Origin of the sequence: Candidatus Methylospira mobilis, assembly GCF_009498235.1 — a bacterium.
Classification (GTDB): domain Bacteria; phylum Pseudomonadota; class Gammaproteobacteria; order Methylococcales; family Methylococcaceae; genus Methylospira; species Methylospira mobilis.
In genome coordinates, this window is sequence record NZ_CP044205.1 from 3853361 (window position 1) to 3968703 (window position 115343).

The 115343-nt window shown below is 55.0% G+C and carries 103 protein-coding genes (2 of these 103 running past the window's edge); 69 read left to right on the forward strand and 34 right to left on the reverse strand.

The annotated features are described in order from the left end of the window. Positions 1-2276, reverse strand: the 5' portion of a protein-coding gene (locus F6R98_RS17565) for an Rne/Rng family ribonuclease (protein WP_153250178.1). 340 nt of this gene lie to the left of the window's left edge; only the first 2276 of its 2616 coding nucleotides appear in the window; its start codon is at positions 2274-2276; the stop codon falls past the left edge of the window. A 1084-nt stretch (positions 2277-3360) separates the two neighbouring features. Here F6R98_RS17565 and rluC point away from each other — a divergent pair. From rluC to F6R98_RS17585, 4 genes are all read left to right on the forward strand, one after another. Next, on the forward strand, positions 3361-4323 hold the full coding sequence (gene rluC, locus F6R98_RS17570) for a 23S rRNA pseudouridine(955/2504/2580) synthase RluC (RefSeq protein ID WP_153250179.1): 963 nt from the start codon (positions 3361-3363) through the stop codon (positions 4321-4323). Positions 4324-4435: 112 nt separating this feature from the next. Then, on the forward strand, positions 4436-5818 hold the full coding sequence (locus F6R98_RS17575; RefSeq protein WP_315700288.1) for an MFS transporter: 1383 nt from the start codon (positions 4436-4438) through the stop codon (positions 5816-5818). Positions 5819-5873: 55 nt separating this feature from the next. Continuing rightward, positions 5874-6416 (forward strand): single-stranded DNA-binding protein, encoded by a 543-nt coding sequence (ssb, locus tag F6R98_RS17580; protein ID WP_153250180.1) that lies wholly within the window; start codon positions 5874-5876, stop codon positions 6414-6416. Positions 6417-6467: 51 nt separating this feature from the next. Beyond that, positions 6468-7232 (forward strand): IS5 family transposase, encoded by a 765-nt coding sequence (locus tag F6R98_RS17585; RefSeq protein ID WP_153250028.1) that lies wholly within the window; start codon positions 6468-6470, stop codon positions 7230-7232. Positions 7233-7426: 194 nt separating this feature from the next. On the opposite strand, the gene F6R98_RS17590 is transcribed toward F6R98_RS17585, so the two are convergent. The 3 genes from F6R98_RS17590 to F6R98_RS17600 all read right to left on the reverse strand — a co-directional run bounded on the left by F6R98_RS17590 (position 7427) and on the right by F6R98_RS17600 (position 12250). Next, entirely contained in the window at positions 7427-8464 is a 1038-nt protein-coding gene (locus F6R98_RS17590; protein ID WP_153250181.1) for an AI-2E family transporter, read from the reverse strand. Between the two features lie 181 nt (positions 8465-8645). Then, entirely contained in the window at positions 8646-11693 is a 3048-nt protein-coding gene (locus F6R98_RS17595; RefSeq protein WP_153250182.1) for an HAD-IC family P-type ATPase, read from the reverse strand. An 8-nt stretch (positions 11694-11701) separates the two neighbouring features. Continuing rightward, positions 11702-12250: a cytochrome b gene (locus F6R98_RS17600; RefSeq protein ID WP_153250183.1), complete on the reverse strand. Its 549-nt coding sequence runs from the start codon at positions 12248-12250 to the stop codon at positions 11702-11704. A 769-nt stretch (positions 12251-13019) separates the two neighbouring features. On the opposite strand from F6R98_RS17600, the gene F6R98_RS17605 reads away from it, so the two are divergent. The 3 genes from F6R98_RS17605 to F6R98_RS17615 all read left to right on the forward strand — a co-directional run bounded on the left by F6R98_RS17605 (position 13020) and on the right by F6R98_RS17615 (position 14911). Beyond that, positions 13020-13373, forward strand: a complete 354-nt coding sequence (locus F6R98_RS17605; protein ID WP_153250184.1) for a CZB domain-containing protein — start codon at positions 13020-13022, stop codon at positions 13371-13373. A 354-nt stretch (positions 13374-13727) separates the two neighbouring features. Continuing rightward, entirely contained in the window at positions 13728-14045 is a 318-nt protein-coding gene (locus tag F6R98_RS17610; protein WP_153249990.1) for a transposase, read from the forward strand. Positions 14046-14062: 17 nt separating this feature from the next. Beyond that, on the forward strand, positions 14063-14911 hold the full coding sequence (locus F6R98_RS17615) for an IS3 family transposase (RefSeq protein ID WP_265588106.1): 849 nt from the start codon (positions 14063-14065) through the stop codon (positions 14909-14911). A gap of 47 nt (positions 14912-14958) precedes the next feature. On the opposite strand, the gene F6R98_RS17620 is transcribed toward F6R98_RS17615, so the two are convergent. Together F6R98_RS17620 and F6R98_RS17625 are read right to left on the reverse strand one after the other, a co-directional pair. Further along, positions 14959-15375 (reverse strand): bacteriohemerythrin, encoded by a 417-nt coding sequence (locus F6R98_RS17620; protein ID WP_153250185.1) that lies wholly within the window; start codon positions 15373-15375, stop codon positions 14959-14961. A 385-nt stretch (positions 15376-15760) separates the two neighbouring features. After that, complete coding sequence (locus F6R98_RS17625) at positions 15761-15961, reverse strand: hypothetical protein (protein WP_153250186.1); 201 nt, start codon at positions 15959-15961, stop codon at positions 15761-15763. Between the two features lie 457 nt (positions 15962-16418). Between F6R98_RS17625 and F6R98_RS22195 the strand changes: the two genes are divergently transcribed. Continuing rightward, entirely contained in the window at positions 16419-16697 is a 279-nt protein-coding gene (locus F6R98_RS22195; RefSeq protein WP_228124935.1) for an oxidoreductase, read from the forward strand. Here the strand turns inward: F6R98_RS22195 and F6R98_RS22200 are convergent. From F6R98_RS22200 to F6R98_RS22210, 5 genes are all read right to left on the reverse strand, one after another. Beyond that, a complete protein-coding gene (locus F6R98_RS22200) occupies positions 16694-17086 on the reverse strand; it encodes a hypothetical protein (protein WP_228124936.1) in 393 nt (130 codons plus the stop codon). The two genes, F6R98_RS22195 and F6R98_RS22200, sit on opposite strands and share 4 nt — an antisense overlap. Before the next feature lie 328 nt (positions 17087-17414). Then, entirely contained in the window at positions 17415-19337 is a 1923-nt protein-coding gene (locus tag F6R98_RS17635; protein ID WP_228124937.1) for a HAMP domain-containing methyl-accepting chemotaxis protein, read from the reverse strand. Positions 19338-19502: 165 nt separating this feature from the next. Continuing rightward, positions 19503-20213, reverse strand: a complete 711-nt coding sequence (locus F6R98_RS17640; RefSeq protein ID WP_194270005.1) for a thaumatin family protein — start codon at positions 20211-20213, stop codon at positions 19503-19505. Positions 20214-20532: 319 nt separating this feature from the next. Continuing rightward, positions 20533-20844 carry a hypothetical protein gene (locus tag F6R98_RS22205; protein ID WP_228124938.1) on the reverse strand — a complete coding sequence of 104 codons (312 nt, stop codon included), beginning with the start codon at positions 20842-20844 and terminating at the stop codon, positions 20533-20535. 50 nt (positions 20845-20894) lie between these two features. Continuing rightward, a complete protein-coding gene (locus tag F6R98_RS22210; protein ID WP_228124939.1) occupies positions 20895-21545 on the reverse strand; it encodes a hypothetical protein in 651 nt (216 codons plus the stop codon). A gap of 160 nt (positions 21546-21705) precedes the next feature. On the opposite strand from F6R98_RS22210, the gene F6R98_RS17650 reads away from it, so the two are divergent. Further along, the gene (locus F6R98_RS17650; RefSeq protein WP_153250188.1) at positions 21706-21912 is read left to right on the forward strand and encodes a ParD-like family protein; all 207 of its coding nucleotides are present in this window, start codon (positions 21706-21708) and stop codon (positions 21910-21912) included. Next, the gene (gene map, locus F6R98_RS17655; RefSeq protein ID WP_153250189.1) at positions 21905-22678 is read left to right on the forward strand and encodes a type I methionyl aminopeptidase; all 774 of its coding nucleotides are present in this window, start codon (positions 21905-21907) and stop codon (positions 22676-22678) included. Before F6R98_RS17650 ends, map begins: the two co-directional genes overlap by 8 nt. A 278-nt stretch (positions 22679-22956) precedes the next feature. Here the strand turns inward: map and F6R98_RS17660 are convergent, their stop codons facing one another. Then, positions 22957-23970, reverse strand: a complete 1014-nt coding sequence (locus F6R98_RS17660) for a hypothetical protein (RefSeq protein ID WP_194270006.1) — start codon at positions 23968-23970, stop codon at positions 22957-22959. A gap of 792 nt (positions 23971-24762) precedes the next feature. On the opposite strand from F6R98_RS17660, the gene cysD reads away from it, so the two are divergent. Further along, positions 24763-25671, forward strand: a complete 909-nt coding sequence (gene cysD / locus F6R98_RS17665) for a sulfate adenylyltransferase subunit CysD (RefSeq protein WP_153250191.1) — start codon at positions 24763-24765, stop codon at positions 25669-25671. 3 nt (positions 25672-25674) lie between these two features. Then, positions 25675-27336, forward strand: coding sequence for a sulfate adenylyltransferase subunit CysN (cysN, locus tag F6R98_RS17670; protein ID WP_153250192.1), 1662 nt, complete (start codon positions 25675-25677; stop codon positions 27334-27336). 211 nt (positions 27337-27547) lie between these two features. Here cysN and F6R98_RS17675 read toward each other — a convergent pair whose 3' ends face one another. The 3 genes from F6R98_RS17675 to F6R98_RS17685 all read right to left on the reverse strand — a co-directional run bounded on the left by F6R98_RS17675 (position 27548) and on the right by F6R98_RS17685 (position 30106). Next, positions 27548-28354 (reverse strand): peptidylprolyl isomerase, encoded by an 807-nt coding sequence (locus F6R98_RS17675; protein WP_194270007.1) that lies wholly within the window; start codon positions 28352-28354, stop codon positions 27548-27550. A gap of 85 nt (positions 28355-28439) precedes the next feature. Then, entirely contained in the window at positions 28440-29078 is a 639-nt protein-coding gene (gene pyrE, locus F6R98_RS17680; protein WP_153250194.1) for an orotate phosphoribosyltransferase, read from the reverse strand. A 14-nt stretch (positions 29079-29092) separates the two neighbouring features. After that, a complete protein-coding gene (locus tag F6R98_RS17685) occupies positions 29093-30106 on the reverse strand; it encodes an AAA family ATPase (protein WP_153250195.1) in 1014 nt (337 codons plus the stop codon). Positions 30107-30218: 112 nt separating this feature from the next. Between F6R98_RS17685 and F6R98_RS17690 the strand changes: the two genes are divergently transcribed. From F6R98_RS17690 to F6R98_RS23015, 4 genes are all read left to right on the forward strand, one after another. Beyond that, on the forward strand, positions 30219-30965 hold the full coding sequence (locus tag F6R98_RS17690) for an ABC transporter permease (RefSeq protein WP_153250196.1): 747 nt from the start codon (positions 30219-30221) through the stop codon (positions 30963-30965). Continuing rightward, the gene (locus F6R98_RS17695) at positions 30953-31702 is read left to right on the forward strand and encodes an ABC transporter ATP-binding protein (RefSeq protein ID WP_228124940.1); all 750 of its coding nucleotides are present in this window, start codon (positions 30953-30955) and stop codon (positions 31700-31702) included. The genes F6R98_RS17690 and F6R98_RS17695 overlap by 13 nt, the downstream gene beginning before the upstream one ends. A gap of 178 nt (positions 31703-31880) precedes the next feature. Further along, positions 31881-32606, forward strand: a complete 726-nt coding sequence (locus F6R98_RS17700; RefSeq protein WP_153250197.1) for a hypothetical protein — start codon at positions 31881-31883, stop codon at positions 32604-32606. A gap of 178 nt (positions 32607-32784) precedes the next feature. Further along, positions 32785-33066 (forward strand): transposase, encoded by a 282-nt coding sequence (locus F6R98_RS23015; RefSeq protein WP_228124941.1) that lies wholly within the window; start codon positions 32785-32787, stop codon positions 33064-33066. A 68-nt stretch (positions 33067-33134) separates the two neighbouring features. On the opposite strand, the gene F6R98_RS22560 is transcribed toward F6R98_RS23015, so the two are convergent. The 3 genes from F6R98_RS22560 to F6R98_RS17715 all read right to left on the reverse strand — a co-directional run bounded on the left by F6R98_RS22560 (position 33135) and on the right by F6R98_RS17715 (position 34611). Beyond that, a complete protein-coding gene (locus F6R98_RS22560) occupies positions 33135-33257 on the reverse strand; it encodes a hypothetical protein (protein ID WP_265588112.1) in 123 nt (40 codons plus the stop codon). Between the two features lie 193 nt (positions 33258-33450). After that, a complete protein-coding gene (locus tag F6R98_RS17710; protein ID WP_153250198.1) occupies positions 33451-34032 on the reverse strand; it encodes a GNAT family N-acetyltransferase in 582 nt (193 codons plus the stop codon). A 9-nt stretch (positions 34033-34041) separates the two neighbouring features. Then, on the reverse strand, positions 34042-34611 hold the full coding sequence (locus F6R98_RS17715) for a Uma2 family endonuclease (protein ID WP_153250199.1): 570 nt from the start codon (positions 34609-34611) through the stop codon (positions 34042-34044). A 311-nt stretch (positions 34612-34922) separates the two neighbouring features. On the opposite strand from F6R98_RS17715, the gene F6R98_RS17720 reads away from it, so the two are divergent. Continuing rightward, entirely contained in the window at positions 34923-35231 is a 309-nt protein-coding gene (locus F6R98_RS17720; protein WP_153250200.1) for a tetratricopeptide repeat protein, read from the forward strand. Positions 35232-35548: 317 nt separating this feature from the next. On the opposite strand, the gene F6R98_RS17725 is transcribed toward F6R98_RS17720, so the two are convergent. After that, a complete protein-coding gene (locus F6R98_RS17725; RefSeq protein ID WP_153250201.1) occupies positions 35549-36130 on the reverse strand; it encodes a TetR/AcrR family transcriptional regulator in 582 nt (193 codons plus the stop codon). Between the two features lie 332 nt (positions 36131-36462). Between F6R98_RS17725 and F6R98_RS17730 the strand changes: the two genes are divergently transcribed. The 4 genes from F6R98_RS17730 to F6R98_RS17745 are packed head-to-tail and all read left to right on the forward strand — an operon-like array spanning position 36463 to position 40163. After that, positions 36463-37869 carry a DUF6513 domain-containing protein gene (locus F6R98_RS17730; RefSeq protein ID WP_153250202.1) on the forward strand — a complete coding sequence of 469 codons (1407 nt, stop codon included), beginning with the start codon at positions 36463-36465 and terminating at the stop codon, positions 37867-37869. Beyond that, a complete protein-coding gene (locus tag F6R98_RS17735; protein WP_153250203.1) occupies positions 37866-38438 on the forward strand; it encodes a DUF447 domain-containing protein in 573 nt (190 codons plus the stop codon). Before F6R98_RS17730 ends, F6R98_RS17735 begins: the two co-directional genes overlap by 4 nt. Further along, positions 38435-39133, forward strand: coding sequence for a (5-formylfuran-3-yl)methyl phosphate synthase (locus F6R98_RS17740; RefSeq protein ID WP_153250204.1), 699 nt, complete (start codon positions 38435-38437; stop codon positions 39131-39133). Before F6R98_RS17735 ends, F6R98_RS17740 begins: the two co-directional genes overlap by 4 nt. Next, complete coding sequence (locus F6R98_RS17745; protein WP_153250205.1) at positions 39123-40163, forward strand: quinone-dependent dihydroorotate dehydrogenase; 1041 nt, start codon at positions 39123-39125, stop codon at positions 40161-40163. Before F6R98_RS17740 ends, F6R98_RS17745 begins: the two co-directional genes overlap by 11 nt. Before the next feature lie 116 nt (positions 40164-40279). On the opposite strand, the gene F6R98_RS22565 is transcribed toward F6R98_RS17745, so the two are convergent. Together F6R98_RS22565 and F6R98_RS22570 are read right to left on the reverse strand one after the other, a co-directional pair. Beyond that, positions 40280-40411 (reverse strand): hypothetical protein, encoded by a 132-nt coding sequence (locus tag F6R98_RS22565; RefSeq protein WP_265588113.1) that lies wholly within the window; start codon positions 40409-40411, stop codon positions 40280-40282. 245 nt (positions 40412-40656) lie between these two features. Beyond that, positions 40657-40788, reverse strand: a complete 132-nt coding sequence (locus tag F6R98_RS22570; protein ID WP_265588114.1) for a hypothetical protein — start codon at positions 40786-40788, stop codon at positions 40657-40659. A 346-nt stretch (positions 40789-41134) separates the two neighbouring features. On the opposite strand from F6R98_RS22570, the gene F6R98_RS17750 reads away from it, so the two are divergent. The 13 genes from F6R98_RS17750 (at position 41135) to F6R98_RS17810 (ending at position 53775) form a co-directional block, all read left to right on the forward strand. Then, positions 41135-42523, forward strand: coding sequence for an ethanolamine ammonia-lyase subunit EutB (locus tag F6R98_RS17750; RefSeq protein WP_153250206.1), 1389 nt, complete (start codon positions 41135-41137; stop codon positions 42521-42523). Then, complete coding sequence (gene eutC / locus F6R98_RS17755; protein WP_153250207.1) at positions 42520-43296, forward strand: ethanolamine ammonia-lyase subunit EutC; 777 nt, start codon at positions 42520-42522, stop codon at positions 43294-43296. Before F6R98_RS17750 ends, eutC begins: the two co-directional genes overlap by 4 nt. Before the next feature lie 408 nt (positions 43297-43704). Continuing rightward, positions 43705-43893, forward strand: a complete 189-nt coding sequence (hemP, locus tag F6R98_RS17760) for a hemin uptake protein HemP (protein ID WP_153250208.1) — start codon at positions 43705-43707, stop codon at positions 43891-43893. 104 nt (positions 43894-43997) lie between these two features. Continuing rightward, the gene (locus tag F6R98_RS17765; RefSeq protein WP_153250209.1) at positions 43998-44705 is read left to right on the forward strand and encodes an energy transducer TonB; all 708 of its coding nucleotides are present in this window, start codon (positions 43998-44000) and stop codon (positions 44703-44705) included. Positions 44706-44709: 4 nt separating this feature from the next. Next, a complete protein-coding gene (locus F6R98_RS17770; RefSeq protein ID WP_153250210.1) occupies positions 44710-45456 on the forward strand; it encodes a MotA/TolQ/ExbB proton channel family protein in 747 nt (248 codons plus the stop codon). Continuing rightward, positions 45456-45887, forward strand: a complete 432-nt coding sequence (locus F6R98_RS17775; protein WP_153251125.1) for an ExbD/TolR family protein — start codon at positions 45456-45458, stop codon at positions 45885-45887. The genes F6R98_RS17770 and F6R98_RS17775 overlap by 1 nt, the downstream gene beginning before the upstream one ends. 74 nt (positions 45888-45961) lie before the next feature. Beyond that, on the forward strand, positions 45962-48136 hold the full coding sequence (locus F6R98_RS17780; protein ID WP_153250211.1) for a TonB-dependent receptor: 2175 nt from the start codon (positions 45962-45964) through the stop codon (positions 48134-48136). A gap of 34 nt (positions 48137-48170) precedes the next feature. Next, on the forward strand, positions 48171-48860 hold the full coding sequence (locus tag F6R98_RS17785) for a PepSY-associated TM helix domain-containing protein (RefSeq protein WP_153250212.1): 690 nt from the start codon (positions 48171-48173) through the stop codon (positions 48858-48860). A 166-nt stretch (positions 48861-49026) separates the two neighbouring features. Next, positions 49027-49710: a Fe2+-dependent dioxygenase gene (locus tag F6R98_RS17790; protein WP_153250213.1), complete on the forward strand. Its 684-nt coding sequence runs from the start codon at positions 49027-49029 to the stop codon at positions 49708-49710. 363 nt (positions 49711-50073) lie between these two features. Next, positions 50074-51213: a hypothetical protein gene (locus F6R98_RS17795; RefSeq protein WP_153250214.1), complete on the forward strand. Its 1140-nt coding sequence runs from the start codon at positions 50074-50076 to the stop codon at positions 51211-51213. 251 nt (positions 51214-51464) lie between these two features. Beyond that, on the forward strand, positions 51465-52505 hold the full coding sequence (locus tag F6R98_RS17800; RefSeq protein ID WP_153250215.1) for an AAA family ATPase: 1041 nt from the start codon (positions 51465-51467) through the stop codon (positions 52503-52505). After that, a complete protein-coding gene (locus tag F6R98_RS17805; protein ID WP_153250216.1) occupies positions 52502-53011 on the forward strand; it encodes a hypothetical protein in 510 nt (169 codons plus the stop codon). Before F6R98_RS17800 ends, F6R98_RS17805 begins: the two co-directional genes overlap by 4 nt. A gap of 590 nt (positions 53012-53601) precedes the next feature. Next, on the forward strand, positions 53602-53775 hold the full coding sequence (locus F6R98_RS17810) for a hypothetical protein (protein WP_153250217.1): 174 nt from the start codon (positions 53602-53604) through the stop codon (positions 53773-53775). Positions 53776-53970: 195 nt separating this feature from the next. Here F6R98_RS17810 and F6R98_RS17815 read toward each other — a convergent pair whose 3' ends face one another. Continuing rightward, a complete protein-coding gene (locus F6R98_RS17815; protein WP_153250218.1) occupies positions 53971-54387 on the reverse strand; it encodes a hypothetical protein in 417 nt (138 codons plus the stop codon). Positions 54388-54403: 16 nt separating this feature from the next. Beyond that, a complete protein-coding gene (locus F6R98_RS17820) occupies positions 54404-54898 on the reverse strand; it encodes a hypothetical protein (RefSeq protein ID WP_153250219.1) in 495 nt (164 codons plus the stop codon). Positions 54899-55139: 241 nt separating this feature from the next. Here F6R98_RS17820 and F6R98_RS17825 point away from each other — a divergent pair, with 241 nt between their 5' ends. Both F6R98_RS17825 and F6R98_RS17830 read left to right on the forward strand, forming a co-directional pair. Continuing rightward, on the forward strand, positions 55140-55745 hold the full coding sequence (locus F6R98_RS17825) for a DUF4202 domain-containing protein (protein WP_153250220.1): 606 nt from the start codon (positions 55140-55142) through the stop codon (positions 55743-55745). 206 nt (positions 55746-55951) lie between these two features. Beyond that, a complete protein-coding gene (locus F6R98_RS17830; RefSeq protein WP_153250221.1) occupies positions 55952-59908 on the forward strand; it encodes a DUF3683 domain-containing protein in 3957 nt (1318 codons plus the stop codon). Between the two features lie 316 nt (positions 59909-60224). Here F6R98_RS17830 and F6R98_RS17835 read toward each other — a convergent pair whose 3' ends face one another. Further along, positions 60225-61019 carry a PhoH family protein gene (locus tag F6R98_RS17835; RefSeq protein WP_153250222.1) on the reverse strand — a complete coding sequence of 265 codons (795 nt, stop codon included), beginning with the start codon at positions 61017-61019 and terminating at the stop codon, positions 60225-60227. A gap of 276 nt (positions 61020-61295) precedes the next feature. On the opposite strand from F6R98_RS17835, the gene F6R98_RS17840 reads away from it, so the two are divergent. After that, positions 61296-63677 (forward strand): DUF3772 domain-containing protein, encoded by a 2382-nt coding sequence (locus tag F6R98_RS17840; RefSeq protein WP_228124942.1) that lies wholly within the window; start codon positions 61296-61298, stop codon positions 63675-63677. A 28-nt stretch (positions 63678-63705) separates the two neighbouring features. Here the strand turns inward: F6R98_RS17840 and F6R98_RS17845 are convergent, their stop codons facing one another. Beyond that, the gene (locus F6R98_RS17845; protein ID WP_153250224.1) at positions 63706-64245 is read right to left on the reverse strand and encodes a nucleoside triphosphate pyrophosphohydrolase family protein; all 540 of its coding nucleotides are present in this window, start codon (positions 64243-64245) and stop codon (positions 63706-63708) included. 224 nt (positions 64246-64469) lie between these two features. Between F6R98_RS17845 and ppdK the strand changes: the two genes are divergently transcribed. The 3 genes from ppdK to F6R98_RS17860 all read left to right on the forward strand — a co-directional run bounded on the left by ppdK (position 64470) and on the right by F6R98_RS17860 (position 71292). After that, entirely contained in the window at positions 64470-67187 is a 2718-nt protein-coding gene (gene ppdK / locus F6R98_RS17850; RefSeq protein WP_153250225.1) for a pyruvate, phosphate dikinase, read from the forward strand. Between the two features lie 348 nt (positions 67188-67535). Then, entirely contained in the window at positions 67536-70430 is a 2895-nt protein-coding gene (locus F6R98_RS17855) for a coiled-coil domain-containing protein (RefSeq protein ID WP_228124943.1), read from the forward strand. Between the two features lie 13 nt (positions 70431-70443). Then, on the forward strand, positions 70444-71292 hold the full coding sequence (locus F6R98_RS17860; protein WP_153250226.1) for a hypothetical protein: 849 nt from the start codon (positions 70444-70446) through the stop codon (positions 71290-71292). On the opposite strand, the gene F6R98_RS17865 is transcribed toward F6R98_RS17860, so the two are convergent. Continuing rightward, positions 71217-72260, reverse strand: coding sequence for an IS30 family transposase (locus tag F6R98_RS17865; RefSeq protein WP_153247527.1), 1044 nt, complete (start codon positions 72258-72260; stop codon positions 71217-71219). The two genes, F6R98_RS17860 and F6R98_RS17865, sit on opposite strands and share 76 nt — an antisense overlap. Before the next feature lie 265 nt (positions 72261-72525). Here F6R98_RS17865 and F6R98_RS17870 point away from each other — a divergent pair, with 265 nt between their 5' ends. From F6R98_RS17870 to F6R98_RS17880, 3 genes are read left to right on the forward strand one after another with little or no spacing between them, the layout of a single operon-like run. Continuing rightward, the gene (locus F6R98_RS17870) at positions 72526-72786 is read left to right on the forward strand and encodes a hypothetical protein (RefSeq protein ID WP_153250227.1); all 261 of its coding nucleotides are present in this window, start codon (positions 72526-72528) and stop codon (positions 72784-72786) included. Next, positions 72770-73150, forward strand: a complete 381-nt coding sequence (locus F6R98_RS17875; RefSeq protein WP_153250228.1) for a hypothetical protein — start codon at positions 72770-72772, stop codon at positions 73148-73150. Before F6R98_RS17870 ends, F6R98_RS17875 begins: the two co-directional genes overlap by 17 nt. Next, positions 73151-74923: an AAA domain-containing protein gene (locus F6R98_RS17880; protein WP_228124944.1), complete on the forward strand. Its 1773-nt coding sequence runs from the start codon at positions 73151-73153 to the stop codon at positions 74921-74923. It abuts the gene before it with no gap. A gap of 603 nt (positions 74924-75526) precedes the next feature. On the opposite strand, the gene F6R98_RS17885 is transcribed toward F6R98_RS17880, so the two are convergent. Together F6R98_RS17885 and F6R98_RS17890 are read right to left on the reverse strand one after the other, a co-directional pair. After that, entirely contained in the window at positions 75527-77710 is a 2184-nt protein-coding gene (locus tag F6R98_RS17885) for a GtrA family protein (protein ID WP_153250229.1), read from the reverse strand. A gap of 3 nt (positions 77711-77713) precedes the next feature. After that, positions 77714-78949, reverse strand: a complete 1236-nt coding sequence (locus F6R98_RS17890) for a glycosyltransferase family 9 protein (protein ID WP_153250230.1) — start codon at positions 78947-78949, stop codon at positions 77714-77716. 81 nt (positions 78950-79030) lie between these two features. On the opposite strand from F6R98_RS17890, the gene msrA reads away from it, so the two are divergent. Together msrA and F6R98_RS17900 are read left to right on the forward strand one after the other, a co-directional pair. Next, complete coding sequence (gene msrA / locus F6R98_RS17895; RefSeq protein WP_153250231.1) at positions 79031-79675, forward strand: peptide-methionine (S)-S-oxide reductase MsrA; 645 nt, start codon at positions 79031-79033, stop codon at positions 79673-79675. A gap of 148 nt (positions 79676-79823) precedes the next feature. Then, complete coding sequence (locus tag F6R98_RS17900) at positions 79824-80771, forward strand: hypothetical protein (RefSeq protein WP_153250232.1); 948 nt, start codon at positions 79824-79826, stop codon at positions 80769-80771. A gap of 74 nt (positions 80772-80845) precedes the next feature. On the opposite strand, the gene F6R98_RS17905 is transcribed toward F6R98_RS17900, so the two are convergent. After that, positions 80846-81205 carry a DUF4156 domain-containing protein gene (locus F6R98_RS17905; protein WP_153250233.1) on the reverse strand — a complete coding sequence of 120 codons (360 nt, stop codon included), beginning with the start codon at positions 81203-81205 and terminating at the stop codon, positions 80846-80848. 78 nt (positions 81206-81283) lie between these two features. Between F6R98_RS17905 and F6R98_RS17910 the strand changes: the two genes are divergently transcribed. From F6R98_RS17910 to F6R98_RS17940, 7 genes are all read left to right on the forward strand, one after another. Beyond that, positions 81284-82189, forward strand: a complete 906-nt coding sequence (locus tag F6R98_RS17910; RefSeq protein WP_228124945.1) for a DMT family transporter — start codon at positions 81284-81286, stop codon at positions 82187-82189. A 12-nt stretch (positions 82190-82201) separates the two neighbouring features. Further along, positions 82202-83569 carry an alkaline phosphatase family protein gene (locus F6R98_RS17915; RefSeq protein ID WP_153250234.1) on the forward strand — a complete coding sequence of 456 codons (1368 nt, stop codon included), beginning with the start codon at positions 82202-82204 and terminating at the stop codon, positions 83567-83569. A gap of 23 nt (positions 83570-83592) precedes the next feature. Next, positions 83593-85500 (forward strand): acetate--CoA ligase, encoded by a 1908-nt coding sequence (acs, locus tag F6R98_RS17920; protein WP_153250235.1) that lies wholly within the window; start codon positions 83593-83595, stop codon positions 85498-85500. 166 nt (positions 85501-85666) lie between these two features. Then, entirely contained in the window at positions 85667-86005 is a 339-nt protein-coding gene (gene glnK, locus F6R98_RS17925; RefSeq protein WP_153250236.1) for a P-II family nitrogen regulator, read from the forward strand. A gap of 738 nt (positions 86006-86743) precedes the next feature. Beyond that, on the forward strand, positions 86744-87061 hold the full coding sequence (locus F6R98_RS17930) for a transposase (RefSeq protein ID WP_153249990.1): 318 nt from the start codon (positions 86744-86746) through the stop codon (positions 87059-87061). A gap of 17 nt (positions 87062-87078) precedes the next feature. After that, entirely contained in the window at positions 87079-87927 is an 849-nt protein-coding gene (locus F6R98_RS17935; protein WP_265588106.1) for an IS3 family transposase, read from the forward strand. A gap of 96 nt (positions 87928-88023) precedes the next feature. Next, positions 88024-89180, forward strand: a protein-coding gene (locus F6R98_RS17940) for an IS3 family transposase (RefSeq protein ID WP_153250237.1) whose coding sequence is annotated in 2 segments (ribosomal slippage) — positions 88024-88273 and positions 88273-89180 — 1158 coding nt in all. Because the reading frame shifts where the segments join, the coding sequence is not laid out codon by codon here. Between the two features lie 27 nt (positions 89181-89207). Here the strand turns inward: F6R98_RS17940 and F6R98_RS17945 are convergent. Together F6R98_RS17945 and F6R98_RS17950 are read right to left on the reverse strand one after the other, a co-directional pair. Next, positions 89208-89381, reverse strand: coding sequence for a hypothetical protein (locus tag F6R98_RS17945; protein ID WP_153250238.1), 174 nt, complete (start codon positions 89379-89381; stop codon positions 89208-89210). A gap of 305 nt (positions 89382-89686) precedes the next feature. Beyond that, entirely contained in the window at positions 89687-91147 is a 1461-nt protein-coding gene (locus tag F6R98_RS17950) for an efflux transporter outer membrane subunit (protein WP_153250239.1), read from the reverse strand. A gap of 161 nt (positions 91148-91308) precedes the next feature. Here F6R98_RS17950 and F6R98_RS17955 point away from each other — a divergent pair, with 161 nt between their 5' ends. From F6R98_RS17955 to F6R98_RS17970, 4 genes are all read left to right on the forward strand, one after another. Next, the gene (locus F6R98_RS17955; RefSeq protein ID WP_228124946.1) at positions 91309-91926 is read left to right on the forward strand and encodes a TetR/AcrR family transcriptional regulator; all 618 of its coding nucleotides are present in this window, start codon (positions 91309-91311) and stop codon (positions 91924-91926) included. 77 nt (positions 91927-92003) lie between these two features. Beyond that, positions 92004-93116 carry an efflux RND transporter periplasmic adaptor subunit gene (locus F6R98_RS17960; protein WP_153250241.1) on the forward strand — a complete coding sequence of 371 codons (1113 nt, stop codon included), beginning with the start codon at positions 92004-92006 and terminating at the stop codon, positions 93114-93116. Further along, positions 93113-96172 (forward strand): efflux RND transporter permease subunit, encoded by a 3060-nt coding sequence (locus F6R98_RS17965; protein WP_153250242.1) that lies wholly within the window; start codon positions 93113-93115, stop codon positions 96170-96172. The genes F6R98_RS17960 and F6R98_RS17965 overlap by 4 nt, the downstream gene beginning before the upstream one ends. A gap of 215 nt (positions 96173-96387) precedes the next feature. Beyond that, positions 96388-97194, forward strand: coding sequence for an oxidoreductase (locus F6R98_RS17970; RefSeq protein WP_153250243.1), 807 nt, complete (start codon positions 96388-96390; stop codon positions 97192-97194). A gap of 59 nt (positions 97195-97253) precedes the next feature. On the opposite strand, the gene speE is transcribed toward F6R98_RS17970, so the two are convergent. Further along, positions 97254-98108, reverse strand: coding sequence for a polyamine aminopropyltransferase (speE, locus tag F6R98_RS17975; protein WP_407079256.1), 855 nt, complete (start codon positions 98106-98108; stop codon positions 97254-97256). Positions 98109-98177: 69 nt separating this feature from the next. Here speE and speA point away from each other — a divergent pair, with 69 nt between their 5' ends. From speA to nhaD, 8 genes are all read left to right on the forward strand, one after another. Next, positions 98178-100058, forward strand: coding sequence for a biosynthetic arginine decarboxylase (gene speA / locus F6R98_RS17980; protein WP_153250244.1), 1881 nt, complete (start codon positions 98178-98180; stop codon positions 100056-100058). After that, a complete protein-coding gene (locus F6R98_RS17985) occupies positions 100059-100931 on the forward strand; it encodes an NAD(P)-dependent oxidoreductase (RefSeq protein WP_315700258.1) in 873 nt (290 codons plus the stop codon). It abuts the gene before it with no gap. Continuing rightward, positions 100928-101338 carry a group II truncated hemoglobin gene (locus F6R98_RS17990; protein ID WP_153250245.1) on the forward strand — a complete coding sequence of 137 codons (411 nt, stop codon included), beginning with the start codon at positions 100928-100930 and terminating at the stop codon, positions 101336-101338. The genes F6R98_RS17985 and F6R98_RS17990 overlap by 4 nt, the downstream gene beginning before the upstream one ends. Before the next feature lie 60 nt (positions 101339-101398). Further along, complete coding sequence (locus tag F6R98_RS17995) at positions 101399-102721, forward strand: OprD family porin (RefSeq protein WP_153250246.1); 1323 nt, start codon at positions 101399-101401, stop codon at positions 102719-102721. A 119-nt stretch (positions 102722-102840) separates the two neighbouring features. Then, the gene (locus tag F6R98_RS18000; RefSeq protein ID WP_153250247.1) at positions 102841-103434 is read left to right on the forward strand and encodes a TetR/AcrR family transcriptional regulator; all 594 of its coding nucleotides are present in this window, start codon (positions 102841-102843) and stop codon (positions 103432-103434) included. 141 nt (positions 103435-103575) lie between these two features. Then, on the forward strand, positions 103576-104874 hold the full coding sequence (gene mtoX / locus F6R98_RS18005) for a methanethiol oxidase (RefSeq protein WP_153251130.1): 1299 nt from the start codon (positions 103576-103578) through the stop codon (positions 104872-104874). After that, positions 104864-106753: a cytochrome c peroxidase gene (locus tag F6R98_RS18010; RefSeq protein ID WP_153250248.1), complete on the forward strand. Its 1890-nt coding sequence runs from the start codon at positions 104864-104866 to the stop codon at positions 106751-106753. The genes mtoX and F6R98_RS18010 overlap by 11 nt, the downstream gene beginning before the upstream one ends. A 237-nt stretch (positions 106754-106990) precedes the next feature. Beyond that, positions 106991-108397, forward strand: a complete 1407-nt coding sequence (gene nhaD, locus F6R98_RS18015; RefSeq protein WP_153250249.1) for a sodium:proton antiporter NhaD — start codon at positions 106991-106993, stop codon at positions 108395-108397. Between the two features lie 65 nt (positions 108398-108462). On the opposite strand, the gene F6R98_RS18020 is transcribed toward nhaD, so the two are convergent. Both F6R98_RS18020 and F6R98_RS18025 read right to left on the reverse strand, forming a co-directional pair. After that, a complete protein-coding gene (locus F6R98_RS18020; RefSeq protein WP_153250250.1) occupies positions 108463-108921 on the reverse strand; it encodes a hypothetical protein in 459 nt (152 codons plus the stop codon). A 693-nt stretch (positions 108922-109614) separates the two neighbouring features. Then, entirely contained in the window at positions 109615-109857 is a 243-nt protein-coding gene (locus F6R98_RS18025) for a hypothetical protein (RefSeq protein ID WP_153250251.1), read from the reverse strand. 227 nt (positions 109858-110084) lie between these two features. On the opposite strand from F6R98_RS18025, the gene F6R98_RS18030 reads away from it, so the two are divergent. From F6R98_RS18030 to F6R98_RS18050, 5 genes are all read left to right on the forward strand, one after another. After that, complete coding sequence (locus tag F6R98_RS18030) at positions 110085-111254, forward strand: ABC transporter permease (RefSeq protein ID WP_153250252.1); 1170 nt, start codon at positions 110085-110087, stop codon at positions 111252-111254. Between the two features lie 2 nt (positions 111255-111256). Further along, positions 111257-111976: an ABC transporter ATP-binding protein gene (locus tag F6R98_RS18035; protein WP_153250253.1), complete on the forward strand. Its 720-nt coding sequence runs from the start codon at positions 111257-111259 to the stop codon at positions 111974-111976. Beyond that, positions 111976-112950: an efflux RND transporter periplasmic adaptor subunit gene (locus tag F6R98_RS18040; RefSeq protein WP_153250254.1), complete on the forward strand. Its 975-nt coding sequence runs from the start codon at positions 111976-111978 to the stop codon at positions 112948-112950. Before F6R98_RS18035 ends, F6R98_RS18040 begins: the two co-directional genes overlap by 1 nt. Beyond that, on the forward strand, positions 112947-114428 hold the full coding sequence (locus F6R98_RS18045) for an efflux transporter outer membrane subunit (RefSeq protein WP_228124947.1): 1482 nt from the start codon (positions 112947-112949) through the stop codon (positions 114426-114428). The genes F6R98_RS18040 and F6R98_RS18045 overlap by 4 nt, the downstream gene beginning before the upstream one ends. A 573-nt stretch (positions 114429-115001) precedes the next feature. After that, on the forward strand, positions 115002-115343 hold the 5' portion of the coding sequence (locus F6R98_RS18050; protein WP_153250255.1) for a multicopper oxidase family protein. 1746 nt of this gene lie beyond the right edge of the window; the window shows 342 of its 2088 coding nt (coding positions 1-342); the start codon lies at positions 115002-115004; the stop codon falls past the right edge of the window.

Here is a 115343-nt window from a genome sequence, read left to right on the forward strand (position 1 = left end):
TTGGCCTGGCGCGTGCGCGCATGCGACCTTTTCGAACGATCTTCGACCGGTTTCCCCCCTTCTTCGGCGCGATACGCTCTGCTTTCACCGGAAATCGGATGAACCGGCTGCTCCTGAACCGAATCAGCGTCAATCACCGCTTCATCAACAGCCGCTGTCGAATCGGCATCGCCCGTTTGACGCAATACCGGTCTTTCAGTCTGGTCGTTATTGCGGACATCCCCGCTCCTGCGTCGGCCGCGGCGGCGCCTGCGCCTGGTTTGCTCCCGACCCGCATCGGCAACCGCCTCAGCCGCCGTGTTATCCATGTCCGCAAACGGAACGTCGCGGATGTCTTGCTCATCAAACGGTTGCACCAGGGCTTCTGCAGTTATCGCTTCCTGCGGCTGATGCTGCGGGCGGGGAGTGCGCGGAGGTTTGCGTTCGGGACGCTCTTGCTCACGAGCAGGCCGACGTTGATGCTTCGGTTTTGGCCTGAACTCGTCGCTGCTGTCCAATACGGGTGCCCGCTCAGAGACAACGGCAACGGCGTCGGCAACCAAGTCCAGGTTTTCATCCTCCGGGCGTCCACCAGTCAAAATATTCAAAAAACGTTTAATGAAGCTCCCGCCTATCCCCTGACCGCCGGCATCGCGATCGCGCTGCATAGCAGCCGGAACCGGTTGCGGCGGCGCAGAAGGAAGGAACTCCTTGATGGCCGGACGCTCCGGCACGGCAGCCGGCTCGCGAGCAAATCCCGGCAGCGCGACATCCTCACGCCGTATCAACTGGTAGCTGGGCTTTTTCTCCGGCTCATCCTCGGGGTTCGAGGCGCGAACGCGCTGGATATCGAACGACGAAGACTCCAGGTTTTCATCCGGCACAATAACGATAGTGACACTTTGGCGTTTTTCTATATCGCCGATGACGCCGCGCTTTTCGTTCAACAGGAACGTAGCGGAATTCAGCGGCACGCGCGCAATAATCTTGTCGGTATTCTTTTTAAGCGTTTCCTCTTCGATCAAACGCAAAGCGGCCAAAGCCAGCGATTCCGTATTGCGTATGGCGCCATGTCCCAGACAACGCGGGCAGGTCAGCAGAATAGCCTCGCCCAGCGAGGGGCGCAGCCTCTGGCGCGACATCTCGAGTAAACCGAATCGCGATATGCGTCCGACCTGTATACGCGCCCGATCCAGCTTCAGCGCGTCGCGCAGGCGATTTTCCACTGCGCGCTGATTGCGCGCCGCCATCATGTCGATAAAATCGATAACGATCAGCCCGCCCAGATCGCGAAGTTTAAGCTGCCGGGCGATTTCGTCCGCCGCCTCAAGATTGGTATTCAAAGCGGTTTCCTCGATATCGCTGCCCTTGGTCGCGCGTGCGGAATTGATATCGATGCTGGTCAGCGCTTCGGTTGGATCAATAACGATAGCGCCCCCTGACGGCAGCGGCACTTCACGGCTGTAAGCCGTTTCGATCTGGCTTTCGATTTGATAACGGCTGAAAAGCGGCACTCTGTCCTGATAAATACGCGCTTTATGGATAAACTGCGGCATGACCTGCTGCAGGAAGCTGCGCACCACATTGTAGGTTTCCTGGGTATCGATGATGATTTCATCAATGTCGTTGCGCAAATGATCGCGCAACGCGCGAATGATGACGTTGCTTTCCTGGAAAATCAGAAACGGCGCTTTCTTTTCTTTCGCCGACCGGTCTATCGCTTCCCATAACTGCAACAGGTAATTGAGATCCCACTGCAGTTCTTCGACCGATTTGCCGCCTCCTGCAGTACGGATGATCAGACCCATGGTCTCGGGAACCTGCAATGCGCTCATGACTTCGCGCGTGTCGCTGCGCACATCGCCTTCGATGCGGCGGGAGATGCCGCCCGCTTTCGGATTATTCGGCATCAGCACCAGATAGCTGCCGGCCAGACTGACAAAGGTAGTCAACGCGGCGCCTTTATTGCCGCGCTCCTCTTTCTCGATCTGAACGACAATTTCCTGCCCCTCCCTAAGCAGGGTCTTGATTTCACGGCGGGATACGTCTGCTCCATTAGACGACAGGTTTTCCGGAGCGATTTCCTTGAACGGCAGAAACCCGTGCCGTTCAGCGCCATAGTTTACAAAAACAGCCTCGAGGCTGGGTTCTACGCGAGTAACTATTCCCTTATAAATATTTGATTTTTTTTGTTCCCTGGAAGGTACTTCTATATCGAAATCGTATATTTTTTGTCCATCGACCAGCGCAACGCGGAGCTCCTCCGGCTGCGTGGCATTAATAAGCATTCTTTTCATTATCCTGGCTATTCCTTTAGCGTTTTACAGAGAAAGCTTCACCCCGGCATAAAAACATGTTTTAAACGGCTGCGCAGCCTGAATCGATCAGACTGCGGCAGGGTGCTGGGAACTTGACCGTACTCCATGTACATGCCGGTTCCTGAACCCAAAGTCCGGGCGCCTTATACAAAAAGCTCTTGCTGCCGCGTTAAAATAAAACATGTTCCAAAAGCCCCATTCACGTCTTGCGATCACATATGCATCGGTTCATAAACCGGCCGGAGGCATCGCGCGGTTAACACAGCAAGCGCTATATTGCGTGACGGGCATAAATCTTGATTATACGGGCATCCCAAGCACAGGCGCTGAAGCGCCTCGCTTGCCTTTCTTTAAAAACGCTGATCTCGCTCATCACGGGTTGAGCGAATAAACCCTGTCTTGCCGCCCAAAGGCGGCGCACCGCAGTACGAAAGTACTGTCGGAAAGTAATCCTTCATTCCTCTGTTCCAACGAAACACGAGTTTGAACGACTACAACGGAAACTCCGCCCTTACTGCGCGGGCCATTTACCACCGGCCTCGCACCAAAGTAAAAACACAGTCGCCCTAATTCCTGCTTCCTGAATCTGGCTACACTTTCGGGAAGCCCTCGCGCAAGCCTCTCTACCGGTTGTGGTCAGGCAACGCAAAGCGTCACACGCTTCACAACCCACGCTCTAGCGCCATGTCCGAGCGGACGCACCCGGCTAAGCGACCTGGAACCCACACCCTCGAACCCACACAAACCCGCCATCGAAGCCAGCGCATGTTTATATTAGTGTATTATGCACGCTTTACTATAACAATGTTATGTAAGGGCTTCAATTTATCTTGAAAAACCCTGCCAGCAGCGTTATTCCCGCACCTGCCCGCAGGAAAATCATGCGCAAGTGCGGCGGGCGCGCAACCCCGCACGGTCATATTAACGATATTCACCGCGTATTTCAGCACATCGGTGCCGGACGATTTTCCTCGGCCCCCAGCCAGGGGCTTTTTCGCGGAGCCTGAGCAGGACGGTTGCGTGCTTACTGCATAATTAACAAAAAACCATTATTTTCAAACTTATGAGTGAACAGCCCCCGGCCGCCGGAAAAGCCTCCCTGATCGAAATAGATGAGAGCTGCTCGGGACAGCGTATCGACAACTTTCTTTTCACCAAGCTGAAGGGGGTGCCCAAAAGTCACGTTTACCGTATTCTGCGCAGCGGCGAAGTGCGCGTAAACGGGGGGCGCAGCCAGCCCAGCCGCAAACTCGATACCGGCGACAAGGTACGCATTCCCCCACTCAGATTGCCGGAACGCGAGGAAGCCCCGCTTCCCGGCAATCTGCTGCGCGCACGCCTGGAACATAGAATTCTGTTCGAAGACGACAGCTTCATGGTCGTCAATAAACCGGCGGGCATGGCGGTACACGGCGGCAGCGGCCTGGCATACGGCGTCATCGAAGCCATGCGCAATATCAGGCCGGAGCTGCGCTTTATCGAGCTGGTTCACCGGCTGGACCGGGACACATCGGGCTGTCTGCTTCTCGCAAAGAAACGCAGCGCGTTACGCGACCTGCATGAACTGTTCCGTTCCGAACATGATGTGGAAAAATTCTATCTGGCGCTGCTCTCCGGCGTTTGGGCCAGAAAACAGCAACTGGTAGACGCGCCGCTCAAAAAGAACACATTAAAAAGCGGCGAGCGTATCGTGCGCATTGCTTCCGACGGCAAACCGGCGCAAACGCATTTCAGACGCATGCGGAAATATAGCGGCGCAACGCTGGTAGAAGCGCAGCTGCTGACCGGGCGCACCCACCAGATTCGCGTGCACGCCCAATCGATCGGCCATCCGCTCGCCGGCGACGAACGTTACGGCGAAGATAAGCTCAACGCCGTATTTCGCAACCAGGGGTTGAAAAGATTATTCCTGCATGCGGCAAAACTGTCATTCAAACACCCGGCGACAGGAAAGGCTTTCAACATAGAAGCCCCGCTGGAAACCGATCTGCAGCAATATCTCGATACGCTCGCCACACTTGAATAACCTTCCCATCGGGATGCATTCGAACCACAAAAACACCTCACTCAGCTTACGCAAAAAGTACGGAACCTGATAACATAAAAGCGATTGGCATTCAGAACATATGGAGAACCACTTGAAGCAACCGGTAGAAATAGATAGCCCCATGAGCCGTGCGGAAATCCGCGCCAGCCTGTCGCTGGCAGGGATTTACATGCTTAGAATGCTGGGCCTGTTCATGATATTGCCGGTCTTTTCGATCTATGCCAGAACGCTGGAGGGCTCCACCCCCCTGCTTACCGGGCTGGCAATCAGCGCTTACGGACTGACCCAGGCCATCATCGGCATTCCGTTCGGCATCTGGTCGGACCGTTACGGCCGCAAAAAACTGATCACCATCGGCCTGATCATCTTCGCGCTGGGCAGCGTGGTCGCGGCGCTGTCCGAATCCATTTACGGCGTGATCGCCGGCAGAGCGCTGCAAGGCTCCGGCGCGGTCGCCGCCGTGGTCATGGCGCTGGCGGCCGATCTGACGCGCGAGGAGCACCGCACCAAGGCCATGGCGCTGATCGGCGTCAGCATCGGCATTTCGTTCGCGATCTCTATGGTTGCAGGACCGGTGCTGGACAGCCTTATCGGCGTACCCGGCATGTTCTGGCTGATCGCGCTGCTGGCGCTTGCCGGCATCGCGGTATTGTACCTTCTGGTTCCAAACCCGATCGTCAGCCGTTTTCATCGCGACACCCAGGCGCAACCGGCGCGATTCCGCTCGGTGCTGGCAAACGGGGACCTGCTGCGCCTGGATTTCGGCATTTTCGCGCTGCACGCGATACTGACCGCCACCTTCGTCGTCATCCCGCTGGTTTTGCGCGATACGTTGCAACTGGAAACTGCCAAACACTGGCAGATTTACCTGCCGGTATTCGTGCTGTCGATGTTCGCGATGGTTCCGTTCGTCATTATCGCCGAGAAAAACCGCAAAATGAAAGCGGTTTTCATCACCTTTATCGGGCTTGTCGCTATTGCCGATGCCGGATTGATGCTGAGCGGAGACTCGCTGTTAACCGTAGCCGCGCTGCTGTTCGTCTTCTTTACCGGCTTTAACCTGCTGGAAGCGACCTTGCCCTCGATGATATCCAAGACTGCCCCGGCCGACCTGAAAGGCACAGCCATGGGCATCTATTCAACTTCGCAGTTCCTTGGGGCCTTCGTCGGCGGCATTTCCGGCGGGTTCATACAAGGCGAATTCGGCATTCCCGCTGTTTTCCTGTTTTGCGCGCTGGTCGCGCTGCTTTGGCTGCTGGTTGCCCTAGGCATGAAACCGCCGCGCCACTTGAGCAGCTTACTGATCAATCTCGGCGAACTGAGCACGGATCAGGCTCACGAGTTTTCAAGGAAACTATTACTGGTTCCCGGCGTCGAGGAAGCGGTGGTGCTGTCGGAAGACGGCGTCGCCTACCTGAAAACCGACAAAACCCTATTGGATAAAGAAGCATTACAACGGGTACTTCAATCGTGAGCATGTGTAAACCGGTTCACAACGAATACCATCACCATAAAGACGGAGAAAAATCATGGCCAGTCGCGGCGTCAACAAAGTCATTCTGATCGGCAATCTCGGCGCAGACCCCGAAGTACGCTACATGCCCAATGGCGGCGCGGTGACTACTATTCGTCTGGCGACCAGCGAAACCTGGAAAGATCAAAACACCGGACAACAGCAGGAACGCACCGAATGGCACCGAGTGGTTTTCTACCGCCGCCTTGCCGAAATCGCCGGCGAATACCTCAGAAAAGGCGGCAAGGTTTATATCGAAGGCAGCCTTAGAACCAGCCAGTACGAGAAAAACGGCGAAAAACGCTATAGCACCGACATCGTAGCCAACGAAATGCAGATGCTGGACCGCGCAGGCGAAGGCGGCAGCGGCAGCGGCAGTGCGCGCGGCGGTGAAGGCGCGTCCTATTCTTCGTCAGGCCGTAACCAGGATCAGGGCGCCTATGCGCCGCCATCGGGGGGCAGCCGCCCCGCCCCCAGCAGCAGCAGCAGCCGGCAGCCTGAGCCCAACTACCCGCCACAGGGCATGGACGACGGTTTTGATGATGACATTCCGTTCTAGGTTCTGTTGACATTAGCACGCGCCACCAGTGAAGCTGGAACCATTTCGAAAATGGCTGACCGACTCGAAATTAGCGCCGAAGACTGGAACGTTATCTATCCCATACTGGTGAAACATCGGCATGTCCGATCGACGTCCGAGGAACAGTGCCGGGCCTTTCTGGTTGCCGTTCTGCAAATTCTTCGATCGGGATCGCAATGGCGTTTGCTGCCGGAAGCGCATGGCAAGTGGAACTCCGTGTTCAAGCGTTTTTCCCGCTGGAGCAAGCATGGGGTTTGGCAGTCGCTGTTCGCCGGATGCATCCATCATCCTGATTTGCAAAGCGTGTTTATCGATTCCACCATCAACCGCGCTCATCCCTGCGCTGGTGGCGCGGCGGGCAGTAATGCCGAGGATGAAGCCTTGGGACGATCGAAGGGCGGCTTTACTACCAGGATTCACGCCATCACCGATGCCTTGGGGAATCCCCTCGAATTCTTACTGACCGGAGGGCAGGCCAGCGACATTGGACAGGCTGAAACCTTGCCGGCGCTGACGCCAGCGGGTGCGCGTGCGTTTGTCGGTGACAAAGGCTATGACAGCGATGCGCTCGTCCAGGCCATCGTAGCGAGAGATATGAAAGCCGTCATTCCTCCGCGCTGCAATCGAAACAAGGTACGCGAGTGCGATTGGTTTATTTACAAAGAACGCCATCTGATTGAATGCTTCTTCAACAAAATCAAACATTACCGACGAATATTTTCGCGTTTTGAAAAAACAGCTCGCAACTACATGGCCTTCCTTCACTTCGTCTCAGCTCTCATTTGGTTGCGGTGATACGTCAACAGAACCTAAACATTCGTACTCCACTTTCGGACGGGGTTACAAAACGATTTTTGATGTTGTGGCCTATAACTTCTGATTATCGTAATTATTAATTAATAAATAAAACAATGTCTTGAATTTTATTAACGCGCTAATTTTACCTTTTCGGGGGGTTGGGTAAAAACAGCCATAAACGGTTTCAGCACTCATGGAGTTCCATTGCCAAGAAGGCTATAATTTTCATCGCTTCTTTTCTGGATCGTGATGTTTCCTATGATTTTCTTAAGCAGGAGTCGCTGGCTTTGCCAGATCTCCTGCCAACATTCCCGCCAGATTGCGAGAAGGACGGTCAGGATAAGGGGTCCCAGAAACAACCCTACCATTCCAAAAACAAACAAACCACCCGCCACACCGAAAAGTACAATTAATAAGGGGATGTCGGTGGCACTGCTGATCAGCAAAGGGCGTAAGATATTGTCAATGGGATGGACCACAATGGCACCCCAGGCCAACAATCCCAGACCGGCTCCGATATGACCGGATAATAGCAACCATGCCGGACCCCAAATCAACACAGTACCGATGAAAGGTATCAACGAAGTCAGTGCTGTCATTGCACCAAGAAAAATAGGCGTCCCAATGCCCATGATCCAATAGCCGATCCCGGCGCCCAGACCTTGGGCCAAGGCACCGACGATCAGCCCATAGACTACCGCATGAGTGGTTCCCTCCACGGCTTTAAAATAGCCATCCGCTGATTCGCCGACCACTTTGCGCAAGCCCTCTCGAATCTGTCCCAACAGAAGATTTCCATCACGATAAAAGAAGAACAGCGTAATCCCCGTAATCATGAGTTTCAGTACATTGCGTCCGATTTGACCAACAATCCCCGCCAAACCATTCAGCCAGGGTTCAAGCCACTCTTTCATTTGTTGCGTCATAAGAGTGGGATTTTCCCAATAGGCTGTCATCTCATCATGTAATGCTCGCCCAACTAAAGGGATACGGGCGACGGTATCCGGTATCAACAGGGGGTGATCGGAAACTTGTGTTGCAAGGGCGTGATAGGCATCGGCCAGTTCACCCTGTAAACGGACCAATAACCATAATGCTGGAAAGACTAGGAGGATGATCAATAGTGTGGTCATGATCAATGCTGCGGCGGAACGATACTTCTCAAGCATTCGCAGCAAGCGGCGATAGGCCGGCCAAGTCACAAATGCAAGGATCGTTGCCCAAGCCATTGACACCTAAAAGGGTTTAATCACCCAATAGCCCAACCCCACCATGATGCCGAGCAAAATCAAAAAAAATATCTGACGGTTGGACATAGTTTGGATGCCTCACTACCGATTTTCAATGAACACGCTTATGCAGGCTACTGCTGCGTTGGCCCGCAAGCTGATATTTTTCAATTTTTTGGGCTTACAACCCCTGCTTCCTAATCCTGTGTTCGCCCACCAGAGCCCAGACGGCAAGCACCAGGTATGCGGCGAAGGCCATCAGCGTCCAATTCGCCAGCGGCAGGCCAAGCATCGCCAATCCTTGCTCTTCGCATACTCCATTGGACAGAAACAAGACGGGGAATTGCAGGCCCAGCCATTCCAACGGGTAATCCATCAGTCTTGCAAAACCGTCTGCACAAGCGGCGGCGTTAGGCGGCTGGCGATAGAGCCAGCTCTGGTAGGCCGCCAGGCCTAAGCCCAAAGCCACGAATCCTATGGCCAAGCCACCCGGAATCCAGCGCGCCCGCCGCCCGTCCGGGAGGGCGGCAATCAACAAGGCCAGCGCGGCGACCAGCATGAACAGCAGGCGCTGCAAGACGCACAGCTCGCAGAAGCTGCGCTCCATCCAGCGAGTCAGGCCCAGACTGGCGCACACCGCCGCCACGCAGGCCAGGGCGAGGGTGATCCAGACCAGACGAATGCCGGCGTTGCGCAGCTTGAAAAGCTGCAAACAGGCGACACTGGCCAGACCCAAGCCAAAGGCGATGCCCAGCTCGGAGGTCGGCAACGGCGCGAAGCGAAACAGCTTAGCAAGTGGCGGCAGATAGAGCGACAAGGCGAGCATCGCCAGCGTCAGGCCGGTCACGATCCACAACACCGGATTGGGCATGCGCAACGATGCCAGCAACGTGCGCGAGCGCGGCCGGTTGGCAAAGATCAGCGCCAGATTGGCGGTGACCAGCACGGCGAACGCAAAGGCGCGGGCGGCAGGTTCGCTCAACTCACCCTGCGCGAACGCATAGGCCCCCATGACCACCGCCAGCACGCCGAGGCCTTGCAGCAGCGCGTGCCAGAGCGTGGCGCCGCCAAACAGCGGCGCATCGGGATCACGCGGCGGGCGCTTCATGCTGTCGGCTTCTGCCGGTTCGTTCTCGAAGGCCAGCGAACAGGTCGGGTCGATGACGATCTGGAGAAAGGCGATGTGCGTCGGAAAGAGCATGGCCGGATAGCCCAGCAGCACCGGCAGCAGCGCCATGCCGGCGATCGGCACATGCACCGCCAGAATGTAGGACATAGACTTCTGCATATTGTCGAAAATGCGCCGTCCCAGCCGCACCGCACCCACGATGGAGGCGAAATTGTCGTCCAGCAACACCAGCGAGGCGGCTTCGCGAGCCACGTCAGTCCCACGCCCGCCCATGGCGATGCCGACATGGGCGGCCTTGAGCGCCGAGGCGTCGTTCACGCCGTCGCCGGTCATCGCGGTGATTTCGCCGTCGGACTTCAGCGCCTGGACGATGCGCAGTTTCTGTTCCGGGGAGATGCGGGCACACACGCTCACCGTCTTCATGCGCTCTTGTAATTGCGCGTCGCTCAACGCCGTCAGGTCGTCGCCGGACAGAATATCGGCGGCGTCCAGTCCGGCTTGGCGGGCGATGGTCTGGGCGGTGGCGGGGTAGTCGCCGGTAATCATCACTACCCGGATACCGGCCTCGCGGCACTGGCCCACGGCGGCGGGGATTTCCGCACGCAAGGGGTCGGACAGGCCCAGCAGACCGATGAACTTAAAATCAAAATCATGTTCGGCGGCGGGCCATGGCTCGCCTGCGTGCCGGGCCTGCGCCACCGCCAGCACCCGCAGGCCCTCGCCCGCCAGAGCCTCCGCCGCCGCCGCAATGCGCTGTTGCACTGCGGCGTCGAGATGGCACAAATCGATAATCGCCTCCGGTGCGCCCTTGGCGGCAACCACATATTCCGCGCCCTGCGTCGCCTTCCAGACATGCGCCATGGCCCGCAATTGCGGCGTCAAACCGTATTCTTGCATCAGCGCCCAGTCGCGGTGTAGATGCTCGGTTTGCGCCAGAAACCGCTGGCCCAGGCGTTGGAATGCCTGTTCCATCGGATCGAACGGGTTGGTTTTGCTGGCGAGTATCGAAAACTCCACCAAGGCATGGAAGGCTTCGGGCAGCGCGTCCGCCGTGGTTTCGGCCACTGTAAAGCGGTCGTCTCCAACAACCAGCCACGCCACCGTCATGCGGTTTTCGGTGAGTGTGCCGGTCTTGTCCACGCACAGCACCGAGGTGGCCCCCAGGGTTTCGATGGCGGCCATACGCCGGGTCAATACCTTCTCTTTCGACAGGCGCCACGCGCCCAAGGCCGGAAACACAGCCAGCACCACCGGGTATTCTTCCGGCAGCATCGCCATGGCCAAGGCAATGCCGGCCAAGGCCGCCTGCAACCAGTCGCCGCGCAGCAGGCCATGGACGAGCATCAACAAAAGGCTCATGCCCAGCGCCAGGAATGCCAAGGTGCGGATCAACCGTGCCGTCTGCTTTTGCAGTGGTGAGCGTTCGGTTTGCAGCGTCCCTAAGGCGGCGCCGATGCGGCCAATCTCGCTACGCGCCCCGGTGGTCGTGACCCGCGCCGTGCCTTGTCCCGCCACCACCAGCGTGCCGGAATAGACGAACGGCGTATCGTCGCCACCGGGCCGGGCCGCCGCAGGTTCCTCGTCCCCGGTGGCGATGGTTTTGCTCGCAGGCACCGCCTCGCCGGTCAGCAGGGATTCGTCCACCTGCACACCGCTGCCCGCGACCAGCACAGCATCGGCAGGCACCCGGTCGCCCTCGGTGAGCATCACCCAGTCGCCACGCACCACATCGCGCCCAGCGATGCGCCGGGCATCGCCATCGCGGATCACCAAGGCACGGGGGCTGGTGAGATCGCGCAGGGCATCCATCGCCCGTTCGGTCTTGCCCTCCTGGTAGAGCGTGAGGCTGAGCGTCACCAGCACGAAGCCGAACAGGATCAATCCTTCCTGCAATTCGCCGAAGACGAGATACAGCGTGCCGGCGGCGAACAACAGCAAAAACATCGGCTCCCGCGCAGCCTCCCAGACGATGCGCAGCCAAGTGCGCCGCTGCTCGCTGGGAAGGGCATTGGGGCCATCCTCGGCCAGCCGTTTGGCGGCTTCTGCGGTAGTCAATCCGCCGTTGTCGGCCAGGGTGTCCGCATTTTTTGGTATGGGCATCGGTGGGCTCAATCGGGGTTTGGCAGCATCCGCAGAAGCGTGCCATCGTGTAGAAGATAGTGATGAAACAGGGCTGCGGCGGCATGGAAACCAATCAGAAAGTATCCCACCGTGCCGCCGGTCTCATGGATTTCCTTGATGAACTCTGCGACATTTTTGCTTTCGCCAATCAGCGCAGGCCATTGCAGGCCGAAGAAAGGGATAGTCTTGCCTGCCGCACTGAGCATCAGCCAGCCGGCCAGCGGCATACTGATCATGAATCCATAAAGCGCATAACGCATCAGCTTGGCCAACAGCTTCTGCCAGCCTGGCGGATCCGGCTCAACGCGAGGGAGGGTACTGGTCAGGTGGACGACCACCCTTAGCGAGGCCAGGATCAGAACCGACAAACCTAGCATGAAGTGCCAAGTCTTCAAACCCTCGCAAAGATCGCTGCCCTTGGGGAAAAGCTCGCGCAGATCAATGCAGGCGTAAACCGCCACCAGCAGAAACAGCATGAACCAGTGGAGACCTATGGACAGGAGCCCGTAACGGTCTGTGCTATTGCGCCATTGCATAGACTTGCTCCGAAGCGGTGAAACCGGACCAGATGGGAAATCGAAAAGAGTGCATGGTTTTCTCCGAGTATAGCCTCAGTGATTGACGCGGCCCACTCATTCAAGGGGCTTGTCGAAATCCGCCCTTCGGCACGCTCAGGTAAGAACGGGATGCCAGGGCTCGGTTTATAAGAGCCTAAGCGCAAGACTAGCCGCAGTCTGTACGGCATCGCGCACATCGAGATGATTCCTCTATCCTTGGTTTGTAGGCTAACGCACAGACTGTGGCGGGCTTTCACGATATTTTGAGGCTTTCGAAAATCGTGCATCCACTTCCGGGTGTGTTTAAACAAACGGCACAAAAGTCCCATAGAATTTCATGCGGGCAACCGCAAGAGCCACGACTATTTTGAGCAGTCGCTTTGCACTCCTGTTTACCCTTGCCGTTACTGCCGGGGTGTCCTAAAGTCGACTCATCTTTCTCTGTTTGCGACGAAGGTTTGCTGGAGTTGGTCGTTGGAGCGCTGCCGACAAGCTGCGCGTCAACGCCGAAACACACTGGGGATGGCCTTATGAAATTCACACATGATACTCAGGCCCGAACTATAAACAGATGCGAACCGTCCGCATTGATCTTTCATAAAATGTTTATTTTACAATCTGTTGAAGGATTACATTTCAGGGGAAACAGGGATTGAGTTGGCGTTTCTGCAAAATAGCTGTAGAATTTCCGGTCAGGTCCGCAAATGAAAACCGTTGCGCTTGCAACATAATAATAACGATACACAACATGAACTTAGACGAAGCACTGCACAAACACGCCGAATGGAAAACGAAATTACGAACCGCTATCTTTAAAAAAGAAGCTGTCGACGCCTCTACCATAGCAAAAGACAATTGCTGTGACCTGGGACGCTGGCTCTATGGAGAGGCCTACAAAAGTTATGGCGACTTGGGAACTTACAAGATCTGCGTGCAGAAACACGCCAATTTTCATAGTGAAGCAGGAAAAATAGCCTTCCTCATCAATGACAAGAAATACGACGAGGCAGACCTTGCCCTTGCAGCGCATTCCCCTTATGCTCAGGCTAGTAATGAGGTGGCAACAGCTATTGTCAGATTGCGCAAAGAGGCGTCATTATAAATATAAACATTCCCATCGTCTTCTTGCTCAAACCCTTCGCTTCAATCCAACAGAAGAACTTACGATGAAACTCGGCTTACAAACCGGCGCGCTCGCGGCAAGGCTTGAGGGATTAATAGTGACGCCATAGTTAAACTGCACTTATGGCGTCCGTTACTGGAAACCGTCACAATCACGCGGCAGGCTTTCCGAACCAGCAACCCTCTTTCCAAGCTACCTGAAACACCGCTGCATACACAAGGCGCTGACCGGATATAGTTTTATTGCTTACTATAAAAAAGAAAGAGGAGTGTAATGGTTTAATGAAGCCGGACACTTCGAAAGGCAGATTTTATACTGTCAGCAGAGGTGAGCATGAAGACAAACGAGAAAAAACACAAGCGCCCCAAATACAGTCTGGAATTTAAGCAAGATGCCGCCCAGCTGGTTCTTGAAAAAGGCTACAGCCTGAACCAGGCTGCGGACCATTTGGGCATATCATTAAGTGCCCTCGGGCGCTGGGTTCGTGCGGAACGCAAGCCTTCCGGCAATGACTCCGCGACGAAAAAGCCAGGCTTGAATCTGGGGGATCACGATGAATTGATTCGCTTGCGCAAGGAAAATGAACAGTTGCGAATGGAGCGCGAGATATTAAAAAAGGCCGCAGTCTTCTTTGCGAAAGAAGCCGAATAAAGTACGGGTTTATTCAGGTGCAACAGAAGACGTATCCAGTGACCGTGCTCTGTCGAGTGATGCAGGTGAGTACCAGTGCGTATTATGAGTGGTTAAAAGCCCGACAGGACAGCGATAAGGATCAACAAGATCAAAAGCTTGCCGAGAAGGCGAGGCAGATTTTCATCGACAATAAACAGTGCTTTGGTTCGCGTCGTTTAGCGGATCGACTGCAAAAACAAGGTTTTGTCGTTGGGCGTTTTAAAACGCGGCGCATCATGCGAGATTTAAACTTGAAGGTGCGCTATCCCAGGCGAGTTAAGGTCACCACCGATAGTAACCATAACGAGGCCATTTCGCCCAACCGCTTGGACCGGCAATTCCAGGTTGGCAAGCCCAATCAAGTATGGACGACAGATATCACCTACGTGTGGACCCTAGAAGGCTGGCTTTATGTCGCGGTGGTCATCGATCTGTTTTCCCGGCAAGTCGTGGGCTGGGCGATTGATGATCACATGCGGGCCTCGCTGTGCGTCAAGGCCTTGCAAATGGCCTTCTGGCGCCGCAAACCGCCACCCGGTCTGTTGCATCACTCGGATCGTGGCAGCCAGTATGCGAGCAGGGAATATCGCCGGCATTTAGACGTGATGAAGATGGAACAGAGTATGAGCCGCAAAGGGAACTGCTGGGACAACTCGCCGACCGAACGTTTTTTTCGCAGCTTGAAGCATGAGCAGCTCAACTACGAAAAATTCAAGACCCAAGCGGCGGCAAAACTGAGTGTGATCGATTATTTGGCTTTTTATAATGGCCTTCGACCACACTCAACATTGGGCTACCAGTCCCCACTCGAATTCGAGCGGGAATTTTATAGAAACGCTGCCTGAACAGGTGTCCGGTTTTTGTTGACCATTACAGGAGTTTACAACTACAGTTACGAAACACCCTTGGAGTTAAGGAACTTACCGAACTCCTTGTCTACCTTCATTATATGGTTATACAGCCAGTCTTTCAGAAAAGCCAGGGTGTCCTGCTGTATATTGGCATGCTTTTCCTTGAAGTCTTTTTCAAACTGGCTTATTTTATCAATGAATTTATTATGTTCATTTATATGCGCGGGCGACTCGGGATACTCATGCACATCCATTAAATATTGCTCAATCGAAAAGTGAGCGATTGTATAATCAACGAGTTCCTCGAGAATTTCTTGCGTGATTTTTTCGCTGCCTGACTTATCCGGACTGATGATATCGTCATGCAATAAATTTATCAGCTCAACCAATCGCTGGTGTTGATCATCGATTTCCAAAACTCCCACGACCAGGTTATCATCCCATTCGAATAATGCCATAGCTTCCTCATTTTTAAAGTAAAGAACAACGTTCTGGAATAAAAAGCTTCTTCACGCTGACGCGCCGCTCCAAGCAAACAGCTTCCTTATGTAATCTGCCGGCATTGAATTAATCGGTGCATTCTTATGGAGTGCAAGCATATCACCTGGGTAGGAAATTTCCAATACATTCCAATGGGTGCATTAGGGTTGACTCAAACGCGCTCGCAACCTGTACCTGCCACGCAAACACACAGTCCAACGCGGCGCGAGGAGCCAGCCCCCTCCTGCTCTCAATAACATTCCGCCTGCAGATCGCAGAACCGGCTCAGGCACCAGGGGACGCGAATACATCATTGAAATGCTGCTCACAGCCGATCATGAGTTTCCGCGTCAGAGTGTAATGTTACTCCGTTGATTTCAGATCAATGCCTTCGATATTTTGAACAATTTTTTTGCCGGCGGCACACTTTACGGTAGCCGCATAGCTTTTATTAATTTCCACGTTGACCCCGGCTTCTTCAGAATGTTGATCGGAGTTTTTATCCACACTCCAAAACACGCTGTAGGTAGTATTGCCATTTGGAATTTCAACGGAGTAGGTCATATAACGCCCTACGCCCTGCCACTGGGTTGTGGTTGCATCGCCTCTTGGAATATGAATAATAATTTCCGGTTTTTCATTCTATTTTCCAAATGAATACTCAATGGCTTTTTGAGAGTCGCACACCGCAATGAGTTTTCCTTTATCAGTTGGCTCAATATGGGTTTCAGGGTCTTGAAGACCCGTTTTTTAAAGGAAAAAATAGTCTGAGCGGAAATAAGAAGGTAAGATACGGGTTATTTTTCATAACCAATTGAAATAAGTGACGATCATAAATATTAAAGCATTAGTCAACGACGCCTCTTGCTACGAAAAGATTAGAGAATTACGCTGGCCGAATATGGGCGGGTATCGCACTCATCTCCTCTGCCCGGCGGCGAACTGCCGGTTGCGCCTTCAGCAATCGGGCTGGATGGACAGGCAATGACTCCAGACGGCATCCAGCCTTGTGAAAAACCGCATGCACTGGCGCCCACCGAGATTAACTGCATCATCAAGCAACATCCGCCGCGCAGCAACGAATGCACTTAGCGCCGGCTTTGACGGCGTCGAAATTCACGGCGCGAACGGCTATCTGCTCGATCAATTTCTGCACGACGGTTCCAATCTGCGCACCGACGATTATGGCAGTTCGCTGGAAAACCGGGCACGGCTGAAGCTGGAGGTCACCGAGGCGGTAGTGGAGATATGCGGGGCAAGACCGCGGCGGAATACGGCTTTCTCCGCTGCAACCGTTTAACAGCATGCACGACGCCAGCCCTGGAAGCCACTTTCAGCTACATGACTGAACAACTCAACCGTTTCGGCCTCGCCTACCTGCGTTACTGAAATGGGTGGCGAAAATCCCGGCATTGCAGGCCCTGAGTTCGATTTGGATATGCTGCACAAAATCTGGAAAGGCATATATATATCACCAACAGCGGTTACACCTTCGTCAAAGGAAATACTGCGCTTGCCGAAGGCAAAGCTGATATGGCGGCATTGGGAGTTCCTTTCATCGCCAATCCGGATCTTGTCGAACGCTTCGCGCTGAATGAGCCCGATCAGGTAAGTTGGTAACTTTTTACCGCGGCGGGGAAAAAGGCTATGCGGACTACCCGCTCCTGAATCAAAGGCTGCCGGACGCATAGCTCGGACTCTTAAGCAGCATTGCAACGCCTTCCATCTATGCCCGAATTATCCCGACCGGGCCAGATCCTGCCAACGCAGCATAAACAATCCTGGCTTGCGCGGTCGAGTAAGGCGGTTGAAAGCCATCTCTGTAATTTATTCACGGTCACTTCACTGAGGGTTCGGTCGGAAATAACTTTTTCCTGGCCTATTTCCAACAATGGAAACTGTAATGCAATAACCGATGGATGCGCGCGCTTATCCACCCTAGAGCTAAGATAGACAAATGCCCCCCCAAAAAGTCCGTACGCTTGGCATCATAACGGATAGCTATTCCCACCTCATCCTAAAAACGCACAAACTCGCTTTCATCAAAACCGGCGGGCGGCAGATTCGGGAAATCCATCCTTGATTTCGGCTTGGGCGGTTTGAAGGAACGTGATGCCTTATTGCTGTTGGATTTGGCCTGTCGCTGTTGATGTTCTTCTATCCTGACAGTAAAAAAGCTCATCAAGTTCTGAAGCTGTTCCGCCTTGTCTCCCATCTCTTCCGCTGTCGCCGCCAGTTCTTCCGATGCGCTGGCATTCTGCTGCGTAACCTGGCTTAACTGCAACATCGCCTTGTTGATCTGTTCGATGCCGGTGGCTTGCTCCTCCGAGGCCGAAGTAATTTCCTGCACCAGATCCGATGTCTTGGCAATGCTGGGTACAATTTCCTTAAGCAAATGACCGGCGTTTTCCGCTAGTTCGACGCTGTTGCTTGCCTGTTCAATAATTTCCTGCGCCGCAACCTGACTACGCTCAGCCAGTTTGCGCACTTCCGCGGCGACCACGGCGAAACCTTTGCCATGCTCTCCGGCCCGTGCCGCTTCTATCGCCGCATTCAGCGCCAATAAATTGGTTTGATAGGCGATATCGTCTATGATCTGAATTTTGTTGGCGATAATCTTCATGGCCGCGACCGTTTGCAAAACAGCCTCGCCGCCCTTGCCGGCCTCTTGGGCAGCCTTGTTGGCCATGCCGTCAGTCACTTTGGCGTTTTCCGCGTTTTGCATAACCGAAGAACTCATCTGCTCCACCGCACTGCTGGTTTCTTCGACGCTGGCAGCCTGTTCGCTGGCGCCTTGCGATAGGGATTGCGCTGTCGCGTTGACCTCTCCAGTCGTTTCAACCAGGGTTTCAGTCGCTATCAGCACCTGGCAGATGGTTTTTGCCAGTTTATCTGCAGTATTGTTTACAGTGTCGCGTAATTGACTTAACTGTCCGCGATATTCCTCTGTGATGCTCAAAGTCATGTCGCCCTTCTCCATAGCCGTCAACACACGCATCACTTCGTTGATCGGGCCGATGACAGCATCAAGCGTGTTGTTGACGCCCTGTATAATTTTGCGGAAGTCTCCCTGATGCCTGGCGGCGTTTGCTCGTGTATCCAATTTACCCTCGGCAGCGGCTGCCGAGAGCAGGCTGGCATCCTCCGCCAGCGCATTAATGGCGCCAACCATTTTCATCAGCGAGAACATCACGCTGCTGTTGTCGTTGGCTCTAAGCACGATGTTGTCGCTTAAATTGCCACGCGCCACGTTGTCGGCAATTTCAGCCAGCCGCGCCGGTTCACCGCCGAGTTGACCCAGCAGCACACGCGTGACCCAGAGCGTAATAATGCAACCTAAAACAAAAGCAGCAACCGTGAGCACGCACATTAACAAACGCGCCGCCGAATAACCGCTCTGCGCATCCTTGCCAGATTTTTCCATCAATTCGTTTTGATATTTGATCAGGTTGTTGGTGGCTTCGATATAGTTGGTTTGCAAACCGCGCACATCTTTCAACATGAAGTCGACCGCTTCCTTGCTTTCGCTATTGCCTATCATTTGCATGAGATGCTCCTGCGCCACAGCATATTTGGCGCGCGCATCTTTCACCGACGCGAGGGCAATCTTGCCTTGATCGGTTGTAATTATTTTTTCCAGCCTGGCAAGGTCTTCCGTAATCGTCTTGCGTGCATCATCGATTCGACTCAGCTCCCTGTTTATCGACTCCTTGTCGCTCAGTAACAGCGCATTACGCATGGCGCGTGCGACGACATTGATATTACTGATGACGTCATTGGCGATCACAGTCTTCTGGTAGCGGTCATTGACTATCAAGCTGATGGATTCATTGAGATTACCCATACGGGTGATGGCAATCCAGGCAACGACGACCATCATGGCGATAATGGAGCCAAAGCCAAGAGCAAGGCGCAGACTAACTTTCAGGTCTCGAAACATACTGTTATCCATTAAATGTTTATCAGTTCATGAGGGGATCAAATGGAAACTCAGACGTCTCCATCCGTATCTGGGCGAGAAATATTATCGCTTACTTATATTTCTATAGATAGCTGTCGAGTCTTGCCACATGGATTCAGAAAACACCCTGTAAGGATGGATTTATCACGAACCGTCAAATATTGAAACGGTATACTTCGGTACGGTTGGCTGAGTATAGAGACAGGCCGGTTGATTGTTAATATGTCCTTCGGTCGCGCCGTATTGCGTACCCGGACAGCCCGGCCCTGAAGGCGGATTTTGTGATCCGGAGCAAATATCGCAACCTGCCGGGAAGACCCCCGTGTTTTGACTGTTGCCCAACTCCGATGTAACTATGATCGGGTTACCGGAAGACGGCGTTATCGACATACCGTAGTTGAAACCATTAACGAGGCTGATATCGTACCAGTCGCTCCCACTGGTATTCAGGTTCAACTCCGCCATCGTCAAGCCCGTCCCGCCGCCGCAAGTGGACCAGGCCGCTATATTTGCTGAAATAGCTACATTGAAATTTCCATTTGTTAAAGCAAAAGTTTGCTTGTTTGGCGGGCTGTTCGGCGTTAATGGGATAGCCGGACCCAATTGGAAATAGCAGATAAGCGGGTTTGCAGCAAGCCAGCTGCAAATGGGGAAGTCGCTTTGGCTATAAGAACCCATCGAGCCGTTATTGAACCCCATATAGACTGTAATGCTGCTCGATGAGTTATTTTCCACGATCAGTGTTTGATTCACCGCCGCTGCGGTATTCCGCAAGTTATTTGAACAGCCGGAAACAGATGGAATAAGGAGGCAGACACAGATCATCAAGAAGAGGCGCTTTAACATTGTTTTCATTTTTCTCACCATACAATCAATGCGTTGAAATTAAACGGAAAACCGTAGTCATCGTTACACATAAGATTAAGCGATACTATTCCATTCAAGACTGATCATCTGAACCGTAGCCTTCCAGCAAGCATTTATCAATCTGAAATAAAACTGTATTTTCATGGCGTGCTCAAAATACAAGTGCAACCTTATGGTAAGGTGTTCCGATGAAAAAGAAAGACGCCTGCCTAATAATGCTTTTAAGCGAAATGGCTTGATGTCGCCATCATATATTCATCTGTACCTATTGTCACCTTTCAGGAAAATGTTGAAACACCAATCGAACTCACGCGGCCCTTTCGGAAGAAAAAACCTTTCCCGCCAACCTGACGCCGCGCAGATATTTGCTTTGCCTCCGCGCGCAATAACGGGTTATTGCGTCCGGTGCGCCGACTGTCGTACCGAACTCTTGCAACAGGCTGCCGGCGTAGTCGATGAAGGTTTCGCCATCGAATTCCAACCGATCCGGTATTTTCGGGCGGTATTCAGCAATAAATCCGCGCCTGCGCGGATGCGTCGCGCGTCCGTTCCAACCCACCAGCTCCAGATAATCGTCGCATGCAAACGGAGTCGCCCAGCTGGTCCGTCCTGGTCGCATCGAACGGCATCAGCGCGGCGAGTAGCGGTGCTTGAAGTTCGGTTGAGACGCTATTCTGCGACTCCTGCACATCGACCGACGGTATCCCCCGGCGATGCGCTCTGTATAGAGGTAAACTTCGACGCTACCGGCGTATCGGCAACCCCGGCACGGACCCGAGTCAGATCAACATAGTCCACCGCCGCCAGCAACGCCTGGCTTTTGAAACGTCCCTCCCAGAAACACCCCTTGACGCCGTCTTCGGCATTGGCCATGCGCGCAACATGCTCGTTCAGCGTGCGCATAAACCAGGACAAATCGTGCAGGCGCTCCCGATACCTTGAGGCAATGACTTCAACCATCGCCAACTCCGCCTCGCTCATGGCTTCCGAAGCCGGAAAACACGATACCAGCACAGGTCCTTTAAACAAGCGCAGCCAGCGCTGAAATACTTCTGTGGTGCTCCACTGCTGCGCCCGATCGCGGTCGATGCTCACCACCACATGAAAATGATTGCTCATCACTGCGTACGCAGCGACATCGAGCGCGAAGATATCGGCAAGCTGCAAGATACGCCCCCGTGTCCAGCCGCGCCGGTATACGAAGTCTTTGCCGGTATGCGCATCATACCCGCATAAAAACGCCCGGCGCACACAGTGCGCGACACAGTGATACCAGCGGCTATCTTCCAGAGAAACCAAAGTGTTGCCAGGACTGGTCATGGGGTTAGCCCACGGCAAATTTGAACGGTCTAAAAATTAGCGGAAAACGGATAGATCTTAAAAATCAGAGACATGTAATCAATATGGATGTCTTTTTTTGTTTGTGATCACCACCACACTAATATACAATAAATATACGTTTCGTATATTAGAGATGATTATGGGTATCGTTAAAATCAGTGACGGACTACATGAAGAGATCCGGAAAGCCAGTTGCACGATGGTTCGTTCGATCAATTCTCAGGCCGAGTTTTGGATAAAAATCGGCATGCTAGCTGAAACTCATCCCAACATGACTTACACTGAGATTTTACGAGAACAACTACGCCTTGCTGCTGTTGAGTTAAACGAGGTTGGCAATGGCTAGTGTGATCCTAAAAAACGAGAGTGAACTTGAACTGATGCGTGAATCAGGGCGTTTGCTCGCATCTGTGTTTACTTATCTCGATCAACACATCAAAGTTGGAATTTCAACCATGGAAATAAATAATCTGGTTGAAGATTTTATTACCAACACATTAAATGCAAGACCGGCCAGTAAAGGACAATATAACTTTCCTTTTGTTCTAAACACATCAATCAATGATGTCGTTTGTCACGGAATACCTTCCACAAGCCTACTACTTAAGTCTGGCGACATCATCAATGTCGACATAACGCTTGAAAAAAATGGCTTTATCGCCGACTCAAGTAAAATGTACGTAGTCGGGGATGCTTCACCATTAGCCAAAAGGCTAGTTGATAAAACTTACGACGCTATGTGGCATGGTATTCGCGCAGTAAAACCCGGAGCAACACTTGGTGACATTGGTTACGCAATACAAAAATTTGCATCTTCACAAGGCTATTCAGTTGTACGCCAATACTGTGGTCACGGTATTGGCCAAGAAATGCATGAGGAGCCTCGGGTTTTACATTACGGAAAACCGAATAGCGGAATTGTTTTGCAAGAAGGCATGACTTTTACAATTGAGCCAATGATAAACCAAGGCGAAGCAAAAATTAAAAAAAAGCGTGATGGTTGGACAATTGTTACTCGTGATAAAAAGCTCTCCGCACAATGGGAGCACACTATTGCGGTTACAGCCGATGGCTATGAAGTTCTGACTCTGCGAGATGAAGAGCGCGTTTAACAAAAACTTTAAGCCGAACGGCAGCTCATTAAATTCCAGCCAACATTGAGCGCAAAGCTGTAAATATCGCTTTTTGGTCGGCAGCAGTGATTCGGGAGTGTATGGAAACTGTCCACTCCAGAACGTCGGCTTTCAGAAGAGCCCTGTGACCGCAAAGGCAGAACAGGCTACATGTTCTTTCCGGTTTGTACAGCCGTTCCGCCCTGTCACCGGACCTTCGACAGATTAAAAATGGCGGCTGGCGACACAACTGCTTGTTGTACCCCTGCTTGGTGTGCCTACAGCACGGATACAGCAAGGTTAGCACCGTCGATAATTTCGATGCCGCCATTTCGCATACGACAGGTGAAGAGATGCTTATCAGAAGGCTCAACAGATCGAGAAAAGAACCTGTGCAGCTCACTTGGCTCTTCCATCTCAATGTGAATGGCAACGGAATTGATATTGTTCTTCGCAGCCAGTCGTTCCAAGCTGTTTTCAAGCTCGCTTTCCTCGTTACGCTTGCTTATGTCTTGTGCTTCGGTGCTGAAATACCTGATCAGTGCTTTCTCTATGATGCGACCCTCTTCATCTACCTTTACTTCATCAACCATTGAGTTGGCAACGCAGAAGTTGATTGGAGCGCTTCGATTCATTCCTATTGACGATACCTTGAACAGATTAAAAAAAACAAAAAAGTCATGTTCGTCATTGGACACCCTGTACAGCATGTCAGACAGGCCACTATGGGCCCCATTTATTGGGCGCTCCGATGGACTCCTGGTGTAGCCGACGTAATGAATTTCAGTATTTATTCCAAGCTCGATACCACTGTCTTGTAAAAAATCGTGAATCGACAAGGACACTTTATGGTCCGGTGTGTAGTGAAACGTTATGAAGCGATCAGAAATTTCAACGGGCGGTTTGATCGGTTGTCGTGTCTGGGAATCAAGTATTTTCGTGGTGACCTTTCTCCGAATTCTTTCGCGGCCTATCTCAACGTAAAAAAACAGATCGTTGCCGAAAAATGAATACTTTGGCTTTTTTCCCACGCAAAACCTGAGCTTCTTTCTTGCGGCAAGGAAGTATATGAAGCGCTTGTCCAGTTGACTCTCAACTATGGCCTGTAGCTGCTTTAAGTAATCCGCGATTTGTTGCTTCATATTGAAGCCCTCTGGTGGATGGGGAAGCAGGTCGTACCAGAAACAAGTGGAGTTATTTAGCTCCACGTACCAATCCTTGTCGGACCCCGTGTAGCTTGGTTCCCGCTGCAAAAAGTCGAACATGCCTCGCGCCACGGTATTATTCTCCATAGTTATAATGGAAAGTCGGCTGCCTGGTTGACGCAAAATATTGCGTCAACCAGGCAGTTTAAAACCTCACAAAAATGACAAAACACCTTCATCTTCACAGCACTTACAAGATAAAACACATCCTATAATAAATAACAAAACGCATCAATAACCCTACTGGAATCAAGACAAAAACATCAAATGATACATACTCATCTACAATGCATATACAATGCATACAAAAACACTCACGATCTTTGGAAGAGGAAGTGAGACAAGTCTGGCGAGACCGTCTGCCCCCATGGATGGGCGCAGAGAGCCTCCATGGAAGGATTTACGTCGTGTCTCGACAGGCTTGCCTCACTTCCGACCGCTTCGGTCTGCCAATCAATCACTCGCGCTGACCCTGTATTTTTTAGGATGCGTACACAGAGCAACCCTGGAACATCTCCAACAGTATCCAGGTAACGTCCCTGTCGCTGGATTCCGGCAATCCCTGCTGGAATGACGTAGCTTGCTTTACGTCAGAACGCCATAGCGACCGCCGACAATCTCATGCGTCCGTTGTTTGGATACCTTCAAATCTGCAATCCTACCCTACCCAGCCAACAATGTAACCTGTCAGAATTAACAAGTTTTGATCCTTTTTTCATCTATCCGCCCGGCAAACACGGCGGCGCTTTCCCATCCCGCCCGTGCCAATCTTATGCTAGAATCATGGGATTGAACCCCGCAGAACCCGCATTCGCGCCCGAATAAAACGGCGCTGTTGGCGCAATACTATCGCCCGATGGGCAGCTACTATCTAATATCATGAATGACCACAAACAGACCCATCTCAAACAGCTAGAGGCTGAGAGCATACATATTATCCGGGAGGTCGCGGCAGAATTTGAAAGACCGGTGATGCTGTACTCCATCGGCAAGGACTCCGCCGTCATGCTGCATCTGGCAATGAAGGCCTTTTATCCCGGCAAACCGCCTTTCCCGCTGATGCATGTCGATACCAACTGGAAATTCAGGGACATGATCGCGTTCCGCGATCAGCGTGCGCGCGAACTGGGGCTGAACCTGATTATTCATGTCAACGCGGAAGGCATCCGCCAGCAGATCAATCCGTTCATACATGGCAGCAAGAAACATACGGATATCATGAAAACCGAGGGTCTGAAACAGGCGCTCGACAAATACCGCTTCGACGCAGCCTTCGGCGGCGCGCGCCGCGATGAGGAAAAATCGCGCGCAAAGGAGCGCGTCTATTCATTCCGCGACCACAATCATCGATGGGACCCGAAAAACCAGCGCCCCGAACTGTGGCAGCTCTACAACGGCAAGATCAACAAGGGCGAAAGCATCCGCGTGTTCCCGCTGTCCAACTGGACCGAGCTCGATATCTGGCAATACATCTACCTGGAAAACATACCGATCGTTCCGCTGTATTACGCCAAGCCGCGTCCGGTCGTCGACCGCGACGGTATGCTGATTATGGTCGACGACGAGCGCATGCCGCTGTTGCCAGGGGAAGTGCCGCAACTGCGCAAGGTGCGTTTCCGCACCCTGGGCTGCTACCCGCTGACCGGCGCGGTCGAGTCGGAAGCATCGACGCTGCCCGAAATTATCCAGGAAATGCTGCTGACCAAAACCTCCGAACGCCAGGGCCGCCTGATCGATCACGACTCAGCCGGTTCCATGGAAGAAAAGAAAAAGGAAGGATATTTTTAAGCCATGTCACACCAATCCGATTTAATCAGCGCCGATATTCTGGGCTACCTGGCGCAGCACGAAAACAAGGAAATGCTGCGCTTCCTGACCTGCGGCAATGTCGACGACGGCAAAAGCACCCTGATCGGGCGCTTGCTGCACGATTCCAAAATGATTTACGAAGACCAGCTCGCGGCAATACAGAAAGACAGCCTGAAATCCGGCACCACCGGCGACGAGGTCGATCTGGCGCTGCTGGTCGACGGCCTGCAGGCCGAGCGCGAACAAGGCATCACCATTGATGTCGCCTACCGCTACTTTTCCACCGCGCAACGCAAATTCATCATCGCCGACACCCCCGGCCACGAGCAGTACACGCGCAACATGGCGACCGGCGCGTCGACCTGCGACCTTGCCATCATACTGGTCGACGCGCGCTACGGCGTGCAGACGCAAACGCGCCGCCACAGTTTCATTGTATCGCTGCTCGGCATCCGCCATGTCGTGGTAGCGATCAACAAGATGGATCTGGTGAAGTTCAAGGAATCGGTTTTCGAGCAGATCAAGCAGGACTACAGCGAGTTTGCGCAACGGTTGTCGATAACGGACATTCATTTTATCCCGCTGTCGGCGCTGAAGGGCGACAATGTCGTCAACAAGAGCGAACACACGCCCTGGTATCGGGGACCGTCGTTGATGGAACTGCTGAACACGATAGAAATCAGCGCGGACCGCAATATCGCAGACGTGCGCTTCCCTGTGCAGTGGGTCAACCGTCCCAACCTCGATTTTCGCGGCTACAGCGGTACGCTGGCTGCCGGCATCATCAAAAAAAGCGCTGTGGTCATGGCCCTGCCTTCGCGCAAGGCCAGCCAGGTCAAATCGATCGTGACTTTCGACGGCGAGCAGCAGGAAGCGTTTCCGGGGCAGGCGATCACCGTCACGCTCACCGACGAAATCGACATCAGCCGCGGCGATATGCTGGTCAGTCCGGAACATGCGCCGGCGCTCGACTCGCGCTTCAACGCCGACGTGGTGTGGATGGCCGAAAATCCGCTGGTTCCCGGCAAACAATATTACATCAAACAAGCAACGCGCACGGTCACCGGCTCGGTCTCCCGCATCGGCTATCGCATTGATGTCAATACCCTGGAAAAATCGCCGGCCTCCCAGCTCAAGCTCAATGAAATAGGACTTTGCGAGTTTGCATTGAGCGCGCCGCTCGCGTTCGATCCCTACAGCCAATGCAAGGGAACCGGCTCCTTTATCGTCATCGACCGCCTCAGCAACGTGACGGTAGGCGCAGGCATGATAGTGAGTCTGGCGGAGCGCAATGAAATGCTGCGTCCGGTCAGCCGCGCGGACCGCATCGCCCGTTTCGGGCAAAAGCCGGTCAATTTCTGGATACAGGGGGAACAGGCGGCGCTGGTCGCGCTTCAGCTTGAACGCAGGCTGTTCGATCGCGGACATGCCTGCATCGCGATCACGGAGCAGGCGTCACCGGATTTGACCGCGCAATTGAACAAGGCCGGTCTGGTTTGTATTTGCGTGGGCGGCGCGCAAACGCCGGCTGAAAGTGAATTCGACCGGATTATAATAACCGATGCACTCGATTTCGATGCGATTATTCAGACGATAGATCCCCGCGTCAACTTTTCCGAAGAACAGCCCGATTTCGATATCTGATCCCCGCGCATGCATTTTCGCGCGGCGTGTTCAATGCCGTTGCAATGGGGCTTTTTGGCGGATGCGCTACGCTTATCACCCTGCGGCTACGGACGTTAATCGCCGATGGATGGGTTGATAAGCATAAGCGCGTTCGCCATCAATGCCGGACCCCATCACGTTCCTCTCTGCCATGCTGCGAGGTTAGAAAAACATTGAGCCGCCGACATGCTCACTCCACAACCTTTGCCGCATCCCTGAGTTTTTTCAGGTACTCGTTACGTTGTTTCTGCATCAGCGCGAGCCGTATCTGTTCCTTGCTTACTTCCAGACTCGGCGCCTTGAACGCCCGCTTGTCGTCGACCTTGATGATACTCCAGCCCACCGACGTCTGTATCGGCACCGCCGAGTATCCGCCCTTGGGGAGATTGGCTATGACATAGGAAATTACCGGCGCGACCTGCGTCGGCAGCAGCCAGTCCAGGCTGCCGCCGTTCCTGGCGCTGGCATCTATGGACTTGCTTTTCGCCAGATCGGCAAAAGCCTCGCCCTTACGGAGACGCGCCAGCACATCCGCGGCTTCCGCCTCGTTCGGCAGCGTAATCAGGCTCAGCTTGTATTGCTGCTGGTTGACCAGTTCCGCCATCTGCTTGTCGTAAGCAGCTTTGACATCAGCGTCCGAAAGCGGATGTTTGTCCTGATAGTCGTTAATAAGCAGCCCGGCCAGAAAGTTCTGATGAATCTGCGCCAACTGCGCCTGCGCCTCGGGCGTATCATATAAACGCAGCCGGTCCGCTTCCTGGCTCATCACTTCGCGATTAATGAGATCCTCCCTGATTGCCTGGCGAAGTTCCGGCGTGTCTTTCTGCCCCTGCGCAGCCCTGGCCTTGAGACCCTGCTTCAACCAGAGTTCCGGAATGGCTTTGCCATTGACGCTTGCCACGGTATCAGCCGGTAATTTTTCCTGTGCCTGCATCAAGGGACTAAAGGCAATAATGCCGATAGCAAGCAAAATGCTCAAGCTGCGGGGTTGTTTCATCACGATAAGACCAATCAGTTCGGATTTAATAGCGGGACAGTATACGAACGTAAAGACTGTGCGGTCAAAGTAACCGAACCCGCTTTTAAACGCCATAGCGCCGGCGGTGTTTCGCAATATCATCCACTTCCTGCTCGCGGTGCTCCGCTTGAAGATAAGCGACGATATCGGACAGCGTAACAATGGAAAACACCTGGAGCGCGTAGCGCTCCCTGACTTCGTCTATTGCCGAAACCGCGCCCTGACCGCGCTCCTGGCGATCCAGCGCGATCAATACGCCACAGGGGTTTGCACCGGCTTCGCGAATAATCACGACCGATTCGCGCACCGAAGTTCCAGCGGTGATTACATCGTCAACAATCAGCACATCCCCGTTCAGCGGCGCGCCGACCAGGACGCCGCCTTCGCCATGATCCTTGGCTTCCTTGCGGTTAAACGCAAACGGGATCTCCTTTCCGGTCAGTTTCGCCAACGCTATCGCGGTGGCGCTTACCAGGGGGATGCCTTTATAAGCCGGTCCATACAGTATATCCGCGCCGATGTTCTGCGCAACGCAAGCCTGGGCGTAAAACTCGCCCAGCCGACCCAGCCGCGCGCCGCTGTCGAACATGCCGGTATTGAAAAAATAAGGGCTGGAGCGCCCGGACTTTAAGGTAAACGCTCCGAACTTGAGTACGCCGCAGCCGATGGCGTATTCGATGAAGTCTTGTTGGTAGGGCAGCATATTCCGGCTCTTCCTTATGGCACTGCAACGCGGCGCAACAGTTCCTGAATGACGCGATCGGTGGTAACGCCTTCCGCTTCCGCCTCGTAGGCCAGCACCAGACGGTGGCGCAGGATTTCGGGAGCCATGGTCTGTATATCCTCCGGCAACACGAAGTCGCGCCCATGCAGCCAGGCGCGCGCGCGTGCGCAACGATCCAGCGCGATGGTCGCACGCGGACTGGCGCCGTACTGCAGCCAGCGCCCGATATCCTCGCCGTAAACCTCCGGCTTGCGCGTCGCCAGCACCAGTTGCAACAGATATTCTTCCAATGGCTGGGCCATATAAAGGTTCAGTACTTCGCGCCGGGCTTCGAATACCACGGACTGGCTGACCGGCGTAAACGTAAATGGAACTTTGGCCTGTCTGGCGCCCAATGACTCGGCGCGCACCAGCCGGAGTATTTCCCGTTCATGCTCCGCATCGGGATAGTCGATGCGCACATAAAGCAGGAACCGATCCAGTTGCGCCTCGGGCAGCGGATAAGTGCCTTCCTGCTCTATCGGATTCTGAGTGGCCATGACCAGGAACAGCTCCGGCAGCGCATACGTGGTGCGGCCCACGGTAATCTGGCGCTCGGCCATCGCTTCCAGCAACGCGGACTGTACCTTAGCGGGCGAACGGTTGATTTCATCGGCCAGCACCAAATTGTGAAACAGCGGGCCTTGCTGAAAATGGAAAGAAGCGTCCTGCGGACGATAGATTTCGGTGCCGGTCAAATCGGCGGGCAGCAGATCGGGGGTAAACTGCACGCGGTGAAAATCGCCCTGGATGGCGCGCGCCAGCGTATTGATGGCCCTCGTCTTGGCCAGTCCGGGCGCGCCCTCCACCAGCAGATGACCGTCGGCCAGCAGCGCGATGATCATGCGCTCGATCAGCAAATCCTGGCCGATAATCTGGGTGCGCACGAAGGCTTGCAAACGGCGCATTTCCTGCTGGGCGGCGCTGAGTCCGGGGTTTTGTGTCGATGGATCAGGGGGTGTCGTCATAAATTTGGCATATTTCTGGAAAAGAGGACCTCGTAGCCCATGCATCAACATTTTAAACTATCGCCAATAAGCATTAAACTGATGGTTTATTTAAATCATAACACTCCATAGCGTGAACCTGCCTCGTTTACTGCCGCCTTTGCTCTCCATCGCCGTTTTGATCGGTCTTTGGCATATCCTGTCGTTGACTCTGCAGTCTCCGGTACTGCCCGCTCCATTGCAGGTATGGAATACCCTGACTGGAGAAATCCGTTCCGGTCAGTTGCAACACCATCTGGGCGCGACCTTGTTCAGGCTGGTTATCAGTTTCGTGATCGCCATGAGTCTTGGATCGATCATCGGCATCGTGCTGGGCATGCATGAAGCGTTGAACCGCGTATTCGACGCCTGGGTGACGATCGCGCTCAACGTGCCGGCACTGGTCACCATCATTTTATGCTATGTCTGGTTCGGATTGAATGAAACCGCCGCAGTCGGCGCCGTGGTTATCAATAAACTGCCCAATGTCGTCGTCACGTTTCGCGAAGGCGGCCGCACGCTGGACCGCGATTTGATGGATATGGCCAAGGCTTACCGTTTCGGCTGGCTGAAAACCCTGCGTCATGTCATCTGGCCGCAACTGTTTCCGTTCGCGATTGCGGCTGCGCGCACCGGCATCGCGCTGATCTGGAAAATCATTTTGATTGTCGAAATCATGGGTCGCAGCGACGGCATGGGCTACCAGCTGCATTTATACTTTCAGATGTTCAACGTCTCCGGCATACTGGCCTATACCTGCGCATTTATCGTGGTCATGCAACTGACCGAATACCTGCTGCTGAAACCGCTGGATGCGCGGGCAAAGCGATGGCGCAAATGACGGCGCTGCATATCGATATCCGGCGCAAGCGCTACGCCGGGGCAAGCGCGGCAAAAAAAAGCGCTGCCGATCAAATCGGCAATTTCCGGCTCGATATAGCGGAAAACGAGTTCATCTGTATTTTCGGGCCGTCCGGATGCGGCAAAACCACACTGCTTAATATTGTCTCCGGTCTGGATCATCAGTTCGAAGGCGTGATCGCCGGTGAAAACACGGCTGCGCGTTTTTCCCATGTGTTCCAGAATCCGCGCTTGCTGCCCTGGCGCACCGTGCGCCAGAACATCGACCTTGCCGTTCCCAAAGGCACTTCCGGCGAACTGGTGGAACATTTACTCGAAGAAACGGGCATTGCCGCCGTTCAGCACCAGTATCCGGAAACGTTGTCGCTGGGCGTATGCCGCCGCGCCGCGCTGGTGCGCGCGTTTGCGTCTCGGCCCGACTTCATGTTGCTGGACGAGCCTTTCGTTTCTTTGGACGCGCCAACCGCGCGCCGCATACGCAAACTGCTGATCCGGCTATGGCTGGAAAATCCGCATGGCGCGCTGTTCGTCACCCATGATCTGACGGAAGCGGTCACGCTAGCCGACCGGCTGATTTTCGTCAGCGCCGCGCCGATGAGCATCGTTGCCGACATTCGCATCACCCTGCCGCGTGAATTCAGAAACGATAACGAACAAGTCTCGGCATTTATTGCACGGATCATGACGCAGCACCCGCAAATTCAGACCTTGATTTAAAATCAACGGTTCGGCAATAATTTCTGGGCCGGGAATATAATATCCCGAATTAGCCGCCCACCCCGATCACTCCGAGTCTGGCAAAGGGCCGTTCATGGTTCTCCAGGCTCAACACGAACGAGACGAAGTTCTAGACCGCAGCCCTTTCCAATAACAGAAAACAACAGGATATCCCGGCATGCCGATCCCGCACGAAAAAAACCAGCCGGAACAGACCGTCCGCAGAAACTTCAGCGTCGAAGCGCTTAACAACATCGTGCAAACGCTGGCTATTGTCATGGCGGGCGCGTGGGGAGTTTACACTTTTGTCTATCAAGCCAAGATCGCACCCAGCCTGGAACCGCCGACTATTTCAGTCACCAGCACTCTCGAAAAGGCAGGCCAGAAAGGGAGCCTGATAGCGCTGCGCTCAACCGTAACGCGGCACAATGTCGGCCAGACCGGCGTACGCGTCCTCGGTTTTACCTATAACATCGTCGGCATCAAAACCCGGTTCTCAGCAGGGGCCGAGGTCAATGAGAAATTCGACCAGGACCTTACCCGCTCCAGCAGTGTCAACGCGGCGCGGTATTACGATGATAGCCAGCAACACGAAGTCATACTTCGGCAAGGCAAGCTCTTCGAAGGCGCCACGACGCTGCCCAGCAGTCCGTCATCGTTGAACCCCGGAGAAAAAGTCTCGCGCGACATGATTTTTTACGCAGACAATACCCAATTCGATTCGATCCGCTTTCAGGTTAGCCTCTGGTACTCGAAGGACTCGGACCCGCCCGTTCCGCTGGCGCTCGAGATCGACGATCATGGGCAACTGTCGGCTATGCCGGATAGTGATTGTAAAACCGATCCGGACCCATGCAGCGCGCTTAACTCGACGGATTTCACGACGGAGTTTTCTCTATGGTAAGCGGCGAACGGCGAACTTGCGATGCAAATATACCTTGTTCTAATCACAATTTAGAGACAAACCATACGTTCTCGCAACTGGTGAAGACGCAATCGAACCTTACTCGGACAGAGAGAAAGCTGAGCGGCGCGTTCAGGACACCCATTATTTTACGCAAGCGTCCATTATAGCCGATCCCTTGGGAGAAACATGCTATCTCTATAGCGATCTTTTTCAGCAGCTTGACACCTCACCTCTTGAACGTGGTTTCAGCGTCAAAGGACAGACCGCCTATCACCCGCGCTTGATTGTTTCGATCCTGATCTACGCCTATAGTCGCGCTGTTTTCAGCTCCCGGCAGATCGAAAAACGCTGCCGCGAAGACCTGCCGCGCACAAAGACATCGCGCAGACAATCGTCAGCGATGGCCCAAATGAAACTGAGGATTTTGTTGCGGGTAGAGTGGCTCATATTTCCTTGACTAGTGCTGGTATTGATCCCACAAACACACGCGATGTTCGCACTTAAAGGGGTCTTGCCGGGGTGGCGTTACCGGCAAGCGCGGATGGCATCTTCATCCTCCATGACCATGACCGCTTGGCTTATCCACTTTTCCTGAAAAGCGCCCTGGCGCGGTTTTTTGCTGTTGATAAGTGTTTGATCTTTTGTCATCAAAATTACTTATATCTTTAATTACAACAAGTTAAATCATGTCAACCCACCCAAAAGACGCTGCCTTCAATTTGGACAATGTAGAAAAACTGTCGCAATAACCCGATGATAGCGGTCGCGGCAACATGTTGCACACAGAGTTATCCACAGCTTCTGTGGATTAAAAAATAATGGCGCGTCCAAAACGACCCTGTTAGCCCAATGAACCCGCTCCGTCTATTTCCATGTTTCCATACGCTCCGCGCGACAAACGATACAGACAGTGCCTGCGCAAACCGCTTTCTTCCGCGACATGAGGATGATCGAATGTACCCGACTCTTCCATACCGAGCCGTTCCATTACCGCGCGCGACTTGAGATTGCCAAGCGCGGTGAAAGAAACGATTTCCGGCAAACCGAGCAGGTCAAAACCCACGATCAAAGCAGCGCGCGCCGCTTCCGTCGCAAACCCCTGCCCCCAATGCCGAAACGCAAGACGCCATCCTATTTCGACGCAGGGCGAAAACGGCAGTTTGGAAGAGGGTACATGCAGGCCGACAAACCCGATGAATTCACCGGTACTCTTGAGTTCCGCTGCCCAGAAACCCCAGCCGCGCTGTTCTATCAGGGCCTGGCAGCGTTCGGCCATCGCGTCGCTTTCCGCCTGCGTCAAGGGCGCGGTAAAATATTTCATTACACGCCCGTCGGCGTTCAACTCAGCGAAAGGCGCGCGGTCGGAGGGTGTCCATAGTCGCAAGCGCAGACGCCCGGTTTCCGGTTCGATCAGCTCGGTCATCGGATGGGTTTACGCAGCAGTAAAATCCACCTGCCGATAAATATCCTCAATATCCAGACGGATATGCAAACCTGAAAATACCACCTGATCCTGCGGAGCGGTGAGTATCCAGCGCTCGGTTGATTCGCGCTCGTACAGTTCCACATGTTTGCGACCCTGCGCAATCAACAGATAGTAGGTCAGCGAGCCAATGCTGCGGTAATGCTCGAACTTCAAGCCACGATCGTAGGATTCGGTCGAGTCGGACAAGACTTCGACAATCAACTGCGGATTTTCGACAAACTGTTCATGCCGCCTGCCCTGTTCGCATAAGACCTGAATATCCGGGTAGCAAAACAGGTCGAACTCGCGCAGATAGAGCTTCATGTCCGAGCCGTAAACACGGCACGGTTTCTCGCGCAGCGCATTAACCAGCGCGGCTCCGCTATTCATTGCGATCAACGCATGGCTTTCCGAGCCGCCGGCCATCGCGAAGACTTCGCCGGCATGGTATTCGTAGCGCTGATCTTCGCTTTGTTCAAGCGCGAAGTATTCGTCATGGGATAAACGGCTTGGAAATTCGTCGGGCTGTGCGGACATCGGCTTGCTCCTTGTGTCGTTTCAGGAATTATAGCGCGCGAAGGAGGCGTTAGCGTATTAATCGGCCCGGGCCGCTTGCGCGCCGAAGAAACACATATGCGTCGTTCCGGCTGAGCCTGCCCCGGACTTGACCCAGGGGAATGCAGGAACCCAGATCCATGGATGGCTTCGGAGTAACACCCTTGTCGACTGGATACCGGCAATCCATACCGGTATGACAGATCATATGAATCAATAATATACGATGTGTTTCTTAAGAGAGGGATGTAAAAACCGCCTGACCGGCACACACCACTCTGAACCTGTGAATCATGAATACCAGCGCTGATGATGCATTGCGTGACGAAGCCTTTCGATATGCGAAAACTGCGGTGGCGCTGGACAATAACCATCCGTTTGCCATTTCGACTTTAGGCCGGGTCTATGTCTATTTGTGGTTCAAGCGTTCCGAAGAAGCGATACCGCTTTGCCGAAAAGCTGTGGCAATGGATCCTAATAATTCCGAGCTGCAGCTACGCCTTTCAATGGCGTTATCGTTCTCGGGCGAAGGTGAAGAAAGCTTTTATCTGATAGAGAAAGCGTTGGCGCTGAACCCATTATCTTCGCCAATTTATCAGTGATTCCTTGATGGTGCAGGAAGATTATGATAGCGCGATCGCGGCGTTAAAACGGGGCTGGGAGATACAACCTGGTTTTCTGCCAAATCCGGTGCAACTGTGTTTAATATATGCCTTACTTGATATGGATGACGAGGTGAACAAACTGCGCCCATATATCATGTCGATGGTGGGGGGCAGTCCGGCGCAGTATCTAAGACACCCCTGGATTAACCCCGGGACGGAAGCGTTTTATCGGAATTTGCTCAATAAAGCCGGATCCCCATAAGTCTACCAGGGCTCGTGTTGCATGGATTCCATAGGCGTGTTTCCTTTATACGCTACCCCAAAGCCGCCAACAACAGCGCCAGACTTTTTAGCGATCCCTTATCATCCGCTGCCTGCGGCTCCAGCTGCGCCCTGACGATAGCCCCGTCTATCGCGATTGCCGCCGCGTTCGCGATGCGCAGCCTCGATTCGTTGTCGGACAGCAATCCGGCAATCACCTCGACCATATCCTGTTTGTGACTGCGGCAGATTTCCACGACATCGGGCAGCGTGCCGCCGAGTTCGGCCACGGTGTTGATAAACGCGCAGCCGCGATAAGCCGGATTGCGAAACCATTCCTCCAGCGCCGGAATCAGCGGCGCCAAACCTCCACCCGGCTGCGCGCCGTGGCGTTGCAGCGCATTGATGAACCAGTCCATCCAGCGCCGGTGGCGATATTCCAGAAAGGCGCGGATCAAATCGTTTTTGCTGGGGAAGTGACGGTAAAACGTCACCTTGGTCACACCCGCTTCGGCGATGATTTTATCGATGCCGGTGGCGCGTATACCGTCGCGATAAAACAGATCGTGGGCGGTAAGCAGTATCTTTTCCCGTGCGGGACGCTTGGAAAAATCGGTGGGCGCATTGGAAATCATGCCTCAATTCTAGACAAAACCATCCGCCATTACCATGCTGCGCCTCATGCTGACCAAGCCTCCGTCTACCCGGCTCGATTATTGCCGCCGCTTAGCTGCATCAGATGGATGCGCTACGCTTATCCACCCTACGACAGGCACGCAAACAGCCGGCAGGATGAATAAGCGCAAGCGCGGTCCGCCATAAAACTCAGTGAACCCCGTGGCGACGAACAGGCATACATGCCCGGCCTGCCGGGTCTGTTATAATTTTCGCAAGCGCGCTGATTTCCTGATTGGCTTGTCTTCATCTGTTTTTTTCCAGCTTTTTGCAACCTGACCGGGAGGGTAACATGGCTGAACGCGTACTCTTTTTAACCGGCAAGCTGGCCGAAAAACAGTTGCGCCAGGTACTGGAGGAAATTCAGCCCGGCTTCGAATACCGGGTGCATGTGCTCGGCATTACCGTGGCGGCGCTGATGACCGCCGACATGATACAGCGCCGGGTGAAGGATAGCTTCGGCGCGGATTGGGTCATGGTGCCGGGACGCTGCCGCGGAGACCTGGAGGCGTTGTCATCCGTAATGGGCGTGCGTTTCGTGCGCGGGCCGGACGAGCTGCACGATCTGCCCGAATATTTCGGCCGCAAGCGCGAGAAACCGAAACTGGACCGCTACGATCTGCGTATTTTTGCCGAAATCACCGACGCCCCGCGTCTGGATGTCGACGGAATTCTGCGCCAGGCGCGCGATTACCGCGAGGACGGCGCCGATGTCATCGACCTGGGATGTCTGCCGGCGACGCCGTTCCTGCATATGGAGGCGGCCATCGACGCGCTGAAGGCCGAGACCTTCAAGGTCAGCGTGGATTCGTTCGAAAACGAGGACTTGTTGCGCGGCGGCCGCGCCGGCGCCGACTATTTGCTGAGTCTGCACGAAGAGAATTTATGGATTGCGGACGAAGTCGCCGCGACGCCGGTGCTGATACCCGCCCGCCACGGCGATCTCGCTTCCCTCGACCGCGCGATAGCGGCGATGCAGACGCGCCAACACGATTTTATCGCCGACCCCATACTCGATCCGATTCATTTCGGCTTCACCGAGTCGCTGCTGCGCTACCATGAAACGCGGCGCAGACACTCCGATGTAAAAATCATGATGGGCGTCGGCAACCTGACCGAGCTGACTCATGCCGATACCCTGGGTATCAACGCCATGCTGCTCGGCGTCTGTTCCGAATTAAACATCGACTGCATACTCGCCACCCAGGTCAGCAAGCACGCGCGCGCCGCGATCCGGGAAGCCGATAAAGCCCGGCGCATCATGCTGGCAGCCAAGGAACTGAACGCGCTGCCCAAACATATCGGCGACGAATTGATGAGCCTGCATGATCGCGCGCCGTTCCCCAGCTCTCTTGAGGAAGTGAAATCGATCTGGATGCAGATCAAGGACCCGAGTTATCGCATACAGGTTACCCCGGAAGGCCTTCACATTTTTAATCGCGACGGCTTTCACAGCGCGCAGGGGCCGTTTGATTTATTTCCGCAGCTGGGCGTCGAAAACGACGGCGGACACGCCTTCTACCTGGGCGTGGAATTGGCGCGCGCCGAGATTGCCTGGCAGCTGGGGAAACGCTATAACCAGGATGAAATGCTGGAGTGGAGCGTTGCGGTAAAGAAGGCTGCGGCGGCGGAAGCCGACCCGCATCTTTACAAGTCCGCAGGCTCCACTCTGAAAAAACACCACGATGAGAGCGAATGATACAGGAAACCATAGTAACCAGTCTGTCCACTGATGGACAGTGCCATATTGCGCCTATGGGCGTGCATGTAGAAAACGATTTTTTAATTATTTTGCCGTTCCGCCCATCGCTGACGTTGGAAAATATTACGCATAGCGGCTGCGCGGTGTTAAGCCATAGCGACGACGTGCGCGTGTTTGCCGGATGTTTAACCGGCAGGCGAAGCTGGCCCCTGGTCGCCGCCGAACGCATAGCCGGGATGCGCTTGCGCGATGCGTTGTCTCACCAGGAACTCGAACTGGTGCGTATGGAGGATAACGCCGTGCGTCCGCGCTTGATCTGCCGCGTGGTGCATACCGCCACACATGCGTCGTTCACCGGTTTTAACCGCGCGCAGTTTTCGGTATTGGAACTGGCGATATTGGTAAGCAGGCTGGACAGGCTGCCCAAGGAGAAGCTTGAATCCGATCTCGCCTACCTGCGCATCGGTTTTGAAAAAACGGCGGGAGAGCGCGAACGTGAGGCATGGGAGTGGCTGATGGAGCCTATAGACTCTCGCCGGCGGAAAACCGAAGGCGACGGCTTATGAGCGGTATGCTGGCCAGCGTGACATCATTGACCGAGGCGCGCATCGCGCTGGCAGCCGGCGTCGATATTATCGATCTGAAAGCGCCTGAAAAGGGCGCGCTGGGTGCACTGCCTATCGAAGTCGTACGTGAGATCGTTGCAGGGATAGACGGCGCCTGTCCGGTCAGCGCGACGATAGGCGATCAGCCGCTGTTGCCCGAACCGGTGCTTGCCTCGGTACTGCAAATGGCCGCTACCGGCGTCGATTTCGTCAAAATCGGCTTTTTTACGGGCGGGGACATGCAGGCCACCCTGGATACGCTTGCGCCGGCCGCGTCCGGCGGACTACGATTGATTGCGGTATTGTTTGGCGACCGGCAGCCGGAAATAACCTGGCTCGACGCCATTGCCGCAGCAGGATTTCGCGGCGTGATGCTGGATACGCAGGATAAGCAGCAAGGTTCGCTGCTGAATTGTCGCTCTTTCGACTTTTTAAAGGATTTTGTATCGGCCGCGCGCGCGCGCGGTCTGCTCTGCGGTTTGGCCGGTTCGTTGCGAAAAACCGATATTTCCGCTTTATTGCCGCTTGCCCCTGATTACCTTGGGTTTCGCGGCGCGTTATGCGTAGGAAGCCGGCGTACCGATCGCATTGACGAAAACTCGGTGCTGGAAATTAGAAACCTGATAACCGCGAGGAGTATAGCCCATGCTCTATGAATGTTTACGCCCGTTGCTGTTTCGTCTGGAACCGGAACTGGCGCATGAAGTCAGTCTGCACGCATTGGCGGCCCTTTCGCGCCTGGGAGCCGCCAATCCGCTGAAACAACGCTTGCCGGATGCGCCTGTCAAAGCAATGGGATTGACCTTCCCCAATCCGGTCGGGCTCGCTGCGGGTCTGGATAAAAACGGACAGTGCGTGGACGGTTTTGGCGATCTCGGCTTCGGGTTTATCGAGGTAGGAACGGTTACGCCGCTGCCGCAGCCCGGCAACCCGAAACCGCGTTTGTTTCGTTTGGTGGAGCACGAAGCGCTGATCAATCGCATGGGGTTTAATAATCTCGGAGTTGACAGGCTGCTGGGAAATATCGCGCATCGCCGTTTTCGCGGGCCGTTGGGCATTAATATCGGGAAAAATCTGTCGACATCGCTGGAAAACGCGCAGGATGACTACCGGATTGCCTTGCGCAAGGTTTATACGCATGCCGATTATATAGCCCTTAATGTATCGTCTCCGAATACGCCGGGCTTGCGCGGACTGCAAAGCGGCGATGCGCTGAGGGTGCTTTTGTCCGCCGTCGTGGATGAACGTGCGCGTTTATCCGATGAAACCGGCAGGCAGGTTCCGCTGGCGGTCAAGCTCGCGCCCGATGTGGATGACGGACAACTACCGTTTACTCTGGATATCCTGCTTCGATTCGGCATAGACGCGGTCATCGCAACGAATACGACACTGAGCCGGAACAACGTGGAAACGTCCAGGCATGCGGGCGAAACGGGAGGATTGAGCGGGCGCCCGCTGTTTGAGCGCTCCACGCAGATTGTGGCGCAAATTTCCGGTCATGTAAGCGGCGCACTGCCGGTCATTGCCAGCGGGGGCATTTTTAACGCGGAAGATGCGATGGCGAAATTTCTGGCCGGAGCCAATCTGGTGCAGGTTTATACAGGCTTTATTTACCGCGGACCTGCTTTGATAGCGGAAGTCATCTCGCGGTACGCGAGCGGCTTTAGTGCAATAAGGTCTTTATAGAACAGGTGCTCATGCACTGGCAGCACAGATGCAGGGCGTAGAGGCGGGGCTTGCAAGTATAGGATTAAGCGGAAACGAACTTACGCGTTGCCTATACTTGCAATAACTGCAGAACCTTAGTTCTGATCTTTGTTGTCGTCTGCGAAAACCCAACGAACAAAGAATACACCGATTGCGATGATGACGATAGTGACAACGATACCCGTCGGGGTTCTCATTTTTTCAACTAAATCGAGAATGGCTCCCATTTTTACCTACCTTAAGTAATATGATAATTCAGGCCCTGAGCGTTCAGACCAAATCTGACCCCTTCAGCACCCATATTCTTACCGTCTAATTCTGCTCTGTCAAGCTGCAAAACTGTCAGAGGATTATTAATCATTTGCAAGACGTATAAAACAATGCCCGCAATAAAATAACGGGCATTGTTTATTATACAGATCGGAGCCACCCGCATACAGTTTTTGTGTGGGTGACCACTCCAGTCGGAGTCTTAGAGCGCGCCGACAGAGAACGACGACTGAGACTTCAGGCGACCGCTATCGCCATCAGGCGAGTTACCGCAACCGATCATGGCTACTGACAACAGGGCGATGCTGATTACAGACAGGGCTAACTTTTTCATTGATCCTCCTCTTTATTAAAAAAATAAACATTCAATCGATGTTTTCCATGCCCCAGTGCGGGTGCACGTGACTTTTATAATGAAGATCAGACAAAAATGCAAGCGGATGCTTGAATAAAAAAACACCAAATCATATGTGATTGAATAAGAAGGCTATAGTTATAGCGATTTGCGGAGGTGAGAAATAGAGAGCAACCATGCAGGACACGCGATTTACCCTCCGCCGGATGGTTTCTCTCAACCGCGTCACACGCGGGGCTATGGCGGAAAGAAATAAAGATGGAGCTTGTGGTCTTCATGTGACTGCGGTAGATTCGCCATTTCACGCCCGGCCCGCTTCCCGCCAATGAAATACCGCACCACGCTACGAGGCAAAACCTTCGACTTCAAGAACCTGCGCTTGCTGATGGCGAAGGCGTCGCCGTTGCGTTCCGCCGACGAACTGGCCGGGCTGGCGGCGAAATCGGAGTTGGAGCGGGCGCTTGCGCAGCAAGTATTGGCGGATGTGCCGTTGCGGCAGTTTCTGGAAGAACCGTTGATCGCGCCGGAACAGGACGAAGTGTCGCGTTTGATCCTGGAACAGCATGACGAAACCGCGTTTGCGCCTCTCGCCTCGTTGACGGTGGGCGGTTTGCGCGACCGGCTGTTAAGCGAAACAGGGGATTTGTCACCGCTGACCAAAGGACTGATGCCGGAAATGGCCGCGGCGGTCTGCAAGCTGATGCGTAATCAGGATTTGATTGCAGTCGCTCGCCGCTGCCGCGTTATCACTCGCTTCCGCAATACCATAGGCTTGCCAGGACGCCTTTCCACGCGCCTGCAACCCAACCATCCCACCGACGACGTGCGCGGCATCGCCGCCAGCACGCTGGACGGATTAATGTATGGCAGCGGCGACGCGGTGATCGGCATCAACCCCGCCACCGATAATCTCGACAACGTGCATAACCTGCTCTGTCTGCTCGACGAAATCATCCGGTGCCATGAAATTCCTACCCAATCCTGCGTGCTGTCGCATGTCACCACCAGCATGGAACTGATGCGGCGCGGCTCGCCTTTGGACCTGGTGTTTCAATCCATTGCCGGCACCGAGGCGGCCAATCGCAGCTTCGGCATCGATCTGGCGCTGCTGTGCGAAGCCCGGGCGATGGCGCTGGAGCTGGGGCGCGGCACACTCGGCGACAACGTGATGTATTTCGAAACCGGCCAGGGCAGCGCGCTGTCCGCCAACGCCCATCACGGCGTCGACGCGCAAACCTGCGAGGCGCGCGCTTACGCGGTAGCGCGCGCGTTTTCGCCGCTGCTGGTCAATACCGTGGTCGGCTTTATCGGCCCGGAATATCTTTACGACGGCAAACAGATCATCCGCGCCGGACTCGAGGATCATTTCTGCGGCAAACTGTTGGGCCTGCCGATGGGCTGCGACGTCTGCTACACCAACCACGCCGAAGCCGATCAAAACGACATGGACAACCTGCTGACCCTGCTCGGCGTCGCCGGATGCACCTTCGTGATGGGCATACCGGGCGCCGACGACGTAATGCTGGCCTATCAGAGCACCTCGTTCCACGACGCGCTGTACCTGCGCGAGGCGCTGGGGCTGCGCCCCGCGCCGGAGTTCGAAGTCTGGCTGCAACGCATGGGCATATTCAACGAACGCAATGCGCTGGCCGACGCCAGACTGACCACGCCGTTGCTGCAACAGTTCGACAGTTTTCCGGGGAGCGCCGCATGAACGATCCCTGGCACAAATTACGGCAATTCACCCAGGCCAGAATCGCGCAAGGCCGCTCCGGTCATGCGCAGACGACCGCCGCGCAACTGGATTTTCAGCTTGCGCACGCGGCGGCGCGCGATGCCGTGCATTTGCCGTGGGATATCAAGGCATTCGCACGGGAAGCGGCAACGCTGGGCGTGAATACGCTCACGCTGGAAACCCAGGTTATCGACCGCGCGCAATACCTGAAACGTCCGGATTTGGGACGCATACTAGCTCCGGCAGCGCGCGAACGCCTATTGGCACAAGCATGCGCAACAACCGACATTGCGCTGACTTTCAGCAACGGCCTGTCTTCGACCGCCATGGACGCGCATGGCCTGATGCTGCTGCAAACCATCACGACCGCCTTCCTCAAGCGGGGTTATGCCCTCGCCCCGGTTTTCCTGGTAGAAAATGCGCGCGTCGCTTTGTCCGACGAGATAGGCGCGCTGCTGAATGCAAAACTATCGATCATCGTCGTCGGCGAACGCCCCGGCCTCAGCGCGGCGGACAGTTTGGGGATTTACATGACGTACAACCCAAACCCGGCCAACACCGACGCGGAGCGCAACTGCATTTCCAACGTCCGCCAACCGGAAGGGCTGAGCTGCAGGAACGCAGCAACCAAGCTGCTGTACCTGGGCGAACAAGCCTTCCAGCGCCGTCTGTCGGGTGTTGCGTTGAAGGACGATATGCCTGGGGAATGGGCGCTGGAAAAAGGGTTGGCCACAATGATCAGCAATCAATAAAACGGTACCAACCGATCATGGCGCAAGCGTCGCCCCCGAGCATGCAAACGCTTGCGCCATGATCGATTTCCCTCACCCAACCCGCTCCGCGCCCACGGACTGCACTGCAGCGCAGTCCGGCTACGGCGGTGCGAAGCATGCTTCGCAAAATTCCGCCTTCGCCTCGGCGGGAGAGGGGATCAGGCATTCGCTTCGCGATTTGCACGGTAACCGTTTTCTTCCTTCGACAGGCCCGGAACGAAAAGCAAGCTGTTGTTTTATTTGGTAGTTATCTTGTCGAACCATGAACGGAAATGCTTTGTTCAGCGTTTCATTTAGAGCGCTTTCATTGATTCACAGCCAATCCCCAGAGTCAAGAAACAGAAAGCCTCTTGACATATTAAACGATAATCATTATCGTTTGTATCCATGAACAAATACGCATCGCTTTCCCCCGAGTCCAATCAGACTCATCCTCCGTGCGAAGTATCCGTACTGCCTCGACGACTGAAAAGCAGTGAGTTATTTGGCGCGGCACACGAAATCATCATTGAGCATCACGGCAAGGAATATCGCTTGCGGGTAACCAGTAACGACAAGCTCATTTTGACTAAATAGCCCCATCGCCCGGTGAAAAACGAGTAGCCAGCCAGTTTGCCAGCCGGCAAACACAGCCAGCCAGTCAGTTAATTGCATTATTTGATTTTCTGCGAGTTGGCATTATGCAAAGCATTGGTTGGCCCATTATTTCAATTGCGCCCGCCCGTCTGTCGATGGAGCGGATGATCGGCGTTTTGGCTGCCGTCGTCCTGCACGCGGTACTGGTCGCCGCTCTGACTCAGCGCGATCGAGCGACGCCGGCAACAATCACGCCGCCTGCGCCGCTGATGGTCGGTATCGTCACCGCCGCCAAACAGGCAGTTCCCAAGCCTCCTCAAGCGGCACAGCCTGTCCCGGCCAAACCCAAGGCTGCGCCGGCCAAACCGAAGCCGCAACCGAAGCGGACGTCAGAGCCGGCCAAACGGGAAGCGGTCATCGCCGCATCCGGGGCGGGGTCATCGTCGTCCTTTTCCGCGCAGCCGGCAGATCCTCCTGTGCAGGAGACCGTGCCAGCAGCGCAGGCAACACGCGCGGAGTCCGCGCCGATCTCGCCGCCGCACTTGAATGCAAATTACCTGGACAACCCGGCCCCCGCTTATCCGCCGCAGTCGCGCAGCGAGGGCGAACAAGGCAAGGTGCTGCTACGCGTCCTGGTCAATGCCCATGGAGTGGCGGAGCAAGTGGATATTCGCCGATCCAGCGGATACATCCGTCTTGACGAAGCCGCTCGCATTGCGGTCAGGCAGTGGAAATTCGTACCCGCGCAACAAAACGGCCAGCCGCTGTCGGCGTGGGTGCTGGTTCCGATTTCATTCTCTCTCGAAGGATAAATTCATGGACACATCAGAAACGCTCGGTCTCGCCCATTTTTTCGCGCAAACCGATACGGTGGGCAAAGCTCTTTTCGCCACCCTCGCCGCGATGTCGATAGCGAGCTGGTATTTTATCATCGTCAAAAGCCTGCAAGCGCTCATCGCGCGCCGCCGTAGCACCCGCTTCCTGGAAAATTTCTGGAACTCCGCCTCGTTGGCCGCCGTTGAACGTCAGCTGGGAAAACGACACCCCAACGAGCCGTTTTCGCATCTGGCCTATCATGCGTTGTTATCCTGTCGTCATCACGCAAAACATGGCGCGGACCGTCTCAATGAAGCCGGATCGGCGGCGGAGTTCCTGACACGCTCGATCCGCCGCGTCATCGATGAGGAAACCGCAGGCCTCGAATGGGGGCTGAGCGTACTCGCCTCAGTCGCCAGCACTGCGCCGTTTATCGGCCTGTTCGGCACGGTATGGGGGGTTTATCACGCGTTAATCAATATAGGGATGAGCGGTCAGGGTACGCTCGACAAGATCGCGGGGCCGGTGGGCGAAGCCTTGATCATGACCGGGGCGGGTCTGGCAGTCGCCATTCCCTCGGTGCTGGCCTACAACGCGTTCGCGCGCTCGAACCGGCTGGTGCTGGCCAAACTCGATGCCTTCGCTCACGACGTATTCGCCGTCCTCAGTACCGGCGCGCATTTCGCAGGCCCACCAGCCGGGGTTGCGACCGGTCCGGCCTCCGAAGCCTTCGCGGGAGGTGCGTGATGGCGTTCGGCGGCTTCAACCAGACCCATGCCAGCGTGTCGTCTCAGGTAACCGAAATCAACATGGTACCCTTGATCGATGTCATGCTGGTCTTGCTGATTATTTTCATGATTACCGCGCCCATGCTGACGCATGGCGTGAAAATCGAACTGCCCAAAGCGTCCAGCCAGCCCCATTCAGAGGAAGCGCCGCACATCGCTTTATCCATCGACGGCAATGGACAGTTTTTCTGGGACAACGAAGCAATGGACCGAGCCGGATTGCACGAGCGTCTAAGCGCCGCCGCCCAACGGCTGCCGCAGCCGGAACTGCATCTCCACGTCGACAAAGCTACTGCCTATCAAGTCATTGCCGAAATATTGGCCGACGCGGCCAAAGCCGGCGTAACGCGCATCGGTTTCGTTTCCGACCCTAACGAAACCGCACATTAACCCCATGAACCCGCCACCCAGCCGTTTTCGCCAGGAAGCCCCCTTATTTTGCAAACACAAACGGGAGACTTCCTATGATCACCAAAATCAAGCAGCGCCCGAAGTGGCGAATCGGTTCCCTGCTGCCGCTGGGCGCGGCGCTGACCGGCATGGCCTTTGCCGCGGAACCGGTTTCCGAACAACCGTCAACCGATGAGGAAATCACTTTGCCCGCGCTGAAAGTCAAAGCAGCACGCGAACGCGAACCCGCCTTCAAAGCGGATACGGCCAGCACCGCAACCCGCTACGAGGCCCGGCTTCTCGACATTCCACAGTCGGTCAGCGTGGTGAAAAAGGAGCTTATCGAATCGCAGAATGCATTCAACCTGCGAGACGCGCTCAAGAACGTCAGCGGACTTTCCATTGCCGCCGGCGAAGGCGGGCGCACCGGAGATTCAATCACGCTGCGGGGTTTCAGCGCGAACTCGGACACCTACCTGGATAGCGTCAAGGAAAACGGTCAATACTTTCGCGACACCTTTTTCCTTGAGCGCGTCGAAGTACTGAAAGGCGCTTCCTCTGTGCTGTTCGGGCGCGGAGCCACGGGCGGCGTGATCAATCAGATTGCGAAGAAACCCCAGAAACAAATGCTGGCATCCGGGCAATTCGTCTACGGCTCTTTCGATTTCAAGCGCGCCACGACGGATTTAAATATTGCGCCGAACGATCAACTGGGCGTACGCATGAACGCCCTGTACCAGGATGCGGGTTCTTTCCGCAACTATAACTATACCAACCGCTGGGGTCTGGCGCCCTCGCTCAAATTCGATTTCACTCCGGATACCGACATTACGCTGTATTATTTGCACCAGCAGGAAAGCAGCGTGTTCGATTACGGCGTACCAATGTATCTGGGCAAACCTGCGAATGTGAATATCGATACTTTTTACGGCTTTCCAGATGACCGCCTGCAAACTTTCAACGTCAACATACCAACCGCGGTTCTGACCCATCGCTTCAGCGACGACTTTTCGATCGTGAATACGGTGCGCTATGGGGACTACGAACGCAATTACCGGACATTGCTGTTCGGCGCGGTCACCAACAACGGCCTGGCCTCCACCATCGCGCGTAGCGAAGCGCTGCGTTTGAATACGCAGCAAAACCTGTACAACCAGACATCGCTTATACTTAAACAGCCGGTGTTCGGCCTCAATAACACGTTGCTGTTGGGCATGACGCTGGGCAGCGAGAAATATAACTTTCTATCCAAAGACTCAACCGGCGTGCCGAGCGTATCCATTTTCAATCCGATTCTTACGGCCACGGTCGGAGCGGGACGCGCCAACGATTTAAGCGGCGTGCTGGCAATCAATCGCAGCACTACGGCGCAAACCTACGCAGGCTATATGACGGATCAATTTGAACTGACTCCGGAATGGAAGCTTCTCGGCGGCGCCCGCTATGAAGTGTTTGAGGCGAAACAGGATGACCGCGTCAACAACGCCAACGACTTCAGCCGCACCGACCGGCAATGGAATCCTCGAGCCGGTCTGGTGTGGGAACCGGCCAAGTGGCAATCCTACTACGCCAGTTACGCCACCTCGTTCAATCCGTCCGCCGAAGCCTATACCCTGGCAGCGAATAACGCCAATATCGGACCCGAACAAAACCGCAATTTCGAGATCGGCGCGAAATTCGATTTGCTGGACGGGCACCTGTCGGCAACCGGGGCCTTGTTCCGGCTGGAAAAAACCAATGCGCGCACCACCGACCCCAACGATCCCACACAGCTTATTCTGGCCGGCGAGCAACGCACCGACGGCTTTGAACTGGGTCTTGCCGGAGAAATTCTACCCGACTGGAACGTATCGCTGGCCTACGCCTACCTTAATGCCAAAATCGTCAAATCGAGTACGACGGCGGTCGGCAGCGTCAGCGGAACCACCCAGTCGCTGCAGGGAAAAGTTCCGATCAATGTCCCCGCGAACAGCGGCGTGGTCTGGACCAGCTACCATCTGACCCCTGAATGGGAAATCGGCGGCGGCGTATTCTTTAGCACGCAACGCTACACCGATACCGTCAACGAAGTAACGCTGCCCGGTTACGCCCGCCTTGATGCGATTGTTGCCTATCACCAGCCGCATTTCGATATTCAGGTCAATGCGTTCAATCTCACCGACGCGACTTACTATGAATCCGGGCAGACCTACTCGGCCTTGCCCGGTGTGCCGATATCGGCTCAAGTCAGCTTGAACTTAAAATACTGAAATACATCAACCCTGGACCATGCAAGAGATCGGAATGAGCATCCAAAATCCCGGCATGCCGCCGCGCAACAAAACATCCGGTGGCTATTTGTTTCTTCCCCGCAATCTGGCCCGGGGCAATTTCCTCAAATGGCTGCGCCGCACGCATGCCTGGCTCGGCCTATGGGGCGCGGCGCTGGGGCTGTTGTTCGGAACGACCGGCATTCTGCTCAACCACAGGGAAATCATGAAAATTCCTGCAGCCAGAACGGAGCAGCATGAAATACAGATAACATTGCCTGAATCCCGTCCCACCGACCCCAAAGCTTTGGCCGCCTGGCTGGGATTGGCGCTAGGTAGCGATTTCAGCCGTGCGCGCATCATGCAGGAGCCGGCTAAAAGCGTAACCTGGAACGGCGTCGCCGTACAGCAACCGGCTCGCTGGCAAATCGCGGTGCGTAGTCCGCAACGCTTCATTCAGGCGGAATATTGGCAGGGCAACGCCTACGTTACTGTCAAGCGCGGCGAAGCCAATCTGTTTGCGCTGCTGACCAATCTGCACAAGGGGGCGGGCTTGGGGGCCGGCTGGATACTGCTGGTCGATACACTGGGCGGCGCGCTCATCGTACTCAGCATCACCGGCGTGCTGCTGTGGACGCGGCTGCACGGACGTCGATTGGGCGCAGCCGGGTTGGGGTTCGGCTCGCTCAGCCTGGCCATCTGGTTCCTCTGGCAAACGCTATAGCGACCGTCATATTGGCAGCGGCCATGCCGGCGGCGAATCCTCGCGACCAGACAATATGATTTTGCAGCATCGCGCGCACCCCTGCATGCTGAAAAATGCCGCCCGTTGCCCATGGTTCGAACGAAGAATGAATGACCATTAAACTCAACATTACAGAGAGCCGACCATGCTGTTGCACATCCCCGAAATCCTGTCGCAACCCCAGATTGAAAAGTGCCGGAACATCCTGGAAACCGCCTATTGGGTGGACGGACGCGTCACTGCCGGAACCCAGTCAGCGCAAGTAAAAAACAACCTGCAACTGCCCGAAGATTCGAAAGCCGGCCGTGCCGCCCGAGCGGTCGTGCTGGAAGGGTTGGAAAAAAGCGCCTTGTTTTTATCCGCAGCTCTCCCGAAACAAATTTTCCCTCCGCTGTTCAACCGTTACGAAGGCGAAACCAACGCCTTCGGCAACCATATAGACAATGCGATACGCACCGTCTCCGAAACCGGCCTTAGAGTTCGCACCGATCTTTCGGCTACCCTGTTTCTTGCCCATCCGGAAGACTACGACGGCGGCGAATTGGTAATCGAGGATACATACGGCAACCACGCCGTCAAATTGCCGGCAGGCGATCTGGTGCTTTATCCCGGTTCGAGCCTGCACCGCGTCGAGCCGGTGACGCGAGGCAGCAGACTCGCTTCGTTTTTCTGGCTGGAAAGCATGGTGCGCGAGACCGAGCGCAGACGCCTGCTGTTCGAAATGGACATGGCAATCCTGGAATTGCGCCAGACGCATGGCGACATTTCCCCTTCCGTCAATCTGACCGGCTGTTACCACAATTTGCTCAGAATGTGGGCCGATGTCTGAAGCCGGTTCAGGTCCGCTGGAATCGAATGCATCACCAACCACTCCATGACTGCAGGGCGAGAGAACGATTCGCCTCAGGGAAATTCCGCGCGACAGTTACCCAATGAAGGAGCAAATATCCGGGACGCTACTCTCAACCTGTGCGATACCGCTTGTGTCTAGCGCTATCTGAGCTTTGATTCTCTGTGCATCCGCGAACATAAAGTTTCGCAATATCGTCCCTGTTCCGTACCAGTTCTCCTGCCTGATTTTTTAAGTCTGTTCAGGAACAAAAACCATTTCAAAACATCACTCGCCAGTTAAATCGATAGGTTATAATTAATCCGCATCGAAGCCGTGAGACCCTAACCCCGCCTGTCAACCATGTCGTCTTCCAAACTGAAAACCGTATCGATCCAGCACACTGCCGCCCCTAAAAAGCCGTCGAAAGCGCAAAAGCAGTTCAACACGCTGACGCAGAAAATCGATGCCCAGAAGAAACGGCTGCTGCAATGGCAGGAAACCATTCCATTGATACAACAAAAGGCGGCCGGAGAATACCGGACACTCTCCGAAGAATACGGAACGCAAAGAGCCGCTCTGGTCAACCTGTTCGACCGAAGCTACGCGGACAAGCGTTTCAAGAAAACCGACAAATCCAAACTCGAACATCTGATCGTCAGCATTACCGCCGGCCTGATCGAGGATCACGGCATGGACGACCTTAAACCGCTGTATAACAAATACAGCGATTACGATTTCGACGCCGACAGGGAGGAAAACGACGCCGAAATGGCAGCGATGATGAAATCGATGCTCGAAGAGGCGTTGGGCGAGGAACTAGACGACGACCTGGATTTCAGCTCGTTCGAAAACCTGCAGGCCGGCATGGATGAAATACTGCGCGAGCGCGAGGCCAAAGCGGAAGCCGCCGAAGCGCGCCGCAGTCAACGCAAGAAAACCGCGAAACAGCTGGAAAAGGAAGCCAAACAGCAGGAAGAAGAGCAGAACATCAGCAAATCGATACGGGAAGTCTACCGCAAGCTATCGATGGCTTTGCATCCGGATCGCGAGCAGGATGACAATGAACGGGAACGTAAAACCGAACTCATGAAACAGGTGAATGCGGCCTATGAAAAAAAGGATTTACTGCGTTTGCTGGGGCTGCAGCTGGAAATCGAGCAGGTGGATCAGGCCCATTTGAACAACATCGCCGAAGACCGCCTGAAGCATTTCAACAAACTGCTGAAAGAGCAGCTCGAAGAACTGCAGCAGGAAATTGCCGATCTCGAATACCAGTACAAACTCCTGCTGCAACTGCCGCCTTTTATGCCACTCTCGCCGAAAGAACTGATGTCGACCCTGGATCGGGACATTCGCAACCTGCGCGGCGACATCGCAGGTATAAAGCAGGATCTCAAAACATTCGCAGACCCGGCCAACCTGAAAGCGTGGCTGAAACACTACAAAATCCCGAAACATCTGCCGCAGGACGATTTTTTCTTCGGCGTTGACGAATTTTGACTTACGCTTCGATAGCGCCCTGTGCTGCAAGGCGCATTACCTCGCACCCCGCACAACAAATCACTACTCTCTTTTCGGGGGCGAAGGCGGGACATGAAACATGCCCCGAGCTTCCCGCAAGGCCGGAATATCTGACACCTGTCTGACATTTGCCTTATCGGAGGCGAAGCCTGTATGCTCTGAACAAACCTGCTTTATTCAGCATTTCCCGTTGATGATGATCAGGCGCAACCCCGAATGGAAAGTGGATCATGAGTAAAATCACTCGCATTAAACTGGAAAACTTCACGGCATTTTCATCGCTGGATGTAGAATTTTCGAAAGGAGTGAATATCATTATCGGCGCCAACGGGACAGGAAAAACCCACTTACTGAAAGTGCTTTATGCTGCCTGCGCCGTCACGATGGGTGAAGACAAGGAAAAGGGATTTGCCAGAAAATTGCTTGGCGTATTCAACCCTTACCAGCAGCGCATGACGCGCCTGATTCGCCGTCAACAAGGATTACTCCCGGCGAACATCGCCATACGCCGCGATAATGGCAATTCGCTCAAGGCCGTAATAGACACCAGAAAAGCCGACGTAACGAATGTTCATGTCACGGGTGAGGGCAAATGGCAAACCTCAGGCCTGGAGTCTGCATACATCCCGGTCAAGGAAATGCTTGCGCATGCGCCGGGATTTCTTTCCACAGTCGCCAAGCGGGAGATTGCCTTTGAGGAAGTCTATGTAGACATCATCAAGCGCGCATTTTTGCCAACGCTGAGAGGACCAACCGATCGAGACCGAAAACGGCTGCTAAATGTTTTGCAAACCGCGATTGAGGGCAAAGTAATCACCAAGGGTGAGTATTTTTTTCTGAAGAACAAGCAAGGGGATCTCGAATTTACCTTGCTGGCGGAAGGCATGCGCAAACTGGCGCTGGTATGGCTGTTGATACAGAACGGCACGCTACTGGCTGGCTCCGTGCTGTTCTGGGACGAGCCGGAGGCCAATCTTAATCCATCCTTGATGGGTGAAGTCGTCGAAGTGATTCTGGAACTGCAACGCCTGGGCGTACAGATTTTTCTGACCACGCATAACTATGTGTTACTGAAAGAGTTCGATCTGCGCAAAAAAAAGGACGATGCCGTTCGCTACCTCTCCCTGTTTCGGGATGAAGATGAACCCGACGCAGTGTCGGCTCATGTATGCGACGATTATCTCGGCATTGACCCCAATGCGATTGCCGCGACATTCAATAATCTCTATGACGGGGAACTCATGCGCAGCCTGGGAGGAATCAAGGCATGACGGCGATCACGGAAGACGACCTGCAAATCGAACTTCCGCCGGGCGCAAGCGCCAGAAAACTCGACGATGAAAAGAGTCATGGACTCAGCCATTGCATGAAAGCCGTGGATTTTATTGTTGAGCTGGGCGACAGACTGCTTTTCATCGAATTCAAAGACCCACAGCATCCGGCCTCTCGTCCCAAAGACCGTGAAAAGTTCATCGAAAAATTTTTGAGCGGACAGATCGATACCGATTTGAAAACCAAGTACCGCGACTCTTTTTTGTATGAATGGGGATTGGCGCAAACCCGTAAGCCTGTTTATTACTTTGTGCTGATTGGCGCCGACGCATTGGGCGCCGCCGAGCTTTTGATTCGTACCGAGGCGCTGAAACGTCTGTTGCCCATCCGGGGGCCGGGCGGCAAGCCGTGGAAACAAAACTTCATCGCCGGTTGCGCGGTCATGAATCTGGAAGCCTGGAACCGGATGCTGCCGGGCTTTCCTGCGAGTAGAGTCGGCGCATGATGTGGAGACAAGCCGAATATTTTCCATTTTGTAACTATTCAGTATGTGCCTTAAATCATGACCGAAGCAGTCGGAAGTGAGGCAAGCCAGTCGAGACACGCTGCAAGTCCGTCCCTGGAAGCTCTCTGCGCCCATCCTTGGGCGCAGAAGGTCTCGCCTGACTCACCTCACTTCCTCTCCGGCGGGTTTGCCGAATAGTTACTCAATTTTTAATATAAAACAATTATCTAAGAATAACTCGGCGCGGTATTCCAACTGCATGCTCCTGCGGAAGCGACGAAGACAAACCCGGTTCGGGTTGCGCTTATTTTGAAATTTTGGGTTTGAACAGCTCAACAATCAATCGAACATCATGGAACACACTCATATAGTTACCGCCAGTCAATTACACGAATTTGCCGGGACCCGAATCAGTGAAGAAGTTATTCCTGAGCTGGTTTGGATGCTGATAACGCAATCGGCACCTGACTTGTCGGCATGCCGTATTCCTTATGGCGATGGCATCAACCAGCCGGGATATGACGACTTAGTCGAAACAGCTATCCGAGGTAAAAAAAAGCGCGTCCGAATCCGGGCATCTACGTGTTGCCATGGCTAAAATAGGGGCTGTGTTGGCGAATGCCCCCACCGACCCGGATGGATTATGGATACATCGCTCGGTTGCTGCAGCGCTTGACGCCAGGGAAGCTACCGAGCTGCGTTCCGGCTTTAAAACCGGGCTATTCAACCAACGAGGTGTTCATGGCTTTTCGGCGGGAAAGTAGGAAAAGAAAATTGCCCTCGATTATCGAAATAAAGCCGAAGCCGTGGAAATTTGCGGTTATACACGGCTTGCGACTACCCTTCGACAATTGGCTAAAGAATATGAGTATGATGCGGAGAGGGAATCACGAAGAGACTCCTATGACGATTGATTACTGCTGCTGTCGCTTTGATGCGCAAAACATCGGTTCGCAAGATCAGCCATCAGCAACACTATATTCGAACCCCGGAATTTCGCCTAAACGGTAACTGAACACCAATTCGCTCGCGACATCCGGCGTTGCGCCGACACGCAGATACTTCGGAAGCGTCAGGCTGCAATCGTAGCAACTCAAATCATGCTCGCCGAACACGCGAATATACGTCAATAGCGCCGGGCGCATGTTGTCACGTTCCGTTTTGTCCGGCCATGGTACGCTAACCGGCGGCAAATGGGTGGCAGCATTCTCAGGATTGAGTTCCTTCAGCACCGCCTGATTCAGCTCCATCACAGTTCCGAGCTTCAGGCGCCGGCGCTGCAAGGGTGGCATCTCGCCTTGATGATCAGCGGGCAGCACGGTGAATTCACGGCCGGAATCCAGCAACGCGGCGGTCACCGTAATCTGCTCCGGCACCAGAATGCCGTCCGGCTCAAGGTGCTTTACCAGATTGGCGCTGACCGCCAGTTGCGGTTCCTAGATTCATGGTCTCTGTCACCGCCACGTGAAACGGCTGCTGCCCGGCAAAACCGGCGTTGCAGGCATCGGTCAACAGATAATCCCGGATAAACTCATCGTAGCCGAAATGCCCGATGGTTTTACGCGCGCCATCCAGCGCCAACGGGTGTATATCGATTAAAGTAAAACGGAAACCGTCGCGCGGCAAATAAGGCAGCAACGGTAAAATTAGCGTGGCGTAAGGGCCGCAGCCGGCATAGAGCGTATGTATGGTTTGCCCGTCGAAACGGCTTTGGGCCTTGAGCAGGGCGGCGTGCAAGCCGCGGATGAAGCGGCTGGTCCGCGCGAACTCTCTGGCGCAGCGCGCAGCCGTCAACGGCGATACCCGCCTTGCCCTGAGGGAGTATCGTATCCGCCGTCTGCGCTGATTCAACGGCTTGCTCGCCGATGCCGGAAACGGCTTCGCCAACAGCAAATAACTCCTCACAGGTTTCACGGAGCAACCCGTAACCTGACTGTTCGTCCAACAGTACAGCGCCAATTTTTTTCAACTGCTCGATAGTGGGTATAGTCATGATATAAGATCACCGGAGTCAATGGTTGCCGCTGCTGGTTTTGTGCCGAGTGCATCGAGATGCAGAGCCGAAGACTTGACTTTACGCCCGCCTTATCGAATAACTGTAGCCTTGGACCTAACCGACAGACCCTTTATGACTTTACCAAACCAGCGTCTGCAACGCACTCTCGACCTGATCGACGCCGCCAATAGCGAAGATCCCTATCATGAAACAGTAGACGGCAACAGTTGCCCCAAGGAATTGCTGTATGGGCAACGGATGAGCGCCTGGCTGGCGCGCGTTGAGCCGAACCCGCGCGAAACCTGGCAGATTGCCGCGCGCGCGCAGCATATCTGCCGCTGGGAAATCCCGCGCGACACTTATCCCATGGACAGAATCGGTTATCTGGAGTGGCGCAAGCGCCTGTACCGTTTCCATGCCGACAAGGTTGGCGCGATCATGCGGCAAACCGGTTATGAAGAGCCCGAGATTACCGAAGTTCAGCGCATGCTGCTGAAGAGTGGCATCAAGGCCGATGCATCGGTGCAACTGCTGGAAGATATGGCTTGCCTGGTCTTCCTGGATCACTACCTGGAGGACTTCATCGCCAAACATGGACATGACGAAGCCAAGCTGATCGATATCGTGCGTAAATCCTGGAAAAAAATGTCGGATCGCGGGCATCGCCATGCTGCGGAAATCGCGCTATCGGCTGAGGCGCAACGTGTGATCGGAAAAGCGTTGGCCGGCAGTGAATAATGTGCTGCCGCATCTCGCAACATGAATCTTCCGGCGTAGCGCTCATGCGCCGGAACCGAAATGACGACAGGGGTCCCATTGGGTAGCGGTCCCCCGGCCCCACAAACAAAGTGGCTGAATAATTCTTTTTTTTCCAGCATAATCGACCGGTATGGAAATCCGTCCCGCAAACCGCCCTTAATTCAACGAAACTTAGGGAACAAGTCATGTCGTCAAGCCCAGAATCGACCGCCCGTGCGACACAGCAAGCTGCTTTGCCGGAACTCCCTGAAAACGCGACCCAGCGCCTGCGCGAAATCCCCTACAATTACACCTCGTTCTCGGATCGCGAAATCGTCATCCGTTTGCTCGGCGAGGAAAGCCGGCAAATTCTGACCGAACTGCAGAGCGAACGCTCGACCGGACGCTCTGCACACATGCTGTACGAGGTACTGGGCGATATCTGGGCAGTGCAGCGCAATCCCTATCTCGAAGACGATCTGATCCAGAATCAGAAACGCCGCAAACTGCTGCTGGACGCGTTGCGCCATCGCTTGCGGCAGATGGAAAACCGGCGCCTGGAGCTAAAACAGACGCAGGCGGAACGCGCTGAAAAAATTGCGCGGCTGATCGAAGCCACGCATGTGCTGGTCAACCGCTTCGAGGCCGATTTCCATCATACCTGGGATCTGCGTCAGCGCGCGCGCCTGCTGCTGTCGCGCCATACCCGCAAGGACAACATCTGCTTCGACGGCTTCGCGCGCGTCGCGCATGTGACCGACGCCACCGACTGGCGCGTGGAATACCCGTTCGTGGTGCTTTACCCGGAAACCGAAGATGAAATCGGCCACCTGGTGCGCGGGTGCATCGCATTGGGATTGACCATCATTCCACGCGGCGGCGGCACCGGCCTCACCGGCGGCGCGGTGCCGTTGACACGGCTTTCCGCGATCATCAATACCGAAAAACTGCTGGAGATGCGGCCGATCGATCGCGCCACCGTAATGCCGGGCGTGGCGGAAGCGCAACCGACGCTGTTTACCGGCGCCGGCGTGGTCACGCGCCGCGCGATGGATAAAGCGGAAGCCGCCGGGCTGGTGTTCGCCTGCGACCCGACCTCCGCCGACGCCTCCTGCATCGGCGGCAACGTCGCGATGAACGCCGGCGGCAAAAAAGCCGTGCTGTGGGGGACGGCGCTCGACAATCTGGTGTCCTGGCGCATGGTCACACCGGACGGCAACTGGCTGGAAGTGGAGCGACTGAACCATAATCTCGGTAAAATTCATGAGCAGACGGAAGTCAGCTTCCGCCTCAAGCGCTATGAAGCGGACGGACGCACCCCGCTCGGCGAAGAAATCCTGGCGCTGCCCGGCGCAAGTTTTCGCAAGGAAGGTCTGGGCAAGGACGTCACCGACAAGTTCCTCGGCGGCCTGCCCGGCATACAGAAGGAAGGCTGCGACGGCATCATCACCTCGGCGCGCTGGCTGCTGCACAAAATGCCGCCCCACACGCGAACTTTCTGTCTGGAATTTTTCGGTCAGGCGCGCGAAGCGGTCCCGGCCATCGTCGAGGTGCGCGACTACCTGGACAGTTTGCCGAAGGAGGGTCCGCAACGGGTGATGCTGGCCGGACTCGAACACCTGGACGAGCGCTACGTCAAGGCGGTGGGCTACGGCACCAAGGCGCAGCGTTTCGGACGCCCGAAGATGGTGCTGTTCGGCGATATCGTCGGCGACGACGAAAACGCGGTGGCGCTGGCGGCTTCCGCGGTGATACGCCTGTGCAATGGGCGCGGCGCCGAAGGCTTTATCGCCGTCAGCCCGGAAGCGCGCCGCAAATTCTGGCTCGATCGCGCGCGCACCGCCGCGATTGCGCGCCATACCAATGCCTTCAAGCTCAACGAGGACGTAGTGATTCCGTTGCCGCGCATGGGCGAGTACTGCGACGGCGTCGAGCGTATCAATATCGAACTGGCGCTGCGCAATAAATTGCTGCTGTGCAAAACCCTGGCCGAGTTTTTTGCCGGCGAACTGCCGCTGCGCGAATACGAGTCCAACCTCGAAAAGGACGAGGTGATCGGCGATCGCCGCGGCAATGCGCTCGAGCTGCTGTCGCTGGTGCGCCGGCGCTGGCAATGGCTTTACGAGCATCTCGATACGCCGCTGAGCAAGGCGGAAGGCAAGTTCGCCGAGCTGGGCATAGAACCCGCTGAGTTTTCCAATCACACCAACCGGCCTACCCTGTTTCATCGCCTGCAGGATTATTCGGTGCGCGCTTCGTGGAAAAACGAGATACGCGCGCATTTGCAGGAGATTTTCGAGGGCGACACCTTCCGTCCGGTGCTGGAGCGCGTCGAAGCGCTGCACAGGGGGGTTCTGCGCGGCCGCGTGTTCGTGGCGCTGCACATGCACGCCGGCGACGGCAACGTGCATACCAATCTGCCGGTCAATTCGGAAAACTACGCCATGCTGCAGGAGGCCAACGAGGCCGTCGCCCGCATCATGGCGCTGGCGCGTTCGCTGGGCGGGGTAATCTCCGGCGAGCACGGCATCGGCATCACCAAGCTCCAGTTTCTGGAAGCGGATGAAATAAAACCGTTTATTGCCTATAAAAACCGCATCGATCCCGAAGGGCGTTTCAATAGCGGCAAGCTGCTGCCGGGCGGCGATCTGCGCCATGCCTACACGCCGTCGTTCAGCCTGATGGGTTTCGAATCGCTGATCATGCAGCAAAGCGATATCGGTGCGATTGCCGATGCGGTCAAGGATTGTCTGCGTTGCGGCAAATGCAAGCCGGTATGCACCACCCATGTGCCGCATGCCAATCTGCTGTACTCGCCGCGCAACAAGATACTCGCCACCTCGCTGCTGATCGAAGCCTTCCTCTACGAGGAACAGACCCGGCGCGGGGTTTCCATCACTCACTGGAAAGAGTTCGAGGACGTATCGGACCATTGCACCGTCTGCCATAAGTGCTTCAGTCCCTGTCCGGTCGATATCGATTTCGGCAAGGTCAGCATGGACATGCGCAATCTGCTGCGCAAGATGGGCAAGCAAAGCTTTAACCCGGTTAAAACCGCGACCATGACCTTCCTGAACGCCACGCGCCCGGAAACCATCAAGCTGATGCGCACGGTGCTGATCGAGTGGGGTTATAAAGGCCAGCGTCTGGGGCATGCGTTTTTAGCGCCATGGGGCAAGGCGCAGACCGCCCACCCGCCGGCCACGCACGGTAAAGCGCCGGTGCTGGAACAAGTCATTCATTTCACCAACCGCAAGATGCCGGGCAAGCTGCCCAGTAAAACCGCGCGCGCACTGCTCGATATCGAAGACAATCAGATCGTGCCGGTGATACGCGACCGCCAAAAAACGCAGATCGACTCCGAGGCGGTGTTCTATTTTCCCGGCTGCGGCTCGGAACGCCTGTTTTCGCAGGTGGGACTGGCGACGCAGGCAATGCTGTACGATCTGGGCGTGCAGACGGTGCTGCCGCCCGGTTATCTGTGCTGCGGGTTTCCGCAGCGCGCGAGCGGGCAGCTCGACAAGGCCACGCAAATATCCACCGACAACCGCGTGCTGTTCCATCGCGTCGCCACCACGCTGAACTATCTCGATATCAAAACGGTGCTGGTCAGCTGCGGCACCTGTCTGGATCAGCTCAGCGAATACGAGTTCGACAGGATCTTCCCCGGCTGCCGCGTGATCGATATCCATGAATATCTGCTGGAAAAAGGCGTGCGCATCGAAGGCGTCGGCGGCGTGCGCTACCTGTATCACGACCCTTGCCATAGCCCGCTGAAACAGCAGGACGCGCAAAAGACCGTCAACGGCCTGCTGGCCACCGCCGACGGCGCGCGTATCGGCTTATCGGCGCGCTGCTGCGGCGAAGCGGGTACGCTGGCGGTGACGCGCCCGGATATTTCCACGCAGGTGCGTTTCCGCAAGCAGGAAGAGCTGCAACTGGACACGGCGAAAATACACGGCGACGGCTATGACGGTCCGGTCAAGGTGCTGACCAGCTGCCCGTCCTGCCTGCAGGGTCTGCAGCGCTACAAGGAAACCCTGAATGAACTGGATGCCGATTACATCGTCGTCGAGCTGGCCAGGCATCATCTGGGCGAGGACTGGATGGAGCGTTATATCGCCGGCGCTTCGAACGGCGGCATAGAGCGGATTCTGGTATGAACGAAATAGCGGTTTTTATCCGGTTTGGTATCAAATAATAATTTTTAAAATATTTTTCCCTATAACTCATTTAAGAAGTTATGAGCAAGTTGCTTTAATTCATGATTCGATCGGGTCACCATAAATAAAGCCAATATACTGACGTTCATTCCGATATTGTGAAGTAATTATTCAGGACATCCCCGACCGATTAAATCCGTAATTAGAAGCAAAAGCGCCTGAAAGACACAGATTCTCCGGACAACTCCAGAGAATCTGTATCATTGACGGCGAACGAACGTCTCAACTATGTATAATGAATTGCACAGCCGGAGCCTCAGGCCGCCGGCAGCGCCTCTTCACAAGCCGTAATCCATGACTTGACAAAGTTGGAGCGCACAATATCATGCACGGAAAACTGGATCAGATCGAATTCCGGCATGCCTTGCGCGACGCTTAAAAACCACGCCATGCCGGAATCGTCGCCTCTTTTCCGGTTCAGGTCGGTCTGGGTCATGTCGCCCATCGCGATAACGCGGGTATTTTTGCCGATACGCGTCATGATCGAATTGATTTCCTGGCGTGTCATATTCTGGCATTCGTCGATCAGAACGATGGCGTTGTTCCAGGAAACGCCACGCACATAAGAAGTGGTAACGAACTCCACCAGGCCGGCGGCCTTCATATCGTCGTAGGTTGTGGATTTGCCGACCAGATCCGACATGATGTCGCGATAAGGCGTTTCATAAAACAGGATTTTTTCATCCAGCGTGCCCGGCATGAAGCCTATGTCGCGGGTAGGTACTGCGGAACGAACGATAATGATGCGATTTTGCCGGGAGTCGTCTCGCAGCAGTTCATTGAGCGCCAGAAACAGGCCGATGTAGGATTTGCCGGTGCCGGCGGAGCCGTAGGCGATAATCTGATAACCTTCGAAAAAGGCTCTGAAAAAGTCGGATTGGGTAGCTGTGAGGGGTTTGATGGTTCGGAGATCGTGGATAGACCACTTTTTCTTACGGGGACCTTCTTCGATAGCGCGTCCATTGACTGAAAGCGTATGCTCTAAAAACTCTATTGTCTGCCTCTTCTGCGATTTACATTTAATACGTTGAACAGCAGGGCTTTTTGCCATATGGTTCTCACCTCGGAACAAAAGTTGACCATGTACACGCCATTAATGGGGCTGTAGCATTTAATTCAAGTTACTTTAGGTTGTTCCCTCCTCAAGACATTAATAAACAATTAGTCCGGCCGCATTTCCGAGTATTATACTGTCATATTCATATGACAGCTGCGTGAAAGCTCGCATTAGCCAGTCAGTATTTTGCACTTAAATTCGGATTGTTCTCAAGTCTTTTTTCTTATGAAGAATATCAAGCGCGTCTTTTTCTTATTTGCTTTCATGCTCATGGCTGCGAGCGTTTCTACACCTGCATTAGCCGCTCAAGCGCTGCCTCCCGGCACCATAAAGGATTGGACGGCTACACTGGATCGTATTGAGCGCGCTACCCAGAAAACGGATATCAGCGACGATGCCGTAGAAGAACTGCGCTCGGAACTGGCGGCTCTGCGCACGCAAGTGCTGGCAGCTATCGCCGCATCCGCTCAGGAAGCGCAGGATATCAAGGATAAGCTGAATGCGCTTGGACCGTTGCCTGCGGCGGATTCGCCCCCGGAACTGCCTGCCATTACCGCCAAGCGCAAGTCCGTAAACGACGAAATGGCCGCCGCTGACGGCGCAGGCAAGGAAGCAGGGCTGGTGGTGACGCGCATCGATCACATCCAGCTTGAAATTTCAACGTTGCGACGCACCCGGTTCGCCGAAAGAATCCGTTCGCGCAATCAAAGCCCGCTGTCTCCGGCGTTATGGAAAAAAGCCGGCGCCGAATGTGTGGAGGACTGGAACCAGTTCATCGCAAGCCTGCAGAGCTTCAGGGGCAGTCCGGCAGTGCAAGCCGCCGATTTTTCCGCCATGGCTTACGCGTTTACCGCAGGAGCGCTGCTGATTGTGGTAATTTTCGCCTGGCTGCGGCGCTGGATAGTCGCTCGCGCCGGCGCGCTGCATGGAGAACCCTCCCAGGGACAGCGACTGGAGTTTGCCTTGGTTATGGGGCTTATCCACGCGCTGGTGCCATCCGCTCTTCTCCTCGGCCTTTATCTGGCATTGCGCAACTCCGGCATAGTGCCTGATTCCGTCCATGAGCTTGCATGGATCGTCACCGTTTCCTTGCTGAGCGTATTTCTGATCGCCGCGTTTTGCCGCGCAGTGCTGACGCCGTTCAGCCCGCGCTGGCGTTTGCTGGGTTCCACCGCGCGCGGCAGCCGTTCGATCAGCTTCGCGATTATCGCCATTGCCGTGGTTTTTGCGCTGGATAACGTGTTCGACGAACTCAGAACGCTCTATTCAGCGACTCTGGAACTGACCATCATCCAGAAATTCATTTCCGGCCTAAGTATCGCCGCGATTCTGCTGCTGTTTCTGAAGCAGCCTTTCTGGCAGCAAAAACCCAGCACCGCTGCGCGTCCGTCGATACTGGGTCCGCGCGCCTGGGGGGGGGTAAGAGTATTCCTGCATGTGCTGGTGCTGGCGATCCCGCTTTCCGCCGCGCTCGGTTATGTGGCGTTATCGCGCTTGATGGCGACGCAAATCGTTCTGACGCTGGGCCTGTTTATCGGCGGCGCCCTGACTCGCGGCGTGCTCGCGGAAACCATACGCCATACACTCACGCCGGAAAGCGGTCCGGCCGTTCTCAAACAAGCTTCGAACGGCGACGACGACGGCAACGAGATGCTGATTTTCTGGGTCACCGCCTTTGCCAACCTGCTGGTCGCGATTCTGACAATTTTTGTGCTGCTGTTTATCTGGGGAGCAGGCGGCCGCGACCTCGGCGCATGGCTTTATCAGGCGTTTTTCGGCGTCAAGATCGGCAGTCTGACCATCGCCCCGTCGGACATCCTGTTAGCCGTTTTGCTTTTCCTGGCGCTCAGTGTTTTCACACGCTTTCTGCAACGCAGCCTGGAGCAGAGCGTTTTCCCGCGCACGCGGCTGGATATCGGTTTACGCAACTCGATACGCGCCACGGTCGGATACGTCGGATTTGTATTGGCGGTAGCGCTGGCAGCATCCGCGGTAGGCATTGATCTTTCCAGTCTGGCCATGATCGCCGGCGCATTATCGGTCGGTATCGGATTCGGATTGCAAAACATCATCAGTAATTTCGTGTCGGGGCTGATTCTATTGGTGGAACGTCCGGTCAAAGTCGGCGACTGGGTGGTGGTAGGTGAACATCAGGGCCATGTGCGTAAAATCAGCGTCAGGGCAACCGAGCTGACCACCTTCGACCGCGCATCGGTTTTTATCCCGAATTCGAGCCTGATCGCATCCCCGGTAATGAACAAGACCCATGCCGACCGGGACGGGCGCATTATCCTGCCGGTGGGCATTGCCTACGGCTCGGACACGCATAAAGTCAGGGAGCTGTTGCTGGGTATCGCACACGAACATCCCGCAGTAAAAGACAATCCTGCGCCCGGCGTTTTATTCAGAAGCTTTGGCAGCGACGCGCTGCAGTTCGAGCTGATCGCCTACATCCATGATGTGGACAAACTGCTCGGCGTTACCAGCGACCTTTGCTTCAGCATCGACAAGGCGCTAAGGGAAAATTCGATTGCAATCCCGTTCCCGCAACGCGACGTGCATCTGGGGCTGTTGGACAGCCAGCTCGAAGCCATACTCAAGGCGCTATCGGCGCGACAGGACAGTACGGATTCCCCGGCTCGGACCGATTAATTTTTTACCCTTCGGCAGCAGCTCCTATTTATTCATAGAACGCTTCGTTCAAATCCGGCGCAACGGGCAGGCTCTCCTGCGCGATGCGCCGGCCATAACTCTGTGCAGCGCGTTTAATGGCGTACTCCATCAAACTCTGATGAACTATCCGGAACGCGCGATCGAAATCGGCGTTGAGGAATCCGCAGACCACACTATCGCATAGATGATAAAGCGCCGAGTAATGAATGCTCTCGCCGGAACTGCAGTCGTCGATTTTGCCGGACAACTCCCGCATCACCGATAAAACCGAACCCTCATGCCGCCACACCACTGAAGCGGCAGCGAGATCGTCTCCCCTGCAGGCAATCGCGGCCAGCGCGTGATAGGCCAGGTTAACCAGACCGGCCAGATTTTTAGTCGCATCGCCCGCAACGATGGCTTTAAAAGTTTCGCAGCCGCCCCCCATTAACAACGACTGGTGCATAATGATGTCCATATCCGCCAAATGCGCAGTTTGCTGATAGCCCGGCTGCTTTACTCCCGCCTGTTCATGAAAATCTCTGACTAATTGCAAATGTGCGTGCATGGCATACCTCGCATTGGCAGTCCGGACCTAAGCTGCAATAGATTACAACACATTGCCGCGAAGATCATGCAGGTCGAAAATGGCGGCCTCCGCAAGGCGGCGTTTATCCTGTGCCGCTGTTGTAGCATCGGGCGCAATAGGCCGGTAACATGCGCTCAATATGCCCGGTTGCGCCCGAAGCTTGCAGCAAGCTACCCTTAACTTAAACTCCACGGAGATTGGCCATGAGCAAACAATATGTATTTTCTTTCGAAGAAGGCGACGGCAAAAACAAGCATCTGCTGGGCGGCAAAGGCGCCAACCTGTGCGAAATGACCCAGTTCGGTCTCAATGTGCCGCCGGGCTTTGTCATCAGCACTGAAGCCTGCCTGGAATATCAAGATATACATGCTCTGCCTGCGGGCTTGCTGGACACCGTTCGGCAATACGTTGGCCAACTGGAACAAAAAACAGGCAAAGGCTTCGGCAGCGCCGCCGGCCCCCTGCTGGTATCCGTGCGCTCCGGCTCCGCGATGTCCATGCCTGGCATGATGGACACCATTCTCAACCTCGGGCTTAACCAGGAAACTCTGCAAGGCTTGATCACACAATCCGGCGACGAACGTTTCGGCTACGACGCCTACCGGCGCTTCATCCAGCTGTTCGGTAAAATCGCGCTGGGCGTACCCGACGCGCTGTTCGATGCGGCCTTCGAAGACATCAAGCGCCAGGCCGGAGTAAAAGCCGACGTCGGCCTCAACGCCGAACACCTGAAAGAAGCCAGCCGGCGTTTTCTCGATGTCGTGCGCGAGCACACCGGCAAGCCCTTCCCGGAAGACGTTTACACGCAACTCGAATACGCAGTCAAAGCAGTGTTCGACTCATGGTCAGGCAAGCGCGCAATGGACTACCGCCGCGAATTCCGCATTACCCCCGCCATGGCCAACGGCACCGCCGTCAACATTGTCACCATGGTGTTCGGCAACATGGGCAATGATTGCGCCACCGGCGTGGGCTTCACCCGCAACCCCGGCACCGGCGAAAACGAAATGTTCGGCGAGTATCTGGTCAACGCCCAGGGCGAAGACGTGGTGGCGGGCATCCGCACTCCCAAGCCGGTGCTGGAAATGCAGCAGGAAATGCCCGGCCTGTACCGGCAACTGGTGGAGCTGCGCGACAAGCTGGAAGGCCACTATCAGGAAGTACAGGATTACGAATACACCATCGAAAAAGGCGTGCTCTACTGCCTGCAAACCCGCAACGGTAAAATGAACGCCGCAGCCATGGTCAGAAGCTCTGTGGAAATGTTCAGGGAAGGCCTGATCAGCAAGGAGCAGGCCCTGCTGCGCGTCAACCCGGACCAACTGGAACAACTGCTGCATCCGGGCCTGGACCCCAAACACAAGCAAACGCCGCTGGCGCAAGGCTTGCCCGCTTCTCCCGGAGCCGCCAGCGGACGCTGTGTATTCGACGCCGATCAGGCCGTGATCCTCGGGCGCTCCGGCACCAAGGTAATACTGGTGCGCGAAGAAACCAAGCCGGAAGATATCCACGGTTTTTTCGCTTCGGAAGGCGTCCTCACCAGCCGCGGCGGTAAAACCTCCCATGCCGCCGTGGTGGCGCGCGGCATGGGCAAGGCCTGCGTTGCCGGCGCCGAAGGCATCCAGGTGGACGCGCGCGCGCGCTCCGCCAAAATTGGCGACGTAGTACTGCGCGAAGGCGACATCATTACCATCGACGGCAGCAGCGGCAACGTCTATCTGGGCGAAATTCCCACCATAAAACCGGAGTTTTCGCAAGAGCTGAGAACCCTGCTGGACTGGGCCGACGAAACCGCCACCCTCAAGGTCATGGCCAACGCCGATACGCCCGATACCGCCCGCGTCGCCCAGGAATACGGCGCGATGGGCATCGGCCTGTGCCGCACCGAACGCATGTTCAACGATGTGGAGCGCCTACCCATCGTCGTGGAAATGATCCTGGCGCACAATCTGGAAGAAAGGCAGGCGGCCCTGGATAAACTGCTGCCGATCCAGCGCGAAGACTTCAAGGAAATTTTCGCCATCATGGCGCCGCGCCCGGTCACCGTGCGCCTGCTCGATCCGCCCATGCACGAATTCCTGCCCAGCGAACACCAGCTGGAGGACGAATTGCGCGCGCTGGAGCAATATCTGCTGTCAGTGCGCGGACGCACCGCCGCCTGCAACGCAATGCGTCTGGACAATCCCGGCGGCATCACCGAAGACCAGGTGGCCGCCATCATTGCCCGCAAAAACCGCATGCTGCGCAAAGTGCGCGAACTCTACGAAGTCAACCCGATGCTCGGTCATCGCGGCGTACGCCTCGGAATCACTTACCCTGAAATCTACGACATGCAAATCCGCGCCATACTGGAAGCCGTCGCCGACTGCCAGCAGCAAGGCATTCCGGTACTGGCGGAAATCATGGTGCCCCAGGTTATCACCTCACAGGAACTGGAATTCATCTACCGCCTGGTCAACAAATCCCAGCAAGACATCGAAAGCCGCCTGGGACTGAAACTCTCCTTCAAGTTCGGCAGCATGGTGGAAACCGTCCGCGCATGCACCCGCGCCGGCGAACTGGCTAAAATCGCCGAATTCTTCTCTTTCGGCACCAACGACCTGACCCAGGCCGCGTTCTCCTTCTCGCGGGAAGACGCGGAAAACAAATTCCTGCCGCTCTACACCGATCACGGCATACTCCAGGACAATCCCTTTGAGGTGCTGGACGTCAAAGGCGTCGGCGTGTTGATGCGCATGGCCGTGGAACAGGGCAGGGAAACCAATCCCGGCCTGAAAGTAGGTATTTGCGGCGAACAGGGGGGACACCCTGCTTCCATAAACTTCTGCCAGAAAATCGGCATCAATTACGTCTCCTGCTCCGCCCCCCGCGTCCCCATTGCCCGTCTGGCGGCTGCGCAGGCGAAGCTAAAAGAGAAGTAAGGAAGGCTGATCGACGCGGGAAACGATTATTATTTCGTGATTGGCAGGATGCTTCAGCTGAACCAACACCACGCTCAGGATACCCGCGGGAAGCGGATATCCTGAGCCATGAATGGCAAACTCCGAGTCATCCATGAGGACTTGATTCCGGCACCCCCCGAATCTAGTCTTGGGCCGGTGCTGCCGGAATGACGACTTTCGACCATCAGATGCGAAGCGTAATTACTTGGATGGATGCGGCATAATTTGTCAGCTTTTTCCATAGCAGGCGGAGAGTTTTCTGCATCATTCGGGTAATACATTAACCAAAGCGAGCCATAAGAAATTTCGAGTTGGATGAGGGTGGGGATGAACAAACTTGATGCTGAACTGGCTCAACTGAACAGCGAACTAAAGAAAAACAATAGCGAGGGCGAGAAGATCAGAGCCGACTTGGTCTTCTTTGAGACCTTCAATGAGTCTGAAACGCGCAAAAAGATCCTCGTTCTGAGTGACGCACTCAAGCAAAAGCAAGCGGCGTTCGACAAGCCGCCAATCCCATCCATTGACATGGCCTCACAAGGATTCTGGCAAAGGCTTTTTCGCTTGGGAGAGCCATTCGAGGCGCAAAAACAAGCTGAGGCCGAAAATAAGCGCTACAAAGACGAATTGGCGCTTGAGATTGCCAAATTGGACGCACAAATAAAAGCGGACCAAGCGTTGATCGAGCGGCATAAATCGCTCGATGAGTACCAGCTTCGCGCCGAAATCAAGACGTATGAGTGCCGCGAAGAGATCATTCAGGGCAAGATTCTGTCTGTATCGGCAAAGCGCGAAAAGCTCGAACAGGCCATTGGCCCATTGCTTGAAGACTCTGCGCAATATCGCCAGCAAGTGCGGGACTGTGAGGCCGGCCTTAAATCTTGCAATGCTTACTTAGAGCAACTGGCTATTAATCACGATGCTCCAGCTAAACGCCGCAAAGTGCATGAGGCTTGTGCCGAGCAGTTCAACGGCAACGGTCGACCTGAGGACGTGAACAAAGATCTGAACAAAAAGCTCAAAGCCGCACGCAGCTTGCTTATCGAGATCGATAAACGCATCGACGACGAAATCGAAAAGATGGATACCAAATCGACGGTATCAGTGCCGATGCTCAATGTGGAACTCAATCTTGCACAAAGTCCAACTTTCGTTAGCTACATTCATCCAAAGATTATTGATAATGCTGCATCGCAAGAGTCAAGATTGGCTGAATCAAACCCTTTACGGTTCACATTGGAGACCGAATCTAAAGATAAAGCTGAATCTTTGATTAGCCATAAATCAAAAGTAAAAGACGCGCTTGGCCAAGGCATCTCGCAATTCCAGGGTGCATGGAACCAGGTTCAGGGCGATGCCTTGAATAAGGCATTGAGTGATTACGGAAAAGGGATACGGGAGTCGATCGCCAATAAATCTGGTGTGATCAATGGTCAATCCATGGATGTGCAGCAGGGCTTCGTTGCTGAGGCACACCACGTTGGTTCGTTCAACATTGAAGCTGCAGCCAAGGGGCAGAACAATCACCGGGCGACACTTGATGTTGGAAAGGTAAATGACCCAGTAGCTGACATTCGCGTAACAACGCCTAATGGGAGTAGCGACCACCAGGTCAAGTTCTACAAGGATGGCGAGAAGACCGCAGCAGCACTGTCACCGGAGAAATACGATGGTGTTGGCAAGATCGTTCCTTCCGATCAGGTTGACTCTGTAAAAGAGTCAGCTCGCAAGCAGTCAATGCGCAACAAGGACACACGCCCCGGGGTGTCAAAGAGCAACCAGGATACAGCCGACAACGCCACTGACAAGCTCACGTCCGGTGACGGCAAAGTATCAAGCAAGGGGCTTAACCGTAAAGACAAGGGCAGCGCAGAGGAGCTTGCCAAAGAAGCTGGGAAAAACGAGAACAGCCTTGAGTACAAAGATAAGGCTCGGGTGCGCAGTGAGTTCAATAGCATGCAGTACCGCAATGCTGCCAAGGCTGGTGCTGTTGCCGGCGCAGCCTCCGAGTCCGTGTCCATCCTGCTGGAGTATATGCGCAGTGATGAGCCCTTAGACATGGATAAGTGTCTTGATGCGGCCCAGCGCGTGGTGCTTAGCTCCGTGAAGGGTGCCGGCAATGCTTTGCTGATCACTGGTATTCAGCACGCAGGGCAGTCATTGATTGATGCTGCTGCAGCTCAGACCGGCAAAACGATTGGCGGAACCCTTGGCAAACAGTTCATCAAGGGCAACGTAGCCGCGGCTGTTGCCCAAATCACGGTCCAGCTGGCACAAAACCTGTGTAAGTTCTCCAACGGCGAGATCGACAGCATCGAGTTCGCTTCGTACACCATTGGCGGCTCGATGCAGGTCGTGGGTGGTAGCTTGGCATATGGCTTGGGTGCCAGCGCGGGCACGTACTTGGGCACGTTTGTCAGTGCCTCGGTCTCTGGTTACGCCATTGGCGGCACTACACTTGGCACCTTGGGCGTCATGGCCAGCGGTGCGGTGTTCGCAGTTGGCTTTGCTCTTGCAGCTGGTGCTTATGTCAATCACTTCTCTGTCAAGGGTGTGACGATCGCCAATGAAGATCTGAAATCTGCACTGGAGCTACTCAACGGCGGCTCGATCAACCTGTCGCAGTATGTCGGAAAGGTCGGCACCCTGTCCGAGCAGTCGTTCATTTGGAAAGATCTGCTGCCTTTCAGCGGTGCGATCTCGGTCATCTCGGAATACAGCACGCGCAAGAACCAGCTCAAGGCTGTCCAAAAAAATATCTACGCGCAGCTTGAAGAATTGCCTGAGCAAGAGCAGCAGATGATGCTGGAGCTGGCCAACGAGTACAGCAAGGAAATTGCAAACATCGACCGCCAGTACGAAGAGGCGCGGCGCAGCATTACCAATCAGGCCTTCGCTCAGATCGACGCCATGGGCAAAGAGCTTAACGATCACCTGGAGATGCAATACCTGATGTTCAAGCCTGTGCGCAAGAACTACATCGAGCACTCGGCGCTGATGGACGTGGAGCGACGCAAACAAGAAGAAAAGTGCGAGCGCTCGCAAGCATTCGCCAAAGAGCTAGAAAACCTGCAAGCGAATCTGAACACCATCGACATCTCAGAGCAGACAGGTTGTGATCTCAAACAAAAGATGGAAAAGACGATTCTCGATCGCATGGAATTGATCATTCCAAACAAGACCGGCTGGGACCAGGCCTGTGAATTTCTTGAGCTGCACTGAGGATTGAATTTCTATGATCTTAAAAGCAATTGCCAAATGGTGGGCAGGCTCAAAGCTGGAAGAAGAAACCGCCCACACGCAGGCTCTGGTTCGACGTCTCGAACTGGCTCAAGCTGAAGCCAATCGCCGAGTAAATGCCAAAATGGCTGAATACTCTCGCCAGATTAAAGCGCACCAGGAACAGCGCAACAAAGATCTCAAGCAGTATCTTGATTTCATGAATGGTCAGTTAGAAATAACTGGCACATATTTAAATGAACTTGCAGAGTTCCAAAGTTTCACATTTATCTGTATTGATTCGTGGATGCATCTTGATCTTTGCAATCAAGAAATCAATATCGTCAATGAAAAGCTGAATGCAATTTATTCGACCACATCATTAATTGATGCCTATATCAATGAGCTGAATAAGCAGGCTCAGCGGCAAGGTCGTCATGTATGGCGTGAATTTACTTCTGCGCGAGCAATCGGTGTGACCACCGATTTCATTGAGGCAACGAAGCGTTCTATTGAGCGCTCGTCGAAAAATAGTAACGACGAATTTAACAATGAGTTGAATCGGCTTAAAAGCCATCGATCACTTCTTTTAAAAGAAGCTGCTACCCTTAAAGACAAAAAAAAAGTCCTCAACGATAAAAAAGTATCGGTTATGGAGAGACACGAGGACAATAAGAAAACTTTGGCTTTGAAATATGACGCATGCATTGAATATTGGAATGTAATTGCCAAGAAGTTCGAATCATATTATGCGTTTGAAATGACGCAAAACGATTATGCGAGGCGGTTTCAAATTCCAAGTGCAACGGTTGTTGATTCGCACATAGCCTCATCCTTTTGGCAATTATGCAGGAATTCGGCATAAACTTCCAAGGGGGTTCTAAACCCGAGAATTTTTCTCGGTCTCGTGTTCAGTCTGTATGCGATTTCATCCAGTTGCTCCTGCGAGTAGGTCGACAAATCGGTTCCTTTGGGTAAATACTGGCGCAGTAGTCCATTGGTGTTCTCGTTACTTCCGCGTTGCCAAGGGCTATGAGGGTCGGCAAAGTAGATGGTGATGCCCGCTCGCTCACTGAGCGTTTTATGGCAGCTCATTTCCTTACCTTGATCATAGGTCATGGTTTTGCGCATCGGCTCATGGACACGGTTCAATGCGTTACTGAAGCCTTCCAGTGCGGCTTCAGCCGTGCCGGACGTCATAGCCGCCAGCATCACAAGGCGGCTGCTACGCTCGACCAGCGTGCCTACCGAAGAACGATTGCCTGACCCCTTGATCAGATCACCTTCCCAATGCCCTGGAACCAGCCGGTCTTCAATCTCCGGTGGACGTACATGCAAGCTGTTCATATCAGGTATCTGACCACGCCGATCGGTTCCTCTGGCGCGAGGACGTCTGCCCGTGTGAGATTGCCGCAAACAGCTCAACAGTTCGCTGCGTAATTCACCGCGTGGGAAGGCATACAGTGCGGTGTATATCGTTTCATGTGACACCGTAAGGGCTCCCTGCTCTGCATACACGCGCTTGAGTGTGCCAGAAATCTGTTCAGGCGACCAACCTTCATGCAGAAAGTAATCGACTACGCCAAAAAGCAGGCTATCCGGTAATAATTTGCGCGGCTTTCGAGCCATATGGCGTAACTGCCTCGCTCGTATCCCCGCCGTACCTGCGCAATAGCTACCAGACTTGACTGGATTGCGTAACAATTCGCGACTGATCGTTGACGGAGATCGCTGTAATCTCAAAGCCATCGCCCTCAGGCTATGTCCATCTGACTTCATCAACATGATCGCGGCACGATCCTCTGCACTTAAGTGATTATATTTCTTTTCCATTGCAACACCTTATCATAGTGTTGCACTTGTATTTTGAGCCCGCCCGAACTATTGGATTAAAAATCTTAAAGAGGGCGGTACGCTGCAAGAGATTATCAAGGTCATTGGTACGGCTACAGACATTATTGGTTGCGCCAACAAAATATTAAATGAGCTAAACGAGGAATATCAGCCGTTCAAACGGCGTGTCCAGACGGCACATGATAGCAAAGTCTATCCAGTCACTTTTGACCATGACAATGCAGAACGAAAGCGACTGGCTCCGATGGTGACAGAGGCCTTTGAAGACAAGAAGTCATTAATAGAAGCACGCACCATTCTTTATACACGCCGTGATGAGCTTCAAGGATATATCGACCGGATTAAGCCTCTGCATCCTGATTCAGCTATTGAGAGCATCTGTGAAATGCTTAGTGCTGACCGTGAATTTAATGCTTGGTTTGCATTCGGATTTAACACAAAGAAGCAGAAGCGCGAGCACTGGGACAAGAAGAACAAGAGCATTGAAAATGCAGCCACAAATTGAAATGTCATTTGACTGGAGAAGGCGCTCGATTAAGGAAAGCATTATTGCTGTAACGAAAGCTGTAGGCGCTGGATTTAACACAAAAGAGAAACTGACTGCATCTTTGCCTCAGTTTTCGGCATATAGAATTGCGCTTGCTATTGACGCATTGATTACCGCTGGCATGGCTGAAAATAATCTTGGCGTATTGAGCATTCATCCAGATATGGAGATTGTTTTTGAACTTGCTGATTCCAAGCTGGTGTTGCCTTTGACGGTTTATAAAGCAGATGCATCCATGCGCCGCGTGATTATCAACAAGCTGGGCTGCAAAAATCCCGCTGGCGTTGAATCTTTGCTTTACGTAAAGATCGTGGAGGCATAAATGGGTGAACGTCATCCAAACCTGCATCTCGAATCCGAGGTTGTTATCGAATTCGTAGAGCACATCGACCATTGGCTGGAATACCTGTCCGAGCTGATGCGCAACGCTGACAAGGAAACGATGCCGAAGCTCAAGCGTCAGATCAGCTATCTGCTCGCGTTTCGCACCGGTGCCAACTGCAACATCAACCACAATCGGTTGCTTCAGTATTACTACAGTAACCGAGCCCAAAAGGGCGGTGACGACATCTCACTGCCGGGAGAACGCCCCAACGCCGAGGAACGTCCAACCGACAAGGTCAAGCCAGACACGGAGGCCAAGATCAAGGCCTTCATGGATGAGTTCAAGGCTCGTGAAGGCGGAACCTCCATGGCGATCAAGCCCTTAGCTCCCATCCAATCGAGCTACAAGGAAGGTGATCCCGCGTTCAAGCTAATCTCAAAGGTGCTGGCCACCGAGGATCTGTTCTTCATGCAGGGGCCTCCCGGCACCGGCAAGACAACAGCTATCGTGGAAATCATCCTGCAAACGATCAAAGCCAAGCCAGGTGCGCGAATCCTGATCAGCTCAGAGACTCACGTGGCCGTGGATAACGCCTTTGATCGCCTTGCTGAGCAATGCTCTCCAGAGCTTCTGGACTCGATGCTGCGCTACCCGCAGTTCTCCATCACCGAGTTCGAGAGCCAAAACACGCCACAAACAGACGCCCTAAGTCGCGCTGATGCTTTATGGCACAAGGCGTACAGTATCGCGCCAGAGCTGACCATGAACCTATGGGAGACGTTAGAGCAGGGTAAAACCAATGACATCGGCAAGATGGGCCTGCCGCGTTGGCAAGCTCGCAATCTAGCTGAAATGCACCAGATCATCGGCGTCACCTGCAATCAGATCGATCACTTGGTCGATGATGAAACCGAGATGTTCGACCTAGCCATTGTTGACGAATGTTCCAAGGCCACCATGCCCGAATGGCTCATGGCCATGAGCGTAGCCAAAAAATGCATTTTAGTTGGCGACCACAAGCAACTACCGCCCACATTCTGCGCAGAAGAAGTCGAGGTACTGACCACGATGGACGAGCACAAAGAACGCTTGATCCGTAACGGTGTGATCGAGCGCTTGTTCGAAAACCTGCCGGTAGATATGAAAGGCACACTGGATAAGCAGTTCCGCATGCTCCCAGACATCGGTCAATTCATCTCGCACCACTTCTACAATGACGACCTACAGCACCACCGCACAACCACGGATCACGAGTTTCAAGACTTCGGCTGGTTCACATACAAATCCAATGACTACAGAGTGCCTGCGCAGCAGGGTAACGAAAAGAAGATTCTGGTCAATGAATTAGAAATCCGAATCATCATGGCCCGGCTCGCTGAGATATTCGAAAGGCTCAAGCGCGCCGGCGGTACCAGAAAGCTCAGTGTTGCACTGATCACGCCATACCGCGCCCAATGTAAAACTTTGCGCGATACCCTGAGCCAACGTGACTTCAGCGAGATGCTGGCTGTGGAAGTCGACACCGTCGATGCCTTCCAAGGACGACAGGCCGATATCGTGTTTTTCTCGTTCGTGCGCAATATCGGTCCTGCGACTTTCTACGCTGACGACCGCCGCATGAACGTGGCCATCTCACGGGCACGAGATGCCGTCTACCTGGTTGGCGACATTGACTACATCCGCAGCAAACGCCTGCCGGTGCTTGATGCCTTAGCACGCTTGCCTATATATAAAGCATCGAAAGGAAGATGTTTAATCAATACTTATTAAAAACTCGTGTTTTTGCTTTTTTGTGTTAAATGGGTAGACTAAACTCGTTTGCTCCGCAAGCAATCTTTGATGTTATTGAAGGACTTTCACCCCGAAAATCAAACCGCAATGCAGATGCAGAGGGTAATTTAAAAATCAAGATCAGCAGTTAATGGATGGACAAGGTCGAAAGGCTGCTTTTGGTGGCAGTAGCCGGTGGGCCGCCTGTGATTTTCTCGAAATATTGCCAGTTTGAATGTCAGGGATACGGTATTTCAATATTCGACAAGGTAGAATTGAAACTTGGTTGTAACTATTCAGCATGCTTGGGGAGAGGAAGTGAGGTGAGTCAGGCGAGACCTTCTGCGCCCACGGATGGGCGCAGAGAGCTTCCAGGGACGGACTTGCAGCGTGTCTCGACTGGCTTGCCTCACTTCCGACGGGTTACGGTCAGGGCTCAATAGCACTCCGCTGAATAGTTACAGTTGGTTTTTCATTGTTTTCAACAATCAATGGATTTTTGACTCAGCTAAACTTTAACTGTTCAACACCCAACTCCGAATACCCAAAAATAATCGCTTGCGAGGTTGTGCGGATGCCCATGAAGCTACGGAATCGATCCATTCACCGGCATTCCTTGCTCTCCGCCTCAGCTGGCGGCCGAGACACGCTACGCGCATCAATCAATGCCTGCCTGCCGATCAGCAATTGAAACAGCTTGCCGTCGCGCAGACTCGCGCGTATTTCCTGTGACGGCTGGCGGCTGCGCACGATGAAACGCTGACTGATGACTCGACAGCCGCTGCAGTCCGCGTCCGCCATGGCGGTATCGGCGATAAATAACGGAAAACGCTGCGCCAGCGCCTGCCGCGTCAAAGCGGTGTTTTCCGCGTAGGCCCGCACATTGACGCCCGGTAATTCCAGGCGGTAGCCCTCATCCTTGGCCCTGAAATTACAGGGTACGCCCAACGGCCCGGCCTGCGCCTGCAGCAAGCGCATGGCCTCGGGGCTGAACTGGCCCAGCGGGCCGTCGAACGGATGCAGAAACCCGCCCAGAACCAGCAGCGCGGCTATTGCCGCCACCGGAGCCAGATCGCGCGACCAGCCCGGCCGCGCCAGTCCGGCCAGATTAACGGCGAGTCCGCCGGCGACCAGCACCCAATACCACGGTGCATAAAGCGCCATGTTCTCCGCTTCGCCGTTCAGGCGGATCGACAGACAACCCAGCCCAGCCAGCGCCAGGGCGGTCAACCCGTGCGCCAGCAGAAAAACGGCGCGCGGAATCCGCTCCCAGCACAGCGCGCACAACACCGCCAGCGCAGGCATGGCGGGCAACAGATAACGCCCGGAGCGCTGGCTTGGCAAGCTGAAAACGGCAAACAAAACCAGGAACCATAGCCACAGCAGCTGTTCCTCACGCGTTAAAGCGTGGCGTTCACGCCATGCCAGCCACATCAGTCCCGCCAGCAGCGGCGCCAGTAAACCGGCATTGATGAAAACGGCCAGGCACAGGCTCCAGATACTATGCCCTCCCCAGATCAGGCGGCGCAGATAACTTTGCTCGCCGGCCTCGAATTTACCCAGATTCTCCCCGACGACGAATTCGCGGAATATCGCCGCCGGATCGGGATCGAGTACGAACCAGAGCGAAAACACCGCCAATGCCACGCTGCCGAGAAGCGCCAGTTTATAAGCATCCTGTCGCAAAAAAAGCGGCCAGTCGTAACGACGCTCGTGCAAATACCACCAGCTCAAGCCAAGCCCGACCGGAGCCAGCAGCGCAAACGATTTATAAAGCAGGCCGATACCACAAGCGCCCCCCAGCCCCAGAGGAACCAGCTGGCGCGAGGCATAGGCGCGCTGCTTCCAGTACAACAGTACAAAAAAAGGCAGGAAAAACCAGAAAACTTCGGCGGCGCTGGTTAAAAACGGCCGTCCATAGCGGTAGGTATCGAAAAACGCGAGATAAACCAGCGCCGCAAGCAAGCCGGTTCGAGTCGCGCCGCCCAGTTTTTTGCCCAATAGGAACGCCATCAACGCGGTAGCCAGCGTGTAAAGCACGCTGGGGTAGCGCAACGAAAAACGGTCCCAGTGCCGCCCCCAGCCGGTACTGGCGATGCCCTGCCAGAACAGCAGAGGCGGTTTGGTGTTGCGCATGTGATCCAGCTGCGACTGAAGCGGCAGCAAATGGCCGCTGGCGGCAGTCAAACGAGTGATATGCGCATAAACCGCTTCATCGCCGTTGGTCGGCGCATTCTTGCTGTCGAGGGCATAGAAATAGGTGAAAACCGCCAGTATCAGCGCCAATAACAGGTAAGTGTCTATCACTTGCCCCTCGGGTCTTGCCTCGCGCTCCATACTTTTTTTCAACGGACTGAAAGTCCAGCGATCGTTGATGAAATAATTGAAAACGCTGGCGGACAGGATTGCGATCAGGTTGGCGGCCAGATAATGCAGCTCTGTAGCCAATAATCGCGTGAGCGCAAATTGAATGACGATGCTGACCCAGCACGCCGTCGAATACTGAATAAACTGCAAAATCAACGGGCGAGTATGATGATGCTTACGATCGTGCCAGGTCCACAACCGGTTCCAGCCGAAGTTGTTAATGGTTGCGACGAATATCGCCAGCGCCAGGGATAGGTTCAAACGCAAGCCGGCGGAAGCGACTCCGGTGAATAAATACTCCTGCGCCAGATAGAGTACGCCCAGATTGACCACGGTGCCGGATGCGCCCACGGTGCCGAAGCGGATAAAACGGTAAGCCAGGACGCGGCGACCATGATGCTTAATGAAATGCAGGGGCATGAATCAGGCGTTTTCCAGAGAACGAGTGGTTTCGGTCCGGCTGTTCCGTAAAATCTCACGCGCCTTGTTCAGGACGCGCTCAGGGCTGATGCTGCTGATACAGCGATTATCGCCGTCGCAGGGCGAGTTGCGGTGATTATAGGCCGTCAGACACGGCGAGCACGGATACGACTCGAAGAAATTCCAGGATTTACCCGACAAAGCGCCGTAGAGTTGCGGCGTCTCCGGCCCGAAAAACACCATGCTGTAAATCGGCGTCAACGCAGAAAACTGGGCAGGACCGCCATCGTTGGTAATCAACAGCTCGGCGCGGAAAAACAGCACCAGCAGATGGCGGATGGAAGCAGTGTAACCGGTCAAATCGACGCAGTTTTCATGCCGGCAGTGGGCGACGATTTCGGTAGCCAGCGGCTTGTCCTCCTTCAAACCGATCAGTCCGACCGCATAGCCTTCCTCGACCAGAGTACGGCACAAAATCTTGTAATATTCGGACGGCCAGGCGCGTATAGGCAGGATTCCGCCGCCGGGGTAGACCAGAATCAGGCGTCTGCCGCGCACGGTAGGAAAAGCGTCATGCAAGGCGGCCGCCGTTTGCTGCAGTTCCTGTCCGGCAAAGGCCAGATGCGCTACGCTCAACGGCGGCGCGGATACCGGAGTCTTGCTGCAGGGGCGCTGCCTCGAATCGATCGCTTCAACCAGGGTCAGCAGCTGCTGCGACAAATGGCGGTAAGGGTTATAAGGCACCGGCCGGTTGATGTAGCTGCCGCGATACAGGCCCTCCTGGGTATGAGGATGAAAGCCTACCCGCAACGGCGCGCCGCTGAGCCGGGAAAAAATACTGCTGGTGCGCGCGAACATTTCGCAATCGATCACCACATCGTAGCGTTCGGTGCGAAGACGCTGGATTGCGCGCAGACAATCCTGTAAAAATGCCCCCAAACGCCGGTCGTTCAGCGCGATGATATTTTCGGCGGAAACGGCCCCGGTCAGCTCCAGGATTTCACGATTTTTGCCGAACATCAGCATATGTATCGAGACTCCCGGATATTTCTGTGTCAGGCGTGCGAACATCGGCTGCGCCAGCACCAGACTGCCCATTTCCGAAAGCAGTATGATCAGTATTTTTTTCGGCTGGGCCGGGGATGCCCGACCACTAATGAACCTGCCCCACAATGACAGGAAAAAACACACCGGCACGCCCGCCCAGCGGTCCAGCATACGTTGCAGATTGATATTCATTCAGTATCAGTAACGGCAAGAACGCACTAAATAGCAAAACAGGGTATTCTACGCCAACACTCCAGGCTTGTGAGCGGAAGAATGCTGATCAATACCAGAAAAACTTTTATCGTCAACGCCGAAAACGCCCTGCCGGGGCGTGCCGAACCGCTGACGCGCCTGCCTGAAGCGCATGCCGTCAACGGTCACCCGCTGCAAGGCCCCTGGCCGCAAGGCATGGAAAGCGTAGTGTTCGGCATGGGCTGTTTCTGGGGAGCGGAGCGCCTGTTCTGGCAAACGCCGGGCGTATACAGCACTGCCGTCGGCTACAGTGGCGGATATACGCCCAACCCAAGCTATGAAGAGGTATGCAGCGGCCTGACCGGACATTTTGAGGCGGTGCTGGTCGTTTTCAATCCGGCGCAGCTGGGCTGGGACAGGCTGCTGCGGATGTTCTGGGAAGCGCACGACCCGACCCAGGGCATGCGTCAGGGCAACGATACCGGCACGCAATACCGTAGCGCGATACAGGCGTGGAATCCGGGCCTGCTGCCGCTTGCGACAGCTACGCGCGATGCCTATCAGCAACAACTGCTCAGCGCCGGCCTCGGCGCCATCACCACTGAAATAGCCCTAGCCGGGGATTTTTACTATGCGGAACCCTACCATCAACAATATCTGGCCAAAAACCCCGGTGGGTATTGCGGACTGCGTGGGACCGGCGTTTTCGCTTCCCTCCCCGTTTAGCCGGTTTTTTTATCCGCCCCCATAAAGTATTTCCCAAAAAATACTTGTTGTGATTTTTCTATTCTGTTAGATTTACCCAGCAACAATTTGTTGTCTATTGACAACGATGGTTACCTAGAAAACCGATAAATCAATGGAGATATACCCCATGAATATGACCAAGACTGCTTTGACGATTGCGATCGCCGCCGCGATGACCGTCCCTAGCGTAGCATCCGCTGCAAACAAGAAAAAAACCACCCATGCCGCTACCAGCTATACTAACGCCCGTCAGGTTGAAAGCCGCGTCGAACACGACCTGGACAGCAAGGTCGCCAAACTGGAAGCCGAAATTCAGCAACTGCGCGGCCAGATCGCCGCAACCCGCACCGAAGCCAAATCGAATCTGAACGCGGTTGTCGCTCAGACTCAGGCTAAAGAAGCGGCTCAGGACGCAGAAATCGCGAAGGACGAAGAACCGCATAACCGTTTGTTCTTCCGCGGCAACTACGCGGCGCTGACACATAATGTCTCCTACAACGGTTCTGCTGACGGCGCTGTCAATGCGGTCGCCGGCAACCCCGCCCCTAATGTTACGGCAAACGGAGCAGGCGCAGGTGTCGGCTGGGGCGTAGGCGTGGGCGTGGAACACGGTTTGACCCAAAACCTCTTCGGTTTGACCGACGCGCTGTCCCTGAACGGCGAATTGGCCATCAACTACATGCATTACGGCACGCTGTATAATAATGTCGTAGTCGGAAAGACCACTACCGGCATCGGCACCAACCCGAGCATCGACCAGTTGCAGATCACTGCATCGCCGAAGCTCCGCGTCAACAATCTGGGCGGTTTCAGCCCCTGGGTGATCCCGGTCGGTCTGGCCATCGGCGTTTCCGGTCTGCCGAGCAGCGCCATTACCGTACTGAGCCCTGGCCTGCTGCTCGGCGCCGGTCTCGATTACGACTTCACCAAGAACCTGTTCGCCGGTTTCGACTTCCGTTACCAGTTCTTCGGCAACAACCTGAATCAGCAGACTACCGCGGCTCAGAATGCAGGAATCAAAGGCATATCGCTGGACGGCTTCCAGACCGGCGTCAACCTCGGCTTCAAGTTCTAATCCAGCGGTTAGAGTTTGCAGCTAAAGTTAAGGGGAGCTTAGGCTCCCCTTTTTTCTGCACCTCATCAAGCACATCAATCGCAACGATAAACCCGGCCCAGCACCAGCATATTGGTAGTGCCGTGCGTATCGCGCAATGGCAACGATGCATGATCGCGATAGGTTTCGATCACCTGCACGACATTACCGCCCAATGCCGCGGCCTTATTTCTAAGATCGTTTCTCGACCCTATCAGCAGGTTTTCATTCGGCGTATAGCGTCCGGTGATAAAATTACCCTGGCTGCCGACCGCCTCTCCCAGAAAATTACACGTAGCTGCCGGTTTTTCAGTAATGATCTGCACCTTTTCACCGGTCGGCGTCGCCTGTATCGCGGCGCAAGCCGGCAACACCGCTGCAATAATCGATAGCACTGCAAAACGTCTCGCTGTCATAACAACCTCATACTCGCAAATGAAAATCTCAAGTTTGACCCCAAATTTAGAGAGCAAGACTTACACTTGCAATCGGCTTTGAAAAAAACGCACCGTAGACCGGCGGCGGCGCGGGGACTTGTCTACATGCTGGGCGCGTGTTTTTTCTTTTCGGTAATGAGCGTCTGTGTATACGCCTCGGCCTACTGCGAGCCCGGATTACCCGTCACCGCGATCAGCTTTATCCGCATATTGATCAATCTTGCCGTGCTAGCGGTTCCGGCCATGCTTGTGCGGCAAGCCGGCGCACTATGGGGCGACAGACGTCCGTCGCTGTGGCTGCGCGGACTTTTCGGCGGAACGGCGATGGTGCTTTCGTTCGCGGTTATCCAGTTGCTAGGTCTGGCTGAAAGCGCATTTTTAGGCGCCAGCAGCGGCGTTATCATCGTTGCGCTGGGTCCATGGCTGTTGCGGCAACCCAACTCGCCACTAACCTGGTTTGCCGTTATCGGCGCTTTTTGCGGCATCGGTCTGATATTTGCTCCATTCGACTTAAACGAAGAATCGACTCCTGGACGCCTCATCGCGATGAGCGCCAGCCTGTTATCGGCCATGGCTTACCTGATGGTCGCGCGCGCCGGTACAAGCAATACGCCGGAAACCGTGATTTTTTACTTTTGCATCGTTTCCGCCATGCTGCATCTGGGCTGGTTCGGATACGCGGGCTTGAGCTGGCCGCAAACCGGCAGCGTCTGGGCGCTCGCCATCCTGGGCGGCTTCGCGGCCAGCGTCGCACAGTCGCTGATGACCCGCGCCTATCAAACCGCTCCCGCAGCCTTGGTCAGCGCGGTAGGGTATACTACGCCGGTCATGAATCTGTTATGGGGTTTGGCGCTGTTCAACCAGATACCCGGACCCAATGCGCTTGCGGGATGTACGCTGATATTGCTTTGCGGCGTCGCTCTCCCGTTTCTGACCGCGCGCAGCAGAACCTGGAGCGATTAAGAAGGAGGTATTATGCGGAAAAAAGGTGGGTATTGGCTGGGCCTGTTGCTGCTGTGCGCAGCATTTATCGCCTGCAAAAATACGCCAAAAAATATTAACCAGACCTCGTCCAAAACCAGCCAGATTGGCCATATCATCGTCATTTATCTGGAAAACCACAGTTTCGACAACCTGTACGGCCAGTTTCCGGGAGCCGACGGCATAGCGCAGGCTGAGCCGGCCCGAACCTTGCAGATCGACGCCAAGGGTAAAACCTTCGGTTATCTGCCCGAGGTCGGAAACGGTCATGATTCTCCGGCGCATGTGGATACGCGCTTCAGCAATCTGCCGAATGCGCCTTTCGTCATTAATGACTACATCCCGCCTGATCAACGCACCCCGGATCTGACGCACCGCTTTTATCAGCATCAATTGCAAATCAATGGCGGGCGCATGAACCGGTTTGCGGACATATCGTCCGCCGGCGCTCTTGCGATGGGCTATTACGATGCCCGCAACTTTCCGCTTTGGCAATATGCGCAGCGCTATACCTTGGCGGATCATTTTTTTCAGGCCGCTTACGGCGGCTCCTTTCTGAATCATTTATGGCTGGTTTGCGCCTGTACGCCCAGGCTCGACAGCGCTCCGGCCTCTCTGCGTGCGCAAATCGGCAATGCAGGCGAGCTGCTGCACGACGGCGCGGTGACACCGGACGGTTACGCCGTCAACACCCTGCAACCGGCCAATAAACCGCACGCCGACGGCGTTGCGCCGGAAAAATATCTGCCGCCGCTAACGCAGCCCACCATCGGCGACAGGCTGTCGGACAAGGGCGTCGACTGGGCATGGTACGCGGGCGGCTGGAATGATGCGCAATCGGGCCGGGCGGACCGGCTGTTTCAGTTTCATCATCAACCTTTCGTGTACTTCCAGCGTTACGCGAAAAATACCGATGAACGAAAAAAACATCTGAAGGATGAAGAAGACTTCATCAAAAGCATAGAGTCGGGCAATCTGCCCGCTGTATCCTTTTACAAACCGATAGGGAACTTCAACGAGCACCCCGGCTATGCCGATGTACTCAGCGGTGAGCAGCATATTACCCAAACCCTGAAACGGATCGAAAGCAGCCCGCTATGGAAAGACAGCGTCGTGATCATTACCTACGACGAATACGGCGGATTCTGGGATCATGTGCCGCCGCCCAAGGGTGACCGCTGGGGTCCCGGCAGCCGGGTGCCGGCGCTGATAATTTCTCCGTTCGCCAAACGCGGGTTTATTGATCATACTGTTTACGACACGACATCCATACTTAAATTAATTGAAACGCGCTTTGGACTGCAGGCTTTGGGTGACCGCGATGCGGCAGCCAACAATTTATTGAATACATTACAATTTTGAGCCATTTTAAAGAGCCGCCCGACATGACCGACCCTATACGCACACCGTTGAAAGCAGAGGATTACACGCAATTGTATCGGCAATCGATTGCCGATCCGGACAATTTCTGGAGCGAACAGGCGCAGCGTTTCGTCTCCTGGTTCGAACCGTGGGACAAGGTCAACGCGTCAGACTTCAAAAGCGGCCATATAGCCTGGTTTACCAACGCCAGGCTCAACGTCAGCTATAACTGCCTCGATCGCCACCTGGAAACACGCGGCGATCAGACCGCCATCATCTGGGAAGGCGACGACCCCGCCCATTCGAAAGCACTCAGCTACCGTGAGCTGCACGCGGAAGTCTGCCGGTTCGCCAATGCCCTCAAAACGCGCGGAGTAAAACCCGGCGACAGAGTCTGCATCTACATGCCGATGATCCCCGAAGCAGCAGTAGCCATGCTGGCCTGCACGCGCATCGGCGCGATTCATTCCGTGGTTTTCGGCGGATTTTCCGCGGATTCGTTGCGGGATCGTATACTCGACGCCGATTGCGAAGTCGCTATCTGTGCAGACGAAGGTCTGCGCGGCGGGAAAACCGTCCCATTGAAAGCCAATCTCGACGAAGCATTGACGGCCTGCCCGAATGTAAAAACCGTGTTCGTGGTGAGGCATACCAACGGCAAGACCGATTGGATCGACGGGCGCGATGTCGATTACGCTGAAGCATGCGCTGCGGCTGACAGCGATTGCCCTGCGTTGCCGATGGATGCCGAAGCGCCGCTGTTCATCCTCTATACATCCGGCTCCACCGGCAAACCCAAAGGCGTGTTGCATACCACCGGCGGCTACCTGATGTACGCGGCGATGACGCACCGTTATGTATTCGATTACCGCGACGGCGATATTTACTGGTGCACCGCCGATGTCGGCTGGATCACCGGCCATAGTTATCTGCTGTACGGTCCGCTTTGCAACGGCGCCACCACGCTGATGTTCGAAGGCGTGCCGACTTGGCCGCAACCGGACCGGTTCTGGCAAATCATCGACAAATACGCCGTCAATATCTTTTACACCGCGCCGACGGTGATACGCATGTTGAACAGCCTGGGCGACGCCTGGGTGCAGAAAACCGGACGCAACTCGCTGCGCATACTCGGCTCGGTCGGCGAACCGATCAACCCGGAAGCCTGGGAATGGTATTACCGCGTGGTCGGCGACGAGCGTTGTCCGATAGTCGATACCTGGTGGCAGACGGAAACCGGCGGCATATTGATTACACCGCTGCCTTATGCGACAGAACTGAAACCCGGTTCGGCAACGCTGCCGTTCTTCGGCATCCAACCCTGCATACTGGACGCAAAAGGCAACGAAATATCCGGCGAATGCGAAGGCGTACTGGCGATTAAAACCTCCTGGCCGGGTCAGGCGCGCTCGGTATACGGGCATCATCAGCGTTTTATCGACACCTATCTCGCGCCTTATCCAGGCCATTATTTCACCGGCGACGGCGCCCGGCGCGACAGCGACGGCTATTACTGGATCACCGGTCGCGTCGACGACGTGCTGAACGTTTCCGGACACCGCATGGGTACAGCGGAAATCGAAAGCGCGCTGGTGCTGCACCCGCTGGTAGCCGAAGCCGCCGTGGTCGGTTTTCCCCACAACATCAAGGGACAGGGCATTTACGCCTACGTCACGCTGATGATCGGCACGGAACCGGGCGAACAGCTGCGCCAGGAGTTATTGCAACTGGTGCGCAAGGAAATAGGCGCCATCGCCTTGCCCGATATTATTCAGTGGGCGCCCGCGCTGCCGAAAACCCGTTCGGGTAAAATCATGCGCCGTATCCTGCGCAAGGTCGCATCCAATGAAATCGACCAGCTCGGCGACACATCGACGCTTGCCGATCCTGCGGTCGTCAATGATATTATTGCTCATCGGGCGAATAAATAATGATGTAGGAGCGTGCTTCACCGCGCGATCAGGCGCATTGCGAAGAAAACACACGGTTCGCGGGCTAAAGCCCGCTCCTGCAGCCCGGGGATTGACCGCCAACCCCAAACCCAGACGCCGAATAATCACAATATCTCTAAATATCAACCAACAGGATGCAACAACCATGAAACTCATTACCGCAATTATCAAACCCTTCAAGCTGGACGATGTGCGCGAAGCGTTATCCGATGTCGGCGTCAACGGCGTTACCGTGACCGAAGTCAGAGGTTTTGGGCGGCAAAAAGGACATACCGAGTTATATCGCGGCGCGGAATACGTGGTCGACTTTCTACCCAAGGTCAAAATTGAAGCCGCCGTAAGCGAGGAAGCGCTGGAAAGCGCGGTTGACGCCATCATCAAGGCCGCCAACACCGGAAAAATCGGCGACGGCAAGATATTTGTTTCCAACCTCGATCAGGTCATCCGTATCAGAACCGGCGAAACCGGCGATCAGGCGCTTTAAGCCTTACCCATCTCGATCAAACGCAATAGTTTCACGATCGTTGCGATCGGTTCTGCTTCACAGTTATGCTCGGAACCAGCGCCGGGCATAGCTGCACGACTCTGCCGCGCGATAAAGCCCAAAAAACGGAGCCTCGTACCCCCGTATATGTAAGGGCTCGCGTTTGAAAACGGTCGGGCTCGCATTTACCCCTGTTTTTCAGCTCACAATAACTGTAAATGAAAACCGGTTGGGCTCAGATTAATTGCAAATGAGCTTGCATTTATCCGCGCAGGCTCGCAATCTTCCGCCGCCGACTCGCGCTATTTGCAAATGAAATTTGCGCATATCGGTAGAGCATAAGGGGCATGAGTCCGTCTCATTAGCCTTTAGACCATAGACGCCATCACCACAAAAACAGCAAAACAACCCTATTGAGACGCCAAAACTGTCTTATTCAGGCCGTATCACAAGGGTATACCCATGTGATGCACATCTTACGGCCAAGGTACAGAGTCTGGATTTCATTTGCAGTTAATGTGAGCCCGCCGCCATGGAATGCGAGCCGGCGCGGATAAATGCAAGCTCATTTGCAGACAATGTGAGCCGGAGACCCCTTTGAGTTGCAGTTAATCTGAGCCCAAAATAGCGATAAATGCGAGCCCGACCGTTTTCAAACGCGAGCCGTTACAGCTTGTAATGGTTTAATGAAGCCGGACACTTCGAAAGGCAGATTTTATACTGTCAGCAGAGGTGAGCATGAAGACAAACGAGAAAAAACACAAGCGCCCCAAATACAGTCTGGAATTTAAGCAAGATGCCGCCCAGCTGGTTCTTGAAAAAGGCTACAGCCTGAACCAGGCTGCGGACCATTTGGGCATATCATTAAGTGCCCTCGGGCGCTGGGTTCGTGCGGAACGCAAGCCTTCCGGCAATGACTCCGCGACGAAAAAGCCAGGCTTGAATCTGGGGGATCACGATGAATTGATTCGCTTGCGCAAGGAAAATGAACAGTTGCGAATGGAGCGCGAGATATTAAAAAAGGCCGCAGTCTTCTTTGCGAAAGAAGCCGAATAAAGTACGGGTTTATTCAGGTGCAACAGAAGACGTATCCAGTGACCGTGCTCTGTCGAGTGATGCAGGTGAGTACCAGTGCGTATTATGAGTGGTTAAAAGCCCGACAGGACAGCGATAAGGATCAACAAGATCAAAAGCTTGCCGAGAAGGCGAGGCAGATTTTCATCGACAATAAACAGTGCTTTGGTTCGCGTCGTTTAGCGGATCGACTGCAAAAACAAGGTTTTGTCGTTGGGCGTTTTAAAACGCGGCGCATCATGCGAGATTTAAACTTGAAGGTGCGCTATCCCAGGCGAGTTAAGGTCACCACCGATAGTAACCATAACGAGGCCATTTCGCCCAACCGCTTGGACCGGCAATTCCAGGTTGGCAAGCCCAATCAAGTATGGACGACAGATATCACCTACGTGTGGACCCTAGAAGGCTGGCTTTATGTCGCGGTGGTCATCGATCTGTTTTCCCGGCAAGTCGTGGGCTGGGCGATTGATGATCACATGCGGGCCTCGCTGTGCGTCAAGGCCTTGCAAATGGCCTTCTGGCGCCGCAAACCGCCACCCGGTCTGTTGCATCACTCGGATCGTGGCAGCCAGTATGCGAGCAGGGAATATCGCCGGCATTTAGACGTGATGAAGATGGAACAGAGTATGAGCCGCAAAGGGAACTGCTGGGACAACTCGCCGACCGAACGTTTTTTTCGCAGCTTGAAGCATGAGCAGCTCAACTACGAAAAATTCAAGACCCAAGCGGCGGCAAAACTGAGTGTGATCGATTATTTGGCTTTTTATAATGGCCTTCGACCACACTCAACATTGGGCTACCAGTCCCCACTCGAATTCGAGCGGGAATTTTATAGAAACGCTGCCTGAACAGGTGTCCGGTTTTTGTTGACCATTACAAGTGAAGTGGCTACACTAAATCGGACACACAGATAAACTACCTCGAAAAGGGAGAGTGTGTCAGAAATGAGTCAAGAAAAACCGAAAACCTATACAGCAGAATTTAAGGCCTCGGCAGTTAAGCTGGCGAATGAGTCGGACAAACCGGCTGCGCAGACGGCGAAAGAGTTGGGTATTAATCCGAATACGCTTTATACCTGGATTCATCAATACAGCCGGCCTCAGGCGAACGATAAGGCAGTCCGAACCGACGAGCATTTGTACGGGGAGCTAAAGCGCCTAAAGCTGGAAAACAGCCGCTTGAAGGAGGAGCGTGATTTATTAAAAAAGGCGGCAGCGTACTTTGCCAAGGAACAACGGTGAAGTACGCCTGGATCAAACAACACCGCGATGAATTTTCAGCGAAAGCGATGTGCCGTTTTATGAAGGTTTCCCGTAGCGCTTATTATGCGTGGCTACAGGGTCCTGTGTCGGTCACAGAAAAGTCTGACGCTAAGCTGTCGGATAAAATCTGCACGTTATTTAAAAAAAGCCGCGGGAGCTACGGCACACGACGGCTGAAAATAGAATTGGGAAAGAGGGATATCCATCTGAGCCGCCGAAGAATTGGGCGCTTGATGCGACAAGCCGATTTACGCTGTAAGACCCGGCGCCGCTTCAAGGCGACCACAAATTCGCAGCATAACCTGCCGGTTGCAGCCAATCTTCTGGGTCGCCAGTTTAGCGTCCAGCGGCCCAACCAAGCTTACGTGGGTGATATTACCTATATTTCGACGCAAGAAGGCTGGCTGTACTTAGCGGTGGTAATCGACTTATATTCTCGCCAAGTCGTAGGCTGGTCTATGGCTGAACATATGCGCACTGCGTTGGCCAACGATGCCTTTTTGATGGCGGTTTGGAAGCGTAAGCCGGAAAAAGGCCTGATCTGGCATACCGACCGCGGCAGTCAATACGCGTCGGAAAGTCATCGGATGTTATTGAAGCAACACGGTGTTCGGCAAAGTATGAGTCGTAAGGGGAATTGCTGGGACAATGCCGTTGCGGAAAGTTTTTTTCATACGCTCAAAACAGAGCTGATTTATCAGGAAAACTACAAAACTCGGGAGCAAGCCAAGCAGAGTATATTTGAATATATTGAAGTCTTTTATAACCGGGAGCGGCTTCATTCGGCCAACGAGTATATGTCGCCAGTGGACTACGAATTGCAGTTTAAAACTGCTTAACTTTGTGTCCGGAAAAGTGTTGACACATCAGGCGATGGCGGGTAAGGTATTTGCGACATTCACCAACAGATCCGATGATTGCCGAACGGACAGATACTGGGCAAGCAACCGGTTAATGATTTGGGCCGGCGTCTGTTGCTCCCTGCGAGCGATTTCCAGCAAACGGGCTTCTAATTGGCGATCCAAGTCCAGTGTCAGCATGGCGTAGGCTCCTGATTGCGAGTTAATAATGCATTAAGGCTTGATTGTGTGTAACTATTCAGCCAGCGTTGTATATCGCTGTAGGAGCAGCTTTAGCCGCGTAGAGACTGATCGCGGCTAAAGCCGCTCCTACGAAGGTTGTTTTATAAGAATATTACATTACAGCATTTTTTCATGATGCGTTTTTCGTAGCGGGTTGTCGAGCCGAATACTTACGATTGTATGTGCATCCTGTTGGTTGAAACCGTCCAGGTGGCCCCCCGTGAACGCCATTGCGGCGTCCCACCAGCCGGCGGATAAAAACATCAGTCGGTACTCGCGCGGCTGACCAGAACCGCTTCCTCCTGCCAGCCTCCGCCAAAAGCCCTGTATAGCGAGACCATCGCTACTGCGAGCCCCGTCTCTGCCCTGGCCCGCTCATCGCCGATCTGCAGCTTGGCGTGTTGGGCATCGAGTACTTGCAAAAGATTCGCCACCCCTCGCCGGAACAAGGCGTCGGCCTCGCGCCGGGATTTTTCCGCCTCGATTTCCGCCCGCAGCAGTTCGTCGCGCCGGGTAGTGATCGAACGATACTGAACGTAGGCATTCTCCACATCCTCCATCGCCGTCAGAAATGTCTTTTCGTAATTCGCCGCCGCCTGTTCCAGCCGGGCATCCGCCGCTGTAATTTGCGCCTGGATGCGTCCGGCATTGAAAATGGGAGCCGTGAGCCCCGCCCCCAAACCGTAAACGCCTTCCGCAAGCGCGGGAAATCCGCCTATCGCCAACGCCCCGAAGCCTCCGCTCACCGACAGTACCAGTTTCGGGTAAAGATCGGTTCGCGCCGCACCCAGGCTTGCCGCCATAGCCTCCACCTGGGTTTTAGCGACACGGAGATCGGGCCGCTGCTCCAGCAGCGCGGCAGGCATGAGCCTGGGCAGTTTCGGAGCCGCCTCCGGCAAGGATGCGGCGGATAAGAGGCGATCGCGCAGGCTTGCCGGCGGTTTGCCGGACAATACCCCCAGTCGATGAATCAGGGTATCCGCTTCGGCCGTAAGAGCGGACAGCCCGGCCTGGGTGACGTGCAGCAGGGTTTCCTGCCGGGCAACATCCCCGTCGCGGGCGAGACCGGCCTTGTGTAGCGCACGAATCACCCGCAACCGCTCCTGCTCCGAGGCAATAATGTCTTCGAGAATGCGCGTTCTGGTCTGCACGCCCCGGAGTTCGAGATAATTCGTCGCGACCTGGGCCAGCAAACCCACCCGTACCGCATGTTCGTTTTCATGGATTCCGGCTGCCTGGGCGTTTGCGGCTTCCGCATCCAGATGCCGGCCGCCGAACAGGTCGATTTCCCAGCGCGCGGCAAGTCCGCCAGTGAAGGCATTGCCCGCCGGGGCGACCAGGTTGGTGCCATTAGGCCCCGTTATCCCGAAAACCCGGTTGATGGTTTTCTGTCGCCCGCCCTCGACATTGAAATCTACCGAGGGATAGAGCGCAGATTCGGTCACCGTGACGATTTGTTGCGCCTCCTGCACCCTGGCTTTGGCGATGCGAAGATCCTGGTTGGCGGTCATCGCCTCGGCGATCAGTTTATCCAGCACCGGGTCGCGAAAACCCCGCCACCAGGACGCGAGTACGGCTTGACTCGAAATGGCTTCTGCGTCTTGCCCGTGCTGCCAGTCCTTCACCGAAGGCAGCGGCACAGCCGGATCGACACGGGTTGGCGTGCAGCTTGTCAGCGCAAGCGCCGCAATGACGGGAATAAAGCCCATAAATTTACCATTCATTCAGACACCTCGGAACGTGTGAAACAAATCGTAGGAGCGGCTTTAGCCGCGATCGGCCTCTACGCGGCTAAAGCCGCTCCTACAGTCTAATCGCCATTAGTGACTATTATCCATGTTGGTCACACGTTGTCAATCATGAATTATCGATGTATGCTGACAGCATGAATGACAAGACACCCAACACCCAACATGCGCGCGGCCCAGCCGATCACAGCGTTCGCGACCGTATCGTCGAAGCGGCCAGAGAACACTTCAGCCACTACGGCTACGAAAAGACCACCGTATCCGACCTGGCCAAGGCGATAGGTTTTTCAAAGGCTTATATATACAAATTCTTCGATTCGAAGCAGGCCATAGGTCAGGCTATCTGTTCCAGGTGCCTGAGCGCCATTACGGATGCCGTCAGCGAATCGATAAGCCAGGGAACTACGCCGACGGACAGATTTCGCAGGATGTTCGAGACCACCGTGGCGACCTCTGTGCATATGTTTTTCAACGATCGCAAGCTATACGACATCGCCGCTTACTCAGTTGCCGAGAAATGGCCGTCGGCTCAGGCCTACGAGGATCACATCAGAAAAACCCTGATGCAAATCATCCGTGAAGGACGGGAGGCAGGCGAGTTCGAACGTAAAACGCCGCTGGACGACACAGTGCATGCGATCTTTCTCGTCATGGAACCTTACGTGAACCCGTTGCTTCTGCAGCATAACCTGGACCAGGTGGATGAAGCTCCCAGACAAATCACCAACCTGGTATTGCGCAGTCTGGCTCCGTAGTGAAATTGTCCGTAAGTGACTATTGACAATATTGGTCACAAGGAAAATAATAATGCCTTCGCTTTCCGGAGGTATTTATGTTTCGTCGCCGCAATGCTTCATTTATTGCTTTAACCATCCCGTTATCGTTCGTACTGGCAGGCTGCGGTCACTCGATACCGTCGGATGAGCCGCGTACACAGCCGCCGCTTGTGCGTACCGAAATCGTCAAGGATGTTGTCAGCGCAGAGCGTTCTTTTACCGGCATCGTAGCCGCCCGCATTCAAAGCGATTTGGGATTTCGCGTTCCAGGCAAGATTCTGGAACGCCTCGTCGATACCGGTCAGAAAGTCAGGCGCGGGCAAGCGCTGATGCGTATCGACCCGGATGATCTGAAGCTGGCGATGCAGCAGTTGGACGAAGCCGTCGCGGCGGCAAAGGCCCATGCACGCCAGGCCGCGAACGACGAGGCAAGATACCGCGATCTGGTATCGGAAGGCGCGGTCTCCGCTTCCGAATACGATCAAATCAAGGCGGTGGCCGACTCGGCCGAAGCGCAGCTGAGTGCGGCAAAGGCGCAAGCGGATATAGCCCGCAACGCGGTCGGTTATGCCGTGCTGGTTGCCGATGCGGACGGCATCGTCGTCGAGACGCTGGCGGAACCCGGTCAAGTCGTTGCCGCAGGCCAGGTCGTAGCACGCGTAGCGCATGCCGGTCAGCGGGAGGCGGTCATCGATCTCCCCGAGACCTTGCGTCCCCAAATCGGATCGATCGCTCAGGCAACGGCATACGGAGCCAATAGCCTGTCCGGCTCTGCAAAATTGCGGCAGCTATCCGATGCGGCCAACCGGTTGACGCGAACCTTCGAAGCGCGCTACGTGCTGGATGGCAATCTGGCGAACGCGCCGCTGGGCTCGACAATTTCCATTCAAATCCCGGACGCGCGACCCAGCGCCAGGCTGCAAGTGCCGATCGCTTCCCTCTTCGATCCCGGGGCAGGCCCAGGCGTTTGGGTCGTCGATGGCAATGGCGCGCCTCATGTGACCTGGCGCGCGGTACAGCTCGCCGCTCTGAACGACGAAACGGCGTCGATAGCCGGAGGACTCAAGCCGGGCGATCGCTTCGTTACGCTCGGCGCGCATCTTATGTATGAAGGCGAGCGCGTGCGCTTGATGGAAAATTCGACGGATAAACACGGAGAGCAGCCATGAGCGCCTTTAATCTCTCGGCGCTCGCGGTGCGCGAACGCTCCGTTACCTTGTTTCTGCTCATCATGATTTCCATCGCCGGCGTAGTCTCATTTCTGCAACTCGGCCGCGCGGAAGACCCGTCGTTCACCATCAAGCAAATGACCGTCATCACCGCCTGGCCGGGCGCTACGGCAAAAGAGATGGAGGAACTGGTCGCGGAACGGCTGGAAAAGCGCATGCAGGAACTGCGCTGGTATGACCGCACCGAAACCTTCACACGCCCCGGCCTCGCGCTGACGACGGTGGTTCTGCTCGACGGCACGCCGCCTGCCGATGTTCCCGAGCAATTCTATCAGGCAAGAAAGAAAATCGGCGACGAAGCGCATAACCTGCCAGGCGGCGTCATCGGTCCAATGGTGAATGATGAGTATTCGGATGTGACGTTTGCGCTCTACGCCTTGAAAGCCAAAGGCCTGCCGCAGCGGCAGCTCGTACGCGAAGCCGAAACATTGCGGCAACGTCTGCTGCATGTGCAGGGCATCAAAAAGGTCAACATCATTGGCGAACAGGCGGAACGGATTTTCGTCGAATTTTCTTACGAGCGCATAGCGACGCTGGGCATATCCGCTCGCGATATTTTTGCCGCGCTCAACAGTCAGAATGCCGTAACCCCCGCCGGATCAATCGAAGCCCAAGGGCCGCAGGTCTTCATCCGACTGGACGGCGCTTTCGACGATTTACAGAAGATTCGGGATACGCCTATCGTTTCGAATAGCCGCACGCTCAAGTTATCCGACATCGCCGAGGTGAAACGCGGTTACGAAGACCCGGCCAGCTTTATGATACGCAGCAACGGCGAACCGGCGCTGGTACTCGGCGTCGTTATGCGCGACCGCTGGAACGGTCTGGCGCTCGGCAAAGCGCTGGAATCGGAAACCGCAGCCATCAATGCCGATATGCCGCTGGGGATTGCGTTTTCCAAAATCACCGATCAATCCGTCAACATTCAGTCATCCGTCGACGAATTCATGATCAAATTCTTCGTTGCGCTCGGCGTAGTGATGGCGGTCAGCCTGATCAGCCTCGGCTGGCGGGTAGGGATCGTCGTGGCGGCGGCGGTTCCGCTGACGCTGGCTGCGGTCTTTGTCATCATGGCGGCTACGGGCCGCGATTTCGATAGAATCACGCTGGGCTCCCTGATATTGGCATTGGGGCTGCTGGTAGACGATGCGATCATCGCCATCGAAATGATGGTCGTGAAAATGGAGGCAGGCTACGAACGCATCGCGGCGGCGGCCTATGCCTGGAGTCACACCGCAGCGCCCATGCTTGCCGGAACGCTGGTGACGGCGATCGGCTTCATGCCGAACGGCTACGCCAAATCGACGGCGGGCGAATATACCGCCAATATGTTCTGGATAGTCGGCTTCGCGCTGATCACGTCGTGGATCGTCGCCGTTGTATTTACGCCTTATCTGGGGGTGAAGCTGCTTCCGGATATCAAGGCCTTCGAAGGCGGACACGAAGCCATTTACGATACGCCGCGATACAACCGTTTTCGCCGCTTGCTCGAAACGGTCATTCGCCGCAAATGGATGGTCGCAGGCGCCGTAGCGGCTGCCTTCATCGTCGCCATAGTCGGCTTGGGCGCGGTTAACAAGCAGTTCTTTCCGACATCCGATCGTCCGGAAGTGCTGGTCGAAGTGCAAATGCCCTACGGCACCGCCATAGAGCAGACCAGCATAGCGGCCGCTACGGTCGAAGCCTGGCTGGCCAAACAGCCGGAATCCAAAGTCGTTACCGCTTACATCGGACAAGGATCGCCGCGCTTCTATCTCGCCATGTCGCCGGAACTGCCCGATCCATCGTTCGCGAAGATCGTCATCCTGACGGAACACGAAAAAGCACGCGAGGCGCTCAAGCTGAGATTGCGGCAGGCGGTGGCGGACGGACTGGCGCCGGAAGCCCGTGTACGGGTTACTCAACTCGTATTCGGCCCGTACTCGCCTTACCCGGTCGCCTTCCGGGTTACAGGCCCTGACCCGGACAAGCTGCGCGACATCGCTGCCCAGGTACGTACTGCGATGCAGGCCAACCCCGATATGAACACAGTTAATACGGACTGGGGTAACCGGGTTCCCTCGCTGCATTTCGTCCTCGATCAGGACAGGCTGCAAAGTATTGGATTAACGTCCAGCGATGCCGCCGCACAACTCCAGTTTCTGCTGAGCGGCGTGCCGGTGACCCAGGTTCGCGAGGATATTCGCTTTGTTGATGTCGTCGCCCGTTCTGCCGGAAATACGCGGCTCGACCCCGGCAGGATCGGTGATTTCACGTTGATCGGACAAGCCGGACAACGCGTTCCCTTGTCCCAGATCGGAACGGTGGAGGTTCGTATGGAAGACCCCATTCTTCGCCGTCGCGATCGCACTCCGACCATAACCGTCCGAGGAGATATTGCCGAAGGCCTACAACCGCCCGAGGTTTCCACTGAGGTGAAAAAAGCGCTTCGGCCCATCATCGCCACACTGCCGGCGGGTTATCGAATCGAGGAGGGCGGTTCCATAGAGGAATCCGGGAAGGCCAACCGGGCGTTGGCGCCGCTGTTCCCGATCATGATCGCGCTCACGCTGATTACCATCATTCTCCAGGTGCGATCGATGTCAGCAATGACAATGGTCTTCATGACAGCGCCGTTAGGACTCATCGGTGTCGTTCCCACGCTGTTGCTGTTTCAGCAGCCGTTCGGCATCAACGCACTGGTCGGATTGATTGCGCTGTCCGGGATATTGATGCGCAACACGCTCATACTGATCGGCCAGATTCGCAGCAACGAGCAGGATGGACTGCCGCCGTTCGATGCCGTGGTGGAAGCCACGGTGCAACGCGCCCGCCCGGTCATACTGACGGCGCTGGCCGCCATGCTGGCATTTATTCCGCTCACGCATTCCGTTTTTTGGGGAACGCTGGCTTATACCTTGATCGGCGGCACGTTTGGCGGAACGGTTGTCACCCTGGTTTTATTGCCGGCAATGTATGCCATCTGGTTCAGGATCGAGCCTTTGGCGTCAAGGTAGGAGAAAGTTGTAACGATTCGGCCTATATGTTTCTCGTCGCAAAAACCAGTCATCACTCACATTCCAATAAAAGGACAACATCATGATATTCAGCGGCAATACCTTCTTTATTATCGGCGGCGCTTCCGGCATCGGGCTCGGCATTGCCGAAGCTTTCCACCAGCCAGGTTGAATCCAGGCATTCTCAAAACACACAATCGCATTAAGGAGTTTTTATGTCCAACCCTTCAGTTGTAATCGTAACCGGCGTGTCGTCGGGTATTGGCCGTGCAGCCGCAGAAAAATTTGCCCAGCAGGGATGCCAGGTGTTCGGTACGGTGCGCAGCATAGCCAAGGCGCAGGCTATCCCTGAAGTAACTCTCGTCGAAATGGATGTGCGCGACGATGCTTCTGTTCAAAAGGGCATTCAATCCGTCATCGACCAAAGCAAACAAATCGATGTGCTGGTCAATAATGCCGGTATTTTGCTTTCCGGTTCAGTCGAAGAAACATCGATTACGGAAGCGGCATCTCTCTTTGATACCAATGTGCTGGGCTTACTCAGAGTAACCAAGGCAGTACTACCGCATATGCGCGCCCAGCGCTCGGGAAGAATCGTCAATGTCAGCTCGGTGTTGGGCTTTTTGCCTGCGCCTTACGCAGGACTTTATGCTGCATCCAAGCATGCGGTTGAAGGTTTATCAGAATCGCTGGATCATGAGGTTCGTCAGTTTGGCATCCGCGTGGTACTCGTTGAACCTGGTTTCACCAAAACCAATCTGGATGCGAACTCGCCACAGGCCGCGTCATTAATCTCTGCATACGACAAGGAACGCATTAGCGTATTGCAGGCCATTCACAAGAAATTGAGTAACGCCCCGGAGCCCGAGGGGGTTGCCAATACGATCATCGATGCTGTTTTTGGACCCTGGAGAATGCGACGCCCACCCAAAGGCAAGGCGTCATTATTGAGCAAATTAAGGCGTTTCATGCCTGTCGGCGTCGTGGATTCATCGCTAAGGAAGGATTTTGGTTTAGGCTGAGACTCTTTTTCGGGCGGCGTTGACGTTCATGTCCAGAGCGCATCATTGGGTTTCTATTTTCAGCTTGCAATAGCCTTGCGGAAAAACTCGGGGGCGACCAGCGCGGCCTTGTGGATGTCCGCATTGTAATAACGCGTCTCGAACGGTTTGCTGCGCGCATCCTGTTCGCGGAAGCCTTCCAGGCTACCCTTGGACGCCATGGTGCCGCTCCACCAACCCGACGGATAAATGAATTGCGGGAAAAAGAAAGTGCGCGTTGCGGTGAAACCCGCCGCGCGCATGGTCTGATGCATCGCGCCGATCAAATCCAGATGGAACAGCGGCGATTCGCTCTGCTGCACCAGGATGCCGTCCGGTGCAAGGCAGCGCAGGCACTGCGCATAAAACGCCTGATTGAACAGCCCCTCCGCCGGGCCAACCGGGTCGGTGCTGTCGACGATGATCACATCGACGCTGCCGTCGGCGGCGTCTCTGACCCACTGTATGCCGTCGATGAACAGCAGTTCGGCGCGCGGATCGTTGTTCGACGAGCACAGATCCGGGAAGTATTGCTCGGCCAGACGGGTGACGCGTTCGTCGATTTCTATCTGGGTGGCGCGCTCGACGCCGGGGTGTCTGAGCACTTCCTTCAGGCTGCCGCAATCGCCGCCGCCGATGATCCACACCCGCTTCGGATCGGGATGGGTGAACAGCGTCTGATGCGTCATCATTTCGTGATAGAGGAAGTTATCGCGGTCGCTCACCATCGTGCAGCCGTCGATCACCATCAGCTTGCCGAGCCACGGCGTATCGAAAATCTGCAGATGCTGGAACGCGGATTGCTCCTCGTGCAGTTTCGCGCTGACTTCCATCGACAGCGCGCTGCCGTGTTTGGGGTAAACTTCGGTAAACCAGTTTTTTTCGTTGGGTATCATGGGCGGAGTGCGAGTATTTAGATTATTGGCTGAAGCTGAGGCATACTAACACTTTTGAACGATATTTCTATGACATCGTGGAATCTGCAACAGGCGCGCGAAACCTACGCCATCGACCATTGGGGCGCGGATTATTTCGACATCAACGCGCAGGGGCGTGTGGCCGTACACCCGAAAGGCACGCGCGACGATGCGGGCATCGACCTGACCCGCGTGATTGCACGCATACGCGAAGAGGGGCTGTCCTTGCCGGTGCTGCTGCGTTTTACCGACATATTGCGCCACCGCGTCGCGCTGCTGCACGAAGCGTTTGCGCATGCGCGCGAAGATACCGAATACCAGGGAAGCTATACCCCGGTCTACCCGATCAAGGTCAATCAGCAACGCGCGGTAATCAAGAGCATACTCGACCAGGGCAATTCCGTCGTCGGTCTGGAAGCCGGCAGCAAGCCGGAGTTGCTGGCGGTGCTGGCCATGGCCGGCACCGCCAGCATCGTGATCTGCAACGGGTATAAGGATCGCGCCTATATCCGGCTGGCGCTGATCGGACGGCGGCTGGGCCTGAAAGTTTTTATCGTAATCGAAAAACTGTCCGAACTCGCCACCGTCATTGCCGAATCGCGCGACCTCGGCATTACCCCGCAACTGGGCGTGCGCGTGCGCCTGTCCTCGATCAGCTCGGGCAAATGGCAGAACAGCGGCGGCGAGAAATCCAAGTTCGGACTGCATGCTTCGGAAATTCTGAAACTGATTCAGCAGCTGGAAGCCGTCAACGGTCTGGAGTGGCTGAAACTGATGCACTTCCACATGGGCTCGCAAGTCGCCAATATCAGCGACATTAAAACCGCCCTGCGCGAAGCCGGACGTTATTACGCCGAACTCCACCAACTGGGCGCAACCATCGAATATGCCGATGTCGGCGGGGGGCTCGGCATCGATTACGAAGGCACGCACTCGATCAGCGACTGCTCCATCAATTACAGCATCCGCGAGTATGCCGCCTGCATCGTGCGCGCCTTCGAGGATATCTGCAGCGTGCATGAACTGCCGCATCCGAACCTGCTGACCGAATCGGGCCGCGCGATGAGCGCGCATCATGCGGTGCTGGTCACCCATGTGGTCGATATCGAACGCGTCGTGGATCACGAACCGCCCCCCACCCAATCGGAAAAACAGCCGCTGCAGAATCTGAGCGACATACTCGAACGCATCGGACGGGAACCGGTATTACCGCTGTATCACGACGCCCAGTTCGATTTAAAAGAAGCGCGCGCGATGTACGTTGCAGGCCATTTGAGTCTGGCCGAGCTGGCGGAAGCGGAAAGTTTGAACGCCGCCATCAGCCATCGTATCAAACAGCGGCTGGATGTGCGCCTGCGCGCGCATCGGGACGCCCTGGACGAATTGAACGACAAACTGGCCGACAAGTTTTTTTGCAACTTCTCGGTATTCCAGTCGATGCCGGACGCCTGGGCCATCGACCAGATTTTTCCGGTGATGCCGCTGCAGCGGCTGGATCAGAAACCGGAGCGGCGCGCCATTCTGCAGGACTTGACCTGCGATTCCGACGGACAGTTAAAGGCCTACCTGGACCAGCAGAGCATAGAAACCACGCTGGCGGTGCATGACGTCAAGCCGGACGAGGAATACCTGCTCGGCATGTTTCTGGTAGGGGCTTACCAGGAAATTCTCGGCGACATGCACAACCTGTTCGGCGATACTCATTCCGTGAACGTCAAACAGCTGGACGACGGCGATTTTCATCTGTACGGCTCGACGCGCGGCGAAAGCACCGACGATTTGCTGCGCTATGTACACATCAAGCGCGACGCGCTGGAAATCGCCTTTCATAGAAAGCTGATGGAAGCCGGCATCGCGCCGGAACAGCGCAAGCAGTTCGAGAACGAACTGGTGGCGGGGCTGAGCGCTTATACCTATCTGGAGAACTGAATGACGATACAAGCCGGATTTATCGGGCTGGGCGCGATGGGACGGCACATGGCGCGCAATCTGGCCACCCAGGGCCTGCTGAAAACATTGTGGAACCGCACTACGGCGACAGCCGAAGCGCTTGCGCAGGAACTGGGCGTCGCAGCCGCGCCCAATCCTTCCTCGCTGGCCGCTTCAGTCGATGCGGTAATGATCTGCGTTTCCGCCGACGACGACGTGCGCAGCGTGATCGAACAACTGTTGCCGGGACTGAAACCCGGCACGTTGGTAATCGATCACTCCACGGTCAGCCGCGAAACCGAACTGGAAATGACGGCAAAAGTCGCTGCCGCCGGCGGCAGCTACCTGGACGCACCGGTTTCGGGCGGTATGGAGGGCGCGCGCCACCGCACCTTGTCGATCATGGCCGGAGGGCGCGCCGAAGACCTGCAGCGAGCGCGTCCGTTGCTGCAGGCAATGGCCGCGCGCATCGTGCATATGGGCGGAATCGGCAGCGGTCAGGCCGCCAAAGCGGTCAATCAGATCATGTGCGCGGGCATCAATCAGGCCGTAACCGAAGCATTGTCCTTCGCACAGGCGCAAGGTCTGGCCATGGATAAGGTCATCGAAGCGGTGGCCGGAGGCGCTGCCGGGAACTGGTTCCTCGACAAGCGCGGCCTGACCATGACCCAGGGCAGCTACGAACCGGGCTTCAAGCTGGCGCTGCATCACAAGGATCTGGCTATCTGCCTGGCGATGGCGGAACGCGCCGGCATGAAGCTGCCGGTCGCCGAAACCACCTTGCATCACTATAAGCAGTTGATGCAACAAGGCCATGGCGAAGAAGATATTTCAGCGCTTTACCGTTTAAAAAACAGGCAACGGCAACCATGACCGAACAACCACAGACAGAACAGCCCCAACCGACGCCTTACCAACTCCTCGGCGGCGAAACCGAGCTGCATCGTCTGGTCGATCGATTCTACGAATACATGAACGAGCTGCCGGAAGCGCGCCCGATACGCAAGATGCACGCAGCCGATTTAAGCGGCGCCAACAGCAAACTGTTCATGTTTCTGTCCGGCTGGCTCGGCGGCCCCAATCTGTTTTGGGAAGCCTACGGTCATCCGCGCCTGCGCAGCCGTCACTTCCCGTTCGCCATCGGCATCGACGAGCGCGATCAATGGGTGCTGTGCATGAGAAAAGCGCTGGACGACACGGTAACGGACGAGAGACTGCGCGAACCGCTGTACCAGGCGCTGGCGCAAATCGCCACACATATGATTAACCAGGCCGAGTAACGGATTTCGAAATCCCCGTAAAGTAAAGATGAGCCCGGCGGTCCGCACAGGCGTTAATTGATGAGAATGCCGCTGATCAAAAACAGCCTTCTGCCGCACATCGTATTTCTGCTGATCGGACTGTTGGGCGCACGAACCAGTCATGCGGAAGTAGATAATATCGAAGACTTCTTCGAGCAGACCGTCATACAAGGTCATCTGCGCACTTACTTTTTCACCCGCGACTACCTTAATCCGACTCCGTACCGGATAGACCAGCAAGCGGTATCGGCAGGCGGCTACCTGGGAATACTTACTCCGTCAGTCTACGGATTCCAAAGCGGCCTTACCCTGTATGGAGCCAACAGTCTCGGCCTGAATCCCGTCAACCCCGATCAGGTCGACACCACCCTGCCGGGCAATACGCTTTATGCGCTGGGCGAAGCGTTTCTGCGCTATAAAGACGGTATTATCACCCTGCAAGGCCCGGAGCAGGTCATCGATACGCCCTGGGTGGGACCTGCGGACGGACGCATGCTGCAATCGACCTTTCGCGGGTTTTACGGCACGCTGACGCCGCTCGAGCATGTCACCCTGGCGGGATTCCGACTGACCGATTTCAAAGGGCGCGACGAGGGCGTTTTTACACCCAGCAACCTATACTATCCGGGCTACGCCGGCGGCAGCCCGGTACAAGGACTGCAGAACCATGCAACTTCAGGCGCGCAAGGCGTCTCGCTGCAATATGGAATGGATAAAAAGGACAATCCGATCAGAGCCCAGTTCTGGTGGAACCATTTTTTCAATTTTTCCAATCTGCTATGGCTGGACGGCCGCTACACCTGTAAAACCGGCGACGGCCTGAACCCTTTCATCGGCTTTCAATTCGCGAACCAGTCCGGCGACGGCGAAAACTATCTGCAACTTTACGGCAACCAGGGCAAAGCCGGAAATGTGCAGGCCTATGGCGTAATCGCCGGTTGGGATATGCTGCCATGGCTGAGCTTGCAAGCCGCCTATAACGCAGTAGGCGCGCAAACAGGCGCATTCGCGAATGGCGATCTGCTGTCGCCGTACTCCACCGGTTACGCAACAGATCCCCTTTACACTACCTCCATGATCGGCGGCATGATCGAAAAACAGGCGCCGGGCCAGGCATACAAAGTGAGCGCGACGGCATGGCTTTACGATAGACAGCTCAAGGCCCTGGCCAGTTTCGCCGAATATTATGTCTCGCCATATACCCGAAATCAGTCGGAATTCGATCTGGACATTACCTATACCTTTCCCAAAGGCCATACGCTGAATGGGCTGTCTATCCGCGACCGTCTGGGACTACTGAGCGGAAACCCCGATTATTCGCAGTTTTACTATAACCGCGTGATGATTGAATATGTTTTTTAGGCGCTTCAATCCACTCAACGACGTGCTGCATGGATATTTTCAGTTCCGTCAGCCGCTGGTAAGCGCTGTTTAAAATTGCACTATTGCAATTTCAAGACGGTCGGTCGTATCATATCTGCATGAAAAATATCGCCACCAGACAACTGACGCGGGAAAAGCTGCTTGATGAAGGCGTGGCGCGCATTATCGAGCACGGCTATCACGGCAGCGGGCTGCAGGAAATCCTGCAAAGCGTCGGTGTGCCCAAAGGTTCGTTCTACAATTATTTCGCCAGCAAGGAAACCTTCGGAGCCGAGGTCATCCGGCATTACATCGAACCTTTTATCCGGCAACTCGATTATTGGCTCAAATGCGAACCAAACGGCGCGGCAGCCTTGCGGGCTTATTTTCGCGAATTGATAGACGAATCTGCGCGCCGGCAATTCAAGGGCGGCTGCCTGTTGGGGAACCTTATGGGAGAAATCGGAGACACCAGCGAAATCTGCCGCATTTCGTTGTCGGAGGCCGTGCAATGCTACCGCGACAAGCTGCGGGAAGGCATCGCGCGCGCGCAGCAGCAAGGCTGTTTTCGCCAGGATCTCGGTGCAGCCGAAATGGCGGATTTGCTGGTCAATGCCTGGCAGGGCGCTTTATTGCGCATGAAAATCGAGCAGTCGGTACAGCCGCTGGAAGACTGTTGCAGTCACTTACTGGAGGGATATTTCAAGAACTAGACAAAAAATTTTCAGCGATTTAAAACTGACCGGTCGTATTTAAAATAATAAAGAGAGGTTCATATGCGTATATCAAGCAGTTACAGGAAAACCCCGTCCCAAGCCATACAGGCTGCAATAATCGGCTTTAGCCTGGGCGCGATGCTGAGCGGCGCGGCGCAGGCCGATGAAACCTGCGCATCACCTTACATGAAAAAAATTACCGGGCAGGAAGATTACGTCTATATCTGGACCCTGGGTGAGCAAGGCGTAGGCGATGAACAGGACAAGCTGGTAACCGTGGACGTCAACCCGAAATCCGGTAAATACGGCAAGGTCGTCGACGCCTTGTCGGTTGGCGGGCGAAACGAGGCCCATCATTCCGATTTTACCGACGATCGCCAGTATCTTTGGGCGGGCGGGCTCGATACCAGCAAGATATTTGTCTTCGACGTTCACAGCAATCCGGGCAAACCCACGCTATCGAAAACGATTACCGACTTTGTGGAAAAAAGCGGCGGCGTGGTAGGCCCGCATACCCTCTATGCGCTGCCGGGACGCATGCTGATCACCGCCTTGTCCAACAATAAGGATCACGGCGGGCGCACGGCACTGGTGGAATACACCAATGGCGGCGACTATGTCGCTACGCACTGGATGCCGACCGACGGCAATTTGCAAGGCGCCATCAAGAGCGGTAAATATGCCGACGGCTATAACTATGACGTTCGCGCACTGCCGCGCAAAAATCTGCTGCTGACTTCATCCTTCACCGGCTGGAACAATTACATGATGGACTTCGGCAAAATGCTGACCGACGCGGAAGCGATGAAGCATTTCGGCAATACCGTGGTCGCCTGGGATCTGCATACCAAACAGCCGAAGAAAGTGTTCGACGTACCCGGCGCGCCGCTGGAAATCCGTTGCGCCTGGGGTGAAAACCACAATTACTGCTTTACCAGCACCGCGCTGACCTCGCAAATCTGGCTGATTTACGAGGACGCCAAAGGCGAATGGCAGGCCAAAGCGGTAGCCGATATCGGCGAGCCGTCGAAAGTGCCGCTGCCGGTGGATATTTCCATTTCCAGCGACGACAAACTATTGTGGGTCAACACTTTCATGGACGGCAATACCCGCGCTTTCGATATCAGCAACCCGGAAAAACCGGTGCAGGTTTATGAAAAGCATATCGGCGCGCAGGTGAATATGGTGTCGTCGAGCTGGGACGGCAAACGCCTGTATTACACCACTTCGCTGCTGGCGAACTGGGATAAGAAGGGCAAGGACAACGAACAGTTTTTCAAACTGTATCATTGGGAAGGCAAGGAGTTGAAGGAACAATTCGCGATTGACTTCCATACCGAAAAACTGGGACGTCCGCACCAGATGCGTTTCGGCGCGCGCGCGCTGTACTCGGCTCAAACCCTTCCTCAAACGCAGCTGCAAGCGAATGCCAAATAACCTTCTGTTTGCGCTGCTCGCCGTATTCGCCATTTCACCGGCGGCGGCTCACGAAGCCGCATCGGCCACATTGGCGCCCGGGTATCGCGCGCTACCGTTCACGGCGCCTCAGCCCGGCAGTTACATACTGCCGGTGCTGGGCAGCGCCGCTGACGGCTCGGTAGTGGACAGCAGCGGCAAACCGGTCAGCCTGCACGCGCTTTACGATGGAAAAATCGTGCTGTTGAGCTTTATTTACGCCACCTGCAACGACGTCAACGGCTGCCCGCTGGCAACCGGGGTATTGCAGCAAATCAAAACCCGGCTCAAAAACAAACCTCAATTGAGCGGGAAGCTGAGGCTGATTACCATCAGCTTCGACCCGGAACACGACACACCGGAAGTCATGCGCCATTACGGGCAAGGTTTCCAGAACGCAGGCAGCGATTGGCGGTTCCTTACCACGAAATCGGAAATGGAAATCCTGCCGATACTGCAAAATTACCAGCAGTCGATCGATAAAGAATATGACGCGCAAGGCCGTCTAACCGGTAAATTTTCTCATCTACTGCGCGTATTCCTGATCGACAGTCACCAGCGGATACGCAATATTTATACGATATCGGTGTTGCATCCCGACATGATCCTGGCCGATATCGAGACCTTGCTGCGTGAATCATCGCCTGCCGTTGTCGGCAATCACGCCCCGGAATCTGCGGACGCCACGGATCCATTGCGTCCCGGCGACGACAAATCCGGCTATGCCGACAGCGCTTACCAAACCCATACGCAGGCGCTTAACGCGCGCAGGGAAAAACCAGCCGATCTGTTCCGGCGTGCGCGGCAGCCTATGCTCGGCCTGCCCCAGCTCCCCACCCCTAAAGACAACCCGCTCACTCCCGCGAAAATCGCGCTAGGGCGCAAGTTGTTCCATGATCGCCGCCTGTCGCTCAATCAAACCATTTCCTGTGCGATGTGCCATATCCCGGAACAAGGCTACACCAGCAGGGAGCAGGCTACCGCGACCGGCATCGAAGGCCGTAGCGTGCGGCGCAATGCGCCGACGCTATACAACGCCGCTTACCTGACGCGTCTGTTTCACGACGGCCGCGAATCGACTTTGGAAAATCAGGCATGGGGGCCGCTGCTGGCCGCCAATGAAATGGGAAACCCGTCGATAGGCTACGTAGTGGACAGGCTCGCAATGCTTGCGGATTACACGGGACTGTTCCAAAAAGCTTTCGGCCGTGAAGCCGGTATGGAAACAGTCGGACAAGCGCTGGCGGCGTATCAGCGCACGCTGGTTTCGGGCAACTCGGCCTTCGACCGCTGGTATTTCGGCAAGGAGCACAAGGCGTTATCGCCGTCGGCGCAAGCCGGCTTTGCATTGTTTACCGGCAAGGGCGGCTGCTCATCCTGCCACCTCGTCTCCGGCGAATATGCGCTGTTTACCGACAACGATCTGCACAATACCGGCGTCGGCTATCTCGACAGCATGAAAATACAGCCCACGCGTCAACCGGTACAGGTCGCTCCGGGCATTGCCCTCGACGTCGATGGCGCAAGCATCGCCCAGGTCGCGGAAATCAAGGCCGGCGACCTCGGACGCTACGAAATAACGCAACGACCGGAGGACCGCTGGAAGTACCGAACGCCAACGCTGCGCAATATCGCCCTGACTGCGCCCTATATGCACAACGGCTCGGTTGGCGAGCTCAAATCGGTGGTGCAGTTTTACAATCGAGGAGGAATAGCCAATGAAACGCTCGATCCGCGCATCCATGCGCTGGGTTTGTCGGAGCAGGAAATCGACGCTTTGGTGGATTTTCTGAGCGCGCTCACCGGCTCGGACAACGAAACCCTGGTAGCGGACGCTTTTGCCGCGCCAATAGGGAATTGATGATCCCACAAAGATCGATAAGGTCGAATCTACAAATTACGTTTTTTAGCGATCGAAGGCGACTAGATCTGTGCGCAACAACACCGTGCAGATCCGCCTTCCGCCATTTACTAACAACGCTGCGGGACGGATACGAGTTCAATGAGCCGGTACGAGAACATATGCCCGGCTTTATCCGCACTGTTAACGCCGACGCGTTATAATGGCAGACTGAATTTAAATCATGAGTAAGTCCATATGTCACCCCGTCACCCTCTCATCAGTATTCGTTATTTCCACTTTTTAATAGCGGTATTTCTTTTGCCTTCGTTGAGTTTTGCAGAAGAAGCAACAGCCGCGGCGCAATTGGACTTAAAACATCATTTCGTCGGCTATCTTGCGATTGCATTAACGGCCGTTGCCTACATCATAGCAATGACCGAAGATGTTCATGAAATGAAAAAATCGAAACCGATGATATTGGGGTCGGCGTTAATCTGGTTCGCGATCTGTATTTATTATACGCTGCACGGACAGGCCAGAGTCGCCGCCACGGCGTTTGAGGTCAACCTGACGGCTTACGTCGAATTGATGCTGTTTATCGTGGTGTCGATGACTTATCTGAATACCTTGAGCGAACGCGGCATTTTTAACGGCTTGCGAATTTACCTGCTCAACAAGCAATATTCTTATCGGCAGCTATTCTGGATTATCGGCGCGCTGGCCTTTTTCTTTTCCACGTTCGTCAGCAGCTTGACGGTCGGTTTGTTGATGGGAGCAATCGTATTGGCGGTAGGGAAAAACCAGCCTAAATTTATCGCGCTGACCTGCGTCAATATTGTAGTCGGCGCCAATGCCGGCGGCACCATGAGTCCGTTGGGCGGTATTTCAACCTTGTTCGTCTGGCAGAAAAACATACTGCATTTCACCGAGTTTTTTGCCTTGACCGTTCCCTGCCTGATCAACTTTATTATACCTGCCGCCATCATGCACTTTGCCGTCCCCAGGGAAACGCCTCACGCAGCCCAGGAGACGATCATATTAAAACGGGGCAGCAAGCGCATTATTTTTCTGTTTGGCGTCACGCTCCTAATGACAGTCCTGGCAAATATACTGCTCGAAATGCAGCCGGTATCCGGCATGATAGCGGGTTTGGGACTATTGCAGTTTTTCGCCTATTATTTGATGGTATCCGAAAAAGAAGGGTGCGACGAATCGCAAAAGGGTTTCGACATTTACAAGTGCATTGCCGGCGTCGATTGGGATACGCTGCTGTTTTTCTACGGCGCCATGCTGATAGTCGGCGCGCTCGATTTCATCGGTTATCTGGGCCAGATCGCACATTATTTATTTATTGAAATCAACGTCACGCTGGCCAACGTGTTGATCGGTTTGTCATCCGCGTTTGTCGATAACGGAACCCTGATGTTTGCGGTTTTGAGCATGCACCCCGATATTCCGAAGGGACAATGGCTGTTATTGACGCTGACCCTGGGCGTGGGCGGCAGCCTGCTGGCGATAGGCTCCGCGCCCGCGCTGCATTTGCTGGGGCTGGTTAAGGAGGGCTACAACTTTACCTTCCATTTACGCTGGATGCCCGCCATTTTACTGGGTTTCTTTTTAAGCGTCGGCGCGCTGTTTTTGTTAAATCCGGGCAGTTTTTGACCGGTGTCAGGGAGGCCTGAACCCATGCCGTAAATAAGTCACGTCCTCCCTTTGGGCATGGGTATCTACACATCTCCCATCGCCTTTCCTGGAATTTCAAACCTTCGAGGAAAGGCAAAGTCGGCGAAGGCTTGCAATTCCTCAATGGAATATTCATTCAAGACGCCCCATAGGCTGAAGCGCTTGAACAGACCATCCAGCAAAGCGGGTGCGGTGACCGGGCGCGTTCGCTTCATTTGCCGTCCCGATAAACGCACCAAAACCTCTCGCGTGCGCACCGTCTGTTCACCGGTTTCCCGCATCGGCCGCCAAGCCAGTACGCACGCCTGCGTGGCAATGAGGACGCGCCTGAATAACGCCGGTCCGGTTTCCTGTTCCCAGCATTCCAACTGATGCCCCGCTGCCTTGAGCAGTTTGAAGAACGATTCTATCTGCCGGCGATAGTTGTACCACAAGGCAATCCGCGCTGCCGGAACAGATAACTCCACGTCGGTCGGCAGATACCATTCCGCTAGGCGTCGCATTCTGTCTCCACGTTTTGCTGAGACAACGCCGGCAACGGCCTCGCCAAACTCAAGGGTGTTACTTGTTTATTTGACGGAAACCGCCACAATGCCTGCGCATGCGAAGCACGGCGCGTACCAGCAAACAGCGTTTTCATGCCCGCTGCCGGCTCGCGCGTGCAATTGCCATGCGCGCTGACCAGGTTTTCGAACCGCCTCTTCAGCCGTGGTTCAAGCTTTAAAAAATCTGATGCATACTACATATCATCGCAATTTATCCGGCTTGTGCAGATACCCATGCTTTGGGAGAGGGATGTTATACCTGCTGTAACATCCCTCCACCAATACGCTGCGCACCTGCTGCCGATTCGAGATACATCGATCGAAAACCGTCAACACTCTCCGCGCCCCTTCTTAATACAGGTATATCCGGAATCGTGAACAGCTTCTTTCTAACTAAGGAAAAACATCCGGGGCAACCTTCCCACCACAGGATTCACTCACGGGCCATTTGATGGCCTATGCCACGCACAGTCATTGCACGGCAGCGTCCCCCGGACAATTGGCCGAGCTTATCGGACACTGTTCGTGTGCAGTCGGTACTGCGATCGAAACGGGCCAACGGCCGTCCCACGCCTTGCCCCGAAAACTCGTTGTTGCCGACCATCCGTTCCGTATTGCGTACCCGTTCTTCAGGCTGGTTGAGCCAGGCACTCAATTCCAGTGTACGGCTACCCCATTCCGCTCTGCGTTTTGCGGGACCGACTGACAAACACCAAAGTCGCTCAAGCGTTCGGACAAATCAGCGCTGGCGGACGCGCCAACCAAGGCTTGCGCGCGTGCCTGAGAATGCCGCGTATAAGCGCGCCAGTCCCCACGTAGTAAATGACTTGAGTCATCATCGCCCGCATCCGCTTCCAGGCCGATGATACTATCGGCATCGTCCCCTTTACTCATGAGCATCAATACCGTCGACGCCCGGCACCATATAACGATCATAGCGAAGCTGCGGCAATAAAAAACTTCATTGTCTGACTTTACCCATTTTTACACTTCGCACACACACATTTACAGCGCATTTTCCTAAACTGCCCGTCAATGCAACCACGGAGAGATATCGTGTTGATAACGACACTGCCGGCAAACACGGACAACTCAGACCATAATCGCACGCGGGGGCGGCCATGAAGGAAATAGCGCTCAAGATGCTGCTGGGCGACCGAGGCAAATACATTGGCATCATTACCGGTATCGCGCTGGCTTCGCTCATCATGATCCAGCAGCCCGGCATCATGATTTCGATACTTTCCCGCACCTACAGCTTTATTACCGACGTCGGTTTACCCGACATATGGGTAATGGACCCTAAAGTGCAGCACATCGACGATTCCAAACCGATGCGCGACACGGAGCTGTATCGCGTCCGCAGCGTTCCGGGCGTCGAATGGGCAGTGCCGCTCTACAAAGGCAATCAGAAAGTGCGCCTGAGCAACGGGGAAACGGTCAACTCCAATCTGCTGGGTTTCGACGACGCGACCTTGATCGGCGGACCGGCCGAGATGCTGGAAGGCAAGCTCGAGGACTTGCGCCTGACCGACGCCGTGATTGTTGATCAAGCGGGAGCGACCGGGCGTCTGGCGACGCCGCCCGTGCAAAAAGGCGCGCCGGCAACGCCGTTAAAAGTGGGCGATATTCTGGAAATCAACGACAAACGCGCGCGCGTGGTCGGCATTGCGCTGTCCACACCGTCGTTTCAGTCCATGCCCATTATTTACACTACTTTCAGCCGAGCCAAACACTTTTCGCTGAACGAGCGCAAACTGCTATCGTTTATCGTGGCCAAAAGCAAACCCGGAGAATCGCCGCAGCACGTCGCAGAACGCATCATGGGCAGCACCGGACTGCTAGCCTGGACGTCGGATACGTTCAAAGAAAAGTCGCTGGACTACTTCATGAAGAACACGGGCATACTGATGGACTTCGGTTTCATGGTCGTCATCGGCTTCATTGTCGGCGCGGCGGTGACCGGCCAGATTTTCTATAACTTCACGCTCGACAACCTGCGCTATTTCGCCGTGTTCAAGGCCATGGGCGCAACCGATCGCATGCTGCTCGGCATGATTATGCTTCAAGCCTTGCTGGTCGGTTTCATCGGCTACGGGATAGGCGCAGGAATTTCCGCAGTCTTCGCCGTCGCCAAGAAACAAAACAACAGTCCGGGGCCGGGGCTTGACCTTAGTTGGCAATTATTGCTGGGCAGCGGTAGCGCTGTGCTGGCGATTTGCCTGCTGGCGGCATTTATCAGCGTGCGCAAGGTATTCAAACTGGAAGCGGCCCAGGTATTCAAGGGATAAGCATGAAAAACGAAACACTTCGGCCGCTTGCCGTGCGTTGTAATTCGCTAACCAAGCGATACGGCAGCGGCGAAACCGCAGTGCAGGCCTTGCGCGGCATTGACCTCGACGTTCATACCGGAGAACTGTTAATGCTGGTCGGTCCGTCGGGCTGTGGAAAAACCACGCTGATTTCCGTGCTTGCCGGCATTCTCGACCCGGACGCAGGCTCCTGCGCGCTGTTCGGCCGCAATTTGATGTCCATGCGGACGCACGAACGCGCTGCGTTCAGAGGACTCAACATCGGCTTCGTGTTTCAATCCTTTAATCTGATTCCGGCATTGACCGCAGCCGAAAACGTATCGATACCGCTACGTATCAACGGCGTAAATAGACAGGACGCACAGGCGCGCTCGGAGGCCGTGCTGCGCGAGGTAGAACTGAGCGGAAAGGAAAACGCATTGCCGTCGCAACTCTCCGGGGGACAACAACAACGCGTTGCCATCGCCCGCGCGCTGATACACAACCCGCGTCTGGTGGTGTGCGACGAACCGACCAGCGCGCTCGATCACGGCACCGGCCAACGCGTTATGGAAATGCTTAAACGGATTGCAGTAAGCCGCGAACGCGCGCTGGTCATCGTCACCCACGATGCCCGCATCTTCGAATTTGCCGACCGCATCGCGCATATGGACGACGGACGTATCCTGCGTATCGAACACGTAACAGCACGAAATCAATAATGAAACTGAAAAACAGCATCCTCCCCACGGTCGCCGTCCTGGGCTTCCTGTTCGCCTGTATTGTCGCAGCGCGTTCGCAACGCGCAGCCCCGGTAGCGCAACCGCTGACGCTGCCGGCGCAAGCGCCCTACACGGCCTATCTGGGCGGCTCCGGCATCATCGAGGCCAGCACCGACAATATCGGCATCGGCACATCGCTGCCGGGAATCGTTAGAAAGGTCCATGTCCGTGTCGGAGACCGGGTAAAAACCGGCTCGGTGCTATTCGAGCTCGACGGACGCGAGTACCGTTCGGCGCTCGATGTCAAACGCGCAAAATTACTGCAAGCCCAGGCTGCCGTCAGCGAAGCCAAAGCCAGCCTTCAAGACTATCGCACTCAATTTGCACTGATGCAGAATGTAAAGGATAACCGGGCTATCAGCATGGACGAGTTTGAGAAACGGCGTAACGCCGAGCGGCTGGCAACGGCCAAACTGGAAAGCGCAATAGCAGCGGTGACTGCCGCAGATGCCGATGTAAAAGCCGCAGAAACCGACGTCGAACGGCTTTCCGTCCGTGCAACGTCCGACGGTGAAATTCTGCAAGTCAACGTACATCCCGGCGAGTATGCCGCGACAGGGACACTTGCCACGCCGCTGGTGCGTTTGGGAAATCTGGACGACTTGCACATCCGCGCCGACATTGATGAAAACGATGCATGGCGGTTTCGGCCCGGCTCCAAAGCGACCGCCTACTTGCGCGGCAACCGCGATATAAAAATAGACCTCGAATTCGTTCGTGTCGAGCCGTACATCACGCCCAAGACATCGCTGACCGGTTCCAGTTCGGAGCGCGTCGATACACGGGTTCTGCAAGTTATTTTCAAGTTCGAACGTTCACGTCTACCGGTTTACGTAGGGCAACAGGTGGATGTTTTCATCGAAACCACGGAAACGGCCGGCGCATCGTTATCTCAGGAAAGGCTTCGTCAGTGAATACGAAACTCGCCACTCTACTGCTGACGGCGCTATTATCGGGATGCACCGTCGGCCCCGACTATACGCCGCCGACATCGCAACTTCCCGAACACTGGATTGAAAGCGCGGGGTTTCGTAAAACGCCGGGGAGTTCGTCCGAATGGTGGAAAAAATTCAACGACCCCACGCTGAACCGCCTGATCCGGGAGGCGATACTCAATAATCTCGATCTGAAACAGACCTATACACGTATCGTCGAAGCACGCGAACAACGCACGGTAGCAATAGCGGCAGGTCTGCCTATCGTATCGACGAAAACAAGCGTCAGCAGACGCTTGAACAATGCCGGTCAAAGCGGCTCCGGAGGACTTCCCGGCGGTTACGGCTTCGGGGGCTACACCGATATCCTGCAACTCGGCTTCGATGTATCATGGGAAATCGATCTGTTCGGCTCGATCCGGCGTTCGGTGGAGGCGGCGCAGGCATCGCTCGAAGCCGAGGTCGAAAACAGCCGGGACATCCTGATAACGCTGTTGGGGGATGTCGCCAGATATTACATAGAAATGCGCCGCGACCAGCGGCTGCTGGAAGTCACCCGGGAAAACCTCAGGCTCCAAAGCGAAACCGCCCGTTTGACTAGAATCAGCGTCGAAGCCGGATTGTCGCACACACTGGAAGCGGCGCAAGCAGACGCCCTCGTCGCTCAAACCCAGGCTACGCTGCCGCAGTATGAAACGCAGCGCAAACAGGCGATGTACCAGATCGAACTGCTGCTGGGAAAACAACCGGGCGCGCTGAAAAACCTGCTCGAAAGCGAGCAACCCATGCCGGTCACGCCGGAATATATTGCGGCCAGCCTGCCATCCGAACTGCTAAGGCGGCGGCCCGACATCCGTAAAGCGGAGCGTGAGCTCGCGCAGACAAATGCAAATGTCGGCGTGGCCGTGGCCGATATGTACCCCAAATTCAATATTGCCGCGTTTTTAGGTCTGCAGAATACGCAGCTCACCGATATAACCGCGTTGGGAAAATCATGGTCCGCGGCCGGCACGTTGACCACGCCGGTGTTCAATTGGGGAAAAATACAAGCCAATATCACCGCCAAGGAAGCCCAGCATGATCAGGCCTTGCTTTCCTATCAATCCACCGTGCTTGGCGCGCTGAAAGAAGTGGAAAGCAACCTCGTGGCCTACGCCCAGGAAAAACAGCGCTGCGCGTCCCTGGCGCAGGCGGTAGCATCCAATCGGCTGGCGCTGGCGCTTTCGCAGGAGCGTTACCGCTCGGGACTTACCTCGTTTTTGAACGTACTGGACTCGGAAAGAACGTTGTTCAGCGCCGAAAGCGACTGGGTAGCCAGCCAGGCCCAGGTTTCTTCCGACATGATCGCCATATACAAGGCACTGGGTGGAGGATGGGAAACCGCACTCGCCGACAGCGGCGACATAGCGCGTTCAAACGACACCGTTAACCCGCTCATGATTGCGCCATTGCGCTGATTTTGAGCACGGTCCGTCAGTTGCGAACCGTCATCGGCGACCGCCATTGATACTTCCGAACGGAGGAGCGCAGAAGTTTGCGACAGTATTGTAATTAGAATACCTTAAGCAGCGCTTATAGGGGTAGAAAAGCGCCAATGTGCCAACTCAAAACGAAAATCGTGCGTCAATATTAACGTGCGATTAATTTAGTAGGCGCCTTCACGGAATATCTCCATTGTGGGAAGAATTATCCCTGGAAAACCATCTGCCGGCCGCCAATGGCTACGGAACCGCTGCCCGTTGACTACATTCCACAGCGACATTCGAGGCCGGCCTGCGCACGCCCAATTCATCCAAACATTCCGGCAATTGCCGATCTACCGCAATAAAACGCTAAAGTCCTGTCAAATCTGACAGCTTACTTCGAGAAACCGCACGCCTATAATCCAAAAGCCAGGAGCTATAAAAAACGTCTTTCGTAATTTTAGCTCCGTTCAAAGCGTTACTCGTCTCTTGCGCGAGTGAAAGAAAGAAACCGGTTTCAATCAGCGATTCATCGATTGCGTTTTCATCCAACCTTACGGAGACAGCATGTTTCAGAACCACTTACCGATCGGCGAGTTTGATATTTATAACGCTAAAAAAGACGAAACTGTCGACATTCACATACATGTCCGAAAAGCCAAACTTTCGGACAACCCCAACAACGATCCGCCGATGGACAATGTCTGGCGCTACATTCGCAAGGGCTCCAAAGAAGACGGACACGGCTTGTTGCCTGTCAACCTCGGCCCGATTCTCAATGTGAACCGTAACGCGCCGTTAAATGTACACTGGAACAACGACCTGTCCAGCGGCAGCATGCAGGGTATGCCGGACATGGGAAATCCGGGTTATTTACAGTCTCCGCCGATCAACCCGGTGCCAATGGAT

Excerpts from the sequence above, each read along its gene's own strand:
- F6R98_RS17805 (WP_153250216.1), top strand. The coding sequence starts at position 52,502 with ATGACGGCGATCACGGAAGACGACCTGCAAATCGAACTTCCGCCGGGC.
- F6R98_RS17915 (WP_153250234.1), top strand. The coding sequence starts at position 82,202 with ATGCGGAAAAAAGGTGGGTATTGGCTGGGCCTGTTGCTGCTGTGCGCA.
- F6R98_RS22560 (WP_265588112.1), bottom strand. The coding sequence starts at position 33,257 with ATGACAAAAGATCAAACACTTATCAACAGCAAAAAACCGCGCCAGGGC.
- F6R98_RS17675 (WP_194270007.1), bottom strand. The coding sequence starts at position 28,354 with ATGAAACAACCCCGCAGCTTGAGCATTTTGCTTGCTATCGGCATTATT.
- ssb (WP_153250180.1), top strand. The coding sequence starts at position 5,874 with ATGGCCAGTCGCGGCGTCAACAAAGTCATTCTGATCGGCAATCTCGGC.
- F6R98_RS17835 (WP_153250222.1), bottom strand. The coding sequence starts at position 61,019 with ATGGCAAAAAGCCCTGCTGTTCAACGTATTAAATGTAAATCGCAGAAG.
- F6R98_RS18025 (WP_153250251.1), bottom strand. The coding sequence starts at position 109,857 with ATGAGTAAAGGGGACGATGCCGATAGTATCATCGGCCTGGAAGCGGAT.
- F6R98_RS17605 (WP_153250184.1), top strand. The coding sequence starts at position 13,020 with ATGAACTTAGACGAAGCACTGCACAAACACGCCGAATGGAAAACGAAA.
- F6R98_RS17775 (WP_153251125.1), top strand. The coding sequence starts at position 45,456 with ATGGCGTTCGGCGGCTTCAACCAGACCCATGCCAGCGTGTCGTCTCAG.
- F6R98_RS17995 (WP_153250246.1), top strand. The coding sequence starts at position 101,399 with ATGAGAATGCCGCTGATCAAAAACAGCCTTCTGCCGCACATCGTATTT.
- F6R98_RS17825 (WP_153250220.1), top strand. The coding sequence starts at position 55,140 with ATGACTTTACCAAACCAGCGTCTGCAACGCACTCTCGACCTGATCGAC.
- F6R98_RS17860 (WP_153250226.1), top strand. The coding sequence starts at position 70,444 with ATGATCTTAAAAGCAATTGCCAAATGGTGGGCAGGCTCAAAGCTGGAA.
- F6R98_RS17715 (WP_153250199.1), bottom strand. The coding sequence starts at position 34,611 with ATGTCCGCACAGCCCGACGAATTTCCAAGCCGTTTATCCCATGACGAA.
- F6R98_RS17890 (WP_153250230.1), bottom strand. The coding sequence starts at position 78,949 with ATGAATATCAATCTGCAACGTATGCTGGACCGCTGGGCGGGCGTGCCG.
- F6R98_RS17735 (WP_153250203.1), top strand. The coding sequence starts at position 37,866 with ATGATACAGGAAACCATAGTAACCAGTCTGTCCACTGATGGACAGTGC.
- F6R98_RS22205 (WP_228124938.1), bottom strand. The coding sequence starts at position 20,844 with ATGCGACCAGGACGGACCAGCTGGGCGACTCCGTTTGCATGCGACGAT.
- F6R98_RS17955 (WP_228124946.1), top strand. The coding sequence starts at position 91,309 with ATGAATGACAAGACACCCAACACCCAACATGCGCGCGGCCCAGCCGAT.
- F6R98_RS17930 (WP_153249990.1), top strand. The coding sequence starts at position 86,744 with ATGAAGACAAACGAGAAAAAACACAAGCGCCCCAAATACAGTCTGGAA.
- F6R98_RS17795 (WP_153250214.1), top strand. The coding sequence starts at position 50,074 with ATGTCGTCTTCCAAACTGAAAACCGTATCGATCCAGCACACTGCCGCC.
- F6R98_RS17585 (WP_153250028.1), top strand. The coding sequence starts at position 6,468 with ATGGCTGACCGACTCGAAATTAGCGCCGAAGACTGGAACGTTATCTAT.
- F6R98_RS17695 (WP_228124940.1), top strand. The coding sequence starts at position 30,953 with ATGGCGCAAATGACGGCGCTGCATATCGATATCCGGCGCAAGCGCTAC.
- F6R98_RS17800 (WP_153250215.1), top strand. The coding sequence starts at position 51,465 with ATGAGTAAAATCACTCGCATTAAACTGGAAAACTTCACGGCATTTTCA.
- F6R98_RS22210 (WP_228124939.1), bottom strand. The coding sequence starts at position 21,545 with ATGACCAGTCCTGGCAACACTTTGGTTTCTCTGGAAGATAGCCGCTGG.
- F6R98_RS18010 (WP_153250248.1), top strand. The coding sequence starts at position 104,864 with ATGCCAAATAACCTTCTGTTTGCGCTGCTCGCCGTATTCGCCATTTCA.
- speE (WP_407079256.1), bottom strand. The coding sequence starts at position 98,108 with ATGATACCCAACGAAAAAAACTGGTTTACCGAAGTTTACCCCAAACAC.
- F6R98_RS17875 (WP_153250228.1), top strand. The coding sequence starts at position 72,770 with ATGCAGCCACAAATTGAAATGTCATTTGACTGGAGAAGGCGCTCGATT.
- ppdK (WP_153250225.1), top strand. The coding sequence starts at position 64,470 with ATGAGCAAACAATATGTATTTTCTTTCGAAGAAGGCGACGGCAAAAAC.
- F6R98_RS17765 (WP_153250209.1), top strand. The coding sequence starts at position 43,998 with ATGCAAAGCATTGGTTGGCCCATTATTTCAATTGCGCCCGCCCGTCTG.
- F6R98_RS17660 (WP_194270006.1), bottom strand. The coding sequence starts at position 23,970 with ATGGAGAATAATACCGTGGCGCGAGGCATGTTCGACTTTTTGCAGCGG.
- F6R98_RS22565 (WP_265588113.1), bottom strand. The coding sequence starts at position 40,411 with ATGGGAGCCATTCTCGATTTAGTTGAAAAAATGAGAACCCCGACGGGT.
- F6R98_RS17730 (WP_153250202.1), top strand. The coding sequence starts at position 36,463 with ATGGCTGAACGCGTACTCTTTTTAACCGGCAAGCTGGCCGAAAAACAG.
- F6R98_RS18020 (WP_153250250.1), bottom strand. The coding sequence starts at position 108,921 with ATGCGACGCCTAGCGGAATGGTATCTGCCGACCGACGTGGAGTTATCT.
- F6R98_RS17650 (WP_153250188.1), top strand. The coding sequence starts at position 21,706 with ATGGGTATCGTTAAAATCAGTGACGGACTACATGAAGAGATCCGGAAA.
- F6R98_RS17965 (WP_153250242.1), top strand. The coding sequence starts at position 93,113 with ATGAGCGCCTTTAATCTCTCGGCGCTCGCGGTGCGCGAACGCTCCGTT.
- F6R98_RS17985 (WP_315700258.1), top strand. The coding sequence starts at position 100,059 with ATGACGATACAAGCCGGATTTATCGGGCTGGGCGCGATGGGACGGCAC.
- F6R98_RS17905 (WP_153250233.1), bottom strand. The coding sequence starts at position 81,205 with ATGACAGCGAGACGTTTTGCAGTGCTATCGATTATTGCAGCGGTGTTG.
- F6R98_RS17635 (WP_228124937.1), bottom strand. The coding sequence starts at position 19,337 with ATGTTTCGAGACCTGAAAGTTAGTCTGCGCCTTGCTCTTGGCTTTGGC.
- cysN (WP_153250192.1), top strand. The coding sequence starts at position 25,675 with ATGTCACACCAATCCGATTTAATCAGCGCCGATATTCTGGGCTACCTG.
- glnK (WP_153250236.1), top strand. The coding sequence starts at position 85,667 with ATGAAACTCATTACCGCAATTATCAAACCCTTCAAGCTGGACGATGTG.
- pyrE (WP_153250194.1), bottom strand. The coding sequence starts at position 29,078 with ATGCTGCCCTACCAACAAGACTTCATCGAATACGCCATCGGCTGCGGC.
- F6R98_RS17970 (WP_153250243.1), top strand. The coding sequence starts at position 96,388 with ATGTCCAACCCTTCAGTTGTAATCGTAACCGGCGTGTCGTCGGGTATT.
- F6R98_RS17840 (WP_228124942.1), top strand. The coding sequence starts at position 61,296 with ATGGCTGCGAGCGTTTCTACACCTGCATTAGCCGCTCAAGCGCTGCCT.
- F6R98_RS17620 (WP_153250185.1), bottom strand. The coding sequence starts at position 15,375 with ATGGCATTATTCGAATGGGATGATAACCTGGTCGTGGGAGTTTTGGAA.
- F6R98_RS17810 (WP_153250217.1), top strand. The coding sequence starts at position 53,602 with ATGGCTAAAATAGGGGCTGTGTTGGCGAATGCCCCCACCGACCCGGAT.
- F6R98_RS18035 (WP_153250253.1), top strand. The coding sequence starts at position 111,257 with ATGAAAAACGAAACACTTCGGCCGCTTGCCGTGCGTTGTAATTCGCTA.
- F6R98_RS22195 (WP_228124935.1), top strand. The coding sequence starts at position 16,419 with ATGCACTGGCGCCCACCGAGATTAACTGCATCATCAAGCAACATCCGC.
- cysD (WP_153250191.1), top strand. The coding sequence starts at position 24,763 with ATGAATGACCACAAACAGACCCATCTCAAACAGCTAGAGGCTGAGAGC.
- F6R98_RS17865 (WP_153247527.1), bottom strand. The coding sequence starts at position 72,260 with ATGGAAAAGAAATATAATCACTTAAGTGCAGAGGATCGTGCCGCGATC.
- F6R98_RS17590 (WP_153250181.1), bottom strand. The coding sequence starts at position 8,464 with ATGGCTTGGGCAACGATCCTTGCATTTGTGACTTGGCCGGCCTATCGC.
- rluC (WP_153250179.1), top strand. The coding sequence starts at position 3,361 with ATGAGTGAACAGCCCCCGGCCGCCGGAAAAGCCTCCCTGATCGAAATA.
- F6R98_RS17725 (WP_153250201.1), bottom strand. The coding sequence starts at position 36,130 with ATGATTTCCAATGCGCCCACCGATTTTTCCAAGCGTCCCGCACGGGAA.
- F6R98_RS17855 (WP_228124943.1), top strand. The coding sequence starts at position 67,536 with ATGAACAAACTTGATGCTGAACTGGCTCAACTGAACAGCGAACTAAAG.
- F6R98_RS17950 (WP_153250239.1), bottom strand. The coding sequence starts at position 91,147 with ATGAATGGTAAATTTATGGGCTTTATTCCCGTCATTGCGGCGCTTGCG.
- F6R98_RS17685 (WP_153250195.1), bottom strand. The coding sequence starts at position 30,106 with ATGACGACACCCCCTGATCCATCGACACAAAACCCCGGACTCAGCGCC.
- F6R98_RS17610 (WP_153249990.1), top strand. The coding sequence starts at position 13,728 with ATGAAGACAAACGAGAAAAAACACAAGCGCCCCAAATACAGTCTGGAA.
- F6R98_RS17880 (WP_228124944.1), top strand. The coding sequence starts at position 73,151 with ATGGGTGAACGTCATCCAAACCTGCATCTCGAATCCGAGGTTGTTATC.
- F6R98_RS17625 (WP_153250186.1), bottom strand. The coding sequence starts at position 15,961 with ATGACCTACTCCGTTGAAATTCCAAATGGCAATACTACCTACAGCGTG.
- F6R98_RS17750 (WP_153250206.1), top strand. The coding sequence starts at position 41,135 with ATGAAATACCGCACCACGCTACGAGGCAAAACCTTCGACTTCAAGAAC.
- F6R98_RS17745 (WP_153250205.1), top strand. The coding sequence starts at position 39,123 with ATGCTCTATGAATGTTTACGCCCGTTGCTGTTTCGTCTGGAACCGGAA.
- F6R98_RS17830 (WP_153250221.1), top strand. The coding sequence starts at position 55,952 with ATGTCGTCAAGCCCAGAATCGACCGCCCGTGCGACACAGCAAGCTGCT.
- F6R98_RS22200 (WP_228124936.1), bottom strand. The coding sequence starts at position 17,086 with ATGCGTCCGGCAGCCTTTGATTCAGGAGCGGGTAGTCCGCATAGCCTT.
- F6R98_RS17720 (WP_153250200.1), top strand. The coding sequence starts at position 34,923 with ATGAATACCAGCGCTGATGATGCATTGCGTGACGAAGCCTTTCGATAT.
- F6R98_RS18030 (WP_153250252.1), top strand. The coding sequence starts at position 110,085 with ATGAAGGAAATAGCGCTCAAGATGCTGCTGGGCGACCGAGGCAAATAC.
- F6R98_RS17870 (WP_153250227.1), top strand. The coding sequence starts at position 72,526 with ATGGTGACAGAGGCCTTTGAAGACAAGAAGTCATTAATAGAAGCACGC.
- msrA (WP_153250231.1), top strand. The coding sequence starts at position 79,031 with ATGCTGATCAATACCAGAAAAACTTTTATCGTCAACGCCGAAAACGCC.
- F6R98_RS22570 (WP_265588114.1), bottom strand. The coding sequence starts at position 40,788 with ATGAAAAAGTTAGCCCTGTCTGTAATCAGCATCGCCCTGTTGTCAGTA.
- F6R98_RS17780 (WP_153250211.1), top strand. The coding sequence starts at position 45,962 with ATGATCACCAAAATCAAGCAGCGCCCGAAGTGGCGAATCGGTTCCCTG.
- eutC (WP_153250207.1), top strand. The coding sequence starts at position 42,520 with ATGAACGATCCCTGGCACAAATTACGGCAATTCACCCAGGCCAGAATC.
- F6R98_RS17960 (WP_153250241.1), top strand. The coding sequence starts at position 92,004 with ATGTTTCGTCGCCGCAATGCTTCATTTATTGCTTTAACCATCCCGTTA.
- map (WP_153250189.1), top strand. The coding sequence starts at position 21,905 with ATGGCTAGTGTGATCCTAAAAAACGAGAGTGAACTTGAACTGATGCGT.
- F6R98_RS17845 (WP_153250224.1), bottom strand. The coding sequence starts at position 64,245 with ATGCACGCACATTTGCAATTAGTCAGAGATTTTCATGAACAGGCGGGA.
- F6R98_RS18040 (WP_153250254.1), top strand. The coding sequence starts at position 111,976 with ATGAAACTGAAAAACAGCATCCTCCCCACGGTCGCCGTCCTGGGCTTC.
- F6R98_RS17740 (WP_153250204.1), top strand. The coding sequence starts at position 38,435 with ATGAGCGGTATGCTGGCCAGCGTGACATCATTGACCGAGGCGCGCATC.
- F6R98_RS17785 (WP_153250212.1), top strand. The coding sequence starts at position 48,171 with ATGAGCATCCAAAATCCCGGCATGCCGCCGCGCAACAAAACATCCGGT.
- F6R98_RS18000 (WP_153250247.1), top strand. The coding sequence starts at position 102,841 with ATGAAAAATATCGCCACCAGACAACTGACGCGGGAAAAGCTGCTTGAT.
- F6R98_RS17770 (WP_153250210.1), top strand. The coding sequence starts at position 44,710 with ATGGACACATCAGAAACGCTCGGTCTCGCCCATTTTTTCGCGCAAACC.
- mtoX (WP_153251130.1), top strand. The coding sequence starts at position 103,576 with ATGCTGAGCGGCGCGGCGCAGGCCGATGAAACCTGCGCATCACCTTAC.
- speA (WP_153250244.1), top strand. The coding sequence starts at position 98,178 with ATGACATCGTGGAATCTGCAACAGGCGCGCGAAACCTACGCCATCGAC.
- F6R98_RS17710 (WP_153250198.1), bottom strand. The coding sequence starts at position 34,032 with ATGACCGAGCTGATCGAACCGGAAACCGGGCGTCTGCGCTTGCGACTA.
- hemP (WP_153250208.1), top strand. The coding sequence starts at position 43,705 with ATGAACAAATACGCATCGCTTTCCCCCGAGTCCAATCAGACTCATCCT.
- F6R98_RS17900 (WP_153250232.1), top strand. The coding sequence starts at position 79,824 with ATGAATATGACCAAGACTGCTTTGACGATTGCGATCGCCGCCGCGATG.
- F6R98_RS17945 (WP_153250238.1), bottom strand. The coding sequence starts at position 89,381 with ATGCTGACACTGGACTTGGATCGCCAATTAGAAGCCCGTTTGCTGGAA.
- F6R98_RS17700 (WP_153250197.1), top strand. The coding sequence starts at position 31,881 with ATGCCGATCCCGCACGAAAAAAACCAGCCGGAACAGACCGTCCGCAGA.
- nhaD (WP_153250249.1), top strand. The coding sequence starts at position 106,991 with ATGTCACCCCGTCACCCTCTCATCAGTATTCGTTATTTCCACTTTTTA.
- F6R98_RS17790 (WP_153250213.1), top strand. The coding sequence starts at position 49,027 with ATGCTGTTGCACATCCCCGAAATCCTGTCGCAACCCCAGATTGAAAAG.
- F6R98_RS17600 (WP_153250183.1), bottom strand. The coding sequence starts at position 12,250 with ATGCAATGGCGCAATAGCACAGACCGTTACGGGCTCCTGTCCATAGGT.
- F6R98_RS17640 (WP_194270005.1), bottom strand. The coding sequence starts at position 20,213 with ATGAAAACAATGTTAAAGCGCCTCTTCTTGATGATCTGTGTCTGCCTC.
- F6R98_RS17990 (WP_153250245.1), top strand. The coding sequence starts at position 100,928 with ATGACCGAACAACCACAGACAGAACAGCCCCAACCGACGCCTTACCAA.
- acs (WP_153250235.1), top strand. The coding sequence starts at position 83,593 with ATGACCGACCCTATACGCACACCGTTGAAAGCAGAGGATTACACGCAA.
- F6R98_RS17885 (WP_153250229.1), bottom strand. The coding sequence starts at position 77,710 with ATGCCCCTGCATTTCATTAAGCATCATGGTCGCCGCGTCCTGGCTTAC.
- F6R98_RS17595 (WP_153250182.1), bottom strand. The coding sequence starts at position 11,693 with ATGCCCATACCAAAAAATGCGGACACCCTGGCCGACAACGGCGGATTG.